The sequence below is a fragment of the Paenibacillus sp. HGF5 genome (assembly GCF_000204455.1).
GTDB lineage: Bacteria > Bacillota > Bacilli > Paenibacillales > Paenibacillaceae > Paenibacillus_AQ > Paenibacillus_AQ lautus_A.
This window is the reverse complement of the sequence record NZ_AEXS01000026.1, coordinates 1-89,580: the sequence shown is the minus strand read 5'-3', so window position 1 is coordinate 89,580 and position 89,580 is coordinate 1. Positions and strand designations below refer to the sequence as shown.

Sequence of the window (89,580 nt, the reverse complement as noted above, 5' to 3'; positions counted from 1 at the left end):
ATCCAGATCACGTCCTTGGGATTTGAAAAACGGCAATATCCTATGGGAGCAGACGTATTCATTTGACACAACGAATAGGCCGGAATTCCTGTTGCTGGATGGATACCGTTACATTAAAACCTATGATCAAACCGTATCTATCCCAATAAAAACCCAAAAATGATGAGCGAGCCACGATAACAGAATGATGAACGCCACGATCAAATTCGAAAATAAAACGAACCATTCCGATCAAGGAATGAGTTCGTTTTTTTCGGTTCGTTTCGTTCTGATGATGATTTCAGGTATCAAGATCAGCAGCGCAATAGAGCCGTAAAGGCCAATGGTGTAGCTTGTGGAGTAAACCATGCCAAGACCCTGATGAACAAGAGAAGTGATAAGATGAATCAACAGGTTCGTGAAGCAGAAGGCGTAACTCCGGATCATCCAGTTCCGGTGCCGGTCGATTCGTTTCCTCTTGATTTGGATGAGCGCCGTAATGGTGACAAACAGCCAGATCAGATTGAGCGCGTTGAATCCCATGCTGCTGATTTTTCCGCCGGTGGCGTAAGGCGCCATATATCCGGAGGTCAGGACAACCAGCAGTACGGACACGAGGTAGACGTAGCCGTTGAAACGATGGAACCGTAGGCTTTTTTCAAACATACGATTGGAAAAGTTGATCAAGCCCGTCGCCATGGCCAGACATGCAAATCCAACATGAACGTACATGACATTCAACCAGACCGGAAGATTCAGCTCCCGCTTCAGCCCGGTTTTACGGCTTAAAAAACCAGCAGCACCGGGATCGATCCAATAGTTTTTGACCAGGGCGTATAGAATAAATACCAGGCTGACACAGGCCAGCAGCCGGTATAATGATTTCCTTTTTTTCATGCAGTTCCACAACCTCCGACTCTTAGGAAACCCGTGTTCCTGTTAATTTGGATGCCGGCAGCATGCCGGCCTTGGCGGTTCCGGTCATAACATCACCGTCCGCGGTAACTTCGAATTTCAGGTTCAGGCGCATGGGTTTCGTGATGGGAAGCGACCAGGACAGCTTTTCGTTCTGGAACACAGGGCTCCTGAATTGGATGGTTTCATCTCCTTGCGTTGCCGTACCTTCAATGATGTCGTTCCTTGCCGATATGGATAACCTGACTTCCATTTTCCCGACGGGCGTAGCAATGAACGTATCCCAATCCCCTTCGAATATAGAAGCCTGCGTGAGCTGATGATCCGAGGCTGCGTTACTCAACACCCCATGGTTTGTTGCTGTGATCAGTTCGTTGTCGGCCGGCAAAGCTTTTTGCGTGCTTGGTGCCAGGCCGATCCCCTTCCAAACCGTTCCTCTTCGTTCGTACTCGAATAACTGCTCTACCGCGTGTGCGATACGAGGTCCAAGTTCTCGTTCCACCAAGTACAGCGCAACATCAAGTCCGGATGTGACACCGCCGCCGGTAACCAGGTTGCCGTCGTCCACGACGCGTGCCTTGATCGGGACTGCCCCGGTTGCATCAAGCAAACCCATGCCGAGGTGATGCGTTACCGCAGTTCTCCCTTCCAATAGCCCTCCCATGGCCAGCAGCAGCGAGCCGCCGCATACGGTAGCGACTATGATGTCCTGCCGGTCGAGCGCCTGCCCGATCATACCGGTCAATTCGGTATTCATGGCCCGGCCCAAAATAGCTGGGATCGAATCGGGGCCATCACCGTCGACCTCGCCCGACGCTCCTGGTACGAGAATGATGCCCGCGCATTCCAGATTCAGTCGGCTGCTGGCTTCAATTTTTAATCCGTTAACGCCGCTAGCCACAGTCCTTGACCCTTCTGCGGTGACCAGTTTCACGTTTAACTCATGCTCTGCATACGACGCAGCCGCGCTAAAAACCTCGTAAGGCGCAATGGCATCCAGCAGGTCGAAACCATCAAATAACACGATTTGTACAGTTAGCATATAAATCCTCCAGTCATTATTTGGTCAGAAGCTCTTTCAGCATGCGATATTCCTTCTCGTCCAGCTCACCCTTTGCCAATCGGTTCTTCAACATCAAAGCAATGTCCCTGTCCTGCAGATTTCCGTTTTTGTAGCGATGACGAATCGCGTAGATTCGAACAGCTGCTATACAAAAAAGCGTAAGACAAAACAAAACGGCGAAAGGAAAAAACGAAAACCCGTCGTTTTCCAATCCCATAAGATAACCTCCCTATAACATGAATTGCCCGGACGACCTCCCGAATGAAGCCCCGTCCGTGTTCGCAAATAGAAGTTTAACAAACGAATATCTCAAACGAAGTCGTAAAAAGGTCACAAAAGTATAAACAAACCATCACAATTCAGGGGCTCTCGTCGGTTCCTGCAAAAAAAATGATAAACTAGATGGCAAAGGTGGGATTTGCATGAGCGGAGACAATACGATACTCGTTGTAGACGATGACCAAAGCATCGTCGAACTATTAAGGGACTTTCTTGAGAATGACAGCTTTCACGTGAAGACTGCTTGTGATGCGGAGGAGGCGTGGGCCATATTCCAACAGCATGCCATTCATTGCATGGTTCTGGACATCATGATGCCGGGACAAAATGGATTTGAGCTGTGCCGCCGGATAAGGGCGGAGAGCCATGTTCCGATTCTCTTTTTGAGTGCCCGCAGCGACGACGTGGACAAGATCCGGGGGCTGACGCTCGGCGGCGACGATTATATCGTCAAAACGGCTTCGCCCGGGGAGATCGTTGCCCGCGTGAAAGCCGTACTGCGGCGCTCCGCGACCCGGCAGCCAGTGGAGGGCAGGGTGTTGGATTACGGCCGCCTCCGGTTGAATTTGTCCACAAGAGAAGTGGTCGTGGAAGGCAATAACGTCGTGCTCACGCCGAAGGAGTTCGAACTGCTGCGATTATTCGCCGAGCATCCTAGACATGTTTTCACCTATGACCAGCTGCTTGCGAAATTTTGGGACGGGGTGGGCGACAGGCATACGATCCGCGTCCATCTCAGCCGGCTGCGCGAAAAAATCGAAGCCGATCCGAACCAGTCGCAATTCCTCGTGAACGTGTGGGGAGTAGGCTATCGCTTTGAGGGTGGTTGACATGAAGACGCTGCGCATTCGTACCTTTACCATGCTTTGCTTTTTCTTTATCCTTCTGTTACCGTGGATCTTTTTTGTCACTGTCCATTTCATGGAGACCAAGACGCTCAGCTTCGAAAAAGGGCGTCTGCAAAATGAGACGCTGCAAAGTAATTTATCGGAAATAATACACTTCATTGAAGCAGGCTCCGGCCAATGGACGGAACCGGCTTGGCAAAATCAATTGAAAACGGCGCTGCATGAAGCGAAAATGGATGCTCTTATTCAATCCGCGGAAGAGCGGGAGCTGTATCGTTCTAATCCGCAACGCAGCGGTACGTCTTTGTCAACGGAACGATTCTCCGTCATCAAGGATGGTCAATTGCTGGGTAGGGTAACTCTGTATTTGCCAAGAACCAATGAAAAACAGGTCATGTCGGCATTTGCGGGACTGCTGCTTGCTATCTTGATTGTCGGAATGGGAATGAGACGGTTCGTGCTCAAACCGCTTGAGAAGATGGGGAATGCAGCCAGGCAAATCGCGACAGGCGATTGGAACGCGCGGTTGCCCTCATCCAGGGTCGCCGAAATCGCCGAAGTACGCGATGGATTCGAAGTGATGGTGAAGGGGCTTGAGAAATCCTATCAAAAACAAGCCGAATTGGAACAGGAACGCCGATTCGTGATTGCTGCCGTTGCGCATGATTTGCGGACGCCGTTGTTTGCGTTGCGGGGTTATTTGGACGGCTTGGAACAAGGAATCGCTCAATCCCCGCAGATGGTCGCCAAATACGTAGCGGTATGCAAGGAAAAATCGGTGCAGTTGGATCGTCTCGTGGAGGATCTTTTCACATTTACGAGGATGGAATATTTGGAGGCGGAACTTAGCGGCAGCATCGTTGATTTGAAAGATGTTATCCAGAATTCGATGGACAGCCTGCGGCCGCTGGCGGCTGACAAACAAATTACCATTGCAGAACAATCCATGGGCGATTGTCTCCTAAGCGGCGATGCGCATTTATTGGAGCGCGCCATGAATAATCTCATGGACAATGCCGTCAGACATACACCCTTGGATGGTGAAATTGCTGTGCGATGCTGCAAGGACGGCAACCGGATCAGGTTTACGATACGCGATACCGGACCGGGCTTCACCGGGGAAGAGCTGGAGCGCGTTTTTGAACCCTTGTACCGTGGGGAAGCGTCTCGAAGCCGATCAACTGGAGGCAGCGGTTTAGGGTTGACCATTTCACAAAGAATCATAAGGCGGCACGGAGGTGAAATAACCGTCAGCAACCATCCGGAGGGAGGAGCGCTGCTGGAAGGATGGTTACCTGCCGCAACCTCCGAATAATAGGATATGGATGGTTGTTAGACTTATTCCTCTCAGTGAGACACACTTAAAAAGCCGCGAATAACGCGGCTTTTTTGTTTGATAAAATCCTATGAATGTCTAAGCGGGTCATTTGCCCCCTTTACAATTACAACGCCTTGTTGTACAGTTGGTTATACGAGTAATCAACCTATCAACCAGAGGGGTGAAATCGGCAAGAAAGGAGGCTTCTCTTGAAAGCATTGTTGGACGAATCCCAACCTATTTTTCAACAAATTGCCCAGATGATCATGGATGATATTGTAGATGGCCTATTGAAAGAAGGGGAGCGCGTTCCTTCCGAGAATGAACTGTCCCGATTTTATAACATCAACCGCGCCACGGCGCGTAAAGGGCTCCAAACCTTGGTTGACCAAGATATCATTTACAAACAGAGGGGGATTGGCATGTTTGTGAAAGAAGGGGCAAAAAAGCAGGTATTGCGTGAAAAACAAAAGCATTATCGGCAATATTACATTCGCCCTATGCTCGAAGAAGCAAGGAGAATCGGCATGACGAAGGAAGAGGTTGTGGAGTGCATAATGGACGAGGAGGGAAATATATGATTTCTTTGCAGAACGTATCTTTTTCCTACGATCATATTCCCGTGATCAAGGATATATCGTACGCTGAACAAGATCCGATCATCACGGGATTATGGGGACGGAACGGTGCGGGTAAAACCACGTTGATGAAACTGCTTGCGGGCCATCAGGACCCGGACGGAGGAAGCATCGAGATCATGGGACACCGGCCATACAACAACCCTGAAGCGCAACGGCATTTATGTTATATGCAGGAAGACCATCCGTTCAGCGACATTTGGACCATCAGGGATGCCTTGCGATTCTATCAATACTTTAAACCGAACTGGAATCAGGAAATGGCCGAAGAGCTGTTGGAAACATTCAAATTGCCGTTGAACAAAAAAGCCAAGAAACTTTCAACCGGCATGAAAACGGCATTGCAGCTTGTAATCGGCCTGGCCAGCCAGGCAGAAATTACGATATTGGATGAACCGACCAATGGACTTGACGCAGGTATGCGAAAAAAGTTCTATGAACGGCTACTGGACAGCTATGATGCGTTTCCTCGCCTGATCTTGGTTTCTACGCACCAAATCGAGGAAATTCAGCCCTTGCTGGAATCTATCGTTGTTGTTCACGACGGAAAACTCCTGCTGCAAGAACCGATGGAGAAGATCAGAGAGAAGGGAATATGGTTAACCGGCGAAAGGGAACGAGTGGATCATGTCGTTGGCAGCCGTAACATCTTGGATGAGAGCACCATCGGTTCCGTGAAAAAAGTCATGATCGATGCCCAGTACACCGACGAGTGGAGAGCGTTAGGCCTCAGTAGCGGAATTTCTGTGGAAAAGGCGCATCTTCAGGATTATTTGCTCCATATGACGGAAAATGTGAAGGAGAGTGTACGATGAGCTCGACGCATGGTACCTTTCGTTTAATTTATGAAGATGCCAGCTGGTTTTTGGGAAAGCTGCTTCTGTTGTATGTTACGCTGCCTCTAACTGCAGCCTGGATCATCCTTGGGACATCCTTTGATATGGAAAAGAGCATCAGCTCCATTGCAGCTCCCGCGTATTTTTTCTTTATTCCTTTCTATGGCGTCATGGGGTTTAAGAGCCTGCTGCCAATAGCCGTCAGTCTGGGAAGCACTCGAACCCAAATGCTGAAAACCTTTTATGCAGTCGGCGTTGTAAGCGTCTTAGCCTATACGCTAATCTTGAACTTATGCCAATGGTTATTGTGGACATTGTACGAACGCGGGCTCAGTTCGGTATCCATTATGCATCCGGGACTGCTTCATTCCAGTGAACACGCGTTTCTGCCCTATTTATGGATTGATTTCATGGTGGGCCTTGTATTGTTCGGTTGTGCTTTTTTTATTTACTGCATTACGTATCGTGTGGGTATGACATGGTCTTTGATTGGTCTCATGGTCATTGCTATCGCCTCCATGTTCCTCTACTACTCGGGAATGCTTCAAACACCGATTGAATGGTTGTCGACGATGAACGTGAGTGCGATGACCGGTTTCACCTTAGCTGGAATCGCAGGATTGGCAGCTCTGCTCGCCACCTATCCAATGATGCGCAACGCTTCCCTTGCGCCCAAGCAAAAAAGAGAGTAACAACAACATCCTGCTCACTTACACGCTTAAACAGCCGCGAATATTCGCGGCTGTTTTATGATGAACATCCATATGGACTCAATCCACCAATCAGCCGGATTTGGATGAACGACCTCCTTTGATTAATATAATCAAAGCAAGAAGCAATGGCAGTCCGATCTGAAAGATGGGAAAGTGGTATTTCAAATTTTGAGCGAACCCGATCCAGATATGATAAATAAAGTTCGGCGAAGCGAACGATATGGTAAAAATGAAAGCACCCACGATCACGGTGGTTTTTTATGGCTGATTTTGATCAGGCTGGAGAGACCGAGTACGGCACCGAGGTAGAATGCGGTCATTTTTACGAAAATGCCGATATAGATCAGTAAGATGATCAACGGGTCCAAACGCTCCAGAAAATCGGCGATTTCGATGAGACGAACCGACCGGAGCAGCGGAAAAGTCGATATGCTCGTTATGGAGGGGTCCAGTATCGCAAGATTTAATATGTTGAATATCATTAAAAAGATGCCTACGAATATGTAGGAAGACAAGGATGTCTTGGACAGCGTTTTCTTGTCATCGAGATGATTCCAAAACATGAGAAAGACCACGATTTGACCGAACGGAAAACTAACCACCTCCGGCAAAGCTGCTTGCAGCACCGGCCGGATTCCGTTTTCAAGCATGGGCATAAGGCGCTCAAGGTGAATGATCTTCGAACCGATGAACATGAGAACGATCAAGATATATCCGATTATCGTAAAAGGAAGCAGAAACTCGGTGACGCGAAAGAATACCTCAATGCCTTTCCAAACGGCATAACCGGACAGCAAGACCATCAAGAGAATCAGGATGAACAGCGGCGTGCTGGGGAGAAAGGAGATATTGATGATGTCCGCGAACTCGCGGGTATTTCGCATGGATTCATATGCAAAATAAACAATATAGGCTGCAGTAATAAGGGAGCCCAAATATTTCCCGAAATGCCGATTTAGAATTTGGGGAAGTCCATGCTCCGAATTTTTGTTCTGGATATAGAGGTAGACGCACAACAGCAGCAATCCCGCGAGCATGGCAACCAGCACGACCAGCCAAGCATCTTGTTTAGCTTCAATCCCCAGCTCATACAATGGGGTGCTGCCGATCATAAACAAGATGGTCATGGCTATGATTTGGTATTTACCGATCTTCTCCATTGGGGACCTCCTTGTTGTAGGTATCGATTGCGGTCTATTCATTGGGTTCAATCAGATTCGAGAAGGGTTTATTGATCATATTCGTGTGCTCCACGTTGACTTCAATATTCAGGTCGAGTTCCAGCTCCTGAAGCGGCTGTTCCAACTTTGAAAGGCGTTTGCTGGCTGCCGGATATCTTCTGTGAATCATGTCCAAAAAACCAACCACATCCACATTCAAATCCTTCATCCTTTTCCATGTAGTCAAGACTTCTTCCTTGATCTGCTCGGCTATCGCTTCCTCGAGTTTCGAAATGACTTCCGGTTTCGTCAAATCCATCGTACAGCTGGTTTCATCAAGAGCCCCCTTGGTTTGAATATGGACCATCATGTTGACCGAACCGTTGACCATTTTGGGGTCTACCCGGGTCGAGGAATGGGTGACGCGGTAACTCGATAACCGGGTAGCGTTTTGATCGCTGCATGGGGTAACAATGATCAGGTTTTTGACGCTGTTCGAAAGCCAAGCGACGCCTCTGCTTTCTCTTCGCTTCATCCATCCGACCAGTCTGTCTCCCCGAAATACGCCCAAATCCCCAAGTTTGAGTACCGCTTGATTGCGGGTCGACTTTAAGGCATCCAAGGTGGATTGCTCCTCTTGATTGCCGGACACTCTTAACTCGGGTGCCATGGCGCTTTGGTACGGATTGGCGACCATGGATGCAAAATCGATCAATTTAATATTTTTCACCTGGGACAGATTTTCTTGCCCTTGCGTAATGACCCGTTGAATCGCATTGCCCGATATTTTCTCCAAAGGAATAAGCACTTCCAACAGATTGGAGGCTTTGTCCTTGGTCAGCAGAACCGACATGGTTTCCCGGCTTTCCATGGGACGGAGGAAAAAATCAAGGATTTGTTGTACGCCTGCGTTCCGAACGACTTGTTCATTAATAATCAATATGGAGTTATGGGCGAAAAACAACGCGCGCGGCGCTTCTAAATTCGCATTCTGCATGGCTTCGCGAATGGTCTTGCCCCTGGTGGAGAAGATGGTGATCGGAGATTGACTTCCCCCGGATCCACCCCCGGTCTGGGTGGCGATGGACTGCGGAATGACGACTTGGAAGGAGATGATCCATTCGTCTTCGCTGCGGTCTATGGACGTCGCCGAGACAATGCTAAGCGAGTTTAACTCTTTACTGTCCCAGCAACCGTTGAGAAGCAATGAGGCGGTCATCATGAGAATCAGGAGTTTAAGCTTCCGGTTCATCTGTTCTTCACCTCCGATTTATACCATTTGTATACTACTTGTTACCATCGGAAGGCGATGGACGCTGGTTCATTTTTTGCCGTTTCACGTTTTTACGGTTGATTAACGTGGGTCTTGTTACCATGGCCCACCATGGAACTCGGACCAGCACGTCTTTTTGGTCTAACGGGATAAATGGAGCGAACGGCGTAAGATACGGCAAACCGAATGATCGCAAGCCGGCTAGGTGTATCAGCATGGCGAGTAATCCTGCCATAATCCCAAAGAGCCCTAAAGTTGCCGCCAATATCATAAAACCGAATCGAAGCAGTCTGGCGGAGTTGGCTATGCTCACGGAAGGCGCAACAAAGCTCGCGATGGCGGTAAATGCAACGATGATCACCATGGCAGCAGACACTAAACCTGCCTGTACAGCGGCTTGACCCAGTACTAATGCGCCAACGATGGATATCGCAGAACCCATCGCCCTGGGCATGCGCACACCGGCTTCCCTTAATACTTCGAACGTAATCTCCATAGCCAAGGCTTCGACAACGGCGGGAAAAGGGATGCCTTCCCGCTGTGCTGCAAGGCTGATTAGCAGGGTCGTTGGCAGCATTTCTTGATGGAACGTGGAGATGGCAATATAAAGCGAAGGAAGAAGCATCGACACCACAAAGGAAATGATGCGCAACAGGCGCAAAAAAGTGGCGATATCGAACTTTTGGTAGTAGTCTTCGCTCGATTGAAACAATTTGAATATGGTGATGGGAGCAATCAGCGCAAACGGCGTCCCATCAACCAAAATGGCGATTTTCCCTTCCAGGATCGCACCGGCGACAGCATCGGGGCGCTCCGTATTGGTGATGGTCGGAAAGGGGGTGAATGTTGTATCTTGTATAAACTCTTCGATATACCCGCTCTCCAGGATGCTGTCGGTATCGATCCGGTCTAAACGATTCAATATTTCCTGTACGATCTTATCATTGGCGATGCCATTCAAATACATAACGGCAACATCCGTTTGGGTGACGCGGCCAATCTTGCGGTCCACGATCCAGAGGTTCGGGCTTTTAATCTTCCGACGGATTAAGGCGGTATTCGTGCGGATATTTTCGGTGAAGCCTTCCTTCGGGCCGCGAACGACGGTCTGGGATTGAGGCTCTTCTACTCCGCGTTCTTCTCCTCCGATAGAGCTGGCGATAACGCCATGAGAGGATCCGTCGATGAGAATGACAGTATTGCCTTCAAGGAGGGCAGAGATCAATGGCTCCATATGCTCCAAATCGCTAATGCTGCCAATGGATAAGAAACGGTTTTTGATAATGGACAAGATTTCTGCAGGGACAGAGGTATGCAGTTCTTCGTCGTAATCCTTTGAGGTTAAGGATTGCATGATCGAGTGATTGATGGTGAGCGTATCAACCAATCCATCGATATAAATAACGGCCAGGGTATGTTCGCTTCCAAGCATATGACTTAGGGTGCGAATGATGATATCCCGGCTGTGGCCGGTTTGTTCCCGGATTCTATGTAAATTCTGATCCAAGCGGTCGGATAGACGAGAGGCTTCGGCGGTTTGCTTCGTTTGCTCGTTATGATGAAGCAGGGCCGTATTCGATGGGGGTTGCTTTGTTCGTTTAAAAAAGGCCACGGGATCAGCTCGCTTTGACAAGATTCATACGATCTAAAGTTCCCTAATTCTGGTTTAATATTCTTTGGGCGAACCGCTCGAGATCGAACCGGTTATCGTCTCACTTCTCGGAAACCGTTAACCCGTCTGATCTCATCGCTTTTGTGAATTTGCGAGGCAGGTTAGTTTAACTATAAGTGTTTTTTCGTCTGCACAGATCGGCGAATCAATGGTATTTTAGAGTTAGCTTGAATCGCTCGAATAAGTGGAAAAAAACTTGGAGGCTTAGGGTAATGAAAAAAAGGCTTGAAACACGGATAGAAGGGGACCGCATTGTGCTCCGTCCTGTAAGGGAAGATGAATTCGATGTATACTTCGAATTATTGCAGGATGCGGAGTCTAACCGATTAACGGGAACGCAGCAGACGTTCACCAAGGATTCGATTGCGGCTTGGATTCATAACATCGGCTACGCCCATGAGGATCGCCTGGATATGATGATTGCGGAGAAGGAATCGGACGAATTAATCGGAGAAGTGGTCCTGAACGAAATCAACCTCAACAATCGCAGCGGCAATATCCGCATATCGATCTCCGGTTCGCACAGCAATAAAGGATACGGCACGGAGGCCTTGAAGCTTATGCTGCGTTATGGTTTCGAAAGTTTATGTCTGCACCGTATCGAGTTAGGCGTATATGCGTTTAATCCGCGGGCCATCCATGTCTACGAGAAGCTTGGCTTCGTACGGGAAGGTACCCTGCGAGACTCGCTATATTGGGACGGAACATTCCATGATATGATTGTAATGTCGATTCTGGAGGAAGAATATCGGCAGCTGCCATAGTCATTCCTGTATCCCTATATCATATTACGAAAGAAGTCGCCAGAATCGGCGACTTCTTTATTTGCTTTTATAATTGGAGGTTCTTCTTAATGAGATGTCGAGAAGCGAAACCACTTGGAGCTCTCTTAAGTGAGTTATTCAAATTACTAACGATAATGTATAAAAATCCAAACTCAGTTGTAAAATCCAGGAACCAGCTTTCGATACACTGGTCAAGGTAGAGGGAATTTAGGTACAATAGCTATACATTCTCAGTATTTAAGATCGGAGACAGCGACTATGGAGAATCAGAGAAAAATCATATTATTTCAGGGTGATTCGATAACCGACGGCAATTGGGGAAGAAATCAGGACCCTAATCATATTTTGGGACACGGCTACGTCTATCTCATAGCAGCGCAGCTCGGATTGGAATTCGCCCAGAGCCAGCCGCTATTTATAAATCGCGGGGTCAGCGGCAACCGCGTATCGGATTTATATGCTAGATGGAACGAAGATGCCTTTAGCTTGAAGCCTGATCTCATCAGTATTCTGGCAGGTGTGAACGATGCAGGCTGTATCCTTCAAGGTCAGCCCGAAGGAGCAACAGACCGTTTCGAACGAATCTATCGCCAGCTGTTGAGCGAAACAAGGGAAGTTCTCCCGGAAACCGGCCTGGTGCTGTGCGAGCCTTTTGTTTTGCGAACGGCGGCTACCGCGAATGGATGGGATCAATGGCGCAGCAAGATCGATGAATACGGTTCAATCGTTCGGCAGCTGGCAGAGGAATATCACACGCTTTTTGTTCCTTTGCAGGAAGTATTCAACCAAGCAGCCCAAAACGTTACGGCGGAATACTGGTTATGGGACGGTGTTCATCCTACGGCAGCGGGACACCAGTTGTTGGCCAGGGAGTGGCTAAAGACCGTCCAGCAAAGTGACTTGGCTATCCGATGATGAATAGGAGTTCTATAGATATGAAGTCTCATGTATCCGACCGGATTAAACTCCCTCCGGGATTTTGGACAGGATTAAGACAAATGGGGATTGCCGCTGAGGACGTGGCCCGCAAAGCGCGCTTGCCGCTTACGATCATCACTGGAGCGGAAGTCACCACCGCCCAATACTTCGCGATTTGGCAGGCGTATTCCGATCTCGTGGGTGATCTGGCCAAAGGCATCGTCGAGCTTGCAACCGTCTTTGAAACGGCGAAGTACCCGCCAACCGTCTTAGCGACTTACCACGCTCGTGACTATCGCGAGGCTTTATATCGAATGTCCCGGTACAAACAGCTTTGCCCCCCTGAAGGTTTGCGTATCACCGAGGAGGGCGAGCTCTGCACGATTGATCTGGAGTGGGGGAACAGCCTGCAGACCGGTCCGCCGATGCTGGTCGGAATCACGCTGGCATATCTGCTTGAGCTCGGACGCCGGGGGACAGGTCAACCGTTGAGGGCACGACTCGTGGAATTTTCCGAGCCTATGGGCGATGTAGAGACTCTTGAAGCTTTTTTTGGCTGCCGAATCCGGTTCGGCGCAGCACGCAATCGGCTCTCGCTGCTTCGACAAGATCTGGATCGTCCCTTTATCTCTTACAATGAAGAACTGCTGGAGATTCTGACTCCCGCCCTGGACCGATCGCTTGATGAACGGCGGAACAGTCGTTCCGTTTCCGATGTGGTCAAATGGTTCTTGAAACGCTGCCTCATCGGAGGGCGTCCCGACATTCACGTTGTCGCGAAAGAAATGGGAATGAGCGACCGTACCCTGCAGCGCAAGCTGACAGATGAAAACACGAGCTACAAGCAGCTGTTGACACAAGCCAGACATGAGCAGGCGATCGAGTATTTGGCAGACCCTTCTATCGATATTAAAGAAGTGGCGTTTATGATTGGTTATGCAGACCAGAACTCATTCTACCGCGCGTTCCGCATGTGGGAAGGCGATACCCCTTCGAATTGGCGCGCTGCCAACATGGATACCCGCTCGATGGCAGCAATTCGGCCTGAATTTCCGAATCTTCAGGAATGAAGATTTCCAACCAGATTCCAAAGATTCCAAGTGTGGCGCGAGAAGCAAGAACTTTGGCGCCATGGGCTAGTTACCCGTCTATCCATACAAGGTAATATAATCATGATCCAAATTACAAAGGAGAAATGTTTATATTATGAATATGGAATTAAACAATAAAACAGCGTTGGTTACAGGCTCTACAAAAGGAATAGGCAAGGCCATTGCCATTGAACTTGCCAGAGAGGGAGTCCATGTTCTCATTAACGGACGAAATGATGAAGAGGTTGAACGAACCGTACATGAAATAAAATCGAAATTTCCGAATACCTCTCCGCAAAAGGCAACCGCCGATTTGGTGGATATCGGTCAACGAGAGGCTCTATTCGAAAAATACCCTCATGTTGATATTCTGGTTAACAATATGGGGATATACGAAATCATGTCGTACGAGGACGTTGACGATGAAGTATGGGAGACATACTTCCGCACCAACGTGCTGGCTGCAAACGGATTAACCAAATTTTATTTGCCTGGCATGCTGAAGAATGATTTTGGCCGCATTATCTTTATGGCGAGTGAAGAAGCCGTAATGCCTTCCGGACAAATGCCGCAGTACTGCATGACAAAATCCATGCTGTTATCCTTGGCCAAAAGCTTGTCCAAATTAACGAGAGGAACTGAAGTTACCGTCAATACGATCATGCCGGGACCGACTCTCTCCGAGAACGTGCAGCATATTATCGAAGGTATATACGCGAATGAAGATATGACCTTTTCGGAAAAAGAGAAGGCATTCATGGCTGCGAACCTGCCTCAATCTGAAATTCAACGATTCATTAGGCCTGTTGAGATTGGCAGACTGGCAACATTTCTATGCAGTCCTTATGCTTCCGCGTTTAAAGGTTCTCCCATTCGTATGGATGGGGGAATGGTTCCGACCATTTTCTAACGTTCATGAAATAACAATGTTGGCTTCAAACAACAAAAGCTTGGGATCCCAATTTGAGATCTCCAAGCTTTTTTGTTGTTTTGCTGTAATGATGGGTGTTACTCGCTTATTAGCTCCAGCTTGTTCAGCCTTTTGTGGTACACCATGCGAGACAGTCCGATGCTGATCTCATATAAGAGGAACAGCGGCACGATGACGAGAATATCCGACACAAAATCCGGCGGCGTTATGGTGACGGCTGCAATCGTCAGCAGCAAATAGGCAATTTTCCGCATTTTCGATAATCGCAGCGGATTCAGAATGCCGATCGACGTTAAGAACATGATGACAACCGGCATTTCGAACAGAACGCCGAACGGTACGGTCATATTGATCATGAAGCGGAAGTATTTTTCGGCGGTATAGGCCGTAATGAAATGATTCGAGAGCGAATCCAGGAAGGACAGGACCATAGGGTATACGATAAAGTAGCCAAAGGCCAGGCCTGCGAGAAAGAGTCCCCCGATTGCGGGGATATACGCCAAGGAAGCCCGGCGTTCCACGGTGCTCAGACCGGGGACGACAAATCGCCATACTTGAAAACCGGCTACCGGCATCGTCACCGCAAGGGCGATCACACCGGCAATCATGAAGTATACCCAAATCACATCCGTTGGTCCCAGCACTTGGAGCTGCCCCTCAACGTCGCGAGTCAGCATTTCGTACAGCGGTTCCACATATAGAAAAGCGGCACAAAGGGCCACCAAGAAGGTGCCCAATGTGATGAGGATCCGCTTGCGGAGCTCCGTTAAGTGCTCTAGTAGATGCAGCTCCTGCTCCTGTCCCTGCTCGGTCATTTCAATTTGTCTCCGTCTTGGATATCATCCGCTGAAACCAGTTCCCGCGTGGAGTTCTTGAATTCGCTGAGCGTTCGGCCGAAGGCCCGTCCTAGTTCAGGCAGCTTCGAAGGGCCGAAGATAATCAAGGCGATCAACAAGATGAGAATCAATCCTGTCACGCCGATGTTTCCTAGAGGCATATGATCAACTCCTTTAGCTATTTTTTATCCGAAGCCATTCGAAGCAGCTCCGAAATATCCCTGGCTATCGACTCGTCGCGCGGTGAATCATGCAGCTTCGTGGCAATGCGGTCTATCAGCGCAGGTGCTTGCGGATTGGTCACCGTTAGAATTTGCACTTCTTCATTAAACATCTTCTTCACTTGCTCTTTGGCTTGCGACATATTATCGTTGTCCACGGCCTTGACTCCCATTACACCTTCGTTCGGCTCACCTTTGCCCGACATTCCTTCCGTCTGACTTAACACCTTCTTCTGCATGCTGTCATAGTGGTTGGAAGAAACCTTTGATTCTGCGCGTGCCAGGACAATCGTGTCATTCAGGACAAAAGCTTTCACTCCGTCAATGCCTTGACCTGCAAGTCGTGACTGTACATGGGAAGAGACGCCGCCTTCATGCAGGCTGGATGAACCGATCATGCTGTACACGGACATGCCCATACCGCTTGTGGTTTTGCCTTGGACGTTGGTTGTTTCGGTTTTCGGCCCATGATAGCTCGGAATCACATCGGCACTGTGCAGGTGAACGGTGTCGGCATTACCTGGCTGGGTGGACTGCGCATTTTGTTGATTATCTGTTTGATTCAAGCAGGCTGTTAATGAAAGAAGCAGTACGGATCCCAAGAGGGGACCTTTCCACCTGCTCCAAAATGGTTTCATGAGCATTCGCCTCCATATCGGTAGTAATTTTATCATGCCCGGTTGGAGAATAATGTATGAATGAAATTTTGATGGGGACAATACCCATTATTCAAAATGATGAAGAGTAGGGGTGCTGAAAGTTTGAGCGAACAAGACCAACAACAAACCAAACCAGCGAAGCCTGACGGCTCGCAGACGATGTCACGGCGGAAGTTCCTGAGAAACTCCGGTTATGCCGTGGGAGGTGTCGTGCTGGGCGGTGTACTCGGATATCTTCTGCCAAAGCAGAAAACTCCGCCTGCAGCACCGGCGCCTGCGCAGAATGAAAACAACTACAACCAAGCGTTAATGTTCTTTAACCAAGAACAATATAGGATCACGGAGGCAGCCGTAGAGCGCATTTTTCCGGCGGATGACAATGGTCCTGGAGCCAAAGAGCTGGGCGCTGCATTTTTCATCGACCACCAGCTGGCCGGTGATTGGGGTTTCAATGCAAGAGATTATATGCAGCCCCCTTTCTATGTTGGAGAGAAAACGCAAGGCTATCAGGGCCGATTAAGACGGCGAGAGATATTCTACATCGGTCTCCGCGAGATTCAAAACTACAGTCAGAAAAAGTATCAAAAAGACTTCCCGAGCCTGGCGCCGGAGGAACAGGATGCCGTGTTAACTGCCTTTCAGAACGACGAGGTCAAATTGACAACAATCTCGGCCAGCGGGTTCTTCAACCTGCTTCGCAGCAGCACATTGGAAGGAGTCTACAGCGATCCCCTATACGGTGGCAATAAAAATATGCAGGGCTGGACGATGCGCCAATATCCGGGTAACCAAATGGCTTACACGAATATTATTGAGAAGAATTTCACCGTCATCCCGCCGAAGAGTTTAAAGGACCACCTATAACAGCTCATCTATAGCGAAAGGAGTACACAAATGGCCAAAAAATTACCGAAAACGGATGTTGTCATTATCGGCGTCGGCTGGGCTGGCGGGATTATCGCCTCGGAATTGACCAAGAAGGGTTTATCCGTCGTCGGTTTGGAAAGAGGCAAAGAAAGGGTAACGGAAGACTACTACATGGCTCACGATGAGCTCCGTTACGCGCTTCGGTACGATTTAATGCAGGACCTTTCCAAAGAAACGATTACCTTTCGCAGCACCGAAAAAATACGTGCACTGCCGATGAGGCAGTACGGGTCGTTTCTGTTAGGGGAGGGACTGGGAGGAGCCGGCGTGCACTGGAACGGGCAAACGTTCCGTTTCCTGCCCTACGATTTTAAAATCCGGAGCATGACGGAAGAGCGTTATGGGAAAGATAAAATACCGCCGGAAATGACGATCCAGGACTGGGGCATCACCTACGATCAGCTCGAGCCGTATTTTGATAAGTTCGAGAAGACGACCGGCATCTCGGGCGAGGAAAACCCCTTGGCAGGGAAACGTTCGAATCCGTACCCTACGCCGCCCATGCTCCACACGCCATCCATGAAGATGTTTGCGGATGCTGCGAAAAACCTGAAGCTCAATCCGTATACGGTTCCTTCTGCCAATCTGTCAGAAAGCTACACGAATCCGGATGGCATATCAAGAGCCGCATGCCAGTATTGCGGATACTGCGAGCGGTTTGGCTGCGAATACGGAGCGAAAGCGGATCCTGTCGTTACCGTAATTCCTGTTGCGAAAAAAACCGGAAAGTTCGAAATCCGAACCCATTCTTATGTTAGAAGAATTCTGCATAAGGGCGGAAAGGCAACGGGCGTCATGTACACGGACCTCACGACCGGAGAGGAAATCGAACAACCGGCGGATATCGTAGTATCCACGGGATACGTATTTAACAATACCCGTTTGATGCTCCTCTCTAAAATCGGCAAACCATACGACTCGTCCAGCGGGACGGGCGTGATTGGCAAAAACTATGCCTATCAGGTGATCAAGGGGAATGCCGCCGGATTTTTTGAGGATAAATTCAATCTGTTTGCCGGTGCGGGAAGCCTAGGTATGGGTCTGGACGATTTTAACGGCGACAATTTCGATCATTCGGACTTGAAGTTCATTCATGGGGGGAACATTGCCCACACCATAACCGGACAAAGACCCATTCAAAACAATCCGGTTCCGGAAGAATCACCGCGTTGGGGAAAAGAGTTTAAGGCGAATTCCTTGAAGTATGCAAACAGCGTGCTGTCCGTAGGCTCTCAGGGCTCATCAATGCCTTTCCGGCATCACTATCTGGATTTGGATCCAACCTATAAGGACGCATTCGGAGACCCGTTGATTCGAATCACGTTTGATTTCGAAGAGCAGGACCGCCAGTTGGCCAGGTACCTTTCCGATCGCTGCGCGGAGATTGTGCAGGAGATGGGAGGCCAGAACATTATGAAATTGAAGGAACTGGGACCTTACGAAATTACGACATACCAATCGACTCATAATACCGGCGGGGTCATTATGGGAGAGAACCCTGGCAATTCGGCCGTCAACAACTACATGCAAATGTGGGATATGGAAAATTTGTTTGTGGTAGGCGCATCCGCTTTCCCGCATAATAGCGGCTATAATCCGACCGGGACGGTCGGGGCTCTTGCTTATCGCACAGCGGAGGGAATTGTGGAATACAGCAAAAAAGGCGGGCTGTTAGTATAGCTTGCATTATACAAAAGGAGGCAGTTTCAGAAATGTTCAAAAAAGGGTTACTGTTTGTACTGCTATTGACAACTTTTGCTTTTGCAGCGGTAGCATGCGGCGGCAATAATACATCCGAGCCTGCTCCAGCTCCTGCAGAAAACGGCGGGCAAGCTCCGGAAGGAGCAACCGGCGGGGATGCCACCAACGATGAAGCCATGTCACTGTACAATGCCAACTGCATGGCTTGCCATGCTACCGATTTAGGCGGAGGCGGAAGCTTTCCCAGCCTGCAAAACGTAGGATCCAAATATGATGCCAGCCAAATTGCCGGCATCATCACGAATGGGCGCAATGGAATGCCGGCATTCCAAGGCAAGCTGACGGAAGACGAAATTAATGTACTGTCCCAATGGTTGGCTGCCAAAAAATAAGACGAACCGATTGAAAGAAAGCAGGACCCTCATGATACAATGCAGATACGGATGCATTGTAATCATGAGGGTTTATTATATTGTACAAGGAATTTTGAAACGATCTAGGAGGGGCTTTGAGAAACATGACAGAAGCATTTGTATCCCCCCATAGTACCTGTTCCCTGGATTGCAGTTCGGTCGTTTGTTTTTTTGCCGGTGTTCTGACCTATCGGAATAACTTTGAAGACGCAGCCAGCGAAATAGCCCGAAGATACCCAAATGCCAAAATTGTGATGATCTTTCCTTACGGGATGGCCAACGGCAGGGAGGGGGCCGCTTTATTCCGTCTGTTGGCCCGGCAGCTTACTCAAGTCGGCTATGATCTGGCGCGTGAGTGCTCCCTTCGAGTAATCAACGCTGCGGAGATCCTCCGCGACCATGCCGCAGGCTGCGACCGCCTGATCCTGATTGGGCACAGTGCTGGAGGCGTAGTTGCCTACCGGACAGGATTATATATGAAAGAGAAGTTTGGATTGCAGGAAGTTCAGGTGTTTGCCGTGGGGTGTCCCAAATTCTATTTGAAGGATATCCCCTACAATAACCGGTTTACATATATCACGGGCCAGAAACCGGACAGGATCACCCAAATCGGCAGCTGGCGCAAACCCGGTTCGAGAGTGTACCGGGGAAGGCCGGGGCGCGAGATTCAATTGGATTTTAATCCGGATCATCAAGGATGGCGGTTTCATGCGTCCTATTTTCTGAAATCGGCCTGGACCGATTCGAACCAAACGTTCCGTACCAATTCGGAAGACCTGGTCTCCAAAATCCATGAATTGGACTCAGAGAATGAATAGTTACCGTAATAAATATTATGTAAACTAATAATTTCTTTTTGCTTCCTTTACCGAAAAGGTTATACTAATCATTGGGTTTATACGATCGTCATCAGGAGGATATGCATATGGCAATACAAGATGAAGATTCACTACAGAAGAAATTGAGGCCAAGGCATATCAGCTTTATGGCTATGGGCGGCGTCATCGGCACCGGCATATTTAAGGGAAGCGCCGAGACGATCGGTCTCGCCGGACCTGGCGTGATTTTCTCTTATATCTTTGCGGGACTGCTGCTGTTGGTCGTGATGGGTGCCATGACGGAGATGGCTACGGTATATCCGGGTCGAAACATGAAGGACTTTGTTCGGCAAGCGTTCGGAGAGCGGGTATCCTTTGTCATGGGCTGGATGTATTGTTTTATGTGGCTGTCGGTTTGCGTGATCGAAGTGATTGCGGCAGGCAGCTTTCTGCAGTACTGGTTTCCCGACGTACCGCTGTGGATGCTGAGCCTGGCAAGCGCAGCGCTCATTATTCTCATTAATATGATGAGCGTCGGAAGCTTTGGCGAAGTAGAGTTCTGGCTTGCTGGCATCAAAATCGCCATGATTATTATCTTTATCGTGCTCGGGAGCTTACTAATGTTCGGAGTGATTCCGAGCTCCGCTCCCCCGTACCTTCACAATTTCACAGCGCACGGCGGGTTCCTGCCAAACGGATGGTTCGCCATCTTTTCCGCCTTGCTGGTCGTTACCTTTTCGTACGGCGGCTCCGAGCTGATCGGACTCACATTGACCGAAACCGAGCATGCGGACAAAATCCTGCCGAAAGTCGTGCGCAATTTTATTTTACGGGTGATTTTGTTCTTCACGCTGCCGATTCTGATTATATGCGGATTGATTCCGTGGAACCAGCTCGGCGGAGAGACGAGTCCTTTTGTTCAAGTGCTGTCGGCTACCGGGCTTCAGGGTACGGCCCACATCATGAATTTTATTCTCGTGACGGCCGTGCTGTCGGCAGCCAATTCCGGCATCTATGGCGCGACGCGCATGATTTATTCCATGGCAGCCGCCGGAGAGGCGCCCAAGAGCCTGGCTAAAACCACGAACAAAGGCATACCGCTTAATACGCTGAAACTCTGCGCGATCATACTATTAGCAGGTTCCTTGCTTGGATTGATCGCGCAAGACCAGCTGTTCCGGGTTTTGATGGCGGTCCCAGGCTTCGTCGTTGTGCTGGTATGGATCTGCATTTGTTTCTCGCAGCTGAAACTCCGCAAAGCTTATCCGAAGCAGCCCAGCTTTAAGGTATGGGGGTTCCCCTACATTACCGGGGTAACTGCCCTCTGCTTGTCAGTGATCGCGGTCCTGTTTCTTATTGACGGTCAGAACCGGGTCAGCATCAGCGTATGTCTGGCCGTACTGCTGCTATTGGTTGTTTGGTCCATCATGAAATTCAAAAAAGAGAGCAGAGTCGGATAACGGAAGGATGAAGGGCTTCAACTTCACGGTAATCGGACAAGCTGGACATGGTGTCATGATCCGGTTGCGAGCCGCATGGCTGCAAACAAGAAAACCTAATTTAGAAAGAGAAGGCGGCAGAGGAAAGAATCCTCTGCCGCTTTTTTATGCGTGGGAACAAGTAAAGAAAGTGAAAGGAAAGTAAAAAAGGAGAAATTGATAGCGCTTACTTATGGAAATTATAATGAATTATACATATTTTGGAGATGCCTTGGTAGAATCGTCTTCATTAAAAATCTATTGACGAGGGTGCTGATGGGTTTGATGGTACATAAATTTTGCAGTCTGAAATGGCTGTTCATAGCCGGATTCTTCATCTTGATCGTGGTGACGATCCTTTTAATCGCAAAGCCTGCATTTACACAAACACATCATGAAGACGCTTATATCGCGACAGTTGACGGAGTAGAGATTCATGTAAGCGAATTTCAAAGAGCCATCGATGCCAATCGAGCCGGTATCATCAAGTATTTCCATGAAAAATATGATGCTGCACCGTCGGCAGCTTTTTGGACTACGCCATACGGAGGTAACGAGATTCCGCTCGAGTTGATCAAAAAGAAGGCGCTCGAAGATAGCATCAATCAAAAAATTCGACAGATCCTTGCCAAAGAGCAGGGAGTGCTCCCCGATATCAGTTACGCCGGTTTTATGCAAAATTTCAACCTTGAAAATCAGAGAAGGCAACAAGCCATCAAGAATCATCAGGTAATTTTCGGTCCTGCTCAATATACGGAGGAAGCCTATTATGAATACGTGTTGGCGAACACGGTCTTATCGGTCAAGAACCATCTGATGGAACATGACTGGAAGCCGAGTGAACAACAGCTGATCACGTTTTACGAGGCGAACAAGAGAAGGTTGTACCATGCACCCGCAACGGTGAAGGTACGACAATTATCGTTATCTTTTCTGGATGCCAATCGGAATGTCGATACACTTCTCAAAACGCAGGAGAAACGGAAGATCGAGACGGCTAGGGAGAAAATCTCATCCGGGGTTTCTTTTGAGCAAGCCGTAAAGGACATTAAACAAGATGACCGGGTTACGGAGCAGGTCTATAACTTGGATAGTTACAGACACAATGTCAGAAGTCCGGTAGCCCAAGCTTCGGCTGACCTTCTTCCAGGAGAGGTAAGCGAAATTATTGAAGAGAACGGCAGCTTCTATCTCATGCTGTGCATGGAGAAAGATCAGTTAGGTTCCAAGTATCTGGGATTTGACGGTATAAGAGAACAAGTGTTAAAGGACTATATCGATAACCAATATGAGGAGTACGTACGTCAGCGGTTAACCGATGCGAAGGTTGTATTGAATGAGGAGTTGTACAGAAAATTCCTGATGTAATCGCCGATTTGGCATTACATATATAACAATGAAAGGAATGAAGAGGATTGAGCCAATCGTTTTTCAAAAAGCTTATCTGTATGGTTTCGATTTTTTCTTTCGTTTGCAATTGGGTTACCGTTTCACCGTCGACCGCTTTAGCTGCGGGAACCACTTATTATGTGGACAACACAGGGGGAGATGATGGGAATAACGGCACAAGTCAAGACTCTGCATGGAGATCGTTGGATAAAGTGAACGCGACTACCTTTGCCCCAGGCGACAAAATCTTGTTCAAAGCCGGGGAGAGTTGGAACGGCAGACTGTGGCCTAAAGGTTCAGGTTCAAGCGGAAATCCGATCATTATCGATATGTACGGTTCCGGAAGCAAACCATTAATCGCAGGAATTACGTCCGAACTGGAAGCCGTATTTTTGAAAAACCAGGAGTACTGGGAAATCAACAACCTAGAGGTAACAAACAGCTCGCCGCTGCCTTTTGATCGAGATTGGGAGAATCCGCGGGGCCAAAGGCGCGGTGTTTATATCTTGAATGAGGAAGCTGGTTTATTAAATCACATCTATATCAAAAACATGAACATCCATGATGTCGATGGATCGTATACCACACGCTCCGGGGGGATTATTTTCGATTCGGTTGGGTCGATGACACCCAGTGCTTTTAACGATGTTCTCATTGACGGAAATATACTGACGGACGTGGATGCCTATGGCATATACATTGGCTCCAATTGTATCTTGCGCTACGGAATGGGCGATTTATGGCCTTGGGTACCTAAACCATACGGGCCTTGGACGCCGTCTACTCAAGTGAAAATATCCAATAATACGGTCATCAGAGCAGCAACGGGCGGCATCGCGTGGAATGTCACCGATGGAGCGGTAGTCGAGCGCAACACCGTCCAACAAGCTACGTATTTGGCAACCAACGCTTCCATTTGGTGGGCGTATGCGGACAATAATCTTGTTCAATTCAACGAATCGTTTGCCAGCGTGAACGGTGCGGAAGACGGGCATGGCTTCGACGTGGATGCAGGAAACATCAATTCGTTGGTTCAGTACAATTACAGTCATGATAACGCTGGCGGCTTTATGCTGTTCGTAAACGACACGTACTACACAATCAATACCATCGTTAGATATAACATTAGCCAAAACGACAGAAAAAGCATATTCCGATACAGCGGTTCCATTGATAACGTCTATAACTACAATAATACGATATACGTAGGGAAATCATCCGGCAACCCGGTCATGAGCGATTACTTCACCAAGGCATCGGGTGCTCCGCGCAACATTCATAACTATAATAATGTGTACTACAGCGTCGGCGATAAGGGATGGGACTTGACGGGCCAGACGTTTGACTACAACGCATATTACGGAGGGAACACACTGGTGCAGGCCGATGCCCATAAGATAACGGACGATCCAAGATTCGTTGATCCCGGCAGCGGCGGGAATGGCATGGATACAGTACATGGGTACCAATTGCAAGCGAATTCGCCACTCATTGGAGCAGGCATTCGCGTAAGCGATAACGGAGGGCGGGATTATTTCGGCAACCCGATATATAATGGCGCTCCCGATATCGGTGCCCACGAATACGAGGGCAGTGTGCCACCAGCCGGGAACATGCCTGATCCGATCGTCATCGTTCCGAAACGTCCAGCCAGCACACCTGTTGACAATCTGGCTACGCAGGCAGCTGCTAGTACGACATTTGAATCGTCCTCTTCAGGTCCGATCGAACATATCATCGATAATGAATATGACACGGCATGGGAAACCGGCATTACGCCTTCATTTCCGAACGATATCACGCTCGATTTCGGCGAGCAAACGCTGATGGCCAACCAATTGAAGTTAAATACTAGATACGGGCAAGAATGGGGAATCACGAACTTTGATCTTGAATACAACAATGGTTCGGGATGGATTCCCCTGCGTACAAATATTAATCTGACTTGGGATCTGAACACGGGGGCAAACGAGATCAAATCCGTGGAATTCCCACTTACTCGATTCTCTAAAATCAGATTGAAGGTTCATGACGGTGCTAACCAATCGGGGCGAATCGCACTGAACGAGCTTGAATTGTATAACAATCCTGAACTTTCCAAAGATATGGTCACCACAACCTTTGCTACGGGGGCAGGCACCATTACCAGCATCATCGACAACAATTTGAACTCTGCATGGGGAAGTACCGGTGATATTACCTTCCCAGGTTATATTACCCTTGACTACGGCAATCATAGCGTACCGGTCAACAAGGTTACGTTAGTTACGTTTTTTGGAATCGGCCAAGGCATAACTAATTTTGACGTGGAGTATTTCGACGGTAGCCGCTGGGTAACGGCTTTATCTGACGCATCGATCGAATGGGAGTTTAATGACAGCACCAAAGAGCACCAGAGCGTTTCTTTTCCAACGGTAAACGCCTATAAACTTCGACTAAAGGTGAATGACGGGAATCGGATATGGGGGAACATTGCATTAAATGAACTCATTGTTGAGCATACCTCTAATAACGTCCCCGTTATAGGCATTACGTTGGACAAACCGGAGCTCGTGTTTAATTCCTCTTCCGGACGAAGCGTAGAGCTCCAAGCAACGGTTTTGCCGGATCATGCAACCAATAAGAATATGTCATGGAGCACGAATCAAGAGCGGGTGGCAACGGTAGACGATCATGGCATCGTGACTGCAGAAGGGGAAGGAAGGGCTATCATCACGGCCACGACGGACGACGGTGATTTTCAAGCTTCCAGCCATATTACGGTGGATTGGACGGCTCCGGAGCTTACGATAAACCAAGTCGCATCCTCCGAATTCAACACGGGTGTGTTTCAACCCGAATTTGAAATGGCCGACACGCTGTCGGGTATCGACCAAGCAAAAACCGAAGTCATGCTGGATGGGAAGGTCATAACGGATCTAATGGATATAGCTTTATATAAATTTGAGCTGGGTACACATACATTTACGATAAAGGCTATGGACTTAGCAGGGAATGCATCTACACAATCCGTAGACTTCCAAGTGAAAACAAGTTATGCCTCTCTTGAGGAACTGGTTCAACGTTTCGCAGACGAGGGAACAATCAACAACAAAGGGATTGCTAACAGTCTGCTGAAAAAATTGCAAAAACAAAACCTGAGCAGTTTCATTTCAGAAGTACATGCACAAAAAGGGAAGTTTATCTCCACCGAGATTGCGGAATATTTGATACGTGATGCAGCAACGCTCCTTAATCCATAGCAGATTATTTATTCGCCGTCATCCATACCAATATCATGCTGACGGACTCATTAGATTCATAGCCTAAAATTCCATTATTCTCAAAGCTACGGCTCATGCGCAAACTTCCTTGCACGTGAGACCGTAGTTTTTTTTGCCAGTTCATACTCCGTTCATATTGTCGTTACGGGGAGTACATCTTCATTGGTTAAGATTTCATTAGCGGCACATGGAGGAAGCCTAACCAACCGATCAGGACAGGAGAAGATGAGCGTGGCACAAACTGAGAAAATGAATACGAGGAACGGGAAGAAATCCAAGAAAGCACGAAGTATAGTGCTTAAAATCATTGCAGCAATCGTTATTGCCATCATTCTTTTTCTAGGCATTGTTTATATCAGCAATGTGATCAGCAGCCATTCCGAAGCGAAGCGAATAGAGCCCTATGGCCAACAGGTATCTGTCGATGGCAAAAATATGAATGTATATATTCAAGGAGCAGGCGAAGAAACGATTGTACTCCTTCCAGGTGCCGGAACAGCAGCACCCGCTCTTGATTTTAAGCTGCTGATCGATGAATTATCTCCATTTTATAGAGTTGCTGCCATTGAGCCTTTTGGTTATGGCTTAAGTGATGGAACCGATAAAGAACGAACCGCGGATAACATCGTAAGTGAAGTCCATGAAGCTCTGCAGCAGCTTAATATTAACCGTTATACGCTCATGGGCCATTCCATTGCAGGCATTTACGGAATTGATTATGTGAGCAAATATCCAAACGAGGTAACCGCATTTGTCGGCATTGATAGCAGTGTTCCGACACAACCAGGCATGGACGTTACATTCCCAATGAAAAAGTTTGCGTTTCTTAAACAATCAGGTCTTATGCGATTGATGATGAAGCTCGGTCCCGATCCCTATGCTGCTCTAGCATTTGATGACCATACCAAAGAACAAATGAGATTGATTACGAATAAAAACGCGTTAACCGCCACGATATTTAACGAGATGGAGCATATTCCCTCTAATTTTAAAGGGGCACAAGATTTAACCTTCCCTAAAGATCTTCCGCTTCTTCTCTTTGTACAAGCGGATAATCCGGACTTTCCAACCTGGATTCCATTACATGAAGAGCAGGTAAAGGATTCTGACCACGGAAAAGTAATACCCCTTGAAGGAGAACATTATCTGCATCATACCAAGTACAAGGACATTGCAGAAACCTTTAGCGAATTTATCAAAGAAGTAAAAGGGGGGCCAGCCCTTTAACGAAAATGTATGTATAGAATGGATTCAAATGAAAAAGCCGGGTTTTCCTTCATGAAGGAATCCGGCTTTTTGTTGAATCAATGAGTTATTTCTTCGATGGCGTTACCGTTTTGTATTCAATAACTTGCAATACTTTCGGTTCAATAGCTTTTAACATTTGATCATTTGAAAGGTTGTTGGCAGGAGGTTCGCCATTCGCTTCGCTTTGGATTTGTAAATCAACCTGTGATTGTGCAATGACATCCACAACCTGCTGCTTCGATACATTTTTGGATGCTGCAATCTCCACTACGGATTTACCTTTAGCTAATTCTTGTTTTAATTCAATTGGGCTCATGTTTAGTAAGGAAAAAAGTTTGTCGTCATTCAAAAAGGCATCTGCAAAATAATCAGGCTTGCCATTCGTAGTGAAGAAACCTTCTACTTTATCGTCTGATGACGACGTTTCACCTCCAATCAGCGAAAGACTGATGGATTGGTCCTGAACCAGTACCTGGTAGAAGGGGACTGTTGATCCCTTTTGGGTGTAATTCAGCATCAACGTTTTCTGATCCGGGTTCTCCATTGGCTCCATAGCAAACTCATACGCTTTGATGCTGCCGTATAACGCATGGATCAGATGATCGACCTTCGACTTGATTTCCTGTTCTGTTAAAGCCGTGAGCGGCTTCTCCTTAGGCTCCCAATTCTCTTGAATCACGTGTTCGATCTCACCCGTCATACTGTTGGTATGAAGGGCTATCTTTTTGCCGGTTCCTCCTTTTTCCTGGAGGATGATGCTGGTTTGGACACCTTGAACGGTGCTTGCATCGATGATCTCAAACTTTTTGGTTTCGGGAAATGCGCGGTACAGCTTCTCAAGGGTAGCTTTGCCAATCTCATCCGTCTTGACTTGTTCAATGGTCATCGGCGTTCTGGTCAGCATTTCAATCAGGGTAGGTGCAGCAAATGCTGCGGTTGGAATCAAAATCGCCGTTGCTACTATTCCAGCTATAAAACGTTTTTTCATGGTTTTTCCACTCCTTTGTCTTTGCAAATATTGTGTATAGGATTGTTCGATTCGGTGGGTAATGGCTTGAGGGCAATCCAACGTTTCTGCTTCTTTGCGCAGATGCTCTCGGATTTTGCGTTCAATAGTCATTGATCTTTTCCATCCTTTCCGGGGGGAGATTCCATATGTTTTTTCGAAGCGCCTGGATGCCCGCATGATATCTGGACTTGACGGTACCCAGCGGAATATCGAGTAGGGTCGCAATCTCCTCCAGCGTATAGTCGTGAAAAAAGCGGAGGATAATGACCGTTCGCTGTTTATCCGTCAGTTTGTGAATGGCCTGCGATATCATTTGGTTCGTCCCGTCCATCAACACCGAAGGTTGATCCCAATGCGACTCTTCCCGGGAGAAGGCACGAATGCGCTCGAAAATTCGGAATCTCCGCCAGCGCTTGACTCGAAATCTTTGTACTTGACGGATGACGAGGCCATGCAGCCAGAAATGGAAAGGTCGGTTCGTATCGTAATTGGCCAGCGACGTCCACATTTGCATATAAATCTCATTCATGACATCTTCCCGGTCCTGCGGATGATCCACCAGAAAGGAAACGGTCCGGTAGACGTCCTGATAGGTGGCATCATACATCGTATGAAATGCCAGTTGATCACCGTCTTTCATTTGTTTGAGTAATTGGAACATATATTCACTTTGCATTCAGAGGGCCCTCCTGGGTAAGCAGCTTACACCCTATATTGTCTCTGTATCGAAAAAAGGTTCGGGTTCTTGTATATTTTTTTTCTTAAACGATCGCTATGTTACTTTGGATTATAGCCGATGTAAGCTGGAGGAAAGGAAATAACATTGGTTGATAAAATGATGACTCGGCAGTCTCTATTATAGAAGCGCGGGATGTGCATTTACTACGGAATACGTGGAAAAGTAGACGATACTCTATCTGCTGGTCAACAAGGAATAACTTAAAAACCTCGTATCCTTCACGGATACGAGGTTTTTTTAATCATGGAGGGGATTTGAAGATCCATGCCAATCAATGGTGTGACATTGTTATTGGCAAGATCATAACAGATCTCGAATATAAGAGGGAGGTTGCACGTTAATGATGAATGTCGCACTTGTTCATGATGAAGGAGATTTGATTCTCCAATCGGTTCAATCGTTCCTGCGTTTCCGAGTCTCCAGTGCCTTGTCCCCGCAACGCAGCAAGCTCTTGCTTAAGTTGATGGAGATCGTCGCCGGCTTTGGAGCAGTCGTAGTCGCTTTCCAAGTTGTCGAGCATTAGGGTTCCTCCTAGGTTCAAATATGTTGTTCTTCCCTAGTATGGAGGATGCTTCCAAAGTTATTCACGGTTTGGTTAAACCAGCTTTTTCCGGAGTGATCCCGAAATGAAATCGACCACGGTGATCATCACGATGATGCCGAGCAAAATGATGCCGACGCGGTCCCAGTTCCGTGAGCTCAGCGCAAAAATGAGCGGTGTGCCGATGCCGCCTGCGCCGATGACCCCGAGGATGGTGGCGGAGCGGAGGTTAATCTCGAAACGGTAAAGGATATACGAGAGAAAACCCGGCAGCACCTGCGGCAGTACGGCGAATCGCACCATTTGCAGCCGCGTCGCCCCCGCGGCGATCAGTGCCTCGGTCGGACCCGTATCAATCTGCTCCACCTCTTCGGAGAACAGCTTGCCTAGCATGCCGACGGAATGCAGACCTAATGCGAGTACGCCGGCAAAAGATCCGGGCCCGACCGCCTTGATAAACAGCAGCGCCATCACGATTTCGGGAAAAACGCGGATCAAGCTGAGCAGCGTTTTGCCGGAGCCGGAAGCGAATACCGTCCGGCTCATGTTAGCTGCGGCCCAGAAAGCGAACGGGATGCAGATCAATGCCGAGATGACCGTCCCCAATATGGAAATGGCCAGCGTATCAAGCAAGCCCCGAAGCAGATCTTCTCCGCCTGGCAAGTAGACAAAATCCCAATCCGGCGAAAACAAACCGGAGAATATGGCCTTCGTCACCTGACCGGCGGTCTCCTTGATCCCGGAGAACGGAATGCCCGCAAAGGCCCAGATATAAACAACGGCAAGCAGGGCGTAGATCAGTAAGCGGAGGCGGCTTTTTTTCGGTTGGGGAACGACGTTGTTCCATGATTTGCTCATATCCATTTCTCCCGCAATTTCGTACTAAGGTAATCGATCAGTAAGACCATAACCAGGGTGAAGATGATGATCATGCATGTTTTGTCATATTCGAAGAAGCCGAGCGTCACTTCATAATAATGACCGATGCCGCCGGCCCCTACCAGACCGAGTACGGCAGCGGCACGGATGTTGATTTCGAACGTGTACAAGGTGAAGGAAGCGAAATGCGCCCGAATTTGCGGGAAGACGCCATACACGATCAACTGTGCCAGATTTGCACCGACTGCAGTCATGGCCTCCAGAGGACCGGGATCTATTGCTTCCAGCGCTTCATAGGTGAGCTTCGCGATCAAGCCCAGCGAAAAAACGGATAGGGCAAAGATTCCCGGCAGTGGACCGAGTCCCAGTATCGCGACAAAAAAAGCGGCGAGCAGCAGGTCCGGAATCGTACGGACCAAGTTCAGCAAAAAGCGGACCGGATAAGTGATCCAGCGGCTCTTGATCAGATTGCCTGCACATAGCAGCGCCACCGGAACCGCCAAAAAGGCGCCAAGCGTGGTCCCGATCAGCGCCATGCGTATCGTCTCCAGCATCGCCTGCCAGATGTTGTCGAGATAGCTCCACCTCGGCGGGAACATTTCCCGCAGCAGGTCGAGCATGTTCGGCAGACCTTCCACAAGCGCCTTGAAGGTAGCATCCGTCTGAAGCGAACTGCCCCATACCAGAAGCAGCAGGAAAGCCGCCGTTAAGTAATGCTTTAGTTTGCCCGGTGGTTTCGGACGGAGCAGGGGAGGCTGCCCCGGTTGCTCGAATGGCGCCGTATCGAGTTCCATCTTCATACCGCCGTTTCCTCCAATATTCCATCCTTGCCGAATGGCCGTCCGTATATTTCCGTAAATCGCTCGTCCGTCGCGTCCGACACGGGGCCGTCAAAAACAATTTCTCCGTCGCGCATACCGATAATCCGCGTAGCGTACTGCCTAGCCAGATCGATCGAATGCAGATTCACGATGGTCGTAATATCGGATTCCGCGTTAATCCGTTTCAGATCATCCATGACCTGCTTTGTGGTTAAAGGATCCAGGGAAGCCACCGGCTCGTCCGCCAGAATGATCTTGGCCTCCTGCGCCAGCACGCGGGCGATTGCGACCCGCTGCTGCTGTCCGCCGGATAGCTCGTCCGCGCGGGCATACGCCTTTTGGACAATGCCTACCCGATCCAGCGCTTGAAAGGCCAAGTCCATATCGGGCTTGGGAAAACGGCCCAATAGGGTGCGCAGGGTGGAATGGTAGCCAACGCGTCCGGCCAGCACATTGCGAAGCACGGAAGAGCGCTTCACCAGGTTGAAGCTCTGAAAGATCATCCCGATATCCCGGCGGATGCGGCGCAGCTCCTTGCCCTTGGCCGATGTTATCGATTGGCCGCCGATCACGATTTCACCCTCGGTAATGTCATGAAGCCGATTCATCGACCGCAGCAGGGTCGACTTACCGGCACCGGACAACCCGACGATCGCCACGAACTCGCCGCGGCCGATCGTCAGATTTATATGATGTAATCCCTTGGTTCCATTAGCGTATGTTTTTGAAACATTGCGAATTTCAATCATGGCTTTCAGTCCCTTATCTTTTACTCGGTCTTTACCTTTTCGCCATATTCCCGGACAATCTCAAATTGAGTGTCGTCCGATTTGACATAACCTTCATGCGTGTAAATTTCGGAAATGATTTTGTGGCCTTCCTCGTCTTGTCCGATCTCGATAAACGCGTTTTGCAGCTTCTCCACCCATTCGGGGTTCATATCGGAACGCACGCTGATCGTATCGTTCGGAATCTTCTCGGTATAGGTCAGCACACGCGTATCTTCAAACACGGTCGGGTAATCCCCCTTGACGACATTGCGGGCATCCTGGAAGATGGCTGCCGCGTCGACATCGCCGTTCAGCACGGCAAGCACTGCCTGGTCATGACCTTTGACCGTAACCGGCTGAACATCCTTCAGCGGATCCATTCCGTTATCCATCAAGACCGCAGCCGGCCATACATAGCCGGCAGAAGACGAGACGTTCTGGTAGGCGATTTTCTTTCCCTTCAGATCAGCCACGGATTGAATGGCAGCGTCTTTTTTCACGATCAGCATCGCCTTATAAAAATCAACAAGCTCTTCCGTCGGTTCGCCGGTTTCATCCTTAACGCCGAAACGCTGGGCCTGAAGAATGACTTCGGCAGCGTCTTTCTCCTTGGCTAGAACATAGGCGGTGGGCGGCAGGAAGCCGACGTCCACCTTCTTGGAAGCCATTGCTTCTACGATGGTGTTATAGTCGGTCGATACGCTGACCTCTACCGGGATGCCGACTTTATCGGACAATAGCTTCTCGAGCGGTTTAGCTTTGGCCTCAAGCGTGTCCGCATTCTGGGAAGGGACGAATTGCACCGTCAATTTTTCAGGGACGTATCCGGTCGGTTCCGATGCTGGGCTGCTGTCCGCATTCGTACCTTGCGATTTCTCCTGGCTCGCGTTGGCAGCGGCTTTGCCGCCGGTGTCGGCATTCCCTCCGCATCCGCTGAGGACAGCGACGGATAAGAGCAGGGGCATCGTGAATTTCATCCATTTTTTCAAAGCAATGACCTCCGTTTTCTAGATATCATATTTTGTCTTACCTGCTTCACTATAAGGACGGAGTGTTAATGGTCTGTCAATGAATTGATAACTCTTTGTAAAGTTTTGGAATTTTAATATAAAGCTGCATTTCGGTTGATAGAATAGCAAGGAGAAGGTACGAACAGGAGGGATGGCATGAAATCGACGATCACAAGAACGATCGCCGTGCTGGCTACCAGCGACCTGCATGGGCATCTGTATCCAACCGATTACCGAACCCGGGACGAACGGGATATCGGACTCGGCAAGCTGGCGTCCCTGATCCGTGATGAACGGCGCAGACATCCGGACTTGCTGCTGATTGATAACGGAGATGTGATTCAGGGATCCCCGCTGGCTGCCTATGCATTAAAAAACAATGCCGAGATACACCCCATGATTGCGGCTATGAATGGACTGGGTTATGATGCGGCGGTGCTGGGAAACCACGAATTCAATTATGGTATGGGAACCGTGGACAACGTCGTGCGAAGTTCCGTGTTCCCTTGGCTGTCGGCAGGCATCCGACTGCAGGGCAGCAAGAAGCCGGCTTTCGGACGGCCTTACCTGATCAAGGATCTGAACGGCATCAAGGTGGCGGTTCTAGGCGTGACGACGCACTATATTCCGAAATGGGAAAACCCGTTTCACATCCAGGGTCTGGAATTCCATGATGCATTGGAAACCGTCAAGGAATGGGTGCCGCGCATCCGAAGGGAAGAACGGCCCGATGTGATGGTTGTGGCATACCACGGCGGATTCGAGCGTGATATGAAGACGGGGGAGCCGACGGAAAATCTGACGGGAGAAAATCAGGCCTATGCGATGTGTGCTGAGGTGGAGGGCATCGATGTGCTGATCACCGGGCACCAGCATCGCCTGCTGGGTACGCATTTGCATGGGGTGGCGGTCGTTCAGCCAGGCTGCAACGGCCAGGCTATCGGCAAGATCAGCGTTGATCTCGTTCGGGAACAAGAACGCTGGGCCATCGTGGAGAAACGAGCCGAGCTGCTGCGACCGGAGCACGGGACGGCGGCCGATAAGACCGTGCTTTCTTCCAGCGGTGACCTCGAAGATCGGACGCAGGCATGGCTCAACGAAACGATTGGACGCGTTCACGGCAGCATGAGCCTGAGCGATCCGGCAGCCTGCCGGCTTGCGGAGCATCCTTTTATCGAGTTCATTCATCGCGTGCAGCTTGAATTTGCAGGGGTTAACGTTTCCTGCGCGGCTTTACTAAGCGAAACTTCCAAGGGCTTTGGAGAGATCATTACGAGGCGGGATATTCTTACGAACTTCATGTTTCCGAATACCCTGGTCGTGCTGCGCCTGACCGGCAAAGACATCCGGGCCGCGCTGGAGCAGGCGGCCTGCTATTTCGTGGTCGGCCCGAACGGGAGCCCTGCCGTAAATCCGGCATACTTGGAGCCGAAACCCCAGCATTATAACTATGACATGTGGGAAGGCATTGAATATACGCTAAACATTGCGGAGCCCCCGGGATCCAGGGTGATCAAGCTGAAATACAACGGAGTGGATCTCCCGGACGAGAAGGAGCTGGATGTGGTCATGAACAGCTACCGGGCTAGCGGAGGAGGAGACTACGTCATGTTCCGGGGCAAGAGAGTGATTCGCGAGATTCTCATCGATACCGCAGAGTTAGTGGAGGAGTATATATCGGGACGTGGGTTCATAACGGCTTCATGCAATCACAATTGGAAAGTGGTCGTCGAAGCCAATGCCCCGCTTCCAAAGATCGCAAATAAAATCTTGTATTGATGACAATACTTGTCACTATTAGCGATTATGATTGGATTGAGCACGTCATCCGACTTCCTCTCTCGGGGGGAAGGAACGTGTATCTGATTTTACCAAGCAGAGAACGAGTTTCTCAAGGAGGGATGGGGTTATCATGTATAGAACCGTTGCCGATTTCATCACGGAATGGAAGAACGAAGCCGCTCTAACGCAAAGAATTTTAGACAGTTTGACGGATGAATCCTTACAGCAGCAAGTATATCCTGAAGGGAGGACGCTCGGAAGGATTGCATGGCACTTCGTAACGAATATTCCTGAATATTTGTCTGAATTTGGCCTTGTCATCGATCAGGTACCAAATTCAGCAGAAGTACCTGCAGCGAAGCAAATCGCGGAGACGTTTAAGCTTCTAAGTTCCGACGCAGCAAAAGCAGTTGAAGAACAATGGACGGATGAGACGTTAACGCAGGTACAGAATGCTTTCGGTCGTCAGGAATCCAATGCTACCATCTTCATGGGATTGATCAAGCATATTGTCCACCATCGGGGACAGGTTACCGTTCTGATGCGACAAGCGGGATTGAATATCCCGGCGGTATATGGCCCTTCAAAGGAAGGGTGGATACAAATGGGAGTGGAACACCCGCCGCTGTGAACGTGTACGAGCTTGTAAAACTCGCCATTGTTCAAGCAAATGAAGTCGCGAATTTCGCGGCTTTTTTTGTTGAATCTTTCCCTCCCGCAAAAAAGCCCCCTAAGGATAGGAGACTTTTTGCTTGCTTGTTTGCATACGGTACTGGGAATCGGAAATTGTAGAGTCACCATGGTGGCTGCTATATTCATGTGCAGGTAGAATGTGGAGCGGTAACCACGGTTAAACAAGAATTTGTGCAACTCCTTTACGGCTTAGTCGAGAAGAGAAGGGGGATCGCCGGGCGGATTTTGTTCATGGCGCGTTCTTTTGTCTCATCCAGCACATGGGTATAAATCTGCGTGGTGGATATATCCTCGTGTCCGAGGAGCTCCTGCACAGCACGCAGATCAGCCCCGTTGCGCAGCAGCTCGGTGGCAAAGGAGTGTCTTAACTTATGAGCGGATAGAGATTGACCGGATAACTGCGGAAACTGCTCGGTCATCGCCTCAAACGTCTTCTCGGCTATCGTCTGCACCATGCGTTTACTGATTCTGCGCCGAAACTGCGATACGAAGAAGGCGTTATCCTTTGTGCTTCTGGGAACCATCCGTTCTTCGAGGTACATATGCAGCAGCTTGTTCAATTCGGCGGGGAGGGGGATGTATCTCCATTTATTGCCCTTACCCAGCACTGCGATGCTGGAGTTCTCCATATCAAAGTCCGATAGGTTCAGCTTCACGATCTCGCTAACCCGAAGACCCGCATAAGCCATAAGCGCGATGATGGTCACGTCGCGGATTTTATATCTTCCTTCAATTCCATTCAGGCAAGCATCCAGAATCGGCTTTTGAAGATAGGTAGGCTGACGGTTCTTCTCCACCTTGGCTTTTTCGATATCCATGGCAGGATTGATGCTCGCCAATTTGAAACGGATCATGACTTTATAGAAGAGACGGATGGCGGACTGGCAGCGATTTCGATATCGCGCGCCGGCACCGCTTTCCCGCACCTGCGTCAGATAATACATCACATCAATGTCCGTGACTTCCGTGATGGGTTTCCCCTCAAGGCTGTTCAGGAAGTGCTTGATATCATGAAGATAGGCTTGTTGTGTATCCTTGGCGTATTCGCGATCCTTCATATAGGAGAGAAACAGCTTCATTTCCCGCTCATAGTGCTCAAAAACTTCGGTATAGTTCATCGCTTCACACCCGTCCAATCGTTTAGAACAGAAATTGCATTAAATATAGATTTAATGCAATTTATATTATAGCAAAATCGAGCAATTTGGCAAAATGATAGCGGCTGCCAGCGTATGCCTGTTGCAAGCTCCGTCATGGAATGGAAGCCGTTAAGAAAGGCGCATTTCGTGGGATATATATAAAAAGCACGCCAAGTCCATATCGATGACTTGGCATGCTTTGTTGGAGAGTTGATTCGTTAAATTCAATACTTGATTTTAAGAGTATCATCAGGAAGATACACGCCCTCGGAGCGGGTAATCGGAAGCTTCTGTTCCGCGGAGAAGCCGATGGTTTCCCCGTCCCTTAGCGTGACGTCCTGCTCCACGATGTATAAAGCAATGTCCATCAGGAATTCACGGAGCTCGGCAGGGGTAGCCTGGCTGTCCAGCACCTCGATCTCGTCCTTGCCGAAGGCTCTGAGCCCATAGGTATATCCGTTAATTCCGGTTTCGGTGCCAACTAGACCAAAATATACGAGATTTAACAGGGGAAACAGATCCTCGGTCTTCATCGTCTCGGCCATCTCGATATAGAACTCAGGCTGAAATACGGTGCCGGACGAATAGAGCCCGACGGCATTCGGCAGCTTCAGACAGCTGGCCGCCAGTTTGGCGAACACTTTGCCGCTATCCAGCGGAGACGCGGAGCGCTTAAGCACGGCCAAAATAAGCTGGGCGACATGGGTTTGGGTGACCTCGGCAGCCTCGGGCCACAGGTAGTTCCCTTGAGCGTAATGCTCGGCCTCGCCATCCGGCACCGGGGCATCGACGAAGCTGACTGCAATCATGCAGCCCTCCGCCTCAAAGACCAGCATTCCTTCCTTCTCCTCTTCGGCGCTGCTGTTTTCGGGGGAGCAGGAGATGCTCCAATCGCGCAGTAGATTAGCTCTGATCTGCTCCAGATCGCATTCGGGCGAGTTCAACAGCACGAAGCCGTTGAATATGCCGGATGACGTTTGGTTATCTGTCGCGTTATCCTCTGGATTCTCCGCCGATTCATACTGCGCCGCCTGCTGCATCCAATACTCCCGGATCATATTGACCATGGATATCGCTTGCTCCTCCGCGGTAGCAGGATAATAAGGCTGCATCTCACTGAATACATGACCGCAATGCTCGGTGTCCGAGGCATGTTCATAACCGCCGCACACGCCAACCAGCCATTTACCAAGCATGGTCTTCTTATATTTGAATATGTAGTAATGCATGCCATGGAGATTGAATTCTCCTGCTAATTCGATTTTGCTGGGCTTATGTCCAAGCTCTCGTTCATTAGCCAGCCATTCGATCATGGCTCGCTTGGCTGCTTGCTGTTGGACTGTCGTCATGGGTTTCTCTCCTTAAATATGTGTGATATATTAACTGTTATATTTTACAAGCTATTGAATGGCTCAGCAATAGATGGAAATTGCTAGTTTATGACCAGAAGATGGTATGACCATTGCCTTCTTCACATATAACTAGCAGGTTGGTTACATAGAATGTGGAATAGGGTGTTTCGTTAAAATTAAAAATGGCTGAGTTGTCATGAGAGGTGAGAATGTGAAACTTGCAAGGATTTCATATGAACAGAAGAGCGTATTGCGCAGCCTCATGGAGTTATATCAATACGATATGAGTCCGTATGAGGATGACAGCGATAATGACGTTAACGAGCACGGTCTTTACGATTATAAGTATTTAGACCATTACTGGACCGAAGAGGGACGCCACCCTTACTTTGTCAAAGTATCCGGGAAGCTTGCCGGATTTGTGTTGGTGAGGGAAATCGAAGCCTCAGATCTTTCAGATCCCGGTTACTCCATGGCAGAATTTTTTATTCTTAAGAAATACCGCAAGCAGGCTATCGGCAAACAGGCGGCTTTCCAAGTATTCGAGTGGTTCAGGGGGAAGTGGAGCATCGCTTGGTTGGAAAAAAATCTGCCGGCGCAAAACTTCTGGACAACGATCATCTCGGAATATAAGGTGGGCGAATATTCGGAAACCACGTATGCAGGCAACCCTGCCATCGAATTTTATTCCTAGTGCCAGCTCTTACGAAAAGTTCTTGTTAAGCGTATCGGACGATTGTATTATGGAAGGAAAAGTAGCCGGAGATGATCTTATGAGCAAGATTCAATTCTCAGCACAAGTTCGATTGGTATCCGATATTTCCCGATCCAAGCAGTTTTATGAAGAGGTGCTCGGTTGTGAAGTGAACGATGTTTGGGCGGTCAGGGATAATTTTGCGCTCGGTTTCAAACTGATTCAGGCGGCAGCGATTACGGACGTTAACCCGAATCCGGCAGGCAAGGACCAACAGACGCCATGGGATACATACGCTTATGTGGATACGCACCAAGAATTAGATGAATTATATGAAGAATTGACCTCCAGCGGGGCCGAAGTGGTACAGGAGCCTGTGCTCATGGAAGCAGATTGGGGCGTGTGGAAGGATTTTGCGATCAAAGATCCGGATAATTACGTGATTGCTTTTGGCTCCGGTAAAAGGAATTGAAGGTGTGAAGATGGACATCGATACAAAGCAGGTTTTGATTAGCAGCGACCCTTCCCTCCTGAATATGGACGTCATTGTACAATTTTTGCGTCAAAGCTATTGGGCTAACGAACGCTCCGATGAGAAAATCAAGAAATCGCTAGAAGGCTCAACATGCTTTGGAGCCTATCTCGACAAGCGGCAGATCGGATTTGCAAGGGTCGTGACCGACGACGCAACCGTGTATTGGTTATGCGATGTGTTTGTGGATGAGTCTTACCGTGGGCATGGCATAGGAAAGAAGTTAATCGAAACGATTACCACCAGCGATGACTACCGAAATTTATTCGGCATCTTGTCGACGCGGGATGCTCATGGTCTATACGAACAATATGGATTTGTCCGCGATCATGGAAAAACATTGACTCGATTGCCGGACTTTCTGAGAAAAGCTTAATTTTACATAAGGGACGACATTTGATACAAGCAAAGCCCTGTTAAGGAAGGGGTTCTATCATCTATGATTATTTGGGTGAACGGCGCATTCGGCTCGGGTAAAACCCAGGCTGCGCATGAGCTGCAGCGAAGAATACCGAACTCGTACGTGTACGATCCGGAAAATGCAGGCTATTTCATTCGCGATAATCTTCCGAAGGATGCCACACGCGATGATTTTCAGCATTATCCGATGTGGAGGGAGTTTAATTACTCCATGTTTAAGCATATGGACCAGGAATCCGATCAATTGATCATTGCTCCGATGACCATATCAAACGCGGCATATTTCGATGAAATCGTTGGGAACCTGAGACGGGACGGCGTGGTTGTCCAGCATTTCACGTTGTGTGCTTCCAAGGAAGTCCTGCTAAGACGATTGCGGAGCCGAGGGGAAGGTGCGAATTCGTGGGCAGCGCAGCAAATCGATCGGTGCATGAGCGGATTCTCGAATGAAGTGTTCCAGCGTCATATCGATACCGATCATCTGTCAATCGACGAGGTGGTAGAAACCATCGGTGCTTTGGCGGATGTGAAGTTATTGCCCGATAACCGCAGCAATAGCCGGAAGAAATTCGACCGTTTAAAAACCAAGTTTGCGCACATTCGGTTTTTCGGGTAAGCAAAGGGTTGTGATTGATCAAACAATAAGAAAAGAAGGCGATTTCTCTTCATGAGAGGTCGTCTTTTTTTGTGCATGGAATATGAGTGGAACCTGACCTATTAAAATATTTGATTATAGCTAAATAGTTTGCCTATGCGAAAAACATATGCTGATGATATGGATATTATGGATTAAATCAAGCTTTTGAAGAAGTGGATTGAAATACGGCGTGTACGAATTTATAAAATAACATTGACAAAAACCTAAAGATGGATTATTTTTGTACATAGGAATTAAAGTTGCACTAGAGCAAAACAATTGGATGACGGCAGGACGAGGTTATCATTTACATTAGAATGGTCGACTCATTATTTATTTGGAGTGGAGGAGAAAAAAGATGAAGAACAAGAGGACTAGTAGAGGCAGGATATTCATGGGGGCAGCCATTCTGGGTATATTGCTGGTATTATCCGCATGCGCATCGGGAGAAGCGAAGCAGGACGGCGCGGCAAGCGAGCAGCAAGATAAGAAAATACGCGTGGTGACAACCATTGGACAAATTGCGGAACCCATCTCCGTTATCGGAGGAGATCGGGTGGAGGTGCTGAGCTTGATGGGACCTGGCGTCGATCCGCATTTATATAATGCCACTCAAGGCGATATCAAGAAGCTGGATAGCGGGGACGTTATTTTCTATAGCGGTCTTCATCTGGAAGGCAATATGACGGAAATCTTCGAACAGATCGGAAAAAACAAACCCGTGCTCGCGATAGCGGACGCCATTCCGAAGGATCAGTTGCTTCAGGATGACACGCAGGCGACCGATCCTCACGTATGGTTTGATATCGATCTATGGAAGACCTCCTTGGACTCTGCAGTGGAAGAGCTTAAGTCGCTGTCTCCCGCCGATGCCGACTATTTTGAAGAGAACAAGCAGAAGTATTTTGCGCAATTGGAAGAGCTGAAGGCGGAGGCGAAGGATAAGCTGGGGCAAATACCCGATGAGCAGCGGGTCATGGTTACCGCTCATGATGCCTTTGGGTATTTTGGACGTATGCATGGTCTGGAAGTCGTTGGTCTTCAAGGCCTGAGCACCGAGGATGAAATCGGCCTCTCGGATATTAACGGCACGATCGACCTACTGCTGGAGCACAAGGTGCCTGCCGTGTTCGTCGAATCCAGCGTCAACCCGGCATCGATCAATGCCGTCATTGAAGGAGCTGCCAAGAAAGGGCTAGACATTAAGCTTGGAGGCGAGCTCTTCTCCGATGCCATGGGCGAGACGGGAACGACGGAAGGCACTTATATCGGAATGTACCGTCATAATGTCGAAACAATCTATCATGCGCTAACAGGAAGTGGTGAATAAGATGTCTGTACTTGAAGTTCAAGATCTCCATGCATCGTATCGAAAAAATAAAGTGCTACACGACGTGTCCTTCAACGTGGAGCAGGGCTCGTTAACCAGCATCGTCGGGCCGAACGGCGCCGGCAAATCCACCTTGCTGAAGGTCATGCTGGAGCTTCATCCGAAGCTGTCGGGGAATGTTTCCTTCTTCGGGTCCAGCTTAAGCAAAACGAAAACTCGCGTCGGCTATGTGCCGCAGCGGGGATCCGTGGACTGGGATTTCCCGACCGATGCGCTGGATGTCGTCATGATGGGGTTATACGGACGGGTGGGGTGGCTGAAACGGCCAAACAAGAGTCATAAGGAAAAAGCGATGGCATCGCTTGATCAGATGGGCATGGCAGACTTTGCCGACCGGCAGATCAGTCAGCTCTCCGGCGGACAGCAGCAGCGCGTATTTCTCGCAAGGGCGCTCGTTCAGGATGCCGATCTCTATTTCATGGATGAGCCGTTAGCTGGAGTCGATGCCGCAACCGAGCGGGCAATTATGACAACCCTGAAGGATCTGAAAACGGCGGGCAAAACCGTGATGGTGGTCCATCATGATCTGCAGACGGTTGAAGATTATTTCGACCATGTGCTGTTGTTGAACCGTACGGTCATTGCGCACGGGAAGACGGAAGACGTCTTCACGAAGGAGCAAGTTTACCGCGCATACGGCGGTTCGCTTCGCTGGATGAAGGAGGCGTAGAGCATGCTCCAATCATTATTATCGCCGAATACGCAGTGGGTATTGTTAAGCACGTTAATTCTGGGCATGGCAGCCGGCATGATCGGCTGTCTTGCCTATTGGAAGCGGCAGAGCTTGATGAGCGATGCATTGTCTCACGCGGCGCTGCCGGGTGTCGTAATCGCATTTGCTTTGACGGGAAGCAAGAACCTGGTGGTCATGATTCTCGGGGCAGCCGCCAGCGCATTAATCGGGGCCTGGATGATCCAGTGGATTCGGACCTCCAGCCGCATTAAAGAGGATACGGCGATGGGCATGATTCTATCCGTGTTTTTCGGTTTGGGCATTATGCTGCTGACGATCGTGAACCGTACGGCCGGCGGGAATCAAAGCGGACTGGATAACTTTATATTCGGTCAGGCAGCATCCATGGTTCGCAAGGATGTATTCACGATGTTAATCCTGGCTGTTCTGGTCATTCTCGTTGTCTCGATTGGTTTTAAAGAATGGAAGCTATTTCTGTTTGATCCCGATTTTGCCCGGGGGTTAGGGATGAACAGCCGCCTGATGAATTCCTTCTATATGGGGGTGCTCGTACTTGTCATCGTCATCGGCATTCAGGCCGTCGGTGTTATATTGATGGCGGCCATGCTGATCATTCCGGCTGTCAGCGCAAGATATTGGACTCAATCCTTCAAAATGATGGTCATTCTGTCGGCTGTATTTGGAGGCGGCGCCGGGTTTGTCGGTACGATCGCAAGCACTCTGGGAAAGGGATGGCCTACAGGGCCGTTCATCGTTGTAGCATCCTCCGTGTTGTTCACGATCTCTCTGGTCTTCGGGGCAGAGAAGGGTCTGCTGCTTCAGGCTCTACAGCTCCGCTCCCAGAAAAAACAGCATGTCGAAGCGGGTAGTCAAGCCGTTATAAGTTCCCGGATATCCGAGAGGGGGAGCAATCAATGACGTATACCGCATGGATCTTACTCACAGCCTCACTCGTCGGATTGTCCTGCGGCATCGTCGGCGTGTTCCTGATTCTGCGCAGAATGGCAATGATGGCCGATGCCATCAGCCACACCGTGCTGCTCGGCATCGTAACGGCGTTTATCGTTACCCGAGAACTCAGCGGTCCGCATATGCTGGTCGGTGCGATCATAGCCGGCCTGCTGACGGCGGTACTTGTTCAATGGTTTCATTCCAGGGGCGTGCAGCAGGACGCATCCATCGGCGTTGTTTTTACAACCTTGTTTGCCATTGGCGTCATCCTAATTGCGACACAGGTTGGCAACGCCCATCTAGATACAAAGCATGCGCTCATGGGCGAAATCACGTTTGTGCCATGGGACGTGATGCACGTTCCGCTTCTAGGCGAGGTACCGAAAGCGACCTTCATGCTGGCAGCCGTTCTCTTGGTCGTGCTTATCGTGATTCTGGTATTCTATAAGGAATGGAAGATCACCTCCTTTGATCCGGCACTTGCGGCCAGCATCGGCATTCCCGTCGTGCTCATGCATTATGTGTTCATGTCGCTCGTCTCCATCACAACGGTGGCATCTTTTGATGCCGTAGGGGCGATCATGGTGGTGGCTATGCTAATAACACCTGCCGCAGCTGCTTATCTGTGGACCGATAAACTCTCCATCATGCTGGTGCTAAGCGGGGCCTTTGGCGTCATATCGGCATTCATGGGCTATTATATCGCGGTATGGCTGGACACCTCCATTTCGGGATCCATGGCATTCGCAACCGGAATCGTATTTATCATCAGCTTTCTGTCATCTCCGCGACATGGCGTGCTTTCCCGTTATATTCATAAGTTCAAAACGCATGACAGGGAAGAGAAACTGGATGGAATTTCTTAATGTGAGATATTGAAAGAAGCTTGGGTGATAGGCAGCCCGGCTTCTTTTTTATTTTGCGACATACAGCGTGGTATAATTGGAAAAAATCGCCTCCCCCTGTGCCGGAGGCTTCATGAAGGAGTGAGGTACATATGCAGTTAGAGTCCCCTAGACTGACGATCCGCGATTTCCGGGAAGAGGATTTTGCGAGTATTCATGCCTATGCTTCAGATCCAAGAGTGACCGAGTATACGATGTGGGGACCCAATACGGAAGAAGATACATGGAAATATGTAGGGGAAATCCGCCAAATGATAGAGCAGAGCCCCCGTGATAGCTACGAGCTGGCGATCGTATTAAAGGATGGCGGTTCGTTGATCGGTGGCGTAGGGCTTCATCGATCCGATACGAATGCCGAGCTTGGATACTGCCTGAATCCCGCTTATTGGCGGCAGGGTTATGCTACCGAGGCCGCTAGGGTCATGTGTCGCTTCGGCTTCGAGGAACTGGGAGTCAACCGGATCTATGCCACCTGTCGGCCGGGAAACGTCGGGTCTGCTAGCGTCATGCGTCACATCGGGATGAAGCAGGAGGGGCATCTACGGCAGCACTTATGGTTTAAGGGCCGTTATCATGATTCCTATTTATTCTCCATCCTGAAAGAAGAATTCGACGACAGAAAATGACCGACCGTCTTGGAAAGGAGTATGTGCCCGTATGGTAAATAGCGAGTTATTGATCCGCCATAACGGAATATCGATTTACGAGGAAACGTCAGGCAAAGTGTATTATACCAAGGAAAATTATGTGTCCGTTGTTGTTCTGGCAAAGGATGGCGATCAACTGCTGCTGATCCGTCAATACCGAGCGGCCGTGGATGATTATGTTATTCAGCTACCTGGCGGCGGAATAGGCGAGGAAGAGGAACTGGAATCGGCAGCTCGACGTGAAATGCTGGAGGAAACAGGCTTCATCTGCGGTAAGCTTCACTACCTAGGCAAGCTGTACCCGGCGTCCTGGAGGTGCAACGAGATCGCGCATGTCTATTATACCGATGAGGTAATAAGCCAATCGGGCCAACAGCTCGAGGGATACGAGCGCATTGACGTGGTACGAATGAGCGTCACGGACTGCTGGCGCGGGATAAAGGAGAATAAGCTGCAGGATTCCGAACTGATTTTTGCCATGATGCAGGGCTTGCTTAAGGGATTTATTCAGCCATCATAATACGGAGGTTTTTGACTAAATGGATTTTGTTGAGATTTTCATCGTTAGAATGGATGCCATGCTTCAAGAGATGAGAGCGTTGAGAAAAGAAATCCAAGAGATCCAAGCCAACACACATATTATCGATAAAAAGGTTTAGTTATCAGTCAAAATCATTTGAAATGTACGGCTGCCTTTAGTGTAGGTATCATTCTACGCCATGGGCAGCTTTTTATTGTTCATGATGGACGTATTCATCATTTTGCATGGTCTTGCAAACTTGTCGAGGAGGAGTCGAATATACTCTATTACGAGCGGATAAGGAGGTCGACATTATGGGAAGGCACTTGCTGATCTATGACGTGCCCTGGTGGATCCTGGGCAAGAATGCCAAAATTATTCAGCAATATCATCCATCGTTGGACCTCATGTCTATGAGCGAATTGGATCTCTATCTTGGACACAAAAGCAGTGGAGAGTTGAATCGCCAATATGATCACATATCCGCCATGTGTCTTGGCATTGCGGCTTATTGCGTTTTCAAGAATATCCGCATCGATTCAGCGGCAGCCGTCTCCTATTATTACTTCAGTAAGCACTATGAAACCTATAGGGAATGGAAGGATGAACTCGTTCCCGATCCTGACTTTCTCAGGCTGGTTATTCCTAGAATCGGAAAGCTAGGCGCTATCAATCGGAGACTGGCTTCAATCTTGCAGGCCTTAGCACCAAGCGCATCTGTGGAGTATATCGGTCATTTCGTGGATGACCAATTGTTTCAGCCATTGCCTCTAGCTCGAATAGACAATGCTCCATTCGTGATCGGATGGGCCGGAGATCCCTCGAAAACCTCTAAAAACTACAATACTTTGTATATGCGAATTAAAGAGCATTTCAAGAGTGACGAAGGAATCGCTTTTATCGAAACTTCTGGAGCTTGCGCTTATGAAAGCATGCCGGGTTTTTATCATAAGTTGAACTTGTTGTTGAACACGGGAGCCAATGAAGGAAGCGGGGCTACTGTGCTGGAAGCGTATGCTTGCGGGGTCCCCGTTCTTTCCACGAATGTCGGGAATGCAAAAGATGCAGCTCACCCGGCTGCCCATGGACTGATTCTGGATAGCGACTCTCCCGAAGATTTTATACACAAGATTAACTATTGGAGAAATCGGACGGATGAGCTTCGAGAAATCGGGTTAAGGTGCAGGAGCCATATAGAGTCAGGTTGGAGGATTGAACATGCGATGAGCCGATGGCTCCGCGTTTTGTTCCAAATTTAGTCAAGCTCTGCAGGTGAGGAGGAAGAAAAAGATGTTTGACCAAGTTTCCGTTCTGATTCCCTACCAGTCGGATCATGGCGGGCCGAGGGATGCTGCGCTCAAGTGGGCGCTGGATTTCTACTCACGGACGATGCCGGGCATAGAAGTATGTATCGGTGAAGTCTCCGGTTATCCATTCAGCAGGTCGAAAGCCATTAACCGCGCAGCCCGCCAAGCAACGAGGGATGTATTCATGATTGCTGACTGTGATATCGTATATGATCCCAACCTCGTGCTGGAAACGATATCTTACGTGAATGACCGTCAATGGGTTATCCCGTTCAGTCGTATTTTACGACTGCCGGAGGACATCTCGCATATGATCCTGTCTCAAACAGCGGATTGGCCGCTCCCTACGATACTGGGAAATAGAGATGAGAACAGCGCTTATTATCTGGGAGGGTTGAATGCATTAAAACGAAATGCGTTTGATGCGGTGGGGGGATATGATGAACGGTTTATCGGCTGGGGCGGGGAGGATGAGGCCTTCGCATACGCAATGGACACCCTTATCGGTACCCACGTTCGATTGGACGGAGAAATGGTGCATTTCTGGCACCCATTTGTTGGACCAGAAGGCAATCCCCATTATGAAACCAACTATGCCTTATACAAACAATACAAGGAGGCAAGGGGGGATGTTCAGTCTATGAGCAAACTGATCGGTAGAGATTAAGCGTAAGGGCCAGAACAGGAAGGAGAGGATATTCTATGAAGCTGTCGGTCATTGTACCGGTTTTGAATGAAGAAACGTTCGTTCCCTTATATATCGAAAGCGCGAGTCGTTTTGCTCATGAAATCATTATTGTAGATGGAGGAAGCACAGATGACACTTTGAGGCATATTGAGCGCCTGCAGGATCGTTATTCAATCCGGTTGTTTCGTTTGCAGCAGAATGGAATGCCTTACACCGATGATTGGAATGAATCCCAAGTACGCAATTTCCTGATCGATCAAGCTCAAGGAGACTGGATTATGAATCTGGATATCGATGAATTGATGGATGATCGTTTTCAAGAAGCGCTGCCGGAGCTTATGGCCAACGCTGACGTGGATATATATCAGTTCCCGTTCGTCAATTTTTGGGGAGATCCGTGGACAATTCGAGTGAATAGCCCAGGGGATGAGCGATGGTCCAATGATATAACGAGAATGTGGAGGGCGAATAAAGGGATTCGTTATCGTGATGAGAAGCATCATTGCACGCTTGAAGCGGCAGAGGGGCAGAGCATATGGAGTATTCCAAGAGGGCGAAGCGATGTGAATATATACCATTATCATTATGCTTTGGGACGTAAGATCAAATTTAATGACAACCGGAGAAAGGACGTTAATTTACTTGAAAATGAAGGCGTGCCCGATTGGAGTTTTAAGCATTCGGAATACGAGATAGCCACAACTCCCTTTCAAGGTCGCCATCCAGAAGTCATTCGGCGTTACTTAAAGAAAATGGAAAAAGAGCCCCATTCAAATTAAACGCCATGACCATGCTTCTGAACGAAATTCAGAAGCATGGATGGGCTTTTATATCCCAAGTTTTATAGCTAGCGCCTTTTTAACTATACGGTCGATATATCCCTTGTAAGAGACATGACATTACGTACGGTGTGAGTCACGAGAGCATCTCCCAACACCTTGATATTGGGTAAGTTGGATAGAAGAGCTTTGAGCCAATGATCATGATAACAAAGCGAATCCGCTACAAAATGGTCGGAACGCAGGTAGGGGTAAACATCGGTTGAACCGCAGTATATTACATGATCAAATGTGACTTGTGAGAATAAATCGATCCGGTTTGTGAAATACAGTCTTGGACCCACCTTGCGAGTTCCGATGATCGGATTGCCATGGTATTCATGCGCATATACGATGACATACAAGTTCTCATCCTCCGTCAATCCCATGACGATTTTCTGCCAGCGTCTGGAATGGGTATCCCATACTTTATCACCCAGAACCAAAGCGAACTTCTTCCCTGTCACATGAATCCGATTGGCGATTTCCTGCGGATGATCCGCCAAATGAAACAGGCTGTGAGGACCTTTCGGTAATCTCCAGGATTTGTTCCATTTCTGCTCGTAGTATGCCTTGTTCTTTTCCCACAACGAATCGTATGCCTGGGGCTTCAGCTCTTTAATGGTGGCGCTGCCGTAATGATATACAAAAGCATCCTCGACGATAGCCAGACGGTAACCTGCATTGCGTACCCGTTCACAGTAATCATCATCCTCGAACATGCCAATTCCGTAGGCCGGATCAAGGGAGCCAACCTTATCCCATACACTGCGCTTCATGGCTACACAGAAAAATCCAAGCAAATCGGTATATCTGATATTCTGATGGTACAGCTCATAGAAATCATGCAACCAACGAACATCGGCACCGTATACCGCGTCGCCGATGAAATAATCCAGCGCTTGATCATTACCCACATAATTGGACATCGGGCCCGTCATTCCGATTTGCGGGTCTTCGTGAAATGGCCGGAGCAATCGGGTAATCCAGCTGCCATCAGGTACAAGCGTATCGTTGTTAAGCAGGATCATATACTCACCTGTTGACTCCAGGCATCCGAGTGTGTTCCCTGCGGAGAAACCAAGATTTTCCGGAGACGAAATAACTTTAACTAGCGGGTTGTTAAGAGCTTTAAGGTGGAAAGAAGTTTGATCCGTCGAGGCATTATCGACGATAACAACTTCCAGGTTTGGATAATGTCCCTTTTGCAGCAAATTGCGGAGACATTGCTCAGTGTAAGACCATTTATTGTGAACGACAATAATGACGCTAACCTTAGGAAACAGATGCTGGGTAATGTAGTCGTTTAGAACCTGGTATCTTTGGACCCAGTTATTATGACGGGCGAATTCTTGCCTTCGTTTGATCTGCTCGGTACCGGATTCCTGAAGTGCTTCATGAATCGCCTGTTCGAATTTATCCGGCGTATCTGCAATGGAGACCATATCGGAAGCGACGGCTTCAACCTCTGGGAGGTCGGTAGATACGACTGGTTTTCCAGCCGCAAGATATTCGTATAGTTTGACAGGATTTGTAGCCTTGGTGAGCATATTCTTCATGAAAGGAATTAACGCAACTTGGAATCGATGTAAATAGATAGGCAGCTCGTGATAGGGCTTCTCGCCCAAAAGTATGACGTTGTCCAGCTTCTCGACGTAAGTGGTATCACAACCAAAGGTGTGTCCGATCAGAACGAATGTCCATTCCGGTCTGTTTCTGGCCACTGTTTCGATCAGGCGTATATCGAACCAGTCGGATATCGCCCCGTAATAACCGATAATCGGCTGCTTTATGGACTTCAGCTCCGTCAACGATTGTTCAGGCGGCTTTAAGAAATGAGAGATATCAGCGGCATTGCGGATAAGGACCGTGGATGGATTATGTTCAATAGCCCAATCGTACAAATGCTGTGAGGACGTTACGACAAGCCCGGCCACCCGAAGCAGGCGTTCCTCCTGATCGAGCATGGCAGGATCATTTGTCGAGAAACCCGCATGATGATCCATGCAATCATACACGATATGATGTTGCTCCATGGCCGTGACAAGAGGAGTCCAGAACGGTAAATCGACAATCGATACCGCTTGGGATATCCCGAATTTGTCTCGTACGTGCTCTATGGACCATTTTAGGTACTGGATATCCCAGCTGCTCATCTCATCTTTATATAGATTTAGAGGTTTATGCGCGCACAAAGTAACGAGCCAAACGTTTCGATCGATGTTCTTGATGGAGACAAAACGTCCTACCTCTTCTTTGGAAGCCTCTTCCTTGCGCAAACCGGTGATCTCCGTCGTTACATAGAAGACACGATGCCCCTGTTGAGCGAACTGTTCGGATAATTGCTGCGGCCGCTGCCATCTGAATTGCCAATCAATGACGGGAAAACGAATAATGTCGTATAACGGCGCTATCCCGGGTGCGATAATCCCCGTTACCTGGGGCGCAGCAGGGGCAGGGGCAGCTTCGGATTCAAAAGGGGTGACGGATTGTTGGTGAGTTGTATGTGATAGGGAAATCGGAGGTACCGGCTGAACTGACCGTTTCTTTTTGATCCATTTATAGTTCGATTTCCGAAGCTTTATCTGACGGGGACTCGTGCGATTCGTAGAAGATCTGCGCCGGTTGTTCGTGATTTTATTCAAGAGTAGCCTCCTCTCTCGTGTGTGATTGTCTCTTTAACAAAGTATGTATCACCCCATGTATCTGTATGGGTAGAACACCATCCGGCATTCGAATTATCAAATTGGGTATGTATGGTTTACGCGTTGAATGATCTTGCAACAATTCAAACGGACTTCTAGTTGTAGGCCCTTTTCTTATCTTTAGCTATTCCGGTTTCCATTGGACGGATTTATACATATTGTACCAGTGACTATACGGAGGGAGGCAGCTAGTGTGAGGAGATACTGGAACCGAAGCCAACCAAAAGATTGCAAATTCATTGTTGGCAAGAGAAAACATAAGCGTGCTAAAAAGCCGATAACGGTTCTGAGCAAGCTAAATCGGTTGCGCCGGAGATTGATTCATAGCATATCTCAAATCAAATTACAGATCAGACGACTTACCATACGGGTAAACGCTCTTCAGAAGCAAGTGGAGGATTATGGCTATGCGGATTGGAATAATGTCATTGCTTATTTAAGTTCGCGTCTGAATACTCGAATAACCATCGAAACTCCGGCAGGTTCGATTTTCGGTTCATTGGTGTCCATTGGGGAAAATTATATTCAAATCTCGGAGCCTAACGGAAGTATTGCCATAATACCGTTGAGCAGTGTTTTATCTATTGAATAATGTGGATCAGGGAGGTAAGAATGGATGGATTTTTCGGAGATACTGGCAACTTTCCTCGGACGGACAGTAGAGGTTATCCAGGCCAATCAGTTCCTTCAAGGACAGCTATTATCGGCAGCAGGCGGGTTGATCACAGTTCAGGTTGTAAGCTCAAACTATTTGCCATCCTCAAGGCAGGTCACCATCATCAATGATAATATTTCATTAGTTCGCATACTTCCTTAGTCTTTATTTGAGATGAGGAACTTTGCCATAACTATTTCAAAATATCGCTCATCGAGTTCTTCCATTTCTCATAGTGATTAAGATGCCGATGCGTCATGCTTGAGCTCCTAATTCTTCTATGATATAGCGGTTGAGGAATGTAAACTGGATGGAAGCTTGAAACCTTGGATAACATCTCGATATCTTCGTATAGACGTCCTTCGAATGGAACCGAGGTGTTCCATCCTCCTAGCTGCTCAATTACAGAGACATTGAACATTCTTGGGGCTACTGCCATAGCTTCTGCCAGGAGTCGCTCCGCGGACAAATGGGAAGGCCCGGTTCGGACCCCCTGGTAAAGGAGCTGTTTATTCAAACGCTCGACCCATTCAAAATGATTCGCATACAGTACACCAACATTTGGCTCCCTCTTAGCTTCTTGCAGAAGAACTTCCAGAATATCTGGTGACAGCCAATCATCGGCATCCAGCTCAAGAAACCAGGCCCCCCTGGCCATTTGAAGCGCTATGTTCAGGGCATGAGCCTTACCCAGATTTTGATGTAGGCTCACTTTATTTATACGCTTATCTATCGGTAATCCCGCCAGGATGCTTGGAGTATCATCACTTGAATGATCATCAACTATGATCAGCTCCCAATCTGTGATCGTCTGTGACAATACGGAGCGAATAGCCCACGGCAAGTATTCACCATCGTTAAATGTGCACAGCGCAATGGTAACTATAGGAGAGCTTTGTTTTTCATTGATAGTCTGAACGCGGGATGGAGCGTGAAGAAGCGGAGAGATTGCGTTCCATTCCTCTGCTTCCTTCATCCAGGGAGGAGCAGCGCGATGATGGTATGAGATCCCGTCAGAATCTACTTCCGTCCATTCATAGTGGCTTGATAGCTGGATCTGTTTATCGATCAACACATATTTCTGAAACGGCAGCTGATCATTACTGGTAAAACCCGGTTTCTGTCCATTCATCACGATGTTCGTACGCCATAACAGGGGGCCGCGGGGAGTAGTAAAGGTTGGAACAGGTCTTTTGGGAAATACAGCTGGCGGGTCTGTTTTGGTTACGGAAGTCAGTATAAAGCCAGCGGAGCTGTCAGCGTAAGTTTGCAGCCATCGTTCGATTTCTTTCTCCGCCTTAGGCTGTACAGTATCTCCGGCATAGAGCGTCATGAACCATGGCGAATACAGGTTATCGGACAGCGCATCGTTCATTGTTGCTGCAGACTCCTGTTCGTTTTGAATCACGATAGGACAGGCATTTGAAAAAAACGCGCAAAACCGTGGATACGGTGTTTTCGCTTAAATGAGGATTTAATCCAGGTAGAATAAACACCAGCATGGCCGTCATGTTCCTTTCTGTATCCTAACCGAAGGTGATTCTAAACGGATGTAATGGATCATCAGCACGATTCTGTTTATCATATGCCCCCATTCTCATGGGGGATACAAATGCCGATAACTTACTCCATGTTGCGGCGTATAGGTAAATCGGGAATAATAGAGCATATAGACCGGAACCCTGGACAGGAGAGGTAGGATCAAATGAAATCGACTCAGAGTCATATCATTCGGCAAGCCCAAGACTTTGCTCGCGCCGTACACGAAGGGGATGCAAGCGGCCACGACTGGTGGCACGTTCAGCGTGTCACCCGCATCGCCCGGATACTGGCTCATCTTGAAGGCGCCAACGTATACATATGTGAGTTATCGGCAGTCCTCCATGACGTAGCCGACGAGAAATTAAATGTATCAAAAGAAGCAGGTTACGAGCGGGTTCGCCATTGGTTGAAACAAGCCGGCGTAGAAGCATCTGATCAGGAGCATGTGCTGGGGATTATCGGTACGATGTCTTTCTCAGGCGGAACAGGGAGTACTATGCAAACACTGGAAGGCCAAATTGTCCAGGATGCGGATCGGCTTGATGCGATGGGGGTTATCGGAATCGCTCGTACTTTCGCATATTCCGGATGGAAAGGACAGAGTATGTACGATCCGTCTGTTCCACTCCGCGAGCATATGACCCTGGAGGAATATCGAAAAGGAAAGAGCACGGCCATTAATCATTTCTCTGAAAAGCTCCTGAAGCTGAAGGACCGGATGAATACCGAATCGGCCAAGCTGCTTGCAGATGGTAAGCATCAAAGCCTTGAGCTCTTCCTCGAGGCGTACGATAAAGAATGGGCGATGGGGAATGAAGCCTACCTGCGGGAATCGCCGATTCATCGCGGGAACGTATCGCGAATCCATATTGCCTTTGATGAGTCGACGGCAGGATCGCTCAGGATCATGCTGCTGTCGAAACCCGGTGAAATCGTAGTGACATTAGGCGATAATCTTATGGCCGGACCGCTTCCGAACGATCATGATTTCGCCCGTTCGTTCTCCACCCGAAAGCAGTGGTTTGAGGAACGATATAGCACCGCGCATACGGAAGACAGAAAATTAACGATGCTGCAGGCAGCGTTCGCGTGGCTGACCTGCCCTCAGCAGATAAAAGAAATGCCATGCCTGATATGGGCCGGCGATTCCGCGGCGGAACAGCTGGGCCTGCGAAGATTGCTGTCCTTAATGCCGGATCATTCCGAGGTAAGATTGGTGAATGCGACAAGCGTGCTTCATCAGCAAAATCCAAATCAGCGGTTCAAAGGAACATTTGAAATGAACGCGAACCAGCTGCAGCACGTTCTGGATGCAGCTGAGCCGGTTCCACTGTCGCCGCAAGCGCAGGCGGGCTATCGCGCAGACTGGGAGCGCCTTTTGAGCGAAGACGGGTTCCTTCGGGTGCTTCAAGTTGATATGCTGTGCACCGTTCCAGAATCTTACTACGATGAAGAAATTCTGAAAACCGCATACCGCCTTGAAGCCAGGCATGGATTCTTCAAGAAATCCGCTCGGGTTATTGGCGAGGTTATCGGACAGGGGGAATTAACCGTTTCCGACTTTTTCATTGAGTACCGCATTCGTCATCTGATTCAGACAGGTGCTTTAACTTACTCCGGCGAGCTGGATGCCATGCGGTACTACAGCGTCTCGCTTGCGGATGCATCGAGTCCAAAGGAGCAGTGGAGTCATGAACAACGCCTGGCTAAGGCTGCGAAGCTGAAGTCGCTGCTAAGTGAGATGATGGAAATGAATCTTGCGGAGACAGGCTTTATGGAGGAATTGCGGAAGCTAGATGCAGAAAGCCTAGGATTATCTGAATTCTCCGGCTCGGAAGCCTTAACGGGCAGCATGCAAACTGAAATCGATCACCTGTTGAGCACTTATGAGGATCATAGAATACAACGAGTGTCTTTGATGCGCTCCCTGGAAAAGGCGTTAATCCAGATCGATGAAACGGCTCCTAAAGAATAGATTAATAAATTCATAGATTATGATTTCATAAAGAGCGGACTATCATTTTGAAAGAGAATTGATCACGGAAAGCGGTGGAGACATGTTATTTACGGAGCAAGAGATTCAAACCATAAGAGAACAAGCGCTTGGGATGGACAAGCATAGACAAGTAACTCCCGACGTGCTGAAAACCATATATGATCATCGTTTGTTTCACCTGTTTGTTCCCGACGAGCTGGAAGGAAGGATGACCCCTCTGCCGGATGCAACGCGTTTCTTCCAAGAAAGTGCCCGCATCGACGGCAACCTGGGATGGCTGGTTACGATAGGAGCAGGCGGAGGATTCTTTGCCGCACTGATGAGTCCAGATATCAGCCGCAGGGTGTTTGCGCGCCGCGAAGCGGTGATTGCGGGCAGCGGCATGCCGACAGGTACCGCCAGACAGGTGGACGGCGGTTATATCGTGACTGGCAGCTGGAAGTATTGCAGCGGGTCTACCTATGCTACGACCTTTACGGCCAACGCAGTTGTTGAACAGGGTTCAACGCTACAAGATGCCCCTGGCGAGCCGACTGCGGATCAGGGCGAACCCGAGATCCGGTCATTTATCATGAATCCTGACCAGATCGAAATCCAGCAGGATTGGAATGCCTTTGGCCTTCGGGCAACAGGGAGCCACACCATATCCGCTGTTGAGGCATTCGTTCCGGATGAGATGACATTCTCGCTTACGGAAACGAAAGGGTATGAGAACGAGCCGATTTATCGCTATCCATTCCTTCCGTTTGCTCAAGTATCCTTTGCCGGTGTTGCAGTCGGGATCGCGGAGCATTTCCTTGAAGCTGCGGAATCGCTCGCGGTTAAGCGGGGAAGTTCTTCCTATGTGTTCGGGAAGCTGAATGAATATCAAGCGGCATTGCATCTATCGATTGCTGATTTTTATAAGAGGGTAGAAGCGTCGTGGGCAGAGCTGATGGCGAACGGTGCCTTATCGGATGCCACGGAGGCACAGGTTACGGCCCAAAGCATCGAAACAGCCCAAGCTGCGTTATTCTGCGGCCAGCAGCTGTTTCCGCTGTTCGGTTTATCTGCTGCGATGGAAGATGCCGAAATCAATCGCTGCTGGAGGGACCTACAGACGGCCTGCTCGCATGCGCTGCTGAGAACCTATGAATAAACAAACAACCATGAGCGGCAAACGAGCTGCTCATGGTTGTTGTTTATATGTGGATTATAGCAGGGATTATTAATTACGATTGCATGGACCTTTGACCATTATACCAGGAAATAGCGCTGGGATAACGGCAAATGAGACGATGGGGCGCTTGTCAGCTTCTCGCCGTTAACGGTTACGGCATAGGTCGCCGGATCAACCATGATTTCCGGCGTCTCCCCATTGTGAACAAGATCCGCCTTTCTCACGGTTCGGCAGTTCCTTACAGGCAGGAGCTGCTTACGCAATCCCAGTGGATCCAGCGTCCCTAATTGCAGGGAAGCTTGGGATACGAAGGTGGCGCTTAGCGCTGCCTGAGCGCCGCCATAGCTGCCGAACATCGGCCGATACATATACGGCTGCGGTGTAGCGATGGAAGCGTTGGGATCTCCCATGACGGCGTGGACAATCATGCCGCTCTTCAGCACGATCTCCGGTTTAGCTCCGAAGAAGGCGGGTTTCCAAAGTACGAGATCAGCCATTTTTCCTACCTCGACGGAACCGACATAATCGGATATCCCATGGGTCATGGCCGGGTTAATGGAATATTTGGCAATATATCGCTTGATGCGGAAATTGTCCGACTTGGAATCCGGCCCGAGCGGGCCGCGCTGCTGTTTCATTTTGTCGGCCGTTTGCCATGTACGGATAGCGACCTCACCAACCCGCCCCATTGCCTGCGAATCGGAACTGGTCATGCTGATCGCCCCGATGTCATGCAAAATATCTTCCGCTCCGATCGTCTCCGCACGAATCCGTGACGCGGCGAAGGCAACATCCTCGGGAATTCGCGGATCCAGATGATGGCAGATCATCAGCATATCCAGATGCTCGTCAACCGTATTCACCGTATATGGCATGGTCGGACTGGTCGAGGAGGGGAGGACATTCGGCATGGAGGCAACCCGCAGCAGATCCGGCGCATGACCGCCTCCCGCACCTTCGGTATGGTAGGTATGAATCGCCCGGTCATTAAAGGAGCGCAGACTGTCTTCAACATAACCGGCTTCGTTCAATGTGTCGGTATGGATGTTGACCTGCACATCCAGTTCTTCGGCAACGCTCAGGCATTTGTCGATGACGTAGGGCGTGCTGCCCCAGTCTTCGTGGATTTTGAGTCCAGCCGCCCCGGCATGGACTTGTTCGGCCAGCGCTTCAGGACGACTGCTGTTTCCTCGTCCCAGAAAAACCATATTGATCGGCAGTGCATCGGTCGCTTGCAGCATTCGCTGCAAATTCCATACCCCCGACGTACAATTGGTTGCCAAGGTGCCCGTTGCGGGACCGGTGCCTCCGCCAACGAATGTAGTGATCCCGCTTTGGAGCGCGATTTCGACTTGCTGCGGACTGATGAAATGCACATGCGAATCCACGCCGCCGGCCGTTACGATCAAGTTCTCTCCGGAGATGACTTCCGTGCCCACACCGATGATCATGCCATCGGTGACACCATCCATCATCAGCGGATTTCCTGCTTTTCCGATGCCGCTGATGCACCCGTCCTTAATCCCGATGTCCGCTTTCACAATTCCCCAGGTATCCACAATGATGGCATTCGTTATGACCAGATCCAGTGCCCCTTCCGCGCGGGTCGCGAGCGGATGCTGTCCCATGCCGTCACGTATCACTTTACCGCCGCCGAAGACGCATTCATCCCCATAAACGGTATAATCCTTCTCAATCTCAAGCCAGAGGGAGGTGTCGGCAATCCTGACCCGATCCCCTGTCGTAGGTCCATACATACTGGCATAGGTCGCGCGGTCGATTGTTGTCATAAGCTCACCATCCCATTGGTTTTTCCGTTCGTCAGACCTGCAAAACCATGAATTTCCTGGCTCCCTCCAATTTGAACAAGCGTCACCTTCGAGGTGTCTCCCGGCTCGAATCTTGCCGACAAACCGGAGGCGATATCGAGCCTGTATCCTTGCGTTCCGTTTCGTTCGAATAATAAGGCGGGATTGCATTCGTAAAAATGGAAGTGCGATCCTACTTGAATCGGACGGTCGCCGCTATTTGTAACCTCTCGCGTAATGCGGGGCCGGTCCGGCACCAGCTGAATCGGCTCGTCTCGCAGGTCGTATTCACCTGCAACAATGCCGGAAGAGGACGGAGCGCCTTGAATCGGGTCATGAACGCTGACCAGCTTGGTGCCATCCACAAAGGTAGCTTCGACTTGAACTTCCCTGAGGAGATGGGCGACGCCGTCCATCACTTGATCCGCCGACAGCACATGACGGGCTTCCTCCATTAATTCGGCTACGGACTTACCATCACGAGCACCTTCGACAACAAAACCCGAAATGAGTGCGGCCGCTTCCGGGTAGTTTAACTTCAACCCGCGGTCTAATCGTTTTTGTGCTAATTCCATTGCCAGAAAAAGCATTAATTTGTCTCTCTCCTGGTAGGTTAAATGCATTTTAGCCACTCCTTTTGCATTCAGATGTGTTAATATTCATAACATAAATGAGGCTGGGTATCGACTGACATGCTGCGTAATGGTGTTTATTTTGGATAAATGTAGCATTAGACAAAGAAATAGTCAATATTAATGTCATAAAACATAACGCAAAACTCACAGTCCTCTGAGTCTCATAATGAAATCGATATTTTAAATGGCAACAAAAAAGACCCCGATTGGGGTCTATCCAAGTTTTATCTAAATTTTCCGTATTCTTTGATGTGAACGTCAATTAAGCATTCGACCTGCAGCTTTTGCAATTCTTGCCGCCAGTCCATCCTCTTCCATTGCTCATAGCCAATCCGGTTACGGACGTACCTGCCGATTCCGAGGTTGTCAATCTGATGCTGTTTCATGAGCGAGACCATGGCATCGGCTTTTTTCGATATATACTGGCTGATTCGCTGCTCCAGCTCATGCCGTTCGCGGTCATTGCTTAACCTGGCATCGCCGATGTATTCCAGAACGGACCCGGAAACCTTAACATTAAATATCACTTTGTCAATGCCTCGGTCTCCACGTACAACCTTGACTTTTCTAGAGCTGATCAATGAACTGAACATGACGACTTCATTCTTATCCCCATCCGACAGATCAATGTTAAGTTGACCTTCTCTGAACTTGCCCTTCAGAAAGGAGAAAATCAATGCATCCTGCGGCTCGATCTTAGCTACATAGCGATCATCTTTAAATAACGCAATTCCATTCGTCGTAATGTAGTTCTTGTCATGCTTCTTAATCATCGGGGCAACCGGATCAACGCCCTGATCGAAATAATCCCTGGCAAAGTTGAACAGCGTGACCTTGGGAATGGTCTGACCGAGCGCTTCCTTTTCAAGCAGCATATCGATATACCGTCCTGTTCGCGGATGCTGCTTGTAATCGTCTATTAACAGTTCGCCGGCATTGCCTTCAACCACGCTTATTTTTACCTGAGACGATATGGCAGGATCCCTGTACAAGGTATCCAGATGTCCGTGCAGCCCGTGTTCCGCCATCGAACGCCCGAACAGCACGTTGCGCAATTGCCCGCTGACCAGCAGCATGCCGGTTTGTCTGGACATAATCATTTTGGCTTCCTTGCTGCTCTTGGCCGTTGCCGTCAGGACTTCCCGTTTAGCCGAAGTTTCCGGATCCGCTTGCGGAATGGAGACCGAAATGGCTAAGTTGCCATCCGGCAGCATGTCATAGCTGGTCGTCTGAATGAACCCCAGATCTTCCAAAATGCGTTGATCACCGCAACCCGCCAGAGGAAGGAGGCACAAGAGCAGGAGCAAGCATGCATATTTTTTTAACATTGGGCATCACGCTGCCTTTTTCTGCGCTGCCAAAGCAGCAGCGCAATGAGTATAAACGGCATGATATAAGCAAACCCGATTTGGATGTACCCCAGAAACAGAAGCCACTCCCGGATGCGGTTCAATACGGTGGGAATGTAGGATATCAGCAGGGCTACCAGTATGATGAAGAAATAGTGGACATTGATCTTGATTTTCGGAAAGACTCTTTGGGTGCTTTCGCCCGCTGCCCAGAAATAAAGCACCAGCGTAATGAGGGTCGTGAACAGAAAAAAGCCGTAGAAAAGATTCTCGATTCGCTCGATAAACGGAAGTTTGATATACGCCAGCAAATCCAGTAACGGGAACAGCATAACCTTCAGCATATCGCTGCCAACGACGCCGAACGAAACAAAGCCCATGATGGTATAGGATACCGTACGTATCAAATTCCCATAGATTACAGCCCTGAACAATTTGGTTTTCTTATCGGTATAGGGAAATAACAGTAAGCATAATTCATAACCCAAATATGCCAAATAGATTTGAAAGAATCCTTCCAGCATGCTGGATCCGTCTTTGAATATGTAGGGCGTTAATCTCTCGATTCGAAATTCCCCTGCATAATACAGCAGCAGCAAGCTCATCCATATGGTACTCCAAAAAAAGACCGTGGAAGCTTTGGAGATATTGTACAAGCCTTTGGTCAGCAGCATAAAAGCAAGGACATCGATCGCGATCTTGAATACCATGGGGTTGGTTGTCGGGAACGCAAACATCTGAAAGATCAGCACGTACTGCTTGGCAACGAGACAACCGATTAAAGCCCATACCGTACTGATCGCCAGATAGAAGGGGGCCAGTATGAATTTGGGGATGCTTTTCTCCAATATGTCGAATATCGACTGTCCTTCGCCCAACCGGTACACCCAATATATCTGATAAATGTTAAGGCAGACCAGAATCGAAGCCGGGATCGTAATGAGCCATCCGTTTGTGCCAAAATATTGGGCCTCCACCTGCGTAATACTGAATACATAGACACCCGTTTGAATCATGTAGATGAGGATCGCGGTATGAAATTGGGATAGTTTTTCCTTCAAGTTGCCTCACCTTTTCATTTTTAATTTGACCTTGTTTCTGGCTTTGACTTGGGTTGGCCGCTTGGCCAACGTGGAAAAGGGAAGTCTTAGAAATGCGTCTTTCCAGTCATATGGCTCGTATGGAGCGATAGGTGATAAATAAGAGGAGCCGACACTTGTCAAGCCGCTTAAGTGAATGACCATATAAGCCAAGCCAAGCGCCAATCCCAGATTCCCCCATAAACCGGCCATAACGATGAGTCCAAATCGGAACAGGCGAAAGGACGCGCTCATGACATAGTTTGGAATGACAAAGGAAGCAATAGCCGAGGAGGCGACGGAGATGATCAGAATATTACTGGTTAATCCCGCTTGAACCGCCGCCTGCCCGATGACGATACCGCCTACGATACCGATCGTTTGTCCAATCTTGGTAGGCAGCCTGGCTCCGGCCTCCCGCAGCAGCTCAATCGTAGTCTCCATAAGCAGCGCTTCAAAAATGGGGGGGAACGGCACTTTGCTTCTGGACTCCGTCAGCGTCAGAATTAGATTCTCCGGAATCATCTCATAGTGGAAAGAGGTAACCGAAACATAAAGGGCCGTCAGTGTCACCGTGATGATGAGGGCTGCAAACCTCAAGAACAAGGTCGCCGTACCGATGCTCCACCTCTGGTAATAATCGTCGGATGACGAGAAAAATTCAAAAAAGTTGGCGGGCGCGCTGAAAGCGGTGGGACTCCCGTCCATAATACCTACGGTTCGACCGGAAACCAGTTTGGAGGCGATGGTATCCGGCCGCTCAGAGGTTAAAAATTGCGCGAAAATCGAATACGGATTATCGTCAATGCATTGAATCAGCATGTTTGTATCGTGTATGGCGTCAATCTCAATATCCTCGATCCGTTTAATGACTTCTTTGACATATCTCTCATTCGCGATGTCTTGGATATACAGAACATAGATATCCGACTTCGTAACTTCGCCGACGGATAGTTTGATGACCTTGAGATGAGAACTTTGCACTCTCTTCCGGATCAAGGACAGATTCGTATAGGCTTGTTCGGTAAACGCCTCGTGCGGTCCGATAATGATGGATTCCGTTTCGGATTCAGCCACCGTCCGGGATGTCGGGAAAATAACATCGATCATGAAAGCTTGATCTTCATAATAAAAAGCGGCCATACCGCTAAGAATACCTTCCACATAGGTTTTCGAATCCGTTACAAGCTCATACTGGGATTGCTCCGTCAACAAATCGAGCGGGTTTTCGGAATTCAAAATGGGAGGAAGCAGATCCCGTTCCAGCCGATCCTCATTGACCAAATGGCTGAAATACATAACATGAAGGCGCCCATGAAGATAGATCTTATGGACAAAGTCGGCCGAATCGTCAAACTGATCCGCGACATGCTTCAGCGTCAGCGAAACTTCTTCCTGGGGGTTGGGATCCTGTTGATTATATAGCGATGGGCCGGTTTCAGAATGCTCATGAGTGACCACAAAAATAGATTTTAATATCTGTTTCATCCCCACGCGTACTCACCTCGGATTCATGCATAGTCCGTCACAGTGTGTGTACTTTTCAAAGGAATTATCCAACGAATCCCAAGTCAGGAATAAGAAGAGCGTCCGCGGGAATCTTAGGCTCAGGCAAGTCTGCCAATATCTTGGAGGAGGAATAACATGCTGGGCACCCTTTTATTCGCTAGCATACTGTCGCTCGGGGTTACACCCATTAATGATCAGGCGACTATGGAATCTTCGGAGTTTTCGTTTCAGCAGGCCATTTTTGAAAGCGGTGCCGAGTTTGCAGAGGAGGCGATAAGGGCTTGCGAGAAGCGTTTCGGCAGAGAAATCCAGCTCCCGCCGCAAGTGCCCGCCGTAGCTTTTACGCATCAATATGGTCGTTGTTATGGCACGCATGCCGGACTTGACGAGCATTTGGAGATCCATTATCGAAACGAATTCAAACCCGAGAACGACTACAAGATCGAGTTATATCCCCTTGAGAATAGACAGCAGCTGGAGCACCTATCGTTTCAAGCATTAGAATTGACGGAGCAGACAGCCGCTAAATTCTACAAGGGTCCGTTCAATACGCTGCAGCTATTGGTTTTTGAAAAGGCGGATTGGCAATATCTCTTAACTACAGCCAATCGAGCTTCCACGGAAATCGGACAGCGTGAACTGACCGAAATTGCGCAGTCTTTGATTCATGCCGTGAACAGAAGAGAGCCTGCCTACGCCAAGTGGGGAACCTTAGCCGTGACCGAAACGAAGCGTAAATATAATATGGACGTCGTAGACTACCTGTATATGGGCAGAACCAAGATATCCAGCGTTTTGGCGGAGGAGAAGTTCAAGCTGTGGCTTAAGAAAGGGAATGTTGAATTCGGCGTGTATGTCACGATTTCATATCATCCGGGAACCGATCAGATTCTATCGATACGTTATGAGGAAATTTAGCTGAAAATAGCAATTGACGGCAGGAATAACGCCATTTTCAGGAAAAAATAGAGGGCGGCTTTGTTGAAAGTGATGTTTTCCTGCTGTTCAGACGCATGTATATGGTGTACCATATTTGGTGGAACTTGCCTCGTTGATTTCTACATTATGCGCCAGTAATAGCGATTTAGGAGTGATTCGCTTTGTCGTTTTTAGTCCTTAAGCTCCTATTTGTTCCCTTGATATCGATTTTTATTATGGTATCGTCGGTTTATCTCGGTTATCACACGTCCATTCCTATGATGCTGCTCACGGCAACTTTGTTGTACGTTTCCGTTGTTTTTGATCGTAAGTACGAATGGCTTCGTTATGTTCATTTTCTGTTTCTTGGGGCGTTTCACTATGTAAGTCAATTAAACTGGTGTATCCTCCTGTATTACATACTGATCATTAATACCATTCATAAAAAGGAACGATTTAAGGAAACGATGCCGCTGTGCTTCCTGATCATTCTTCAGTATTCCTTAATCCGTCTGACTTACGTGCCGTTTACGAAATACAATGTTCTGGTCTCTGTGTTTGATTGTTTGGCTTCCTTTGTGATTGTGATTTCATTCCACTTTGTAAACTTTCTGGAATCGGAGAAGAAGAAATTATATAAGCAGAACGATTACTTAACGTACCATGATGCATTAACCGGTCTTTTGAATTATGACGGGTATTTGAATAAAGTCCAGCAGCTCATTGAGGTGAACAAGCCGTTTCAGCTGGTGCTGCTCGATATCAACAACTTTAAATCGTTAAATGCGAAGGACATTTCCACCGCAAATGAGATACTGATCAGATTCTCGCGTGCTCTGCGGAGATTGTTCCTGAACGATATGCTGGCCGCCTCGCGCTATGCAGGAGACCGCTTCGCCGTACTGCTTCCGGAGCATGTCAACATCGACAGCACCATGTTCAATTTTGAGCATATCGGCGTACAGGTGACGTATAGTATTACTTGCTACCCGCATGAAGCATTAACGTATCAGGAGATCATCAGCACGGCGGAGGACCGGATTTTTCAAATGCGCCGCAATTCCTGGATGAGAAGCCAGGAGGAGATGATCCGAACGGAAAAAATGAAGATGGTGGGGGAGCTCGCTGCCGGAATGGCCCACGAGATACGCAATCCGCTGACTTCGATTAAAGGCTTTATACAGCTTTCCAAAAACCAAAGTTATAATATACAGCCCTGGTATGAGGTTATCATGGGGGAAATCACGCGGGTAGGGGAGCTGACGGCTGAATTTTTACATTTTTCAAAGCCGCATGCCAGCAATATGAGGGTTGAGTCCCTAACGGATTGCATGACGCGCGTTTACTCCTTATGTGAATCCGAAGCGGCCTCGCACGGACATGTGTTTCTGCTCGATTTAAGCGATGAGCCGATCCATATCGTGATGGACCGGGACAAGATCATCCAGGTACTGATCAATCTGATTCGTAATTCCTTCCAGGCGATGGAAAATACCGGTTCCGTTCGAATCTCGCTTAAAGCAGATGAGGGGATGGCCGTTGTTCAGATCGAGGATACTGGCAAAGGAATTGCCGACGAAAATCTAGCCAAAATTTTCGATCCGTTCTATACGACCAAGGAAGAAGGGACGGGGCTCGGGTTGTCCCTGTGTCAGAAAATTGTAGAAGATCATGGCGGAAGAATTACAGTGCATAGCGAACTGGGCATTGGCACAACGTTTACTTTGCGCATCCCGCTAGCCTCGTAAAAATGGATGGTAATATACAAAAAAATAACCTATGATAGGATAGTTGCTTGGCGGTCAAGTAGGATTGCCAGCAGCATATCAACCATGCATCAATGTGTTGCAAGAGAAAGGAAGTATCTGTCAGTATGTCGATTTCCACCAAAGAAACCGGTTCAGCCATGGTCCTGACTCGCGGAAAGAGGCTCCAGTTTGCCTTGATTCTCGGATCCCTCTCGGCATTTGGACCGCTCTCTGTTGACATGTATTTGCCTGCACTGCCTAAACTTTCGGAAAGTTTAGGGTCGCCGGCATCGTTAGCCCAATTAAGCTTAACGGCATTTTTGCTCGGCCTGGCGCTTGGACAGCTCGTAGCCGGACCGCTCAGCGATATACGGGGGCGAAAAGCACCGCTGATCATATCCCTGATTATTTATTCGGTAACCTCCTTACTGTGCGCATTTGCACCGACGATTTGGGTTCTGGTTGCGCTTCGATTCGTGCAGGGAGCAAGCGGAGCAGCCGGCATCGTCATATCCAGGGCGGTTGTGCGGGATTTGTACACCGGCTCGGAGCTGACCAAATTTTTCACATTGCTGATGCTGATCAACGGATTGGCTCCAATTATCGCTCCTGTATTCGGAGCCTTTATCCTGAATTTTGTATCTTGGCGCGGCGTATTCGTCGTCCTGTTTCTGATTGGATTGCTGATGCTGCTTGCCGTATGGTTTGGTCTTCCGGAAACGTTGAACAAGGAGAATAGAGCCAGCGGCGGGATCAGGCAAACCTTTCAAACCTTCGGAACGCTGGTTCGGGATCGCGTGTTTATCGGATATGCGCTCTCCCAAGCGTTCGTATCGGCCGCGATGTTCGCGTATATCTCGGGATCGCCCTTCGTGCTGCAGGATATCTTCGGGGTGTCTCCTCAAACGTACAGCCTATTCTTTGCCGTTAACGGGGTTGGTATCGTACTATTCTCCCAAATTACCGGCAGATTGGCTTCCCGCACAGGAGAAACCAAACTTCTGACGACGGGACTTCTTATTGCAGCCTTTGGCGGCACATCGCTGTTTGCCATTACATGGCTTGGCGGCGGACTGTTTCTCATAGCACCGATGCTGTTCCTGATCGTCTCAGCCGTAGGGATGGTTAGCGCAACGACAACATCACTGGCGATGCAGAAGCAGGAAGCCCATACCTCAGGCAGTGCATCCGCATTACTCGGCTTGCTGCCTTTGCTATTAGGCGCCGCTGCCAGCCCTCTTGTCGGGCTTGGAGACGGAACGACGGCAGCTCCTATGGGCACCGTCATCGGGATTGCGGAATTGCTGGCCGTCAGTTCGTTTCTGTTTCTCGTCATGCCTATTAGCCGCAGGAAAGAGACACAAGTCTCTTTATAAAATGGTACTTTTGCAAAGAAGCCCGCACGATGAATGTGCGGGCTTCTTTCTTTTGGGTTAAGAAAACAATTCTGAATGAATTACCTAGAATGCAATCATAATACCAAAGAGATGTGTAAACGGGCAAAGCAGGAAAAACGCACGAAGACGAGGAATACACAAAGATAAAGCAGGTGAACCCACTTGAAATGGATGTCGGTCATAAGCCTACTGTTCATGCTCCTGCAAGGGACTGAACCGGAGAACGACAATTTAACGATTACCCAGGAAGGCAAAGTCATGGAAAGCGTGAATCGAAGCGAACATGCGCTTGATGTGTTCCCGCTGCTGGATATGGACAAATACGATCAATGGGTGGATAAACTTGATCGCAAGACCTATATGGAAGCCCGAAATGCCAAGATTGGCAGCAGCGGACAGATAATTCCTGGTCAGAACGGCCATCGACTGGACCGACGCAAGCTATTGGAACAATACTACTCGTATTGGTACGGCACCGGGTCTACTTCCATCGAAGCGCCGAGGTATCCAATATACCCGAAGGTGGATACCGAGCTTCTGGCTTCCATTCGCGTCAAGCCGATCGGCTACTATGTAACCTATTTTAATTCCAATAACAAAAATCGTTCCCATAACATCGCGTTGGCTGCTCAAGCGATTGACAGCGCAGTCGTATTCCCCGGAGAAACGTTCTCGTTCAATCAGGTCGTCGGTATGAGAACGGTGGATAGGGGGTACAAACGTGCTGGCGTTATCGTAAGAGGCGAATTGTCCGAAGGAGTGGGGGGCGGAATCTGTCAGGTTTCTTCGACTCTGTATAATGCGATTGACCGTGCAGGTTTGCAGATTGTGAAGCGCTACTCTCACAGCCGGAACGTCCCTTACGTGCTGCCTGGCCGAGACGCTACGGTAAGCTGGGGAGGCCCGGATTTTGTCTTTGAGAACGCCTATAATCAACCCATCCTTATTCGGGCATTCGGGAACGGGGGAAGAATGACCGTAGCCATATACTCTTCGGAACTCATTGAATATAAGCCGCGCAATGTACCGAGCATATCCAACAGCCTGCCGGAGGAGACCAGTGACACCAAGCATAATCCGGTAAGCGGCGGCGATTAATCCGAGATTGGATGAAACGATGCCGGCCGCGGACGGGACGACCTATACCATTGCATGCACAACCACGACACGAGAATGAGATCAACGGCATCGCCGCCGTAATACATCAGCATTCCACCAAGCTTTGCCTGCTCTGAAGGGACGCCTTCGGGCGGATGGGCATATAAGTATTTGGAGAGTATCCCGTGTCCCGCCATGGCAATGATCAGGATGAACGCACGAATCCGAAAGCTTCGACGGTGGGGAACCACATCCACGTACATCAAAGAAACCGTAAATAGATATCCGGCTGCGAACACATGAAAATGAACGGCTATATGAAGAATTAAATTTTGATGCATGGCCGTGAACAACCCGGTGGTATAGAGGGTCCATAATCCGCCGATATTCAACAAGGTTGCCACCAACGGATGTGCGATAAAATGGACGGGCTTGCTCTTAAGCAATCGGCTTATCCTTCTAGCGAACAGCACGCTGATTGACCGAAGCAGAAGCGTCATTGGAGCAGAAAACGCAATCAGCAGGGGCCCGAGCATGCCGAGCAGCAAATGCCCAAGCATATGCACCGGGAAATACGCAGGGGCAAGCCAGGCCAACGGGCCTGCCAGCGACAAACCTATGCAGGTCAATCCCGCAATCCAGCAAACATAACGATGGGCAGGCCATATGCGGTGGCGTCGATTGGAAACCGCAGCAGCTGTCCAATAGAGCAGAATTAGGCCAGCGAGGAAGAAACTCAAAATCCATTCCCAAGGGTGCCACACAGCAGCGCCTTCGAATATTCCGGCACCATGATGATGAATCGAATGGTTACTCATCTTAAGATGCGGCCTTCCGGGAAGGAACGCGGTTTCGAGTTCGTACAATGAGTATGATGCCAGCGATGATCATGCCGGCAGCAATCAGGTTCCAGACCCAGTCGTAGGGTCTTATATCGACGTAATAACGAATCTGATGCACTTGTGCTGGATGATGCCGTCGTACAGCTGGAAAGCGCCACCGCCTAACAGAATGCCTCCAATCCACCGTTTAGCCCAAAACGCATTCCTTCGGTGCAGATCGGCAATCAGGAACGAGGAGCCGATGGTAGCAAACCAGCTGAACGCGTGAAACAGACCATCAGAGACAAGGCCGATATCGCTCGTAGACTTATCGTAGAAATGATGCCAATGCAGCAATTGGTGAAATACCACCTCATCGATAAATCCGACCAGCCCTAACCCGAACAAGATGCCGGCCCACAGGTTGCGTTCGGCGTAGTTTGAGCGCTGTGTTTGATTTTTATGGGTTTTAGAAGACTTCATTCGTCTCATCCTCTTCCGTTATAAAATTCCGCAGTCCATCGTTTTACAGAGTGATACTTTCTAAGTTTACCCATTATTACCATATCAATAACTTGAACACCGGGTGGATAAAACGAGTGATATATATGTTATTCGCTTCGGTAAATGACTAAAGCTGGTTGTTCATCAGTTTAATAGTTTACATAATGTTTTATATGTTAACTGTATTTAAAATATCCACAAACAAAAGGCGAACCACTTTTAGGGTTCGCCTTTTTACTAGGTGTAAATATATTCTGCTGGTTTTTAAGAACGAAGTGAAATGGGGATCTCCTTCACGCCGCGCACGATCATACCCGGCCTCCATTCCAGCTCGTCGATATTGCCCTGAAGCTCGAAATCGGGAAAGCGGCGAAGGAGCGTGTTAATCGCGATTTCACCTTCCAGCCTGGCGAGCGGTGCTCCGAGGCAGAGGTGTATTCCCTTGCCGAAGGCTAAGTGCTGGCTCTTCTCCCGGGTGATATCGAACAGATCGGGATCCTCGAATTGTGCGGAATCGCGATTAGCGGAATTTAGGGCGATGACAACCAAGTCGCCTTTTTTCATATGGACGCCGTGAAATTCCAAGTCCTCCGCGGCCCATCGGGAAGTGCTGAATTCAACGGGACCGTTGTAGCGAAGCATTTCCTCAATGGCGCCATGAATCCGTTCCGGCTGTTCCTGCAGAAGCTTCCGCTGCTCCGGATGCTCCAATAATGCAAGCACGCCATTGCCGATCAGGTTCACCGTCGTTTCATGACCGGCTATGATCATCAGGGTAACGACGCCGTATAACTCCTGTTCGGATAAGCGGTCGCCTTGGTTCTCGGCAATGACCAGTTGACTGATCATATCGTCGCCGGGCAGTTCGCGAACCTTGGCGAACCAGTCCTTTAAATAATCGATGAATTCGTTCATATGCTGGACGACCTGCTCGTTCATTTCCTGATTGGAAGCGCCGATGATGGAATTGGACCATACCCGGAACTTGTCCTGATCCTCGGCAGGTACGCCGAGAATCTCGCTTATTACTATAATGGGAAGCTTAAAGGCATATTCGTCAATAAGATTCATGGTGTCTTTGGAGGAGACGGCATCCAACAGGTTATCCGCGATCTCTTGAATATGGCTGCGCATATCCGCGATTCTCTGCGGCGTGAAACCCTTCTGGACCAATCCGCGAAGCCGTTTGTGATCCGGCGGATCGGAGAACAGCATGTTCGTGCTGAATACGCTGGTCTGTTCCGCGCCCATTGCCTTCGTGACGTCCTTGCTGAACCGGCCATCCTTGAGCGCTTCGACGGCTTCAGCGTAACTGCTGATCAGCCACCCATGACGACCATCCGGAAATTGCAGATTCATAATGGGATCGCTTTGCCTCAATTTCTCGTACACCGGATAAGGATTATGGGTAAATTCCTTGGTAAACAACGCATTTTTCAGAGATTCGTTCACATTCATCGGTATGGTCTCCTCTCGAAAATGATAGTTTCTTATCCAGTATAAGGGATAGCGATAAGGATAACCAATTTACGGTTGAATTGACGACAGTCCCCAGTTCCTTCAATCCATTCGTCGTTCCGGTGTAGCCGTGCATGTTGCCCATAAACAGATCATGTGATTCCCGCATGGTCTGTTTAATTTGCTGGTTTACATGCCACCTGTCGTGGAATCAGGGAGCTCTCTTGTCCAAGCCTTTTTGCAAATTGCCAATCGCATTGTATAAATCATCATTTGCTTAAGAAGAAATCAACATGCCGTTGTATGTTTTGCGAATATCACCCCAGCGGGTCCTCCATTAATCTGAGATAGACACAAACATTCGAAAGGTTGGAGGGTAAGGTCAATGAGAAGAAGAACGCTATCCACGAGTTTGATCATTTTGTTATTAGGCACGATGCTCATGGCTTGTTCGTCCGGAGGCGGCAATGCGGGCGAAACCAATAAGGGAGAGGGAGCTGCGGGAACGAACCCTAGCGGTACAACCGAAGCGGAGGCAGCAACTTATCCGATCCAAACGGATAAGAAGCTTACGTATTGGGGCGAGATTAACGGCAATCTGATCGGGGTCAAAAATTCGCACAGCGAAATTCCGTTTTTTCAAAAATGGCAGGAGAAAACCGGGGTTCCGCTGGAATTCACAGCTCCGCCTACGGGTCAGGTCCGAGAATCCCTGAACGTCATGCTCGCTTCCGGGGATTTGCCGGACATGATTGAGTACAACTTCATTGGAGACTTTCCGGGGGGGCCGGAAAAAGCAATTAATGACGGTTACATCCTCAAGCTGAACGATTTGATCGACCAATATGCGCCAAACCTGAAAAAGTACCTGGAGGAGAATCCGGATATCGACAAAATGGTCAAAACCGATAGCGGCAGTTATTATGTATTCCCGTTCATCCGCGGTGATGAGTACCTTCGCGTCTTCCAAGGACCGATCATCCGCAAGGATTGGCTTGACGAGCTGGGTCTTCCGGTTCCGGAAACGATAGATGAGTGGACGACAACCTTACGGGCGTTCAAAGAGAAGAAAGGGGCAGCCGCTCCGTTCTCGGTGGTGAGCAAGCCAAGATTTTTCAATGATTCCGGGAATGGTGCCTTTATCGGGGCATTCGGCGTGAATCGCGGATTTTACCAGGAAGACGGGCAGATCAAATTCGGCCCGGCCGAGGCCGGTTTCAAAGAGTATTTGAAGTTGTTCCAGGCTTGGTACAAGGAAGGACTCATTGACAAAAACATCGCAACAGCCGATACCAAAGCCGTTGATGGAAACATGGCGTCCGGCGCTACCGGGGCTACCGTCGGGAACGCCGGGGGAGGCATCGGGAAGTGGCAGCCGCTGGTGGAGGCAAACGATCCGGATGCGGTCCTAGTAGCAGCCCCGTACCCGGTGCTGAATAAGGGCGACGTGCCGAAATTCGGCCAACGCAACCAAGGCTATGCCTCGGAGGGGACGGTCGCCATCACGACTGCGGCGGAGGATCCGGAGCTTGCCGTTCGCATGCTGGATTACGGCTACAGTGAGGAAGGGCATATGTTCTTCAACTTCGGTGAGGAGGGCGTCAGCTACAATCTGGAAGGCGACGATCCGAAATTCACGGATCTGTTAATGAAGAACCCGGATAAACTGGCTCCGGCCCAGGCGATATCGCTGTATGCCCGCAGCAGCTATAACGGACCGTTTGTCCAGGACAAGCGTTACGCGGAGCAGTTCTTTGCCTTGCAAACCCAGCGGGACGCGATTGAAGTGTGGAAGAATACGGATGCAGCCAAATACAGCCTGCCTCCGATTACACCAACGCCGGAAGAGAGTTCTGAATACGCAACGATTATGAACGACATCAACACGCTTGTGGATGAGATGACCATCAAGATCATTCTGGGGAACGAATCGGTGGATGAATTCGAAGGTTATGTGGCCAAAATGAAGTCGCTGAATCTCGATCGTGCCATCGAGATTCAGGCCGCAGCGCTGGAGCGTTACAACAACCGGTAAACAATACAAGGGGAGGGCGCTCCTGCCCTCCCCATTTGAAACGAGGTGAAACCCTACATCATGAACGATCGTCAGTCCTTCAAGAGCCGGTTCATCCGGGACTTCGTGATGAACAAGTATTTGTACATCATGATGATTCCCGTCATCGGCTATTACCTTATTTTCCATTACGGTCCGATGTACGGCGCGATCATTGCCTTCAAAGACTATTCTCCGATGAAGGGGATTCTGGAAAGCGATTGGGTCGGACTCAAGCACTTCGAGGAATTCTTCAACAGCTATTATTTTCTGCGCGTCTTAAAGAACACCATTCTCATCAGCCTGTATACGCTGGTCTTCGAATTCCCGGCACCGATCATTCTGGCGCTGTTGATCAATGAAGTGCGCAAGAAGAAGTTCAAACGGGTCGTCCAGACGATAACCTACATGCCTTATTTCATATCACTGGTCGTGATCTGCGGCATTATTACGGACTTCACCAACGCCGACGGATTAATCAACCGGCTGTTCATGATGCTGGGATACGACGGTCAAGCCATGCTGCAAAAGCCGGAGCTGTTCAGGCCCATCTACGTCCTATCCGAGATATGGCAGCGTATCGGCTGGGAATCCATTATCTACATCGCCGCGTTGATGAGCATCGACTTGGAGCAGTATGAGGCCGCTCGCATGGATGGAGCGAGCCGCATCAAGCAGATGTTTTACATCACGCTTCCGGGTCTCTTGCCCGTCATTACCATCATGTTCATACTTCGGATGGGCAATATGCTGAACGTCGGATTCGAGAAAATCATTCTCCTCTATAATCCGGTCACGTATGAAACGGCTGATGTCATCTCTTCCTTCGTGTACCGCAAGGGATTGCTGGAATTCGGATGGAGCTACAGCTCCGCGGTCGGTTTGTTCAACTCGGTTATCAATCTGGTGCTCCTCATTTCGGCGAATTACATCAGCCGCAGGGTGAGTCAAAACAGCTTATGGTGAGGTGGTAATTTTGAAGAAGGAAAGCGGTTGGTTCGATCGGATATTTAATGTCGTTAATTATACATTTCTGATTTTGCTTGTCATTGCCACGTTGTATCCGCTGCTCTATGTATTGTTTGCGTCATTCAGCGACTCGTCACAGCTGTTGGCCAACAAAGGGTTATTATGGAAACCGATCGGCTTCAGCCTGGATGCCTACAAGAGCGTCCTTGCGAATCCTGGCATCGGCATCGGCTTTCGGAACACGTTGTTCATCGTGGTGTTCGGCGTCATCGTCAACCTCTTCATGACGGCTCTTGGAGCTTATGTGCTGTCCCGCAAAAACGTGATGTGGAACAAAGTGTTCATGTTCTTTATCGTATTCACGATGTTTTTCGGCGGCGGGCTGATTCCGTTGTATTTAATCGTAAAAGGAGTCGGCCTGCTGGATTCCTTGTGGTCAACGATTCTGCCGTTCGCCATCAGCACGTTCAATCTGATCATCATGCGAACGTCCTTCATGGGCATCCCGGACAGCTTGGAGGAATCGGCCAAGATTGATGGAGCCAATCACTTCACGATTCTGTTCCGGATCATTATTCCGTTATCCATGCCTGTCATTGCTGTAATGATTCTGTATTATGCGGTGGATAAGTGGAACGGCTGGTTCTACGCATCGGTGTTTATCAAGAGCCGCGAGTTGTTTCCGCTTCAATTGGTGCTGCGCGAAATCCTGATCGCCAATTCCACGGAGAGCATGTCGGCCGGCGCATCGGCGGGGGATCGGTTCCAGATCGGGGAAACCATTAAGTATGCAACCATTATGGTAGCTACAATACCGATTCTGTGCATTTACCCGTTCTTGCAGCGATATTTCGTCAAAGGCGTCATGGTCGGATCATTGAAAGGTTAATCCCCTGAATCGTTTAAATCGCATGAAGGGTGAGGAGGTCTAGCATAAATGAATAAGGTAATGGAGAATAGGCAGGAAGTTTGGAACCAGATCAAGAGCAAAACGGATCGAATGCTGGAGGCGATCGGAGACAAATCTCCGCACGCAGCCGGTGCGAACGGCATCTACGACAACATGAGGCTCGATTGGTGGACTTCCGGCTTTTGGCCGGGAATTCTATGGATCGTATACGATATGACCGGCGATGAGAGATACAAGAATGCAGCTTGGGATTGGGATGCACGACTGTCAGAGCGCTTCCTTGAGAATCACTATTTCGACCATGATGTAGGCTTTCAATTCCTGCCGACCGCAGCGATCAAATACAAGCTGACGGGAGATGCGGATGCCGCCCGGCGCGCTTTGTTCGCAGCCAATTTTCTGGCGGGCCGGTTCAATGCCCAAGGCAGTTTCATTCGGGCGTGGAACGGCGATAAGCACGGCTGGTCGATCATCGATACCATGATGAACCTGTCCTTGCTCTTCTGGGCATCGGAGGAAAGCGGCGATCCCCGGTTCGCTCATATCGCAAGAGCCCATGCGGATATGGTGATGAAACAATTCATAAGGGAAGACGGTTCCGTCCATCATATCATCCGGTTTGACCCGGTGACCGGTGAACGAGCAGAAGCCATCGGAGGACAGGGGGCAGCGCCGGATTCCGCTTGGAGTCGGGGTGCGGCATGGGCACTTTACGGTCTAACGAATACGTATAGATATACGGGAGACCCGGCCTATCTGGGAGCCGCGCAGCGCGTCGCTGACTTCTTCATTTCCAGCCTGTCCGACCATGTCGTGCCTCCTTGGGATTTTCGGGCGGGGCAAGAAGGAGAAGAGGACATTCCACGGGACAGTTCGGCCGGCGCAATCGCCGCATCGGGACTGCTGGAACTTGCGCACGCACTGCATGAACTGGAAGGAGGGCTGTACGGGGCTGCAGCAAGACGCATCTTATCAATGCTGCACGAATGTTACGGAACTTGGAACGACCCTAAGCATGAAGGCATTCTGCGCGAAGGCACCAGCCATAAACCGGCAGGGCAGAACGTGAACGTGTCCCTCATTTACGGCGACTATTTTTACGTGGAAGCTGTTGCGAAATTAAACGGCTGGCAGCATCGAATATTCTAATCACGCATGGCACCGGAATGAATCCCTGCCGGTGAGCATAGGAAGCCCGTTAGGCGTTCGCCGTCTATCCGGGCTATTTGTGCTGTGGCTGTGGCACATCCGATTGACGGATCGTCTTTTTGTCAATCGAATTGAACTTTTTATCTATATGCCAAAGCAAGCTCTTGCCGTATAATAAACACCTGATCTACACACAGACAATATACGAGGATATGGGTGATGAGCTGTTGCTGAGCATTCAATATTTATGGCAGAAACGGGAAAGCATTATCGTGACCTGGCTCGTATCGTACAGTGCCGTTCTGTTTGTCCCGATTCTGATCAGCCTGGTCATTTACGCGCAGGCAAACGATACGCTGAAGAGCGAAATTCATCGGGCAAACGATTCCTTGCTGAAGCAGATGCGATACACCATCGATACGCAGATCGATCTCATGAAGCGGCTCAACATGGAGATGACGTGGAGCCCGACACTTCAAACGCTGATGTATTCCAATCAACCGGCTAAGGAAGCCCCCTATACCGCTTACCAATTGGTCAAGGAGTTTCGCTTATATAAAACGTCTTACGCATCCATCGACGAATTCTATGTGGTGTGGAAAAAAGACAACTCCGTTCTACGTTCAGGCAATATCCGGGATATGAAAACGGCATTCCATACGATACATAATACGGGAGCGCTAGCTTATGACGCATGGAGGGAACGGATCCTCGGCGCGGGAACGAATCAATTTATGCTCCTGCCGCATCTGAATGCGGCTCCGGCCGAATCTTCCATCGCTTACGTTACTCAGCTGCCGCACGATCTGAATGGACAGGAGACCGGAACGGTCGTGGTAATGGCGGATACCGGCCGGTTTCAGGAAGCGATTGAGAGCATATCGGGTTTTAGCGGCGGGACGCTGATGATCCTGAATCAGCACAACGAGATACTGATGAGCAATCGACCGGGATCGGAGGAGATGATGCCCTTTATGGACGGAAGCCGGGTTCTGCTGGATCAATCGAGGGCCGGCGAATCAGAGCTGTTTTACATGGACTCCTCGGTGTCGGATTTGAAGTATGCCTTAATCATCCCCAGCGGATTGTACTGGGAAAAAGCCGTCTATGTCCGAAATTTCACCTATATCAGCATATTGGTAAGCCTGATCGGCGCCGGCGTGCTGACCTGGTTCTTCATGCGTCGGAATTATTCGCCGATCCAGCAGCTCGTGGAATTGTTGAAGGACAAGGGCACGCAGAACGTGCCCGCTGAACGCAACGAGCTTCGGTTTATTCAGAAGGTCATCATGAACACGAGATCGGAGAATAACGAAATTGCCCAGCAGCTGCAAAAACATCAGCATGTGCTCCGGTCCAATATGATCAACCGGCTGTTAAAAGGAAAGCAGGACACGCTGGTTCCTTACGAAGAAGCCTTCCGATCCTTTCAAATGCCGCTCCATTCCAGCGAATTCGCCGTCATTCTGTTCGTGATCGAGAATGAGGAGAATCTGTATGCAAAGCTGCCGGGCATTGATATCAATGAAAGAAATAAATTGATCTACCTCATCATCTCCAACGTTGTGGAGGAGTTATCCCTTCAGCAGGGCCATGCCGGGTACGTAGCCGAAGTAGACGATATGATGGTCTGCCTGGTGGATTTGAAAGCGGATTCTCCCGACAGGCATCACGATTTGCATACCATTGCGGCGGAAGCCCAGCGTTTCTTGGACCGGTATGACATGGAATTGACGGTCTCCATCAGCGGACTACATTCGTCATGGATCGGCATTGCGGAGGCCTATCAAGAAGCCGTCGATGCGATGGAATATAAAATGGTGCTCGGCAAGAAAGGTATCATTACCTATAAAGACATTCGAAGCGATGCATTAGAAGAAGATTCGTTCGGGTACGATTATCCCCTTCAGGTGGAGCAGCAGTTGATTAACTTCATTAAGGCCGGAGACATCGGCCAGGCTAGCGCCTACATGCAAGAGATCACGCAGCGAAATTTCGATAAGCCGGTGATGTCGCTGACGTTGGCGAGATGTCTTATATTTAATCTCGTCGGCACGATGATCAAGACCATGAATGAGCTGGGCGACAGCGAGAACAGTACATTGGCCAACTATTCGCAGCGGATTGACGACATCCTAGCTTGTGACACCATTCAGGAAATGCAGACAGCCTTGCAGGCTCTGCTTGAGGAAGTTTGCGCTTACGCCGCAAAGAAGCGCGTAAACAACGTATCCCAAGAGCGGGAGGACGCCATCCGCCATCTCGTCGAGCAGGTTACGTCATACATTGCGTGCAATTATGATGATGCGAATTTGAACGTCAACGCGATCGGCGAGCATTTCGAACTGAAGGGCAGTTATTTGTCCAAGCTCTTTAAGAATCAAACAGGCGAAGGCCTGCTCGACTGCATTCATAAATATCGGATCCAACAAGCCAAAGAAATGATCCGGCACAAGCAGGAATCGATCAACGAAATATCCCGCTTGGTCGGTTATAACGATGCGGCGACTTTTATCCGGGTATTCAAGAAATACGAGGGCATTACGCCCGGCAAATACAAAGAGATCCATTAATGAAGGGAGAAGGCATGCGTATGAAGCTGCAGAGAGAATGCTCACGGATAGCATTGATGGTTGTATTCATTGCGCTCACCAGCCTGTTGACGGCATGCGAACAGTCAGGAACGGATTCGGTCGATAAGACCAGTAACCGATCGGCTCCTTCTAAACAGCAAGCGCCCCACATTCCTGCTATGAATGAACAGTTGACATTAACGTACTGGGCAGAGCTGAACGGTAATGCCGCAAGCATCAAGTCCAGCTTCAACGAAGTGCCTTTCTTTCAGGAGTGGCAGCACCGAACCGGAATCAAGCTTCATTTCATCCAGCCGCCAACCAACCAAGCGAAAGAAGCGATCAACGTCCTGCTTACTTCCGGAGAGCTGCCGGACATGATTGAATACGAATGGATCAACTACCCGGGCGGGCCGGAGAAAGCGATCAATGACGGCTATATTTTGCGGCTGAACGACATTATCGATCAATACGCACCCCATCTGAAGCAGTACCTGAACGAGCATCCGGATATCGACATGCAGATCCGGACGGCTAACGGGAGTTATTACGCTTTTCCGTTCATTCAAGGAGACGACGAGCTGCGTACCTACCAAGGCCCGATCATCCGTAAGGATTGGCTGGACGAGCTTGGACTTAAAGTGCCAACGACGATCGACGAATGGCATACGGTCTTGACCGCTTTCAAGGAACGGAAGGGTGCTGAAGCACCGCTGACTTTCCTGGGCGTACCGAATCCGCTGTTCGGCATCGAAGGCGGCGGCTTTATCGGAGCTTACGGTATCAAGAAAGGGTTTTACCACGAGGACGGCAAGATTAAATTCGGAGCCCAAGAACCGGAATATAAGGAATTTCTGACGTTGTTCCGCGATTGGTATGCGGAAGGCCTCATCGATAAAAATCTGGCTGCGGTCGATTCCGAAACGCAGGATATGAGCATGATCATCGGCCGCAGCGGTGCAAGCATATGGAATGCAGGCGCAGGCATCGGCACCTGGCTGCCTATTCTGCAAGGAAACGACCCATCGGCGGAGCTCGTTGCGGCGCCTTATCCTGTCCTGAATAAAGGTGACCGACCGAAATTCGGCCAGCTCGCCCCAGCTATAGGCTCCATCGGGGGAGTCGCAATCTCCAGCAACAGCCAGCACGTCGAGGAGGCGGCTCGCATGCTGGATTACGGTTATGGGCCGGAGGGTCATTTGCTGTTTAATTTCGGCATCGAGGGAGTCAGTTATGTGATGAAGGACGGCTATCCCGCGTATACCGACACCATCTTGAAGAATCCCGATAAGCTGGCGCCTGCCCAAGCTCTCGCGATGTATACCAGAGCCAGCTACTTCGGCCCGTTTGTGCAAGATACGCGTTACATGGAACAGTACTATAATTTGCCGGAGCAGAAGGAGGCGGTTCGATTATGGTCCAGCACAGATGCGGCGCTGCATAGCTTGCCAACACTGCCCAAAACCGAGAAGGAAAACACGGAAATGTCGGTCATCATGCAGGAAGTGAACAAGGTTGTGGATGAGATGTCGCTGAAGATTATTTTTGGCACGGAACCGGTCGAATCCTTTGATATGTTCGTGGAACAGATGAAGTCGCTCCAAATCGATCGCGCCATACAGATCCAGCAGCAGGCTTTAGATCGCTATAATCAGGCCGTTTCTGCCAGGTAAAGCCCGTCAGTGGAGGAAATGGGCATCGGAATGTAGTTTTTGATCATAGGACCCGATTCGTCCATGCCCTACAATCAATGGTGAAATACCGACATGGCTTTGCCGTGAATCTGCTGAGCAGCGATGGGAGGTGCAAAACACAGGTTGTTGTAACCGTTCACATCCGAATAAATCGTAATCAAGGAGGAGAATGAGGCAATGAGAAGAAAATGGCCCTTCCTAGTGTTGGCGCTGACGTTAGCTGTTGGAATGTCCGTACCGGCAACGAATGAGGTTCAGGCATTGATGAAGGATCAACAACCATCGCAAGGGAGCGCAAGTGAGGGGATGTCATTGGACAAGGATGGCAGAAGCCGACTCTATCCTAAGAACTGGTATCCGGGATATCGAGATGAGCAGGGAAGATTTTTGCATGACTTTTCCTATGCCGGTTATCAGCGCGGGGAAGAAGAGATTCCAAGAACGAAAAAGAACAAGCGGATCGATGTGACAAAAGCGCCGTATCATGCGGATTCGTCCGGCGGCAGCGATTCGACGGCGGCTATTCAAAAAGCGATCGATGACGCTTCATTGCTTGGTGGAGGTGTCGTGTATCTTCCAAAAGGCACTTATCGGGTGGCGCCGCAGCCCGGTAAGGATTATGCATTGAACATATCGGCAAGCCATGTTGTCTTGAAAGGCGACGGCATGAACAAGACCCATATCTATAATGCGCAGGAAAACATGAAGAACAAGGATATCATCCGTGTCAGCAGCGGAGATTGGAAGAAAACAGGGGCTGCCACGAAGCTTCGAAAATCCCTTACCGATCCCACCGCGCTCTTGCCCGTTGAGGATACCAGCGGGTTCGCGGTGAACGATTACGTGGTGATCACGTTCGAAACGACCCCGGGTTTCTTGTCTGAACTCGGCATGCAGAACAAATGGTCTTCCCGTCTCGGCAAGGTAGAGCCGTTATTCTACAGGCAAATCGTTGCCGTGGATTCCGCGAATAAAACCCTAACCCTGGATATTCCTACCCGGTATCCGTTGAAACTCCGAGACCATATTACCATTAGCCGGACGGAAGATCCGATCGCCGAAATCGGCTTGGAGGATTTCTCGATAGCCAACGTTCAGAATCCCAAGCCGGGGCTTGGCGAGGATGATTTCAAGGTCATCGGAACGGCCGGATATGAAAGCGACAATGCCAAAGCAATTAATGTCGTGGCTGCGGCCAACAGCTGGATTCGGAATATCAGCACCTATAAGCCCTCCGGCAATACAGACTATCATATTCTGTCCAAAGGGATCATACTGGACCGAACCAAAAATGTCACCGTCGATAATGTGACGATGCAGTACCCGCAGTACCGGGGGGCAAACGGGAACGGTTACTTATATCAGTTCATCGGCAATGATAATCTCATCAAAAACAGCAAAGCGGTTGGAGCCAGACACAGCTTCACGTATGCCAACTTCTCCGCGAACGGGAATGTCCTGCAGGGTGCATACTCTGAGAATCCTTCGCTGCTGACCGATTTCCACATGTATCTCAGCATGGCGAATCTCATTGATAATCTGGTCGTTAACGGTGATGCGATATCGGCGATTACACGAGACTACGGCTCATCGGAGACCAACCGACATGGTGTCGTTACCACAGAGAGCGTATTCTGGAATACGTCCGGCCAGGCGGCGCACCGGAGCAAACCCGGCGTCATCGTAGAATCAGAGCAATTCGGTAACGGATACGTGATCGGAACCAAAGGCAGCGTCACAGGCGTGAACGTCCATATTGTCGGTTCCATTCCGGATGCTAACACGCAGCCGTTTGATATGGCTGAGGGAATCGGCGAAGGAACACGTCTGTCGCCACAGAGCTTATATCAAGACCAATCGAAGAATCGAATGGATCAGATCAACCTGGGCTTGCAGTCCCTGCTGATTGATGGAGAGGCCATACCAGGCATGCAGTTCTTAAGAACGGAGTATGCGCATACGCTGCCATATGGAACAACGGAGCCTCCCGTCATTGCAGCAACGCCTTTTTCCAAGGATGCTAAAATCAGCATTAGGCAGCCGAGCGGAGCTGACGGCACAGGCGAGATTATCATAACGTATCGCGGGCATACCCGGAAAGTAAAGGTGAATTTTAATGTAGCGGCGACGCCGGTCTTGCCGGAGAATATCTCGATTACACCGAACAAAGCCGTTCCGGGGTGGAGAGTCGCCGGAAATGCAATTAGTGCCGGGCGGAGCGGTGAACTGGCATCCTATCTCACGCTTGATAACGGGGAAGTGGTCCAAATCTCGGATTTGAACATTCCCGTAACGTACGCATCAAGTGATGAAACGATCGGACATATGGAAGGGAATACATTCCACGCAACGAAAGCAGGCATGGTCGACATCATTGCGAGATGCGTTTTTCAAGGCGTGACCGTTGAAGCACGTGAACGATTCGAAGTCAAAGAACCGATGGTGGAACCGGATGGACCATTGGCCGCTGTAGCAAAGGTAACCGCTAGCGCTGACGACGGCAACCTGCCGATTCACACGCTGGACCGCGACCCGGATTCCAGGTGGTCCGCGGATGGCAAAGGGCAATATCTGCAGTTGGAGCTGGAGCAGCCAACGCTGGTGGATCAGGTCAGCATTCTGTTCTACAATGGGCATACGCGATCGAATGCTTTTGATCTCGAAGTATCAACCGACGGAGTCAACTACCAGAAGGTGCTCAGCAGCGTTTCCAGCAAGAAACAGGCAACATACGAAACCTTTGCCTTTGCGCCGGTTCAGGCGAAATACATTCGTTATGTCGGTCAAGGGAATGAGATCAACACCTGGAACAGCATCGTCGAAATTTGGGTTCATGGAGAATAGTCTGAAGAGGGGCATCCCGCTGTGCTTATGCAGCAGCGGGATGCCCTTTCCCTTGCGTATATGCCGGGTATAGGATATGCCGAAGCTAGGAAGTACGGGGTAAACCCGAATGGAGAAATCGGATCTGCACGCGCGGGTCTTTTTGCGTTTACGGACGCTTAATAAGGGGGGAAATCAGTGCCTTTTGGTCTACTGACTACGCGCATCAATCTTTGATATATTGGATCATATCTGAAGGGAAGAAAGGGGGAAAATGCCGGTGAAATCCGTTTCGGGAGAGAAGGCAGGGCTGTTGTTTCGATTTTTTATACCGTATGCCGTCATTCTGGTAGGCTCCCTATTGGTTGGATGGTTTGCTTATGGGAAAACATCGGAGCTGATTGAAAACGAGACGGTAAAGAGCACTTCTGCGGCACTGCAGCAAATTAAGGAAGCGCTGGATCAGCGATTTGCCGAAATCGAGAACATCGCACGGCAGATGTCGAGCGAATCCAAGATCCAATCCTTTCAATTCGAGAAAGAACCATTTGCCGGCACAGGCCCATACCGTCTGTGGGATTTGGAAAAGAGCTTGTTTAATTACAAACTGTTTAATCATTTCATCGTGGATTATTACATCGCGTACAAGAACAGCAGCATGGTCATCTCTCCCCGCAAGGTGTATACGTCAGACCAGTATTATCGTTTGCTGCTGCGTTATGAAGGCCAATCGTCAAGCGAATGGAGGCAAGCATTGTTCGGGCAGTATCATTATAAAACGTATACGCCGGGACATTCGGTTGTTTATGAAGGCAAACCATACTCCGTCGTGAGTTATATGCAATCCTTCGGGAACAAAAGCAGCAGCGGGGTCGTTACGGTCCTGATTAACAATAGGCAGATCCAGGACATGCTCCGCAAAGTCGATCCGGAACAAGAGGGCTTTGCCTATATAGCCGATCCTAATGGAAACCTGATCAGCTCCATCGGTTTGAAAGAACAGGATTTCATGAAAGCGCTTCCCATAAAAAGTGGCGATACCCATATCCGATGGGATGAACAGGAGATGCTTGTTACGCAATCCACATCCGAGTACAACGGATGGAGCTATGTATCCGCCCAGCCTAAATCCGTGGTGCTCCAAAAGGTATATTATATCAAGCAGCTGACGTTAACCATCTTCGTTACAGCTCTGCTGCTGGGGTTAGGCGTAGCGGGTTATTTGGCATATCGAAGCAGCAGGCCGTTCCTCAAAATCCTTCAGCTGCTGCCTTCAACCCGATCGGAAGCAGCTCACGCTGCTTCGCGTAACGCCGTTGATTATATCGGCCATTCCGTTTCCGAGCTGGTTGAAAGCCATGATTCGCTGAAGGAACGGTTGGAAGAGCAGATTCCGATGCTGCGAAACGTTCTGGTTGACCGTCTTTTGAAAGGGGGCTTCACGTCGATGCAGGAGCTGGAGGCTGCCATGGAACACGCGCAGGTCCAGCTTCGGGGATCTCACCATGCGGTGGCGCTGCTTCATATTCGAGGTTACCATGAGCCATTCATGGAAGAGATGCTGATGGAGCTCGATATTGTCAAAATCAACATCCGCGACCGGATTCAATCATTATGCGGAGAAGGGGCGCTGCTGCATGACTTTGGAGAAAATCAATTGGTTCTGGTCCTGTCGGGAACGGCAGCGGACAAAGCGGAATTCACGATAAAAATGCGTGCACATCTACAGTCGATTTATGAACATTTGATTGGAATTTCCGGCACGGGCCTGTACATGGCCGTAGGCGAGTTCCGGTCCAATATTGCCGAGCTGTATCGTTCCTACGGAGAGGCCAAGTTTGTTCTGCATCATGCGGGATGGAGCGAGAAGTCTCCTATCTTTTTTCATGCCGAGATGGAAATGCCGGCCTTTTCCTATTATTACCCGGCAGACGAAGAGATGCGGTTAATCCAGCTTGTGAAGGCCGGCAATCTGGATGAGACAAGGCAGCTTTTTCGGCAGATCAAAGAGAAGAACAAGTCGGATCGGCTAATGCCTATGGCCGTCGAGAAGCTCCTTGTCCAGGAGCTTAGCGGTACCCTGATGAAGTGCAACGAACAGACAGGGAATGATGGAAGCCACAGAACGGAGGAAACGGATGCCGTCATCCGAGCGTTAAATCCCGAGGTATCCCCTGCTGAAGCCATGAATATTCTCTATGCCGCTTTCGTTCGCCTCTGTCAGAAGAACGAGGAGAGGAAGAAGAGCCATAATGCTCATTTAACGAACCGGCTGCTGAGCTATATCGAGAAGCACTATGGGGAGAGCGATCTGAGTTTATCCGCGCTCGCCCGGGAAACCCACACTTCCGAAGCTTATGTATCGTACTTCTTCAAGGAGCAGACGGGTTTGAATTTCTCGGAGTATCTTGAGAAGCTCCGAATGGATGAGGCAAAACGGGAGTTGGCGACAAGCGACAAGCCGGTCAGCGACATCGCTGCAGCTTGCGGCTATTTGTCACTCAACACCTTCAGCCGGGCGTTTAAACGCGTAAACGGGATAAGCGCCACCGAGTACAGACGCCTTCACCGGGCCGGAGATTATGCTTAATCTAAAGAAATGCGTACTACCGGATTGATGAATAACAGCCCATTCTAAAATTCTGAATAGTCGACCGGAAACATGAAGATTTACGCGATCAAGCCGGCTGTATATACTCCAATCACGGACCGGATCGGGACGAATCCCATTGAAGATTGGAGTGGTAACTGCTGAGTGGCTGGAAGAGTATCGTCCGCAGCTGGCAATTGTACGCGCTTTTTTTGCTCCCGTTATTGTACATCATCATATTCAAGTATGTGCCGATGTACGGCGCGCAGATTGCGTTTAAAGAGTTCAATGTCACGAAAGGAATCAACGGCAGCCCATGGGTCGGATTTGCCCAGTTCGAACGTTTCTTCCAATCGCATGAATTTTGGCGTTTGCTTAAGAATACGTTCTCGATCAGCTTATACACGCTGATAGCCAGTTTTCCGTTTCCCGTTCTGCTCGCGCTTGGTTTGAATTATGTAAGAAACCGGCGTTTCAAGAACACCGTCCAGATGGTTACATACGCGCCTTATTTCATCTCTCTGGTCGTATTGGTGGGCTTGATGCTGCAGTTTATGGACCCGAGAACGGGACTCATCAATACGATGCTCGGTTGGATCGGCGCAGGTCCGTATCATTTCATGGCGGAGGCCTCGTGGTTTCAGTCGATCTACGTGTGGTCCCATATTTGGCAGAACGTCGGATTTTCCTGCATCATCTTTTTGGCAACGCTTTCAGGCATTGATCCGGCACTCCATGAAGCAGCCGTCATAGACGGCGCTTCGAAGATGCAGCGAATGCGCCATATTGACCTGCCGGGCATTATGCCCATCGCCATCATTCTGCTCATTTTGAATACGGGTCAAATGCTGGAGACCGGTTTCGAGAAAATCCTGTTAATGCAGAATGCGCTGAATTTGCGATCATCCGAGGTCATCGACACGTATGTGTACAAGGTTGGGCTGGTATCCCAAGCGATGAATTTCTCTTATGCCACGGCGATTGGCTTGTTTAAAGCGATCATCGGCTTCGTGCTGCTGCTGATCGTGAATCAGACGGCCAAAAAGCTGAAGCAGGAAAGTCTTTGGTAAGGAAGGGGGAACATGTATGCAATCACCTGCCATGAAGGAATCCGGCTCGGACCGCGTTTTTACGGTGGTGAACTACGTCATTTTATCCGTTTTCTTAATCGTTGTGTTATATCCGTTGATTTATGTCGTCAGTGCTTCGTTCAGTTCCAGCAGCGCGGTTTTATCGGGAAAGGTATGGCTGTGGCCCGTCGAACCGACGCTCGAGGGGTACCGTGCGGTGTTCAAAAACACGATGGTCGCCAAAGGCTTCATGAACACGCTGTTCTATACGCTGGCAGGCACCTCGATTAATCTCATTCTGTCCGTCATGGCGGCTTACCCGCTATCACGCAAAGATTTTCGGGGGCGCGGCCTGTTCATGCTGCTGTTTGTGTTCACGATGCTGTTTAATGGGGGACTGATACCGACCTACCTGCTGGTGAAGGATCTCGGCATGATTGACACGGTATGGTCGATGCTCATTCCCGGCGCGCTGTCGGTGTGGAACGTCATCATCATGCGGACCTACTTCCAGACGACAATCCCTACGGAATTGCTGGAGGCTTCGCAGCTGGACGGCTGTACGGATTTCCGGTTCCTGTGGCGCATCGTGCTGCCGCTTTCGGGTCCCATCCTGGCCGTTATCGCTTTATTCTATGCCGTTGGGCACTGGAACCAATATTTCAACGCCATGATCTATTTAAAAAGCGCGGATTTGTACCCGCTGCAGCTGGTGCTCCGCGACATTCTGGTGCAGAACGAGGTCAATATCGAAATGCTGGGAGACGCCAAAACCGCGGCGGCTCGGCAAGGGCTGCGGGAGCTGCTGAAATATTCGCTGATCGTGGTGACATCAGTTCCGCTGCTGATCGTTTATCCGTTCCTGCAGAAGTTTTTTGTCAAAGGGGTCATGATCGGTTCGTTAAAAGGATAATACATCCATTATTTCAGGAGGGCGGGACGTTATGAGAAAAAGAACGCGAGTTATTATGGGTGCTATCACCACATTCAGTATCCTTCTTGCAGGCTGTACCGGGTCACAGGGCCCGAACGGCGCGGATGAAGCACAAAATACGGGTACCGAGGCAATCGCATTATCCGAACCGGGAACCTATCCGCTGGTTCAAGAGAAAACCACTTTGAAGGTGATGGTGCGGGGAAATCCGCTGGTTGAGAATTTCGAAACGAACGATTTCACTAAATGGTACGAAGAAAAAACGAATGTGCACATCGAGTGGGAGGTCGTTCCGGAGCAGAGCATGCAGGAAAAGCTGAATCTCGTTCTTGCCAGCGAGGACTATCCCGATGTCATCCTGGGATTGAACATATCGCCGGCGCAGCAGATGATTTACGGCTCGCAGGGCGCCTTTCTTCCGTTGAATGATTTGATCGAGAAGCAGGGTCCGAACACCAAGAAATTGTTCCAGGATAATCCGGAGATCCAATCCACGATTACCGCGCTGGACGGCAATATCTATGCGCTTCCGGAAGTGAATGAATGCTACCACTGCTCCATGAGCCAGAAAATGTGGATTTATGAGCCTTGGCTGAAGAAACTCAATCTGAAGATGCCGGAAACCACCGATGAGCTGTACGAGGTGCTGAAGGCCTTCAAAGAACAGGACCCGAACGGAAACGGAATCCAGGATGAGATTCCGCTGTCGATCTCACCGAAATCCTGGAGCTCCTCCATCGATGCGTTCCTGTTGAATTCTTTCATTTATAATCCGGTTTACGGCTCAAGTTACAAGCATATATTCATAAAAGACGACAAGCTCGACGTCGCCTTCAACAAACCGGAGTGGAGGGAAGGGTTGCGGTATATGAACAAGCTGTATGCCGAGGGACTGCTCGCTCCGGAGTCATTCACGCAGGATGACAATCAGCTGATCCAGATCGGAGAGAATCCCGATACGGTCATTCTGGGTGCTTCAACCGGCGGCCACCAGGGTATATTTACCCAACTCCTCGGCGAAAGCGGCAGATGGTTGGAATATAAGACGGTGCCGCCGCTCAAAGGACCGAACGGCGTTCGCTATGCGGCTCTCGATTCCACCGGATTAAACCCGGGTGCGTTCGTCATCACGAAAAAGGCCAAGCATCCTGAGCTTGCCCTGCGCTGGGCAGATGGCCTGTACGAACGGGAACATACGCTGCGCAGCGTCTATGGCCGTCCGGACCAGGAATGGAGGGAAGCAAAGGACGGAGAGGTCGGCATCAACGGGGAGCCTGCGGTCTGGTCTGAGCTAAAATCATACGGTACGGTGCAAAATATTGCCTGGATTCAAACCGGCCCGAGTTTGCGGACAAATGATTTCCGCCTGAGCGCCGTTGCCAAAGGAGACGACGATCTGGAAGTCGTATTGTACAACGAGACGAAAAATAAATACGAACCTTACAAACCAACCGATGTCAGCACCGTTCCGCCGTTGTTTTTGACAAACGAGCAGGCGTCCGAGGTAGCGGATCTGTCCAAAACGATCAACGATTACGTGGATGAAATGATGGCACGCTTCGTGATTGGCGATGCCGATCTGGATAAAGACTGGGACAGCTACGTGAAGCAGCTGGAGGCCATGAATGTGGCCCGCTATCTGGAAATCTACCAGGAAGCTTACGATGGAAGAAGCAAATAAAGGAGGTATCATTCAATGAGGGTTGGTGTGAGCACCTACAGCTTGCTGCCGGCTATCCGTGCAGGCGAGATGACGGTGCTGGATGTGGTGGATTGGATCGCGGAGAACGGCGGACAGCACATGGAGATCGTGCCCTATGGTTTTACGCTGGAGGACAATCCCGGACTTGCCGATGCCGTGCGTGAACGGGCGGCCGAAGCCGGCATCGCATTATCCAATTATTCCATGCCCGCTAATTTCGTCCAGGAGAACAGGGACGACTTCAATGCGGAAGTCGAACGGATCAAGCGCCACGTGGATACGGTCAGCCGGCTGGGAATGAAGCATATGCGGCATGACGTAACAGCGTTCACGCTGCCGCCGGAGAAGATGGGCATCGATTACGTGGAAACCCATTTGGACATGATCGTGGAAGGCTGCCGTCAATCGCGGATTACGCTGCC

General features: G+C 49.3%; 78 protein-coding genes and 2 pseudogenes. 52 read left to right on the top strand and 28 right to left on the bottom strand.

Translation table 11 applies throughout. The features are described 5' to 3' along the window. Window positions 1-231 precede the first annotated feature (231 nt). The 3 genes from HMPREF9412_RS05165 to HMPREF9412_RS05155 are packed head-to-tail and all read right to left on the bottom strand — an operon-like array spanning window position 232 to window position 2,174. Window positions 232-876, bottom strand: coding sequence for a DUF2306 domain-containing protein (locus tag HMPREF9412_RS05165; RefSeq protein ID WP_009590211.1), 645 nt, complete (start codon window positions 874-876; stop codon window positions 232-234). Window positions 877-898: 22 nt separating this feature from the next. Continuing rightward, window positions 899-1,936, bottom strand: coding sequence for a DJ-1/PfpI family protein (locus tag HMPREF9412_RS05160; RefSeq protein ID WP_009590265.1), 1,038 nt, complete (start codon window positions 1,934-1,936; stop codon window positions 899-901). 16 nt (window positions 1,937-1,952) lie between these two features. Further along, the gene (locus tag HMPREF9412_RS05155) at window positions 1,953-2,174 is read right to left on the bottom strand and encodes a hypothetical protein (protein WP_009590262.1); all 222 of its coding nucleotides are present in this window, start codon (window positions 2,172-2,174) and stop codon (window positions 1,953-1,955) included. Window positions 2,175-2,379: 205 nt separating this feature from the next. On the opposite strand from HMPREF9412_RS05155, the gene HMPREF9412_RS05150 reads away from it, so the two are divergent. The 5 genes from HMPREF9412_RS05150 (at window position 2,380) to HMPREF9412_RS05130 (ending at window position 6,568) form a co-directional block, all read left to right on the top strand. After that, window positions 2,380-3,066 carry a response regulator transcription factor gene (locus tag HMPREF9412_RS05150; RefSeq protein WP_009590257.1) on the top strand — a complete coding sequence of 229 codons (687 nt, stop codon included), beginning with the start codon at window positions 2,380-2,382 and terminating at the stop codon, window positions 3,064-3,066. Between the two features lies 1 nt (window position 3,067). Further along, window positions 3,068-4,399, top strand: coding sequence for a sensor histidine kinase (locus tag HMPREF9412_RS05145; RefSeq protein ID WP_009590291.1), 1,332 nt, complete (start codon window positions 3,068-3,070; stop codon window positions 4,397-4,399). Between the two features lie 212 nt (window positions 4,400-4,611). Continuing rightward, on the top strand, window positions 4,612-4,983 hold the full coding sequence (locus tag HMPREF9412_RS05140; RefSeq protein WP_009590280.1) for a GntR family transcriptional regulator: 372 nt from the start codon (window positions 4,612-4,614) through the stop codon (window positions 4,981-4,983). Next, on the top strand, window positions 4,980-5,855 hold the full coding sequence (locus tag HMPREF9412_RS05135) for an ABC transporter ATP-binding protein (protein ID WP_009590229.1): 876 nt from the start codon (window positions 4,980-4,982) through the stop codon (window positions 5,853-5,855). Before HMPREF9412_RS05140 ends, HMPREF9412_RS05135 begins: the two co-directional genes overlap by 4 nt. Then, window positions 5,852-6,568 (top strand): hypothetical protein, encoded by a 717-nt coding sequence (locus HMPREF9412_RS05130; RefSeq protein ID WP_009590281.1) that lies wholly within the window; start codon window positions 5,852-5,854, stop codon window positions 6,566-6,568. Before HMPREF9412_RS05135 ends, HMPREF9412_RS05130 begins: the two co-directional genes overlap by 4 nt. A 266-nt stretch (window positions 6,569-6,834) precedes the next feature. On the opposite strand, the gene HMPREF9412_RS05125 is transcribed toward HMPREF9412_RS05130, so the two are convergent. From HMPREF9412_RS05125 to HMPREF9412_RS05115, 3 genes are read right to left on the bottom strand one after another with little or no spacing between them, the layout of a single operon-like run. Next, complete coding sequence (locus HMPREF9412_RS05125) at window positions 6,835-7,749, bottom strand: GerAB/ArcD/ProY family transporter (RefSeq protein ID WP_009590270.1); 915 nt, start codon at window positions 7,747-7,749, stop codon at window positions 6,835-6,837. A 34-nt stretch (window positions 7,750-7,783) separates the two neighbouring features. Then, the gene (locus HMPREF9412_RS05120; protein WP_009590263.1) at window positions 7,784-9,001 is read right to left on the bottom strand and encodes a Ger(x)C family spore germination protein; all 1,218 of its coding nucleotides are present in this window, start codon (window positions 8,999-9,001) and stop codon (window positions 7,784-7,786) included. Between the two features lie 34 nt (window positions 9,002-9,035). After that, window positions 9,036-10,634, bottom strand: coding sequence for a spore germination protein (locus HMPREF9412_RS05115; RefSeq protein ID WP_009590292.1), 1,599 nt, complete (start codon window positions 10,632-10,634; stop codon window positions 9,036-9,038). A 272-nt stretch (window positions 10,635-10,906) separates the two neighbouring features. Here HMPREF9412_RS05115 and HMPREF9412_RS05110 point away from each other — a divergent pair, with 272 nt between their 5' ends. From HMPREF9412_RS05110 to HMPREF9412_RS05095, 4 genes are all read left to right on the top strand, one after another. After that, a complete protein-coding gene (locus tag HMPREF9412_RS05110) occupies window positions 10,907-11,458 on the top strand; it encodes a GNAT family N-acetyltransferase (protein WP_009590255.1) in 552 nt (183 codons plus the stop codon). Between the two features lie 279 nt (window positions 11,459-11,737). After that, window positions 11,738-12,394 carry an SGNH/GDSL hydrolase family protein gene (locus tag HMPREF9412_RS05105; protein ID WP_009590272.1) on the top strand — a complete coding sequence of 219 codons (657 nt, stop codon included), beginning with the start codon at window positions 11,738-11,740 and terminating at the stop codon, window positions 12,392-12,394. 20 nt (window positions 12,395-12,414) lie between these two features. Next, on the top strand, window positions 12,415-13,467 hold the full coding sequence (locus tag HMPREF9412_RS05100; RefSeq protein WP_009590290.1) for an AraC family transcriptional regulator: 1,053 nt from the start codon (window positions 12,415-12,417) through the stop codon (window positions 13,465-13,467). Between the two features lie 136 nt (window positions 13,468-13,603). Continuing rightward, window positions 13,604-14,398: an SDR family NAD(P)-dependent oxidoreductase gene (locus HMPREF9412_RS05095; protein ID WP_009590242.1), complete on the top strand. Its 795-nt coding sequence runs from the start codon at window positions 13,604-13,606 to the stop codon at window positions 14,396-14,398. A 98-nt stretch (window positions 14,399-14,496) separates the two neighbouring features. Here HMPREF9412_RS05095 and tatC read toward each other — a convergent pair whose 3' ends face one another. The 3 genes from tatC to HMPREF9412_RS05080 are packed head-to-tail and all read right to left on the bottom strand — an operon-like array spanning window position 14,497 to window position 16,114. Beyond that, window positions 14,497-15,234 (bottom strand): twin-arginine translocase subunit TatC, encoded by a 738-nt coding sequence (tatC, locus tag HMPREF9412_RS05090; RefSeq protein WP_009590273.1) that lies wholly within the window; start codon window positions 15,232-15,234, stop codon window positions 14,497-14,499. After that, complete coding sequence (gene tatA / locus HMPREF9412_RS05085; RefSeq protein WP_009590243.1) at window positions 15,231-15,416, bottom strand: twin-arginine translocase TatA/TatE family subunit; 186 nt, start codon at window positions 15,414-15,416, stop codon at window positions 15,231-15,233. The genes tatC and tatA overlap by 4 nt, the downstream gene beginning before the upstream one ends. A gap of 17 nt (window positions 15,417-15,433) precedes the next feature. Then, entirely contained in the window at window positions 15,434-16,114 is a 681-nt protein-coding gene (locus tag HMPREF9412_RS05080; protein WP_009590246.1) for a hypothetical protein, read from the bottom strand. Between the two features lie 123 nt (window positions 16,115-16,237). Here HMPREF9412_RS05080 and HMPREF9412_RS05075 point away from each other — a divergent pair, with 123 nt between their 5' ends. The 9 genes from HMPREF9412_RS05075 (at window position 16,238) to HMPREF9412_RS05040 (ending at window position 27,351) form a co-directional block, all read left to right on the top strand. Next, entirely contained in the window at window positions 16,238-16,999 is a 762-nt protein-coding gene (locus HMPREF9412_RS05075; RefSeq protein WP_009590268.1) for a gluconate 2-dehydrogenase subunit 3 family protein, read from the top strand. 30 nt (window positions 17,000-17,029) lie between these two features. Then, complete coding sequence (locus HMPREF9412_RS05070) at window positions 17,030-18,742, top strand: GMC family oxidoreductase (protein ID WP_009590224.1); 1,713 nt, start codon at window positions 17,030-17,032, stop codon at window positions 18,740-18,742. Window positions 18,743-18,774: 32 nt separating this feature from the next. Then, window positions 18,775-19,155 carry a c-type cytochrome gene (locus tag HMPREF9412_RS05065; RefSeq protein WP_009590251.1) on the top strand — a complete coding sequence of 127 codons (381 nt, stop codon included), beginning with the start codon at window positions 18,775-18,777 and terminating at the stop codon, window positions 19,153-19,155. A 125-nt stretch (window positions 19,156-19,280) separates the two neighbouring features. Beyond that, window positions 19,281-19,994 (top strand): alpha/beta hydrolase, encoded by a 714-nt coding sequence (locus HMPREF9412_RS05060; protein WP_036671333.1) that lies wholly within the window; start codon window positions 19,281-19,283, stop codon window positions 19,992-19,994. 107 nt (window positions 19,995-20,101) lie between these two features. Beyond that, window positions 20,102-21,454, top strand: coding sequence for an amino acid permease (locus HMPREF9412_RS05055; RefSeq protein WP_009590283.1), 1,353 nt, complete (start codon window positions 20,102-20,104; stop codon window positions 21,452-21,454). A 7-nt stretch (window positions 21,455-21,461) separates the two neighbouring features. Further along, the gene (locus HMPREF9412_RS32785; RefSeq protein WP_009590261.1) at window positions 21,462-21,638 is read left to right on the top strand and encodes a hypothetical protein; all 177 of its coding nucleotides are present in this window, start codon (window positions 21,462-21,464) and stop codon (window positions 21,636-21,638) included. 119 nt (window positions 21,639-21,757) lie between these two features. Then, window positions 21,758-22,840, top strand: coding sequence for a peptidyl-prolyl cis-trans isomerase (locus HMPREF9412_RS05050; RefSeq protein WP_254664004.1), 1,083 nt, complete (start codon window positions 21,758-21,760; stop codon window positions 22,838-22,840). A 233-nt stretch (window positions 22,841-23,073) separates the two neighbouring features. Beyond that, window positions 23,074-26,103: a discoidin domain-containing protein gene (locus tag HMPREF9412_RS05045; protein WP_254664003.1), complete on the top strand. Its 3,030-nt coding sequence runs from the start codon at window positions 23,074-23,076 to the stop codon at window positions 26,101-26,103. Between the two features lie 252 nt (window positions 26,104-26,355). After that, a complete protein-coding gene (locus tag HMPREF9412_RS05040; RefSeq protein ID WP_009590267.1) occupies window positions 26,356-27,351 on the top strand; it encodes an alpha/beta hydrolase in 996 nt (331 codons plus the stop codon). Between the two features lie 85 nt (window positions 27,352-27,436). Here HMPREF9412_RS05040 and HMPREF9412_RS05035 read toward each other — a convergent pair whose 3' ends face one another. The 7 genes from HMPREF9412_RS05035 to HMPREF9412_RS05005 all read right to left on the bottom strand — a co-directional run bounded on the left by HMPREF9412_RS05035 (window position 27,437) and on the right by HMPREF9412_RS05005 (window position 33,108). Beyond that, complete coding sequence (locus HMPREF9412_RS05035) at window positions 27,437-28,492, bottom strand: hypothetical protein (protein ID WP_009590219.1); 1,056 nt, start codon at window positions 28,490-28,492, stop codon at window positions 27,437-27,439. After that, the gene (locus tag HMPREF9412_RS05030; protein WP_009590222.1) at window positions 28,482-29,057 is read right to left on the bottom strand and encodes a sigma-70 family RNA polymerase sigma factor; all 576 of its coding nucleotides are present in this window, start codon (window positions 29,055-29,057) and stop codon (window positions 28,482-28,484) included. The genes HMPREF9412_RS05035 and HMPREF9412_RS05030 overlap by 11 nt, the downstream gene beginning before the upstream one ends. A gap of 400 nt (window positions 29,058-29,457) precedes the next feature. Then, window positions 29,458-29,640, bottom strand: a complete 183-nt coding sequence (locus HMPREF9412_RS05025) for a hypothetical protein (protein ID WP_009590220.1) — start codon at window positions 29,638-29,640, stop codon at window positions 29,458-29,460. Between the two features lie 75 nt (window positions 29,641-29,715). Continuing rightward, window positions 29,716-30,519, bottom strand: a complete 804-nt coding sequence (gene phnE / locus HMPREF9412_RS05020) for a phosphonate ABC transporter, permease protein PhnE (RefSeq protein WP_009590214.1) — start codon at window positions 30,517-30,519, stop codon at window positions 29,716-29,718. Beyond that, window positions 30,516-31,340 carry a phosphonate ABC transporter, permease protein PhnE gene (phnE, locus tag HMPREF9412_RS05015; RefSeq protein ID WP_009590228.1) on the bottom strand — a complete coding sequence of 275 codons (825 nt, stop codon included), beginning with the start codon at window positions 31,338-31,340 and terminating at the stop codon, window positions 30,516-30,518. The genes phnE (HMPREF9412_RS05020) and phnE (HMPREF9412_RS05015) overlap by 4 nt, the downstream gene beginning before the upstream one ends. After that, on the bottom strand, window positions 31,337-32,110 hold the full coding sequence (gene phnC, locus HMPREF9412_RS05010; RefSeq protein WP_009590231.1) for a phosphonate ABC transporter ATP-binding protein: 774 nt from the start codon (window positions 32,108-32,110) through the stop codon (window positions 31,337-31,339). Before phnC ends, phnE (HMPREF9412_RS05015) begins: the two co-directional genes overlap by 4 nt. 20 nt (window positions 32,111-32,130) lie before the next feature. After that, window positions 32,131-33,108 (bottom strand): phosphate/phosphite/phosphonate ABC transporter substrate-binding protein, encoded by a 978-nt coding sequence (locus HMPREF9412_RS05005; protein ID WP_036671340.1) that lies wholly within the window; start codon window positions 33,106-33,108, stop codon window positions 32,131-32,133. A 189-nt stretch (window positions 33,109-33,297) separates the two neighbouring features. Between HMPREF9412_RS05005 and HMPREF9412_RS05000 the strand changes: the two genes are divergently transcribed. Further along, window positions 33,298-34,920 carry a bifunctional metallophosphatase/5'-nucleotidase gene (locus HMPREF9412_RS05000; protein WP_009590266.1) on the top strand — a complete coding sequence of 541 codons (1,623 nt, stop codon included), beginning with the start codon at window positions 33,298-33,300 and terminating at the stop codon, window positions 34,918-34,920. Window positions 34,921-35,053: 133 nt separating this feature from the next. Beyond that, window positions 35,054-35,554 carry a DinB family protein gene (locus tag HMPREF9412_RS04995; RefSeq protein WP_009590264.1) on the top strand — a complete coding sequence of 167 codons (501 nt, stop codon included), beginning with the start codon at window positions 35,054-35,056 and terminating at the stop codon, window positions 35,552-35,554. A 244-nt stretch (window positions 35,555-35,798) separates the two neighbouring features. Here HMPREF9412_RS04995 and HMPREF9412_RS04990 read toward each other — a convergent pair whose 3' ends face one another. Together HMPREF9412_RS04990 and HMPREF9412_RS04985 are read right to left on the bottom strand one after the other, a co-directional pair. Then, window positions 35,799-36,734, bottom strand: coding sequence for a tyrosine-type recombinase/integrase (locus HMPREF9412_RS04990; RefSeq protein ID WP_009590215.1), 936 nt, complete (start codon window positions 36,732-36,734; stop codon window positions 35,799-35,801). Window positions 36,735-36,979: 245 nt separating this feature from the next. Then, window positions 36,980-38,104 (bottom strand): DUF4261 domain-containing protein, encoded by a 1,125-nt coding sequence (locus tag HMPREF9412_RS04985; protein ID WP_009590293.1) that lies wholly within the window; start codon window positions 38,102-38,104, stop codon window positions 36,980-36,982. Between the two features lie 214 nt (window positions 38,105-38,318). Between HMPREF9412_RS04985 and HMPREF9412_RS04980 the strand changes: the two genes are divergently transcribed. The 13 genes from HMPREF9412_RS04980 to HMPREF9412_RS04920 all read left to right on the top strand — a co-directional run bounded on the left by HMPREF9412_RS04980 (window position 38,319) and on the right by HMPREF9412_RS04920 (window position 48,271). Next, window positions 38,319-38,801 (top strand): GNAT family N-acetyltransferase, encoded by a 483-nt coding sequence (locus tag HMPREF9412_RS04980; RefSeq protein ID WP_009590210.1) that lies wholly within the window; start codon window positions 38,319-38,321, stop codon window positions 38,799-38,801. A gap of 79 nt (window positions 38,802-38,880) precedes the next feature. Further along, window positions 38,881-39,273 (top strand): VOC family protein, encoded by a 393-nt coding sequence (locus HMPREF9412_RS04975; RefSeq protein ID WP_009590218.1) that lies wholly within the window; start codon window positions 38,881-38,883, stop codon window positions 39,271-39,273. Between the two features lie 10 nt (window positions 39,274-39,283). After that, window positions 39,284-39,709: a GNAT family N-acetyltransferase gene (locus HMPREF9412_RS04970; protein WP_009590277.1), complete on the top strand. Its 426-nt coding sequence runs from the start codon at window positions 39,284-39,286 to the stop codon at window positions 39,707-39,709. 63 nt (window positions 39,710-39,772) lie between these two features. After that, window positions 39,773-40,369, top strand: a complete 597-nt coding sequence (locus tag HMPREF9412_RS04965; protein ID WP_009590260.1) for an AAA family ATPase — start codon at window positions 39,773-39,775, stop codon at window positions 40,367-40,369. Between the two features lie 379 nt (window positions 40,370-40,748). Further along, window positions 40,749-41,720, top strand: coding sequence for a metal ABC transporter solute-binding protein, Zn/Mn family (locus HMPREF9412_RS04960; RefSeq protein WP_036671329.1), 972 nt, complete (start codon window positions 40,749-40,751; stop codon window positions 41,718-41,720). A gap of 1 nt (window position 41,721) precedes the next feature. Then, a complete protein-coding gene (locus HMPREF9412_RS04955; RefSeq protein ID WP_009590245.1) occupies window positions 41,722-42,450 on the top strand; it encodes a metal ABC transporter ATP-binding protein in 729 nt (242 codons plus the stop codon). Window positions 42,451-42,453: 3 nt separating this feature from the next. After that, the gene (locus tag HMPREF9412_RS04950) at window positions 42,454-43,392 is read left to right on the top strand and encodes a metal ABC transporter permease (protein ID WP_009590249.1); all 939 of its coding nucleotides are present in this window, start codon (window positions 42,454-42,456) and stop codon (window positions 43,390-43,392) included. Next, a complete protein-coding gene (locus HMPREF9412_RS04945; protein WP_009590223.1) occupies window positions 43,389-44,291 on the top strand; it encodes a metal ABC transporter permease in 903 nt (300 codons plus the stop codon). The genes HMPREF9412_RS04950 and HMPREF9412_RS04945 overlap by 4 nt, the downstream gene beginning before the upstream one ends. Window positions 44,292-44,422: 131 nt before the next feature. After that, window positions 44,423-44,956 carry a GNAT family N-acetyltransferase gene (locus HMPREF9412_RS04940; protein WP_009590253.1) on the top strand — a complete coding sequence of 178 codons (534 nt, stop codon included), beginning with the start codon at window positions 44,423-44,425 and terminating at the stop codon, window positions 44,954-44,956. 31 nt (window positions 44,957-44,987) lie between these two features. Then, window positions 44,988-45,497: an NUDIX hydrolase gene (locus HMPREF9412_RS04935; RefSeq protein ID WP_009590247.1), complete on the top strand. Its 510-nt coding sequence runs from the start codon at window positions 44,988-44,990 to the stop codon at window positions 45,495-45,497. A 314-nt stretch (window positions 45,498-45,811) separates the two neighbouring features. Further along, window positions 45,812-46,756, top strand: a complete 945-nt coding sequence (locus tag HMPREF9412_RS04930; protein ID WP_009590250.1) for a glycosyltransferase — start codon at window positions 45,812-45,814, stop codon at window positions 46,754-46,756. A 31-nt stretch (window positions 46,757-46,787) separates the two neighbouring features. Next, a complete protein-coding gene (locus HMPREF9412_RS04925) occupies window positions 46,788-47,471 on the top strand; it encodes a galactosyltransferase-related protein (protein ID WP_009590269.1) in 684 nt (227 codons plus the stop codon). A 35-nt stretch (window positions 47,472-47,506) separates the two neighbouring features. Next, window positions 47,507-48,271 (top strand): glycosyltransferase, encoded by a 765-nt coding sequence (locus HMPREF9412_RS04920; RefSeq protein ID WP_009590275.1) that lies wholly within the window; start codon window positions 47,507-47,509, stop codon window positions 48,269-48,271. 83 nt (window positions 48,272-48,354) lie between these two features. On the opposite strand, the gene HMPREF9412_RS04915 is transcribed toward HMPREF9412_RS04920, so the two are convergent. Continuing rightward, window positions 48,355-50,955 carry a glycosyltransferase gene (locus HMPREF9412_RS04915; RefSeq protein ID WP_009590288.1) on the bottom strand — a complete coding sequence of 867 codons (2,601 nt, stop codon included), beginning with the start codon at window positions 50,953-50,955 and terminating at the stop codon, window positions 48,355-48,357. Between the two features lie 676 nt (window positions 50,956-51,631). Between HMPREF9412_RS04915 and HMPREF9412_RS04905 the strand changes: the two genes are divergently transcribed. Beyond that, window positions 51,632-51,832, top strand: a complete 201-nt coding sequence (locus tag HMPREF9412_RS04905; protein WP_009590225.1) for a hypothetical protein — start codon at window positions 51,632-51,634, stop codon at window positions 51,830-51,832. A gap of 31 nt (window positions 51,833-51,863) precedes the next feature. Here HMPREF9412_RS04905 and HMPREF9412_RS04900 read toward each other — a convergent pair whose 3' ends face one another. Further along, a complete protein-coding gene (locus HMPREF9412_RS04900; protein WP_009590282.1) occupies window positions 51,864-53,045 on the bottom strand; it encodes a glycosyltransferase family 2 protein in 1,182 nt (393 codons plus the stop codon). A gap of 330 nt (window positions 53,046-53,375) precedes the next feature. On the opposite strand from HMPREF9412_RS04900, the gene HMPREF9412_RS04895 reads away from it, so the two are divergent. Continuing rightward, entirely contained in the window at window positions 53,376-55,187 is a 1,812-nt protein-coding gene (locus HMPREF9412_RS04895; protein WP_009590239.1) for a DUF3658 domain-containing protein, read from the top strand. An 82-nt stretch (window positions 55,188-55,269) separates the two neighbouring features. Then, window positions 55,270-56,346 (top strand): acyl-CoA dehydrogenase, encoded by a 1,077-nt coding sequence (locus tag HMPREF9412_RS04890; protein WP_036671317.1) that lies wholly within the window; start codon window positions 55,270-55,272, stop codon window positions 56,344-56,346. Window positions 56,347-56,444: 98 nt separating this feature from the next. Here HMPREF9412_RS04890 and ureC read toward each other — a convergent pair whose 3' ends face one another. The 5 genes from ureC to HMPREF9412_RS04865 form a co-directional block, all read right to left on the bottom strand. After that, a complete protein-coding gene (gene ureC / locus HMPREF9412_RS04885) occupies window positions 56,445-58,157 on the bottom strand; it encodes an urease subunit alpha (RefSeq protein ID WP_009590227.1) in 1,713 nt (570 codons plus the stop codon). After that, a complete protein-coding gene (gene ureA, locus HMPREF9412_RS04880) occupies window positions 58,154-58,798 on the bottom strand; it encodes an urease subunit gamma (RefSeq protein WP_009590240.1) in 645 nt (214 codons plus the stop codon). The genes ureC and ureA overlap by 4 nt, the downstream gene beginning before the upstream one ends. Window positions 58,799-59,034: 236 nt before the next feature. Beyond that, window positions 59,035-60,138, bottom strand: a complete 1,104-nt coding sequence (locus HMPREF9412_RS04875) for a Ger(x)C family spore germination protein (RefSeq protein ID WP_009590234.1) — start codon at window positions 60,136-60,138, stop codon at window positions 59,035-59,037. Further along, window positions 60,132-61,220, bottom strand: a complete 1,089-nt coding sequence (locus HMPREF9412_RS04870) for a GerAB/ArcD/ProY family transporter (RefSeq protein ID WP_009590258.1) — start codon at window positions 61,218-61,220, stop codon at window positions 60,132-60,134. The genes HMPREF9412_RS04875 and HMPREF9412_RS04870 overlap by 7 nt, the downstream gene beginning before the upstream one ends. Window positions 61,221-61,226: 6 nt before the next feature. After that, window positions 61,227-62,726, bottom strand: a complete 1,500-nt coding sequence (locus HMPREF9412_RS04865; RefSeq protein ID WP_254664002.1) for a spore germination protein — start codon at window positions 62,724-62,726, stop codon at window positions 61,227-61,229. Window positions 62,727-62,882: 156 nt separating this feature from the next. Between HMPREF9412_RS04865 and HMPREF9412_RS04860 the strand changes: the two genes are divergently transcribed. The 4 genes from HMPREF9412_RS04860 (at window position 62,883) to HMPREF9412_RS04845 (ending at window position 67,908) form a co-directional block, all read left to right on the top strand. Then, window positions 62,883-63,665 carry a DUF3889 domain-containing protein gene (locus tag HMPREF9412_RS04860; protein ID WP_009590254.1) on the top strand — a complete coding sequence of 261 codons (783 nt, stop codon included), beginning with the start codon at window positions 62,883-62,885 and terminating at the stop codon, window positions 63,663-63,665. Between the two features lie 182 nt (window positions 63,666-63,847). Continuing rightward, window positions 63,848-65,413 carry an ATP-binding protein gene (locus HMPREF9412_RS04855; protein WP_009590274.1) on the top strand — a complete coding sequence of 522 codons (1,566 nt, stop codon included), beginning with the start codon at window positions 63,848-63,850 and terminating at the stop codon, window positions 65,411-65,413. A 125-nt stretch (window positions 65,414-65,538) separates the two neighbouring features. Continuing rightward, window positions 65,539-66,789: a multidrug effflux MFS transporter gene (locus HMPREF9412_RS04850; RefSeq protein ID WP_009590232.1), complete on the top strand. Its 1,251-nt coding sequence runs from the start codon at window positions 65,539-65,541 to the stop codon at window positions 66,787-66,789. Between the two features lie 192 nt (window positions 66,790-66,981). Further along, on the top strand, window positions 66,982-67,908 hold the full coding sequence (locus HMPREF9412_RS04845) for a VanW family protein (RefSeq protein WP_036671339.1): 927 nt from the start codon (window positions 66,982-66,984) through the stop codon (window positions 67,906-67,908). Here HMPREF9412_RS04845 and HMPREF9412_RS04840 read toward each other — a convergent pair. From HMPREF9412_RS04840 to HMPREF9412_RS04830, 3 genes and pseudogenes are all read right to left on the bottom strand, one after another. Then, window positions 67,905-68,726 carry a cytochrome c oxidase assembly protein gene (locus tag HMPREF9412_RS04840; protein ID WP_009590238.1) on the bottom strand — a complete coding sequence of 274 codons (822 nt, stop codon included), beginning with the start codon at window positions 68,724-68,726 and terminating at the stop codon, window positions 67,905-67,907. The two genes, HMPREF9412_RS04845 and HMPREF9412_RS04840, sit on opposite strands and share 4 nt — an antisense overlap. Before the next feature lies 1 nt (window position 68,727). Continuing rightward, window positions 68,728-69,221: pseudogene (locus tag HMPREF9412_RS04835) on the bottom strand (DUF2243 domain-containing protein). A 276-nt stretch (window positions 69,222-69,497) separates the two neighbouring features. Beyond that, a complete protein-coding gene (locus HMPREF9412_RS04830; RefSeq protein ID WP_009590248.1) occupies window positions 69,498-70,691 on the bottom strand; it encodes a cytochrome P450 family protein in 1,194 nt (397 codons plus the stop codon). Between the two features lie 385 nt (window positions 70,692-71,076). Here HMPREF9412_RS04830 and HMPREF9412_RS04825 point away from each other — a divergent pair, with 385 nt between their 5' ends. From HMPREF9412_RS04825 to HMPREF9412_RS04770, 12 genes and pseudogenes are all read left to right on the top strand, one after another. Further along, window positions 71,077-72,726: an extracellular solute-binding protein gene (locus HMPREF9412_RS04825; protein ID WP_009590241.1), complete on the top strand. Its 1,650-nt coding sequence runs from the start codon at window positions 71,077-71,079 to the stop codon at window positions 72,724-72,726. A 60-nt stretch (window positions 72,727-72,786) separates the two neighbouring features. Beyond that, entirely contained in the window at window positions 72,787-73,710 is a 924-nt protein-coding gene (locus HMPREF9412_RS04820; RefSeq protein WP_009590236.1) for an ABC transporter permease, read from the top strand. Between the two features lie 10 nt (window positions 73,711-73,720). Continuing rightward, entirely contained in the window at window positions 73,721-74,602 is an 882-nt protein-coding gene (locus tag HMPREF9412_RS04815; RefSeq protein WP_009590233.1) for a carbohydrate ABC transporter permease, read from the top strand. A gap of 48 nt (window positions 74,603-74,650) precedes the next feature. Next, a complete protein-coding gene (locus HMPREF9412_RS04810) occupies window positions 74,651-75,772 on the top strand; it encodes a glycoside hydrolase family 88 protein (RefSeq protein WP_009590284.1) in 1,122 nt (373 codons plus the stop codon). A gap of 212 nt (window positions 75,773-75,984) precedes the next feature. Then, window positions 75,985-78,345 (top strand): helix-turn-helix domain-containing protein, encoded by a 2,361-nt coding sequence (locus HMPREF9412_RS04805; protein ID WP_009590271.1) that lies wholly within the window; start codon window positions 75,985-75,987, stop codon window positions 78,343-78,345. A 20-nt stretch (window positions 78,346-78,365) separates the two neighbouring features. Further along, window positions 78,366-80,018 (top strand): extracellular solute-binding protein, encoded by a 1,653-nt coding sequence (locus HMPREF9412_RS04800; RefSeq protein ID WP_254664001.1) that lies wholly within the window; start codon window positions 78,366-78,368, stop codon window positions 80,016-80,018. Window positions 80,019-80,216: 198 nt separating this feature from the next. Beyond that, the gene (locus HMPREF9412_RS04795; protein WP_009590252.1) at window positions 80,217-82,883 is read left to right on the top strand and encodes a discoidin domain-containing protein; all 2,667 of its coding nucleotides are present in this window, start codon (window positions 80,217-80,219) and stop codon (window positions 82,881-82,883) included. Window positions 82,884-83,136: 253 nt separating this feature from the next. Continuing rightward, on the top strand, window positions 83,137-85,452 hold the full coding sequence (locus HMPREF9412_RS04790) for a helix-turn-helix domain-containing protein (protein ID WP_009590212.1): 2,316 nt from the start codon (window positions 83,137-83,139) through the stop codon (window positions 85,450-85,452). 197 nt (window positions 85,453-85,649) lie between these two features. Continuing rightward, window positions 85,650-86,522, top strand: coding sequence for an ABC transporter permease (locus HMPREF9412_RS04785; RefSeq protein WP_009590226.1), 873 nt, complete (start codon window positions 85,650-85,652; stop codon window positions 86,520-86,522). Window positions 86,523-86,538: 16 nt separating this feature from the next. Further along, window positions 86,539-87,435: a carbohydrate ABC transporter permease gene (locus tag HMPREF9412_RS04780; protein ID WP_009590217.1), complete on the top strand. Its 897-nt coding sequence runs from the start codon at window positions 86,539-86,541 to the stop codon at window positions 87,433-87,435. 31 nt (window positions 87,436-87,466) lie between these two features. Beyond that, on the top strand, window positions 87,467-89,137 hold the full coding sequence (locus HMPREF9412_RS04775; RefSeq protein WP_009590213.1) for an ABC transporter substrate-binding protein: 1,671 nt from the start codon (window positions 87,467-87,469) through the stop codon (window positions 89,135-89,137). 15 nt (window positions 89,138-89,152) lie between these two features. Then, window positions 89,153-89,580, top strand: a pseudogene (locus HMPREF9412_RS04770) (sugar phosphate isomerase/epimerase family protein); the annotation flags it as partial.

What these genes read in the sequence shown, in the direction of transcription:
- HMPREF9412_RS05165 (WP_009590211.1), bottom strand. Translation starts at nt 876, where the DNA reads ATGAAAAAAAGGAAATCATTATACCGGCTGCTGGCCTGTGTCAGCCTG.
- HMPREF9412_RS05160 (WP_009590265.1), bottom strand. Translation starts at nt 1,936, where the DNA reads ATGCTAACTGTACAAATCGTGTTATTTGATGGTTTCGACCTGCTGGAT.
- HMPREF9412_RS05155 (WP_009590262.1), bottom strand. Translation starts at nt 2,174, where the DNA reads ATGGGATTGGAAAACGACGGGTTTTCGTTTTTTCCTTTCGCCGTTTTG.
- HMPREF9412_RS05150 (WP_009590257.1), top strand. Translation starts at nt 2,380, where the DNA reads ATGAGCGGAGACAATACGATACTCGTTGTAGACGATGACCAAAGCATC.
- HMPREF9412_RS05145 (WP_009590291.1), top strand. Translation starts at nt 3,068, where the DNA reads ATGAAGACGCTGCGCATTCGTACCTTTACCATGCTTTGCTTTTTCTTT.
- HMPREF9412_RS05135 (WP_009590229.1), top strand. Translation starts at nt 4,980, where the DNA reads ATGATTTCTTTGCAGAACGTATCTTTTTCCTACGATCATATTCCCGTG.
- HMPREF9412_RS05130 (WP_009590281.1), top strand. Translation starts at nt 5,852, where the DNA reads ATGAGCTCGACGCATGGTACCTTTCGTTTAATTTATGAAGATGCCAGC.
- HMPREF9412_RS05125 (WP_009590270.1), bottom strand. Translation starts at nt 7,749, where the DNA reads ATGGAGAAGATCGGTAAATACCAAATCATAGCCATGACCATCTTGTTT.
- HMPREF9412_RS05120 (WP_009590263.1), bottom strand. Translation starts at nt 9,001, where the DNA reads ATGAACCGGAAGCTTAAACTCCTGATTCTCATGATGACCGCCTCATTG.
- HMPREF9412_RS05110 (WP_009590255.1), top strand. Translation starts at nt 10,907, where the DNA reads ATGAAAAAAAGGCTTGAAACACGGATAGAAGGGGACCGCATTGTGCTC.
- HMPREF9412_RS05105 (WP_009590272.1), top strand. Translation starts at nt 11,738, where the DNA reads ATGGAGAATCAGAGAAAAATCATATTATTTCAGGGTGATTCGATAACC.
- HMPREF9412_RS05100 (WP_009590290.1), top strand. Translation starts at nt 12,415, where the DNA reads ATGAAGTCTCATGTATCCGACCGGATTAAACTCCCTCCGGGATTTTGG.
- HMPREF9412_RS05095 (WP_009590242.1), top strand. Translation starts at nt 13,604, where the DNA reads ATGAATATGGAATTAAACAATAAAACAGCGTTGGTTACAGGCTCTACA.
- tatC (WP_009590273.1), bottom strand. Translation starts at nt 15,234, where the DNA reads ATGACCGAGCAGGGACAGGAGCAGGAGCTGCATCTACTAGAGCACTTA.
- tatA (WP_009590243.1), bottom strand. Translation starts at nt 15,416, where the DNA reads ATGCCTCTAGGAAACATCGGCGTGACAGGATTGATTCTCATCTTGTTG.
- HMPREF9412_RS05080 (WP_009590246.1), bottom strand. Translation starts at nt 16,114, where the DNA reads ATGAAACCATTTTGGAGCAGGTGGAAAGGTCCCCTCTTGGGATCCGTA.
- HMPREF9412_RS05070 (WP_009590224.1), top strand. Translation starts at nt 17,030, where the DNA reads ATGGCCAAAAAATTACCGAAAACGGATGTTGTCATTATCGGCGTCGGC.
- HMPREF9412_RS05065 (WP_009590251.1), top strand. Translation starts at nt 18,775, where the DNA reads ATGTTCAAAAAAGGGTTACTGTTTGTACTGCTATTGACAACTTTTGCT.
- HMPREF9412_RS05060 (WP_036671333.1), top strand. Translation starts at nt 19,281, where the DNA reads ATGACAGAAGCATTTGTATCCCCCCATAGTACCTGTTCCCTGGATTGC.
- HMPREF9412_RS05055 (WP_009590283.1), top strand. Translation starts at nt 20,102, where the DNA reads ATGGCAATACAAGATGAAGATTCACTACAGAAGAAATTGAGGCCAAGG.
- HMPREF9412_RS32785 (WP_009590261.1), top strand. Translation starts at nt 21,462, where the DNA reads ATGAAGGGCTTCAACTTCACGGTAATCGGACAAGCTGGACATGGTGTC.
- HMPREF9412_RS05050 (WP_254664004.1), top strand. Translation starts at nt 21,758, where the DNA reads ATGGTACATAAATTTTGCAGTCTGAAATGGCTGTTCATAGCCGGATTC.
- HMPREF9412_RS05035 (WP_009590219.1), bottom strand. Translation starts at nt 28,492, where the DNA reads ATGACTATTGAACGCAAAATCCGAGAGCATCTGCGCAAAGAAGCAGAA.
- HMPREF9412_RS05030 (WP_009590222.1), bottom strand. Translation starts at nt 29,057, where the DNA reads ATGCAAAGTGAATATATGTTCCAATTACTCAAACAAATGAAAGACGGT.
- HMPREF9412_RS05025 (WP_009590220.1), bottom strand. Translation starts at nt 29,640, where the DNA reads ATGCTCGACAACTTGGAAAGCGACTACGACTGCTCCAAAGCCGGCGAC.
- phnE (WP_009590214.1), bottom strand. Translation starts at nt 30,519, where the DNA reads ATGAGCAAATCATGGAACAACGTCGTTCCCCAACCGAAAAAAAGCCGC.
- phnE (WP_009590228.1), bottom strand. Translation starts at nt 31,340, where the DNA reads ATGAAGATGGAACTCGATACGGCGCCATTCGAGCAACCGGGGCAGCCT.
- phnC (WP_009590231.1), bottom strand. Translation starts at nt 32,110, where the DNA reads ATGATTGAAATTCGCAATGTTTCAAAAACATACGCTAATGGAACCAAG.
- HMPREF9412_RS05005 (WP_036671340.1), bottom strand. Translation starts at nt 33,108, where the DNA reads ATGAAATTCACGATGCCCCTGCTCTTATCCGTCGCTGTCCTCAGCGGA.
- HMPREF9412_RS05000 (WP_009590266.1), top strand. Translation starts at nt 33,298, where the DNA reads ATGAAATCGACGATCACAAGAACGATCGCCGTGCTGGCTACCAGCGAC.
- HMPREF9412_RS04995 (WP_009590264.1), top strand. Translation starts at nt 35,054, where the DNA reads ATGTATAGAACCGTTGCCGATTTCATCACGGAATGGAAGAACGAAGCC.
- HMPREF9412_RS04990 (WP_009590215.1), bottom strand. Translation starts at nt 36,734, where the DNA reads ATGAACTATACCGAAGTTTTTGAGCACTATGAGCGGGAAATGAAGCTG.
- HMPREF9412_RS04985 (WP_009590293.1), bottom strand. Translation starts at nt 38,104, where the DNA reads ATGACGACAGTCCAACAGCAAGCAGCCAAGCGAGCCATGATCGAATGG.
- HMPREF9412_RS04975 (WP_009590218.1), top strand. Translation starts at nt 38,881, where the DNA reads ATGAGCAAGATTCAATTCTCAGCACAAGTTCGATTGGTATCCGATATT.
- HMPREF9412_RS04970 (WP_009590277.1), top strand. Translation starts at nt 39,284, where the DNA reads ATGGACATCGATACAAAGCAGGTTTTGATTAGCAGCGACCCTTCCCTC.
- HMPREF9412_RS04965 (WP_009590260.1), top strand. Translation starts at nt 39,773, where the DNA reads ATGATTATTTGGGTGAACGGCGCATTCGGCTCGGGTAAAACCCAGGCT.
- HMPREF9412_RS04960 (WP_036671329.1), top strand. Translation starts at nt 40,749, where the DNA reads ATGAAGAACAAGAGGACTAGTAGAGGCAGGATATTCATGGGGGCAGCC.
- HMPREF9412_RS04955 (WP_009590245.1), top strand. Translation starts at nt 41,722, where the DNA reads ATGTCTGTACTTGAAGTTCAAGATCTCCATGCATCGTATCGAAAAAAT.
- HMPREF9412_RS04950 (WP_009590249.1), top strand. Translation starts at nt 42,454, where the DNA reads ATGCTCCAATCATTATTATCGCCGAATACGCAGTGGGTATTGTTAAGC.
- HMPREF9412_RS04945 (WP_009590223.1), top strand. Translation starts at nt 43,389, where the DNA reads ATGACGTATACCGCATGGATCTTACTCACAGCCTCACTCGTCGGATTG.
- HMPREF9412_RS04940 (WP_009590253.1), top strand. Translation starts at nt 44,423, where the DNA reads ATGCAGTTAGAGTCCCCTAGACTGACGATCCGCGATTTCCGGGAAGAG.
- HMPREF9412_RS04935 (WP_009590247.1), top strand. Translation starts at nt 44,988, where the DNA reads ATGGTAAATAGCGAGTTATTGATCCGCCATAACGGAATATCGATTTAC.
- HMPREF9412_RS04930 (WP_009590250.1), top strand. Translation starts at nt 45,812, where the DNA reads ATGGGAAGGCACTTGCTGATCTATGACGTGCCCTGGTGGATCCTGGGC.
- HMPREF9412_RS04925 (WP_009590269.1), top strand. Translation starts at nt 46,788, where the DNA reads ATGTTTGACCAAGTTTCCGTTCTGATTCCCTACCAGTCGGATCATGGC.
- HMPREF9412_RS04920 (WP_009590275.1), top strand. Translation starts at nt 47,507, where the DNA reads ATGAAGCTGTCGGTCATTGTACCGGTTTTGAATGAAGAAACGTTCGTT.
- HMPREF9412_RS04905 (WP_009590225.1), top strand. Translation starts at nt 51,632, where the DNA reads ATGGATTTTTCGGAGATACTGGCAACTTTCCTCGGACGGACAGTAGAG.
- HMPREF9412_RS04900 (WP_009590282.1), bottom strand. Translation starts at nt 53,045, where the DNA reads ATGAACGATGCGCTGTCCGATAACCTGTATTCGCCATGGTTCATGACG.
- HMPREF9412_RS04895 (WP_009590239.1), top strand. Translation starts at nt 53,376, where the DNA reads ATGAAATCGACTCAGAGTCATATCATTCGGCAAGCCCAAGACTTTGCT.
- HMPREF9412_RS04890 (WP_036671317.1), top strand. Translation starts at nt 55,270, where the DNA reads ATGTTATTTACGGAGCAAGAGATTCAAACCATAAGAGAACAAGCGCTT.
- ureC (WP_009590227.1), bottom strand. Translation starts at nt 58,157, where the DNA reads ATGACAACAATCGACCGCGCGACCTATGCCAGTATGTATGGACCTACG.
- ureA (WP_009590240.1), bottom strand. Translation starts at nt 58,798, where the DNA reads ATGCATTTAACCTACCAGGAGAGAGACAAATTAATGCTTTTTCTGGCA.
- HMPREF9412_RS04875 (WP_009590234.1), bottom strand. Translation starts at nt 60,138, where the DNA reads ATGTTAAAAAAATATGCATGCTTGCTCCTGCTCTTGTGCCTCCTTCCT.
- HMPREF9412_RS04865 (WP_254664002.1), bottom strand. Translation starts at nt 62,726, where the DNA reads ATGAAACAGATATTAAAATCTATTTTTGTGGTCACTCATGAGCATTCT.
- HMPREF9412_RS04860 (WP_009590254.1), top strand. Translation starts at nt 62,883, where the DNA reads ATGCTGGGCACCCTTTTATTCGCTAGCATACTGTCGCTCGGGGTTACA.
- HMPREF9412_RS04850 (WP_009590232.1), top strand. Translation starts at nt 65,539, where the DNA reads ATGTCGATTTCCACCAAAGAAACCGGTTCAGCCATGGTCCTGACTCGC.
- HMPREF9412_RS04845 (WP_036671339.1), top strand. Translation starts at nt 66,982, where the DNA reads ATGTCGGTCATAAGCCTACTGTTCATGCTCCTGCAAGGGACTGAACCG.
- HMPREF9412_RS04840 (WP_009590238.1), bottom strand. Translation starts at nt 68,726, where the DNA reads ATGAGTAACCATTCGATTCATCATCATGGTGCCGGAATATTCGAAGGC.
- HMPREF9412_RS04830 (WP_009590248.1), bottom strand. Translation starts at nt 70,691, where the DNA reads ATGAATGTGAACGAATCTCTGAAAAATGCGTTGTTTACCAAGGAATTT.
- HMPREF9412_RS04825 (WP_009590241.1), top strand. Translation starts at nt 71,077, where the DNA reads ATGAGAAGAAGAACGCTATCCACGAGTTTGATCATTTTGTTATTAGGC.
- HMPREF9412_RS04820 (WP_009590236.1), top strand. Translation starts at nt 72,787, where the DNA reads ATGAACGATCGTCAGTCCTTCAAGAGCCGGTTCATCCGGGACTTCGTG.
- HMPREF9412_RS04810 (WP_009590284.1), top strand. Translation starts at nt 74,651, where the DNA reads ATGAATAAGGTAATGGAGAATAGGCAGGAAGTTTGGAACCAGATCAAG.
- HMPREF9412_RS04805 (WP_009590271.1), top strand. Translation starts at nt 75,985, where the DNA reads ATGGGTGATGAGCTGTTGCTGAGCATTCAATATTTATGGCAGAAACGG.
- HMPREF9412_RS04800 (WP_254664001.1), top strand. Translation starts at nt 78,366, where the DNA reads ATGAAGCTGCAGAGAGAATGCTCACGGATAGCATTGATGGTTGTATTC.
- HMPREF9412_RS04795 (WP_009590252.1), top strand. Translation starts at nt 80,217, where the DNA reads ATGAGAAGAAAATGGCCCTTCCTAGTGTTGGCGCTGACGTTAGCTGTT.
- HMPREF9412_RS04790 (WP_009590212.1), top strand. Translation starts at nt 83,137, where the DNA reads ATGCCGGTGAAATCCGTTTCGGGAGAGAAGGCAGGGCTGTTGTTTCGA.
- HMPREF9412_RS04780 (WP_009590217.1), top strand. Translation starts at nt 86,539, where the DNA reads ATGCAATCACCTGCCATGAAGGAATCCGGCTCGGACCGCGTTTTTACG.
- HMPREF9412_RS04775 (WP_009590213.1), top strand. Translation starts at nt 87,467, where the DNA reads ATGAGAAAAAGAACGCGAGTTATTATGGGTGCTATCACCACATTCAGT.